The 83,058-nt window shown below is 68.9% G+C and carries 91 protein-coding genes and 4 tRNA genes; 66 read left to right on the top strand and 29 right to left on the bottom strand.

Annotation, left to right across the window (positions count from 1 at the left end; translation table 11 throughout):
• Positions 1-541: 541 nt before the first annotated feature.
• Entirely contained in the window at positions 542-1,192 is a 651-nt protein-coding gene (locus PUT80_RS21440) for a hypothetical protein (protein WP_037816361.1), read from the bottom strand.
• A gap of 260 nt (positions 1,193-1,452) precedes the next feature.
• On the opposite strand from PUT80_RS21440, the gene PUT80_RS21435 reads away from it, so the two are divergent.
• A complete protein-coding gene (locus PUT80_RS21435) occupies positions 1,453-2,490 on the top strand; it encodes a polyprenyl synthetase family protein (protein ID WP_037816359.1) in 1,038 nt (345 codons plus the stop codon).
• 12 nt (positions 2,491-2,502) lie between these two features.
• Positions 2,503-3,933 carry a hypothetical protein gene (locus PUT80_RS21430; RefSeq protein WP_037816357.1) on the top strand — a complete coding sequence of 477 codons (1,431 nt, stop codon included), beginning with the start codon at positions 2,503-2,505 and terminating at the stop codon, positions 3,931-3,933.
• 63 nt (positions 3,934-3,996) lie between these two features.
• Here PUT80_RS21430 and PUT80_RS21425 read toward each other — a convergent pair whose 3' ends face one another.
• The 4 genes from PUT80_RS21425 to PUT80_RS21410 all read right to left on the bottom strand — a co-directional run bounded on the left by PUT80_RS21425 (position 3,997) and on the right by PUT80_RS21410 (position 8,529).
• The gene (locus tag PUT80_RS21425) at positions 3,997-5,061 is read right to left on the bottom strand and encodes a 2-oxoacid:ferredoxin oxidoreductase subunit beta (RefSeq protein WP_037816355.1); all 1,065 of its coding nucleotides are present in this window, start codon (positions 5,059-5,061) and stop codon (positions 3,997-3,999) included.
• Complete coding sequence (locus PUT80_RS21420; protein ID WP_275293239.1) at positions 5,058-6,986, bottom strand: 2-oxoacid:acceptor oxidoreductase subunit alpha; 1,929 nt, start codon at positions 6,984-6,986, stop codon at positions 5,058-5,060. The genes PUT80_RS21425 and PUT80_RS21420 overlap by 4 nt, the downstream gene beginning before the upstream one ends.
• 286 nt (positions 6,987-7,272) lie before the next feature.
• Positions 7,273-8,034 (bottom strand): enoyl-CoA hydratase, encoded by a 762-nt coding sequence (locus PUT80_RS21415; RefSeq protein WP_275293238.1) that lies wholly within the window; start codon positions 8,032-8,034, stop codon positions 7,273-7,275.
• Between the two features lie 51 nt (positions 8,035-8,085).
• The gene (locus PUT80_RS21410) at positions 8,086-8,529 is read right to left on the bottom strand and encodes an Lrp/AsnC family transcriptional regulator (protein ID WP_037712217.1); all 444 of its coding nucleotides are present in this window, start codon (positions 8,527-8,529) and stop codon (positions 8,086-8,088) included.
• 74 nt (positions 8,530-8,603) lie between these two features.
• On the opposite strand from PUT80_RS21410, the gene ddaH reads away from it, so the two are divergent.
• Positions 8,604-9,449 (top strand): dimethylargininase, encoded by an 846-nt coding sequence (gene ddaH / locus PUT80_RS21405; RefSeq protein ID WP_107051121.1) that lies wholly within the window; start codon positions 8,604-8,606, stop codon positions 9,447-9,449.
• A gap of 23 nt (positions 9,450-9,472) precedes the next feature.
• Here ddaH and PUT80_RS21400 read toward each other — a convergent pair whose 3' ends face one another.
• Entirely contained in the window at positions 9,473-10,333 is an 861-nt protein-coding gene (locus tag PUT80_RS21400) for an alpha/beta hydrolase (protein ID WP_275293237.1), read from the bottom strand.
• Between the two features lie 96 nt (positions 10,334-10,429).
• Between PUT80_RS21400 and PUT80_RS21395 the strand changes: the two genes are divergently transcribed.
• The 4 genes from PUT80_RS21395 to PUT80_RS21380 all read left to right on the top strand — a co-directional run bounded on the left by PUT80_RS21395 (position 10,430) and on the right by PUT80_RS21380 (position 13,602).
• Positions 10,430-10,891, top strand: coding sequence for a CGNR zinc finger domain-containing protein (locus PUT80_RS21395; protein WP_275293236.1), 462 nt, complete (start codon positions 10,430-10,432; stop codon positions 10,889-10,891).
• Between the two features lie 177 nt (positions 10,892-11,068).
• Complete coding sequence (locus PUT80_RS21390; protein ID WP_037816349.1) at positions 11,069-11,701, top strand: polysaccharide deacetylase family protein; 633 nt, start codon at positions 11,069-11,071, stop codon at positions 11,699-11,701.
• 149 nt (positions 11,702-11,850) lie between these two features.
• Positions 11,851-12,537, top strand: coding sequence for a glycoside hydrolase family 75 protein (locus PUT80_RS21385; RefSeq protein ID WP_275293235.1), 687 nt, complete (start codon positions 11,851-11,853; stop codon positions 12,535-12,537).
• 141 nt (positions 12,538-12,678) lie between these two features.
• Positions 12,679-13,602, top strand: coding sequence for a glycosyltransferase family 2 protein (locus tag PUT80_RS21380; protein WP_275293234.1), 924 nt, complete (start codon positions 12,679-12,681; stop codon positions 13,600-13,602).
• A gap of 59 nt (positions 13,603-13,661) precedes the next feature.
• Here the strand turns inward: PUT80_RS21380 and PUT80_RS21375 are convergent, their stop codons facing one another.
• The gene (locus tag PUT80_RS21375; RefSeq protein WP_275293233.1) at positions 13,662-14,981 is read right to left on the bottom strand and encodes a UDP-glucose/GDP-mannose dehydrogenase family protein; all 1,320 of its coding nucleotides are present in this window, start codon (positions 14,979-14,981) and stop codon (positions 13,662-13,664) included.
• Positions 14,982-14,984: 3 nt separating this feature from the next.
• Positions 14,985-16,163 carry a glycosyltransferase gene (locus PUT80_RS21370; protein ID WP_238603442.1) on the bottom strand — a complete coding sequence of 393 codons (1,179 nt, stop codon included), beginning with the start codon at positions 16,161-16,163 and terminating at the stop codon, positions 14,985-14,987.
• Positions 16,164-16,487: 324 nt separating this feature from the next.
• Between PUT80_RS21370 and PUT80_RS21365 the strand changes: the two genes are divergently transcribed.
• The 7 genes from PUT80_RS21365 to PUT80_RS21335 are packed head-to-tail and all read left to right on the top strand — an operon-like array spanning position 16,488 to position 22,985.
• A complete protein-coding gene (locus PUT80_RS21365) occupies positions 16,488-17,738 on the top strand; it encodes a class I SAM-dependent methyltransferase (RefSeq protein ID WP_238603441.1) in 1,251 nt (416 codons plus the stop codon).
• The gene (locus PUT80_RS21360; protein ID WP_238603440.1) at positions 17,735-18,523 is read left to right on the top strand and encodes a glucose-1-phosphate cytidylyltransferase; all 789 of its coding nucleotides are present in this window, start codon (positions 17,735-17,737) and stop codon (positions 18,521-18,523) included. The genes PUT80_RS21365 and PUT80_RS21360 overlap by 4 nt, the downstream gene beginning before the upstream one ends.
• The gene (locus PUT80_RS21355; RefSeq protein ID WP_043827699.1) at positions 18,520-19,170 is read left to right on the top strand and encodes a PIG-L family deacetylase; all 651 of its coding nucleotides are present in this window, start codon (positions 18,520-18,522) and stop codon (positions 19,168-19,170) included. Before PUT80_RS21360 ends, PUT80_RS21355 begins: the two co-directional genes overlap by 4 nt.
• 3 nt (positions 19,171-19,173) lie before the next feature.
• Positions 19,174-20,202, top strand: a complete 1,029-nt coding sequence (locus PUT80_RS21350) for an SDR family oxidoreductase (protein WP_275293232.1) — start codon at positions 19,174-19,176, stop codon at positions 20,200-20,202.
• 4 nt (positions 20,203-20,206) lie between these two features.
• On the top strand, positions 20,207-21,343 hold the full coding sequence (locus PUT80_RS21345) for a class I SAM-dependent methyltransferase (RefSeq protein WP_275293231.1): 1,137 nt from the start codon (positions 20,207-20,209) through the stop codon (positions 21,341-21,343).
• Complete coding sequence (locus tag PUT80_RS21340; RefSeq protein WP_275293230.1) at positions 21,340-22,275, top strand: glycosyltransferase family 2 protein; 936 nt, start codon at positions 21,340-21,342, stop codon at positions 22,273-22,275. The genes PUT80_RS21345 and PUT80_RS21340 overlap by 4 nt, the downstream gene beginning before the upstream one ends.
• Positions 22,272-22,985, top strand: coding sequence for a polysaccharide deacetylase family protein (locus PUT80_RS21335; protein ID WP_238603435.1), 714 nt, complete (start codon positions 22,272-22,274; stop codon positions 22,983-22,985). Before PUT80_RS21340 ends, PUT80_RS21335 begins: the two co-directional genes overlap by 4 nt.
• 5 nt (positions 22,986-22,990) lie before the next feature.
• On the opposite strand, the gene PUT80_RS21330 is transcribed toward PUT80_RS21335, so the two are convergent.
• A complete protein-coding gene (locus tag PUT80_RS21330; protein ID WP_275293229.1) occupies positions 22,991-24,145 on the bottom strand; it encodes a glycosyltransferase in 1,155 nt (384 codons plus the stop codon).
• A gap of 78 nt (positions 24,146-24,223) precedes the next feature.
• Here PUT80_RS21330 and PUT80_RS21325 point away from each other — a divergent pair, with 78 nt between their 5' ends.
• Together PUT80_RS21325 and PUT80_RS21320 are read left to right on the top strand one after the other, a co-directional pair.
• Positions 24,224-25,069: a hypothetical protein gene (locus PUT80_RS21325; protein WP_275293228.1), complete on the top strand. Its 846-nt coding sequence runs from the start codon at positions 24,224-24,226 to the stop codon at positions 25,067-25,069.
• Positions 25,066-26,592, top strand: a complete 1,527-nt coding sequence (locus PUT80_RS21320) for an O-antigen ligase family protein (protein ID WP_275293227.1) — start codon at positions 25,066-25,068, stop codon at positions 26,590-26,592. The genes PUT80_RS21325 and PUT80_RS21320 overlap by 4 nt, the downstream gene beginning before the upstream one ends.
• 5 nt (positions 26,593-26,597) lie before the next feature.
• Here the strand turns inward: PUT80_RS21320 and PUT80_RS21315 are convergent, their stop codons facing one another.
• Positions 26,598-27,413: a glycosyltransferase gene (locus PUT80_RS21315; RefSeq protein ID WP_275293226.1), complete on the bottom strand. Its 816-nt coding sequence runs from the start codon at positions 27,411-27,413 to the stop codon at positions 26,598-26,600.
• A 274-nt stretch (positions 27,414-27,687) separates the two neighbouring features.
• On the opposite strand from PUT80_RS21315, the gene PUT80_RS21310 reads away from it, so the two are divergent.
• Entirely contained in the window at positions 27,688-28,704 is a 1,017-nt protein-coding gene (locus tag PUT80_RS21310) for a right-handed parallel beta-helix repeat-containing protein (RefSeq protein WP_275293225.1), read from the top strand.
• A 71-nt stretch (positions 28,705-28,775) separates the two neighbouring features.
• On the top strand, positions 28,776-29,606 hold the full coding sequence (locus tag PUT80_RS21305; protein ID WP_275293224.1) for a hypothetical protein: 831 nt from the start codon (positions 28,776-28,778) through the stop codon (positions 29,604-29,606).
• Here PUT80_RS21305 and PUT80_RS21300 read toward each other — a convergent pair.
• Positions 29,528-30,727, bottom strand: a complete 1,200-nt coding sequence (locus PUT80_RS21300) for an acyltransferase (protein ID WP_275293223.1) — start codon at positions 30,725-30,727, stop codon at positions 29,528-29,530. The two genes, PUT80_RS21305 and PUT80_RS21300, sit on opposite strands and share 79 nt — an antisense overlap.
• Positions 30,728-30,915: 188 nt before the next feature.
• Between PUT80_RS21300 and PUT80_RS21295 the strand changes: the two genes are divergently transcribed.
• The 3 genes from PUT80_RS21295 (at position 30,916) to PUT80_RS21285 (ending at position 33,901) form a co-directional block, all read left to right on the top strand.
• On the top strand, positions 30,916-31,851 hold the full coding sequence (locus PUT80_RS21295) for a glycosyltransferase family 2 protein (RefSeq protein ID WP_275293222.1): 936 nt from the start codon (positions 30,916-30,918) through the stop codon (positions 31,849-31,851).
• Complete coding sequence (locus tag PUT80_RS21290; protein ID WP_238603426.1) at positions 31,848-33,350, top strand: lipopolysaccharide biosynthesis protein; 1,503 nt, start codon at positions 31,848-31,850, stop codon at positions 33,348-33,350. The genes PUT80_RS21295 and PUT80_RS21290 overlap by 4 nt, the downstream gene beginning before the upstream one ends.
• A gap of 137 nt (positions 33,351-33,487) precedes the next feature.
• Positions 33,488-33,901, top strand: coding sequence for a DUF2784 domain-containing protein (locus PUT80_RS21285; protein ID WP_238603425.1), 414 nt, complete (start codon positions 33,488-33,490; stop codon positions 33,899-33,901).
• 18 nt (positions 33,902-33,919) lie between these two features.
• Here PUT80_RS21285 and PUT80_RS21280 read toward each other — a convergent pair whose 3' ends face one another.
• The 4 genes from PUT80_RS21280 to PUT80_RS21265 form a co-directional block, all read right to left on the bottom strand.
• Entirely contained in the window at positions 33,920-34,897 is a 978-nt protein-coding gene (locus tag PUT80_RS21280; protein WP_238603424.1) for a hypothetical protein, read from the bottom strand.
• A 189-nt stretch (positions 34,898-35,086) separates the two neighbouring features.
• Positions 35,087-35,959 (bottom strand): LLM class F420-dependent oxidoreductase, encoded by an 873-nt coding sequence (locus PUT80_RS21275; protein ID WP_037816326.1) that lies wholly within the window; start codon positions 35,957-35,959, stop codon positions 35,087-35,089.
• A complete protein-coding gene (locus PUT80_RS21270) occupies positions 35,956-36,336 on the bottom strand; it encodes a hypothetical protein (RefSeq protein ID WP_275293221.1) in 381 nt (126 codons plus the stop codon). Before PUT80_RS21270 ends, PUT80_RS21275 begins: the two co-directional genes overlap by 4 nt.
• 345 nt (positions 36,337-36,681) lie before the next feature.
• Positions 36,682-37,644 carry a YncE family protein gene (locus PUT80_RS21265; RefSeq protein WP_275293220.1) on the bottom strand — a complete coding sequence of 321 codons (963 nt, stop codon included), beginning with the start codon at positions 37,642-37,644 and terminating at the stop codon, positions 36,682-36,684.
• 147 nt (positions 37,645-37,791) lie between these two features.
• Here PUT80_RS21265 and htpX point away from each other — a divergent pair, with 147 nt between their 5' ends.
• Positions 37,792-38,640, top strand: coding sequence for a zinc metalloprotease HtpX (gene htpX, locus PUT80_RS21260; RefSeq protein ID WP_275293219.1), 849 nt, complete (start codon positions 37,792-37,794; stop codon positions 38,638-38,640).
• Between the two features lie 6 nt (positions 38,641-38,646).
• On the opposite strand, the gene PUT80_RS21255 is transcribed toward htpX, so the two are convergent.
• Together PUT80_RS21255 and PUT80_RS21250 are read right to left on the bottom strand one after the other, a co-directional pair.
• Positions 38,647-39,441 carry a MerR family transcriptional regulator gene (locus PUT80_RS21255; protein WP_037816472.1) on the bottom strand — a complete coding sequence of 265 codons (795 nt, stop codon included), beginning with the start codon at positions 39,439-39,441 and terminating at the stop codon, positions 38,647-38,649.
• 17 nt (positions 39,442-39,458) lie between these two features.
• The gene (locus PUT80_RS21250) at positions 39,459-39,947 is read right to left on the bottom strand and encodes a glycosyl transferase (protein WP_037816321.1); all 489 of its coding nucleotides are present in this window, start codon (positions 39,945-39,947) and stop codon (positions 39,459-39,461) included.
• Between the two features lie 388 nt (positions 39,948-40,335).
• On the opposite strand from PUT80_RS21250, the gene PUT80_RS21245 reads away from it, so the two are divergent.
• Positions 40,336-40,887, top strand: a complete 552-nt coding sequence (locus PUT80_RS21245; RefSeq protein ID WP_275293218.1) for an HD domain-containing protein — start codon at positions 40,336-40,338, stop codon at positions 40,885-40,887.
• Here the strand turns inward: PUT80_RS21245 and PUT80_RS21240 are convergent.
• The 3 genes from PUT80_RS21240 to PUT80_RS21230 form a co-directional block, all read right to left on the bottom strand.
• Positions 40,875-41,351 carry an NUDIX domain-containing protein gene (locus PUT80_RS21240; protein WP_275293217.1) on the bottom strand — a complete coding sequence of 159 codons (477 nt, stop codon included), beginning with the start codon at positions 41,349-41,351 and terminating at the stop codon, positions 40,875-40,877. The two genes, PUT80_RS21245 and PUT80_RS21240, sit on opposite strands and share 13 nt — an antisense overlap.
• Positions 41,338-42,096 carry a helix-turn-helix transcriptional regulator gene (locus PUT80_RS21235; protein ID WP_275293216.1) on the bottom strand — a complete coding sequence of 253 codons (759 nt, stop codon included), beginning with the start codon at positions 42,094-42,096 and terminating at the stop codon, positions 41,338-41,340. The genes PUT80_RS21240 and PUT80_RS21235 overlap by 14 nt, the downstream gene beginning before the upstream one ends.
• 190 nt (positions 42,097-42,286) lie before the next feature.
• Positions 42,287-42,640: a GntR family transcriptional regulator gene (locus tag PUT80_RS21230; protein WP_275293215.1), complete on the bottom strand. Its 354-nt coding sequence runs from the start codon at positions 42,638-42,640 to the stop codon at positions 42,287-42,289.
• Positions 42,641-42,764: 124 nt separating this feature from the next.
• Between PUT80_RS21230 and PUT80_RS21225 the strand changes: the two genes are divergently transcribed.
• From PUT80_RS21225 to PUT80_RS21085, 29 genes are all read left to right on the top strand, one after another.
• On the top strand, positions 42,765-43,112 hold the full coding sequence (locus tag PUT80_RS21225; RefSeq protein WP_275293214.1) for a hypothetical protein: 348 nt from the start codon (positions 42,765-42,767) through the stop codon (positions 43,110-43,112).
• A complete protein-coding gene (locus PUT80_RS21220) occupies positions 43,112-43,333 on the top strand; it encodes a hypothetical protein (RefSeq protein WP_275293213.1) in 222 nt (73 codons plus the stop codon). Before PUT80_RS21225 ends, PUT80_RS21220 begins: the two co-directional genes overlap by 1 nt.
• A gap of 122 nt (positions 43,334-43,455) precedes the next feature.
• Positions 43,456-44,154, top strand: coding sequence for a hypothetical protein (locus PUT80_RS21215; RefSeq protein ID WP_275293212.1), 699 nt, complete (start codon positions 43,456-43,458; stop codon positions 44,152-44,154).
• A 50-nt stretch (positions 44,155-44,204) separates the two neighbouring features.
• On the top strand, positions 44,205-44,414 hold the full coding sequence (locus PUT80_RS21210; RefSeq protein WP_275293211.1) for a hypothetical protein: 210 nt from the start codon (positions 44,205-44,207) through the stop codon (positions 44,412-44,414).
• A gap of 101 nt (positions 44,415-44,515) precedes the next feature.
• Positions 44,516-44,935 carry an SsgA family sporulation/cell division regulator gene (locus tag PUT80_RS21205; RefSeq protein WP_275293210.1) on the top strand — a complete coding sequence of 140 codons (420 nt, stop codon included), beginning with the start codon at positions 44,516-44,518 and terminating at the stop codon, positions 44,933-44,935.
• Entirely contained in the window at positions 44,935-45,444 is a 510-nt protein-coding gene (locus PUT80_RS21200; protein ID WP_275293209.1) for a hypothetical protein, read from the top strand. The genes PUT80_RS21205 and PUT80_RS21200 overlap by 1 nt, the downstream gene beginning before the upstream one ends.
• Positions 45,417-46,208 carry an RRQRL motif-containing zinc-binding protein gene (locus tag PUT80_RS21195; RefSeq protein ID WP_275293208.1) on the top strand — a complete coding sequence of 264 codons (792 nt, stop codon included), beginning with the start codon at positions 45,417-45,419 and terminating at the stop codon, positions 46,206-46,208. The genes PUT80_RS21200 and PUT80_RS21195 overlap by 28 nt, the downstream gene beginning before the upstream one ends.
• A complete protein-coding gene (locus PUT80_RS21190; protein WP_275293207.1) occupies positions 46,205-46,408 on the top strand; it encodes a hypothetical protein in 204 nt (67 codons plus the stop codon). The genes PUT80_RS21195 and PUT80_RS21190 overlap by 4 nt, the downstream gene beginning before the upstream one ends.
• A 14-nt stretch (positions 46,409-46,422) precedes the next feature.
• Positions 46,423-46,770, top strand: coding sequence for a hypothetical protein (locus PUT80_RS21185; protein ID WP_275293206.1), 348 nt, complete (start codon positions 46,423-46,425; stop codon positions 46,768-46,770).
• Between the two features lie 190 nt (positions 46,771-46,960).
• The gene (locus PUT80_RS21180; RefSeq protein ID WP_343076893.1) at positions 46,961-47,464 is read left to right on the top strand and encodes a transglycosylase SLT domain-containing protein; all 504 of its coding nucleotides are present in this window, start codon (positions 46,961-46,963) and stop codon (positions 47,462-47,464) included.
• Positions 47,465-47,563: 99 nt separating this feature from the next.
• Positions 47,564-47,761 carry a hypothetical protein gene (locus PUT80_RS21175; RefSeq protein ID WP_275293205.1) on the top strand — a complete coding sequence of 66 codons (198 nt, stop codon included), beginning with the start codon at positions 47,564-47,566 and terminating at the stop codon, positions 47,759-47,761.
• Between the two features lie 42 nt (positions 47,762-47,803).
• The gene (locus PUT80_RS21170) at positions 47,804-47,998 is read left to right on the top strand and encodes a hypothetical protein (protein WP_275293204.1); all 195 of its coding nucleotides are present in this window, start codon (positions 47,804-47,806) and stop codon (positions 47,996-47,998) included.
• 55 nt (positions 47,999-48,053) lie between these two features.
• Complete coding sequence (locus PUT80_RS21165; RefSeq protein ID WP_275293203.1) at positions 48,054-48,242, top strand: hypothetical protein; 189 nt, start codon at positions 48,054-48,056, stop codon at positions 48,240-48,242.
• 77 nt (positions 48,243-48,319) lie between these two features.
• Positions 48,320-48,517 (top strand): hypothetical protein, encoded by a 198-nt coding sequence (locus PUT80_RS21160; RefSeq protein WP_275293202.1) that lies wholly within the window; start codon positions 48,320-48,322, stop codon positions 48,515-48,517.
• Positions 48,518-48,549: 32 nt separating this feature from the next.
• Positions 48,550-48,777, top strand: coding sequence for a hypothetical protein (locus PUT80_RS21155; RefSeq protein ID WP_275293201.1), 228 nt, complete (start codon positions 48,550-48,552; stop codon positions 48,775-48,777).
• Positions 48,778-48,787: 10 nt separating this feature from the next.
• A complete protein-coding gene (locus PUT80_RS21150) occupies positions 48,788-49,414 on the top strand; it encodes a hypothetical protein (RefSeq protein ID WP_275293200.1) in 627 nt (208 codons plus the stop codon).
• Between the two features lie 53 nt (positions 49,415-49,467).
• The gene (locus tag PUT80_RS21145; RefSeq protein WP_275293199.1) at positions 49,468-49,938 is read left to right on the top strand and encodes a hypothetical protein; all 471 of its coding nucleotides are present in this window, start codon (positions 49,468-49,470) and stop codon (positions 49,936-49,938) included.
• 37 nt (positions 49,939-49,975) lie between these two features.
• Positions 49,976-51,169, top strand: coding sequence for a hypothetical protein (locus tag PUT80_RS21140; protein ID WP_275293198.1), 1,194 nt, complete (start codon positions 49,976-49,978; stop codon positions 51,167-51,169).
• 58 nt (positions 51,170-51,227) lie between these two features.
• Complete coding sequence (locus PUT80_RS21135) at positions 51,228-53,516, top strand: FtsK/SpoIIIE domain-containing protein (RefSeq protein WP_275293197.1); 2,289 nt, start codon at positions 51,228-51,230, stop codon at positions 53,514-53,516.
• A gap of 294 nt (positions 53,517-53,810) precedes the next feature.
• Positions 53,811-54,209: a hypothetical protein gene (locus tag PUT80_RS21130; protein ID WP_275293196.1), complete on the top strand. Its 399-nt coding sequence runs from the start codon at positions 53,811-53,813 to the stop codon at positions 54,207-54,209.
• Between the two features lie 210 nt (positions 54,210-54,419).
• On the top strand, positions 54,420-54,968 hold the full coding sequence (locus tag PUT80_RS21125) for a hypothetical protein (protein ID WP_275293195.1): 549 nt from the start codon (positions 54,420-54,422) through the stop codon (positions 54,966-54,968).
• Complete coding sequence (locus PUT80_RS21120; RefSeq protein WP_275293194.1) at positions 54,968-55,696, top strand: DUF4417 domain-containing protein; 729 nt, start codon at positions 54,968-54,970, stop codon at positions 55,694-55,696. Before PUT80_RS21125 ends, PUT80_RS21120 begins: the two co-directional genes overlap by 1 nt.
• Before the next feature lie 95 nt (positions 55,697-55,791).
• The gene (locus PUT80_RS21115) at positions 55,792-56,472 is read left to right on the top strand and encodes a hypothetical protein (protein ID WP_275293193.1); all 681 of its coding nucleotides are present in this window, start codon (positions 55,792-55,794) and stop codon (positions 56,470-56,472) included.
• A gap of 158 nt (positions 56,473-56,630) precedes the next feature.
• Positions 56,631-57,659 (top strand): phage Gp37/Gp68 family protein, encoded by a 1,029-nt coding sequence (locus tag PUT80_RS21110; RefSeq protein WP_275293192.1) that lies wholly within the window; start codon positions 56,631-56,633, stop codon positions 57,657-57,659.
• Complete coding sequence (locus tag PUT80_RS21105; protein WP_275293191.1) at positions 57,656-58,003, top strand: hypothetical protein; 348 nt, start codon at positions 57,656-57,658, stop codon at positions 58,001-58,003. The genes PUT80_RS21110 and PUT80_RS21105 overlap by 4 nt, the downstream gene beginning before the upstream one ends.
• Entirely contained in the window at positions 58,003-59,583 is a 1,581-nt protein-coding gene (locus PUT80_RS21100) for a DNA cytosine methyltransferase (RefSeq protein WP_275293190.1), read from the top strand. Before PUT80_RS21105 ends, PUT80_RS21100 begins: the two co-directional genes overlap by 1 nt.
• Before the next feature lie 45 nt (positions 59,584-59,628).
• The gene (locus tag PUT80_RS21095) at positions 59,629-60,966 is read left to right on the top strand and encodes a DUF3987 domain-containing protein (RefSeq protein ID WP_275293189.1); all 1,338 of its coding nucleotides are present in this window, start codon (positions 59,629-59,631) and stop codon (positions 60,964-60,966) included.
• A gap of 243 nt (positions 60,967-61,209) precedes the next feature.
• Positions 61,210-61,410 carry a helix-turn-helix domain-containing protein gene (locus PUT80_RS21090; RefSeq protein ID WP_275293188.1) on the top strand — a complete coding sequence of 67 codons (201 nt, stop codon included), beginning with the start codon at positions 61,210-61,212 and terminating at the stop codon, positions 61,408-61,410.
• A complete protein-coding gene (locus PUT80_RS21085; RefSeq protein WP_275293187.1) occupies positions 61,410-62,813 on the top strand; it encodes an integrase in 1,404 nt (467 codons plus the stop codon). The genes PUT80_RS21090 and PUT80_RS21085 overlap by 1 nt, the downstream gene beginning before the upstream one ends.
• A 123-nt stretch (positions 62,814-62,936) precedes the next feature.
• Here the strand turns inward: PUT80_RS21085 and PUT80_RS21080 are convergent.
• Positions 62,937-63,018 (bottom strand) — tRNA-Tyr (locus PUT80_RS21080).
• Positions 63,019-63,136: 118 nt separating this feature from the next.
• On the opposite strand from PUT80_RS21080, the gene PUT80_RS21075 reads away from it, so the two are divergent.
• Positions 63,137-63,628 carry a YajQ family cyclic di-GMP-binding protein gene (locus tag PUT80_RS21075; protein WP_009072171.1) on the top strand — a complete coding sequence of 164 codons (492 nt, stop codon included), beginning with the start codon at positions 63,137-63,139 and terminating at the stop codon, positions 63,626-63,628.
• 699 nt (positions 63,629-64,327) lie between these two features.
• On the opposite strand, the gene PUT80_RS21070 is transcribed toward PUT80_RS21075, so the two are convergent.
• Together PUT80_RS21070 and PUT80_RS21065 are read right to left on the bottom strand one after the other, a co-directional pair.
• Positions 64,328-64,780, bottom strand: coding sequence for a hypothetical protein (locus tag PUT80_RS21070; RefSeq protein WP_275293186.1), 453 nt, complete (start codon positions 64,778-64,780; stop codon positions 64,328-64,330).
• Between the two features lie 262 nt (positions 64,781-65,042).
• The gene (locus tag PUT80_RS21065; RefSeq protein WP_134663722.1) at positions 65,043-65,744 is read right to left on the bottom strand and encodes a hypothetical protein; all 702 of its coding nucleotides are present in this window, start codon (positions 65,742-65,744) and stop codon (positions 65,043-65,045) included.
• Between the two features lie 198 nt (positions 65,745-65,942).
• On the opposite strand from PUT80_RS21065, the gene PUT80_RS21060 reads away from it, so the two are divergent.
• The 3 genes from PUT80_RS21060 (at position 65,943) to PUT80_RS21050 (ending at position 68,709) form a co-directional block, all read left to right on the top strand.
• The gene (locus PUT80_RS21060; RefSeq protein WP_037816317.1) at positions 65,943-67,091 is read left to right on the top strand and encodes a hypothetical protein; all 1,149 of its coding nucleotides are present in this window, start codon (positions 65,943-65,945) and stop codon (positions 67,089-67,091) included.
• A 73-nt stretch (positions 67,092-67,164) separates the two neighbouring features.
• Complete coding sequence (rfbA, locus tag PUT80_RS21055; protein ID WP_037816316.1) at positions 67,165-68,046, top strand: glucose-1-phosphate thymidylyltransferase RfbA; 882 nt, start codon at positions 67,165-67,167, stop codon at positions 68,044-68,046.
• 15 nt (positions 68,047-68,061) lie between these two features.
• Complete coding sequence (locus PUT80_RS21050) at positions 68,062-68,709, top strand: hypothetical protein (RefSeq protein WP_275293185.1); 648 nt, start codon at positions 68,062-68,064, stop codon at positions 68,707-68,709.
• A 63-nt stretch (positions 68,710-68,772) separates the two neighbouring features.
• On the opposite strand, the gene lon is transcribed toward PUT80_RS21050, so the two are convergent.
• The 4 genes from lon to PUT80_RS21030 all read right to left on the bottom strand — a co-directional run bounded on the left by lon (position 68,773) and on the right by PUT80_RS21030 (position 73,909).
• Positions 68,773-71,175, bottom strand: coding sequence for an endopeptidase La (gene lon / locus PUT80_RS21045; RefSeq protein ID WP_275293184.1), 2,403 nt, complete (start codon positions 71,173-71,175; stop codon positions 68,773-68,775).
• Between the two features lie 87 nt (positions 71,176-71,262).
• A complete protein-coding gene (locus PUT80_RS21040) occupies positions 71,263-72,087 on the bottom strand; it encodes an SAM-dependent methyltransferase (protein ID WP_275293183.1) in 825 nt (274 codons plus the stop codon).
• The gene (locus PUT80_RS21035) at positions 72,084-72,932 is read right to left on the bottom strand and encodes an SAM-dependent methyltransferase (RefSeq protein WP_037816312.1); all 849 of its coding nucleotides are present in this window, start codon (positions 72,930-72,932) and stop codon (positions 72,084-72,086) included. Before PUT80_RS21035 ends, PUT80_RS21040 begins: the two co-directional genes overlap by 4 nt.
• Positions 72,933-72,967: 35 nt before the next feature.
• Positions 72,968-73,909, bottom strand: coding sequence for a GNAT family N-acetyltransferase (locus PUT80_RS21030; RefSeq protein WP_037816311.1), 942 nt, complete (start codon positions 73,907-73,909; stop codon positions 72,968-72,970).
• Between the two features lie 249 nt (positions 73,910-74,158).
• On the opposite strand from PUT80_RS21030, the gene PUT80_RS21025 reads away from it, so the two are divergent.
• The 6 genes from PUT80_RS21025 (at position 74,159) to PUT80_RS21000 (ending at position 78,351) form a co-directional block, all read left to right on the top strand.
• The gene (locus PUT80_RS21025) at positions 74,159-76,780 is read left to right on the top strand and encodes an EAL domain-containing protein (protein WP_275293182.1); all 2,622 of its coding nucleotides are present in this window, start codon (positions 74,159-74,161) and stop codon (positions 76,778-76,780) included.
• Between the two features lie 79 nt (positions 76,781-76,859).
• Positions 76,860-76,932 (top strand) — tRNA-Thr (locus PUT80_RS21020).
• Between the two features lie 162 nt (positions 76,933-77,094).
• A tRNA-Met gene (locus PUT80_RS21015) sits at positions 77,095-77,167 on the top strand.
• A 49-nt stretch (positions 77,168-77,216) separates the two neighbouring features.
• A complete protein-coding gene (gene rpmG / locus PUT80_RS21010; protein WP_005152047.1) occupies positions 77,217-77,381 on the top strand; it encodes a 50S ribosomal protein L33 in 165 nt (54 codons plus the stop codon).
• A gap of 125 nt (positions 77,382-77,506) precedes the next feature.
• The gene (locus PUT80_RS21005; protein WP_037816309.1) at positions 77,507-77,956 is read left to right on the top strand and encodes a MaoC family dehydratase N-terminal domain-containing protein; all 450 of its coding nucleotides are present in this window, start codon (positions 77,507-77,509) and stop codon (positions 77,954-77,956) included.
• Positions 77,953-78,351 carry a MaoC family dehydratase gene (locus PUT80_RS21000; protein ID WP_043827683.1) on the top strand — a complete coding sequence of 133 codons (399 nt, stop codon included), beginning with the start codon at positions 77,953-77,955 and terminating at the stop codon, positions 78,349-78,351. The genes PUT80_RS21005 and PUT80_RS21000 overlap by 4 nt, the downstream gene beginning before the upstream one ends.
• Positions 78,352-78,724: 373 nt before the next feature.
• On the opposite strand, the gene PUT80_RS20995 is transcribed toward PUT80_RS21000, so the two are convergent.
• Positions 78,725-79,633, bottom strand: coding sequence for an SGNH/GDSL hydrolase family protein (locus PUT80_RS20995; RefSeq protein WP_275293181.1), 909 nt, complete (start codon positions 79,631-79,633; stop codon positions 78,725-78,727).
• A gap of 50 nt (positions 79,634-79,683) precedes the next feature.
• Complete coding sequence (locus tag PUT80_RS20990; RefSeq protein WP_275293180.1) at positions 79,684-80,586, bottom strand: TIGR03619 family F420-dependent LLM class oxidoreductase; 903 nt, start codon at positions 80,584-80,586, stop codon at positions 79,684-79,686.
• Between the two features lie 434 nt (positions 80,587-81,020).
• On the opposite strand from PUT80_RS20990, the gene PUT80_RS20985 reads away from it, so the two are divergent.
• From PUT80_RS20985 to rplK, 4 genes are all read left to right on the top strand, one after another.
• A tRNA-Trp gene (locus PUT80_RS20985) sits at positions 81,021-81,093 on the top strand.
• Between the two features lie 32 nt (positions 81,094-81,125).
• Entirely contained in the window at positions 81,126-81,560 is a 435-nt protein-coding gene (gene secE / locus PUT80_RS20980; protein WP_107051120.1) for a preprotein translocase subunit SecE, read from the top strand.
• Between the two features lie 76 nt (positions 81,561-81,636).
• Complete coding sequence (nusG, locus tag PUT80_RS20975) at positions 81,637-82,458, top strand: transcription termination/antitermination protein NusG (protein ID WP_275293179.1); 822 nt, start codon at positions 81,637-81,639, stop codon at positions 82,456-82,458.
• Positions 82,459-82,540: 82 nt separating this feature from the next.
• The gene (gene rplK / locus PUT80_RS20970; protein WP_037360170.1) at positions 82,541-82,972 is read left to right on the top strand and encodes a 50S ribosomal protein L11; all 432 of its coding nucleotides are present in this window, start codon (positions 82,541-82,543) and stop codon (positions 82,970-82,972) included.
• Positions 82,973-83,058: the final 86 nt, after the last annotated feature.

Genomic DNA, 83,058 nt, shown 5'->3' with positions numbered 1-83,058 from the left:
GGGGTGCTTGTCAAGGCGGGAAAGATGCCTTGACAAGCACCCCCGCGCCGTGTTTTTGGCGTCGTATCGGGGGTGGGGGAGGTGTGGGTGCCTTGCTTTGGGTGCATCGGCTGCGGTTTGTGGGGGTCGGGCTTGCGTCCCGGTGTGGGGTTGGTGCGTTGGCTGCGGTTTGTGGTGGGGTGGCTTGCGTCGCGATGTGGCGTTGGCTGAGGTTTGGGGTGGGGCGGCTTGCGTCCCAAGTCGGGGCTGGGTGCGTTGGCTGCGGTTTGTGGTGGTGCATGCGGGGGTTCGCACGCGGAGCGTGCGTGGGTGCGGCGGCGGAGCCTCTTTCGCTCGCTGCACCGTGGTGGGGTTAGCGCCCCAATGTGGCATTGGGTGCGTGTGACGCAACGAATGCCACATTGGGTGCGTGGGATGCACCCAATGCCGCATTGGGGTGCATCGCGGTGCGGGCGGTGCCGTGCGGTGCGGGGGTCCGGGTTGTGGGGCGTGAGGGGAACCCTGGGGGAATCTGGCTCCGTGAGGGTTCCCCTCATTCGCTTCAGGGAGTGGGAGCGCAGGCGGTGTGGCCGACGGTGACCGATCCCGAGGCGCCCGAGGCGGGGGCGAAGTCGATGCGCAGCATGGTCAGGGTCATGCTTCCGTCGCCGGGCAGCGTTTGGATGTTGAAGACTGCGTTCGCCAGCAGCGTGCCGTCCGATTTCGTCAGCGGCTTCGTGTAGTTCGCGGGGAGTGGCGAGGGCAGGCCGCTGATTCCGGTCAGGCCGCTCAGGGTCCAGTTCGCGTTCGTGCCGCTTTGGGTTGCCTTGCAGGTCACCGTGTACGACGAGATGCGGATTCGTTTGCCGCCGGAGCTCACCAGGGCGGACAGTTCGAAGTTGTTTCCAGTGGCCGTCGACGTGGTGGTGGTGACGTCGTTCGCCGGGTCGGTGACCTCCGTTGTGCAGGAGGACGTGCCGCCGCCGAAGCGGACGCCTGGTTGCGACACCGCTGCTGCGGAGGCGCTTGTCGGGCCTTCTACGGCGCACGGGGCTTGCGTCGGGATGGAGATGGTGGTTCCGGACTTCGTGAAGTTCGCGTTGCCGATGTCGGCGATTCCGGCCGGGCTGTCCGCGACGGCGGTGCCGGCGGTGGCGAGCAAGCCGGCGGTGGCCAGGGCTGCTCCGGCCAGTGCGGTGCGCTTGATGATCATGTCGGGTCTCCTCGGCTGTGTTGCTCCCTCTCCCGACTATCCGCAGGTCCGAATCGCCCGTTGCGTCCTCGGGCGGCGATCACCCGTCCGGGATCGCGGATCAACCCGTTCGTGGCGTGGCGGGCATCAGGGGCGGCAGTGTCGCGTTCGTCACCGTTTCCGCAGGACAGCGGGTAAAGGCAGGCCGCGGGGCAACCACTACCCTGAAGGGGGTAACCGACTGGCGAAGAGCGCCATGAGAGAGCGGAGCCGACGTGTCTGTGTCTTCACCACCTCCGGGGGCGGCCCGGGATGGCGCTGTAGAGGACCTGCGCGCGACCGTCGGGCTGCAGATCCAGGACGAGCCGTTGCTGCGCGCCATCGCGGGCGGGCTGGCGGACGTCGAGACGATGCTGCGGGACGTCGTGAAGAGTGACGTGCCCGCTGTGCACGACGCGGCGTTGCACCTGGTCGAGGCGGGGGGCAAACGTTTTCGTCCGCTGTTCACGCTGCTGTCGGCGCAGTTCGGGCCCAAGCAGGGCGAGCAGGTGCTGATCGCTGCTGCCGCGGTCGAGTTGGTGCACCTCGCGACGCTGTATCACGACGACGTCATGGACGAGGCGACCATGCGGCGCGGCGCGGAGAGCGTCAACTCGCGCTGGGACAACACGGTCGCGATCCTCACCGGTGACTACCTCTTCGCGCACGCCTCCCGGCTCGTCGCCGACCTCGGCACGGACGCCGCGCGGATCATCGCCGAAACGTTCGGCGAGCTGGTCAGCGGGCAGATGCGGGAGACCGTCGGTCCCGGCCCTGGCGACGATCCGGTCGAGCACTACCTCACCGTCATCGCGCAGAAGACCGGGTCGCTGATCGCGACGTCCGGACGCTTCGGCGGCATGATGTCCGGTGCGGCCGAGGAGCACATCCAGGCGCTGCGCCGCTTCGGCGACATCATCGGCGCGGCCTTCCAGATCTCCGACGATGTCATCGACATCGCGTCGCCCTCGGTCGAGCTGGGCAAGGCGCAGGGCACTGACCTGCGGGAAGGCGTTCGCACGCTGCCGATGCTGTACGCGCTGGCCGATCCGGGCACCGACCCGCGGCTCGTCGAGCTGCTCGCCGGCCCCATCACCGACGACGACCTGGTGGCCGAGGCGCTCGAGCTGCTGCGCCGTTCCAGTGGCCTCGAACGCGCGCGTGAAACCCTTTCCGACTACGCTTCCCGAGCACGTGCCGAGCTCGCCTCGCTGCCCGCTTCCCCTGCGCGCGACGCTTGCGAGTCGGTCGCCGACTACCTGGTCGCGCGAACGTTCTAAAAGGGGCGAGAAATGTCCATTTTCGGGCAGGTGTGGCTCTGGAGCCTGCTGGCCTTCATTGTAGGCGCGGTCATCGCCTGGCTGGTGCTGGCGCGTCCGGCGCGCAAACGGGTGCGCGAACTGGAAACGGAACTGGCGAGCGCACACGCCGACACGGCCCGCGCCGCGGCCAGCACGCCCGCGCGCACCGCGGTGCCGGCGCCCGCGGAGGACTGGACCAGAGACCGCCGCGAGCACGCTCCGACGGAAGTCATCCAGGCGACGAGCGCTTTCGAGCCGGAAGCCGAGTACGACGCGGAATACCGCACGGCGCCGGAACCGGCCGCTGCTTCTGCCGCGGACACCGCGGAAGCGCCGGAGGACGACGTCGACGAGGCGTTCGCGCAGGCCGAGGCTCGCGAACACCAAGCGGCGAACGGGCTTTTCGACAGCGCCCCGGCCGAGAGCGCTCCGGAAGACTCCGGTTCGGCCTACCGCGCCGCCGCCACCGAGTACCTGCAGCCGGTCGACACCGGTTCGCACCGCATCGCGGAACCGGCCGAGGACCACGACAGCGGCTACCACCGTGTCGCAGAACCCGCCGACGAGCACGACAGCGGCTACCACCGCGTCGCGGAGTCGGCGGACGAGCACGACAGCGGTTACCACCGGATGCCGGAACCGGCTGACGTTCCCGCGGCGGACCACTCCGAGAGTCCCGCCGAAGAGGAGCCGAGCCGGCACCTCGCCGAACCGGCGGACGGCCTGTCCTCTTTGGAGCGACGGCTCGACCCGACTCCGTTGGACAGCACGGCTTCGGAGTCCGAGCCGGTCTCGCTGTTCCGTCCGGGCCCGGGCCGCGCGCCCGAACCGGAACCGGACTGGTTCAACCAGCCGGAAGCGGCTCAGCGGTCGCCGTTCGAGGAACCCGCCGAACCGGTCGAGTCGGCGGTCGGTCACCTCGAAGAGGATTCGTCGACCGATCACCTGATCCCGAGCGTCGAGCCCGTCGCCGCTGAGTCCACAGAGGACACTGCGGAAGGCAGCCAGGGCCTGCCGAAGCGGCAGCGCCGCGAATCCCCGCGTGGCGGTTTTGACCCGCCGCGGCCGATCCAGCCGTCGATGCGCCCGGTGGAGCGCCGTGAACCGGATCTCGCCGGCGGACACAGCGGTTCGCTGTTCGAGCCGTCCGTGCAACCGAATCAGGCCGCGATGGCCGCTCCGGAACCGCCGCCCGCACGGCAGACCGCGGACGACGCGGTGCCGCCGGGACCGTTCGGACCGGGTTCGGCGATGCCGCGTCCGGGCGGCGGTCGTCCGGCGGAGGGTTTCACCGTGAAGGCGAGCGTGACGGCGTTGCGGTATTGCGGGGAGGATTCGCCGCAGTTCCCGAAGATGGTGGCTGAGGTGTGGTTCCGCAGCGCCGCCGATGCTGAGCGGGTCGGGTTCCGTCCGCTGCACTGAGTCCAGATAGGACAGAGGCCGCCATTCCCGAATCCGGGAGTGGCGGCCTCTGTCTTATGTGGACTATGCGACGGTCCAGGTGTCCTTGCCTCGCAACAAGCCCTGCAGGTCCGGCTTTCGTGCTTCGCGTGCCTGCTCGACCTGGGCCCGGGCGGCGTCGTCGTACGTGGGGCGTTCGACCTGGCGCAGGATGCCCGTCGGGACGTGGTTCAGGTTCTGGTCGCCGAGGCGGGAAAGCGCGAAGGCGTACGACGTGTCCGCGATCGACGGGTCGTGCACCACCAGGTTTTCCTCGCCGATCTCGGCGACCTTGCCGACGTCCAGGCCGCCCCAGTCGCCGCGGCGGACGCCGAATTCGGCTTCCGGGCCGAAGCGGATCGGTTCGCCCGCGCGCAGCGGGATCAGCCGGGACGCGGCCTCGTCCTTGTCCTTCAGCACATCGAACGCGCCGTCGTTGAAGATCGGGCAGTTCTGGTAGATCTCCACCAGCGCCGAACCGCGGTGTTTCGCCGCCGCTTCAAGGACTTCGGTGAGGCCCTTGCGGTCGGAGTCCATCGCGCGGCCCACGAACGACGCTTCCGCGCCGATCGCCAGCGACAGCGGGTTGAACGGCGTGTCCAGCGAACCCATCGGGGTCGACTTGGTGACCATGCCCTGTCCGGACGTCGGCGAGTACTGGCCCTTGGTCAGCCCGTAGATCCGGTTGTTGAACAGCAGGATCTTGATGTTCACGTTGCGCCGCAACGCGTGGATCAGGTGGTTGCCGCCGATGGACAGCGCGTCGCCGTCGCCGGTGACGACCCACACCGACAGGTCGGGACGCGTGGTGGCGAGCCCGGTCGCGATCGACGGCGCGCGGCCGTGGATCGAGTGCATGCCGTAGGTGTTGAGGTAGTACGGGAACCGCGACGAGCAGCCGATGCCGGAGATGAAGACGATGTTCTCGCGCTTCAGCCCGAGCGTCGGCAGGAACGACTGCACGGCGTTGAGCACCACGTAGTCGCCGCACCCGGGGCACCAGCGCACTTCCTGGTCGGACTTGTAGTCCTTGGCCTTCTGCGGTTCGTCGGTGGTCGGCACCAGGTCGATGCCGCCCAACTGCGGCAGCCCGAGATCGATGGCGGTCACTTGACGCCCTCCGGAACGAGGTTGGCGATGATGTCGGCGAACACGTTCTGCAGTTCCTCGGCCTTGAACGGCAGGCCGGCGACCTTGGTGTAGGAGTGCACGTCCACCAGGTACTTCGCCCGCAGCAGCAGCGCGAGCTGGCCGAGGTTCATCTCCGGGACGACGACCCGGTCGTAGCGGGCCAGCACCTCGCCGAGGTTGTGCGGCAACGGGTTGAGGTGCCGCAGGTGCGCCTGCGCGATCGGCATCCCGAGCTTGCGCACCCGGCGGCAGGCCGCGCCGATCGGGCCGTAGGACGAACCCCAGCCCAGCGCCAGCACGCGCGCCTCGCCGGACGGGTCGTCGACCTCGAGGTCCGGCACGTCGATGCCGTCGACCTTCGCCTGGCGCAGCCGCACCATCTTGTCGTGGTTGTCCGGGTCGTAGGAGATGTGCCCGGTGCCGTCGGCCTTCTCCAGCCCGCCGATGCGGTGCTGCAGCCCGGGAGTGCCCGGGATCGCCCACGCCCGCGCGAGCGTCTCCGGATCGCGCACGTACGGCCAGAACTCGCCGGATCCGTTGTCGGAGTTGGGTTCCGACGCGAATTCCACGCGCAGGTCCGGCAGGTCTTCGACATTCGGGACCAGCCACGGTTCGGACCCGTTGGCGATCGCGCCGTCGGACAGCAGCAGCACCGGCGTGCGGTACTTCAGCGCGATCCGGGTGGCCTCGATCGCCGCGTCGAAACAGTCGGCGGGCGAGAGCGGCGCGACGATCGGCACCGGCGATTCGCCGTTGCGGCCGAACATCGCCTGCAGCAGGTCGGCCTGCTCGGTCTTGGTCGGCAGGCCGGTGGACGGCCCGCCGCGCTGCACGTCGATGATCACCAGCGGCAGTTCGGTCATCACGCCGAGGCCGATGGTCTCCGACTTGAGCGCGACGCCGGGGCCGGACGTGGACGTGATGCCCAGCGCCCCGCCGTAGGACGCGCCGAGCGCGGCCCCGATGCCCGCGATCTCGTCCTCGGCCTGGAAGGTGATGATGCCGTAGTTCTTGTGCTTGGACAGTTCGTGCAGCACGTCCGAGGCAGGCGTGATCGGGTACGTGCCGAGCAGGATCTGCAGCCCGGACTGCTGTCCGGCGGCCACGATCCCGTACGCCAGCGCGGTGTTCCCGGTGATCTGCCGGTAGGTGCCCTTGTTCAGCTTCGCGGGCGCGACCTCGAAGGTGGTCGCGAACGATTCGGTGGTCTCGCCGTAGTTCCAGCCCGCCCGGAAGGCGAGGATGTTCGCCTCGGCGATGTCCGGCTTCTTCGCGAACTTCTCGCGCAGGAACCGCTCAGTGCCCTCGGTCGGCCGGTGGTACATCCACGACAGCAGGCCGAGCGCGAACATGTTCTTGCAGCGTTCGGCGTCCTTCTTGCCGAGGCCGGTGTCGGCGAGCGCGCCCTGGGTCAGCGTCGACATGGCGACCCGGTGCACCTGGAACGGCGACAGCGAATCGTCGTCGAGCGGGTCGGTCTCGTAGCCGACCTTCACCAGGTTCCGCTTGGAGAACTCGTCGGTGTTGAGGATGATCGTCCCGCCGTGCGGGACGTCGCGGACGTTCGCCTTGAGCGCGGCGGGGTTCATCGCGACGAGCACGTCCGGCCGGTCGCCCGGCGTGAGGATGTCGTAGTCGGCGAAATGCACCTGGAAGGACGAGACGCCGGGGATGGTGCCCTGCGGCGCCCGGATCTCGGCGGGGAAGTTGGGCATGGTCGACAGGTCGTTCCCGAAGGCCGCCGCCTCCGAGGTGAACCGGTCGCCGGTCAGCTGCATCCCGTCGCCCGAGTCGCCGGCAAACCGGATGACCACCCGGTCCAGCTTGTTCACCTCGGTGGTCCGGGACGCGGCCAGCGCGCCGCGGGTGTTCCCGGCCGCGCTGCCGTTCGCACTGGTGCTCATGGGTCAGGGAATCCCTCTCTCCCGGCGTGCTGCGGGCCAGGGTCGGCTCCCCGGGGAGCCCGCCGAGGCCTGCTTCCGAGGTTACTCGCCACACCTGTGGCCGCGGTCGCAGAGCGGTCAAGTGTGGGGTCGCCAGGCCGAGTGCCCACCGGGGTGTCTTCGATCGTAGGGCGAATCGGCCCGGCGTCCGGAGTGACGCGCGTCTCTCGCCGCCGGTACGGCACTGACCAGCAGTTTGCTCCAGGTTGAGGGTTCTCGGAATGTGAGAAATTGTGCGCGGCGGTGCTCAGCGGCCGCTGATGCGCGCTTTCATCGCCGCCAATCGTTCCGCGAATGCCGGTGCGGCCAGCGATTCCAGCTGCGGAGCGAGTTCGGCGTCGACCGCGGCGGCGTGTTCGGTGAGGCCGCTCGTCTGCCGCATAGTCCGCTTGGTGGACAGCACCACCTCACGCGGAGCGGCGACCGCCGGGGCGGCGAGGTCGCGGGCGGCCTGGACCAATGCGTCGTGGCCGCCGTCCACCAAGCGCAGTGCGAACCCCACCCTTACCGCGGATTCCGCGGTAAGGGTTTCGCCGAACAACGCCATCGCGGACGCCTGCTGCGGACCGAGGATTCGTTGCGACATCCAGGTCATGCCGCCGCCGGGGTGCAAGCCGAGTTCGAGGAAGCGCGGGATGAATTTGGCGTGCGGACCCACGAGCCGGACGTCGGCGGCCAGCGCGAGGTTCAGACCAGCGCCGACAGCGGCCCCGCCGACCGCGGCGATCGTCGGCAGGCTGCATCCCGCGACAGCGAGGAAGCCCGCGTACACCGAACGCAATCCTTCGGCGTCAGCCTTGCCCAGCGCGGTGAGGTCCGCGCCTGCGCAGAACGCCGGCGGTGCACCCGTGACGATCACGGCGTGCACGCTCTCGTCGGCCTCAGCGCGCGCGACCGCGGCGGCCAGTTCGGCGGAGAGGTCGAGGGTGAGCGCGTTGCGGCTTTTCGGGGCGTCGACGGTGAGCAGCGCGATGCCCTGGTCGTGCTCGCTGTGAATGCGGTCGGTCATGGCGCTCAGCATCGCAGGCTGAGGCGCGCCGCCGCCGGTTAGAACTGTCACTCAGGACGGCGTCGGCGGCCGCTCCAGCAGCCGGGACAGCACGACTGTCGACACTGTCCGGTCGATGATTTCCAACCCGCGCAGCCGTTCCAATGCGGTCTCGAGGTGGTGGATGTCGGCGGCGCGCAGGTGGACGATCGCGTCCGCCGCGCCGGACACCGTGTACGCGGCGACGACCTCGGTCAACGGTTCGAGCCGGGCCCGGATCCGGCCGGGCGTGACGTTGCCCTGGCAGTGCACTTCGACGAACGCCTCGGTGCCCCAGCCGAGCGCCTCCGGGTCGACGACCGCGGTGAAGCCGCGCAGCACGCCCGTTTCCAGCAGTCGGTCCACCCGTCGTTTCACCGCCGGGGCGGACAGCCCGACCACCTTGCCGATCTCCGCGTAGCTGGAGCGGGCGTTGGCCACCAGGCAGGAAACGATTCGCTGGTCGATGGTGTTCACACGCAATGTTTAGCACGCAGGTGCGCAGTGAACAGCGATTGATTGCGAGATTAGGTCGACCTTAGCCTTGTTGCATGCAGGGAGAGGTTGTGCCGCCGCGGGTGCCCACGCCCCGCCGTTACCTGATGTGCCCGCCGCGTTATTTCGCCGTCGACTACGCGATCAACCCCTGGATGGACCCTTCGAAGCCGGTCAGCGCGGACGTCGCCGTCGCGCAGTGGACCGAGCTGCGCGACACCTACCGCCGCCTCGGCCACACGGTCGAGGAAATCGACCCGCAACCCGGCCTTCCGGACATGGTGTTCGCGGCCAATTCGGGCACCGTCGTGGACGGGCGCGTGCTCGGCTCGCGGTTCCGCGCCCCGCAGCGCGCCGCCGAGGCGGAGCACTTCCGCCGCTGGTTCCTCGAACACGGCTACCGCGACCTGACCATGCCGGAGAAGATCAACGAGGCCGAGGGCGATTTCGCCTGGACCGGCCGGGTGCTGCTGGCCGGCACCGGATTCCGCACCGACCCGGCCGCGCACGCCGAGGCGCAGGAGGTCCTCGGCGTCCCGGTCGTGTCGCTGCAGCTGATCGACCCGCGCTACTACCACCTCGACACCGCGCTGTTCGTGCTGGCCGAGGCGACGGACACGACGACCGCGCAGGTCGTCTACTACCCGGACGCGTTCTCGCCGGGCTCGCAGCGCGTGCTGCGGCGGATGTTCCCGGACGCTGTTCTCGCTACGGCGGCTGATGCCGAATGCTTCGGGCTGAACGGCGTGTCCGACGGGCGCAATGTCGTGTTGCCGGTTGAGGCGACCGACCTTGGCGCGCGGCTTGCTGAGCGGGGCTACGAGCCGGTGTATGTGGACATTTCGGAGCTGCGGAAGGCTGGCGGCGGGCCGAAGTGCTGCACGTTGGAGATCCGCAAGTAGGACGCCGGTTTCGCCGAGCCTGGTTACCTGAGGACCCGGCCGAGGAAGCCATGCAGGTAGCCCGCGACGACATCGAGGTGGCTTTCCAGCAGGAAGTGGCCGCCGTCGATCAGGTGCACTTCGGCGTCTCGCGCGTCGCGGGCGAAGGCTTCGGCGCCGGCTGGGCCGAAGATCTCGTCGTTGCGGCCCCACACGGCGAGCACCGGGACGTCGTGCGTGCGCAGGAATTCGTGCAGCAGCGGGTAAAGCGGGCGGTTGTTCTGGTAGTCGCGGAACAGCGCGAGCTGGATTTCGTCGTTGCCGGGGCGGGACACCCGCGCGTGGTCGTGTTCCCAGGTGTCCGGGCTGACCAGGCTCGGGTCGGCGACGCCGTGCAGGTACTGCCAGCGGATGGCGTCGTAGCTCAGCGCGGCGCGGACAGCCGGTTCGGTGTCCGGGCCGGGGTTCGCGCCGTAGGCCCAGAGGCCGGTCCAGAACGAGTCGACGAAGCCTTCCTCGTATCCGTTGCCGTTCTGCGTGACGATCGCCGAGATCCGGTCCGGCTGTTTGAGCGCGAGCCGCCAGGCGATCGGGGCGCCGTAGTCCTGGACGTAAACCGCGTAGCGGTCCAGGCCCAGCTGGTCGAGCAGGCCGGACGTGAGGTCGGCGAGTGTGTCGAAGGTGTAGTCGAACTCGTCGGCTGAGGGGGCGGCGGAGTGCCCGAAGCCGAGGTGGTCCGGCGCGATCACCCGGTAGCGGCCGGCCAGCAGCGGGATGAGGTTCCGGAACATGAACGAGCTGGTCGGATACCCGTGCAGCAGGACGATCGCGGGCGCGTCGGCGGGACCGGCCTCGCGGTAGAAGAGCTCGTGGCCGTCGACGGTCGCCGTCCGGTGCTGGATCATGGCTAACCCCTTTGAGGTTTTAATCTGGTTAGGTGCTCGCCATGGAAGCATGGCCGGGCTAACCTGTCAAAGTGTTCAATCTGGTTAGGGGCTGCGATGGACGTGCTCGACCTGCTCAACAGCAGGCCACTGGTCAACGGCGAGGAACAGGACGCGCTGGGGCAGCAGTGGGCGAGGGAGCACGGCGGAGACGGGAGCGCCGCGGAGCTGGAGCTGCTGCGTCAGGCGCGAAATCTCCTGTGCGACGTCGTGCGCGGGGACAGCTCGCCGACCGTGTTGCGTCCGCTTCTCGACGGGGTTCGGCAGGTTCCGGAGGTCTCCGCGGACGGGCTGCAGTGGTCAGTGGAAACGCCGCCGCACGCTCGGTTGACCGTCGAAGCGGTCCTGGATTGGGCGGCGCTCGAAAAGGATCTTCCTGGGCGGCTGCGGGCCTGTGCGAATGACGAGTGTCAGCTGTTCCTGCTCGATCGCAGCCGCGCCAATCGCGCCCGCTGGTGCTCGATGGCGGCCTGCGGCAACCGGGAGAAGGCGCGGCGGCACTATCAACGCAATCATTGAATCTTCACCCAAACGTGTGAAGATGGGGGCTGTCTACAAGTGTGGACATATTCCGATTTTCCTGCGGGAGTGTTTAGTCTGGGCTGAAAATGCACTGTTGACCATGGGATCGGTGTCGGTAACTACTCCGTTTGCTAATCCGATTAATCGGGTACGGTACGACGGACGGGAGGCGCGATGATCACCTTTGCGGTGCACGGCATCGGGAAGCCCCAGCGGGCCCTCGATCCTGGTGAGGACGAGCGGTGGATCACCGTGCAGCAGTTCGACGCGCTGCTGGACGTCGTCTCGGGGACGGGTGCGCAGCTCACCTTCGACGACGGGAACTCGTCGGACGTCGAGATCGCCTTGCCGCGGCTGGTCGAGCGCGGGCTTTACGCCGAGTTCTTCCCGTTGGCCGGCCGGGTCGGCGAGCGCGGGTACGTCGACCGCGCCGGGCTGCGGCAGCTGGTGGACGCGGGGATGCACGTCGGATCGCACGGCTGGGACCGGCTGGACTGGCGGAGGTTCGACGGTTCGTTCGCGGTGCGCCGGGAACTGGACGACGCGCCGAGGTTGCTGGAGCAGCTGAGCGGTACGCCGGTGCGGCGGTTTTCGCTGCCGGAGGGCCGGTTCGACCGGCGGGTGCTGACGCATCTGCGCGATGCCGGCGCGACGCGCGTGTACGCGAATGTCGGCGGGGTGCGCGGGGCGGCACTGGTGCGGTCGCGGACGGAGATCCGATCGGACCTGAGCCCGCGGTGGGCCGAGGCAGTAAGCCGCCGTCCGCGCCGATTCACCGGACGCTGGGCGTCGAGGCCCGGCCGGTAACCGGCCCCCCATTCGAGACGAGTCTTCACGGACTGCTCGCTTCGGCGGGAAAAAACACCCTCTTTTGGCGGGTTGTGACCGCATCCGTTCGGCGGCATCCTGAGCGCGCGCCGCCGTAAGGAAAGTTTCCTAATAAACAGGGAGCGTCGATGCGGAAACTCGTCCTGCTCGCGATTCTGGCGATAGCCGCCGCCGTCCTGCCCACTGCGCTCGCCTCCGCGGCGACCCCCGCTCCGGAAGCGGTCCAGGCGGGCCCGACCGCGGATCAAATCCTCGCCAAGGTGGCGTCCTGCAATCAGATCTCCAACGGCAAATACCAAACCGACGAAGACTCCGGCAGCGCGACCGTCCCGGTCTGCGACGCCGGCAAGGCAGTCTTCTGGAAAGCCGACATGGACATCGACTGCGACGGCCAGCGCACCACCGAGTGCAACGAGAACACCGACTGCTGCTTCCTGCCCGACACCGCTTTCCCGCAATCCGACGGGAAACCGCTCAACGCCGCCAAGCTGCCGTACATCGTCGTCCCCAGTTCGAGCAGCATCTGGAACTACGAAAACTCCGGCCTCAACGGCGGCGGTTCCTGCGCGGTGATCTACAACGGCAAGGTCGAATACGCGGTCATCGGGGACACCGGGCCGAACAAGATCATCGGCGAAGCGTCGTACGCGACGGCCAAGGACCTCGGCATCAACCCGGACCCGAAGAACGGCGGCGTCGACTCCGGCGTGACGTACGTGTGCTTCAAGGACTCGGCGGTGAACCCGATCGAGGACCACGCCGCGGCGACGAGCACGGGCGAAAAGCTGGCGTCGGAGTTCGTGGGCGGAAACTGAGTTTTTCAGAGAACTGAGGAGAATGCTCGGCGCGAGAGCTGCCGCGAACTCTGCCAAGCAGTACTGATGGCGACCTGATATACGTTGGTGTCCAACGAAGTTCGCCGTAACAAGGCCATGCCCCGCACCGACCTTTCGGATGTGAGCGAGCAGCAGTTCCGAGTGTCGGTCGTGATCGTGACCTACAAAAGCGCCGAAGTGCTGCCCGGATGCCTCGATTCGCTTCCCGCTGCGTGCCACGGCACAGAACTCGTCGAGGTGGTCGTGGCCGACACCATGTCCAGCGACGCCACCCCGGAGATCGCGAGCCGCGGCTGGGACTTTCCAATTCGGCTGGTGAGTACCGGGCACGGCGGCAGTCGCGCCGCGGCCCTCAACGCGGCGATCAAAGAAGTCCAGAACGTCGACGTGGACGCGGTCTTCGTCCTGAATCCGGACGCACGCCCCCGTGCGGGCTCACTGGCCGTGCTCGGAAAAGCGCTCGATTACCCGCGCAGAGGCATCGTCTATCCACGGCTGCTCAACGTGGACGGTTCGCTCCAGCCTTCGATCCGCCGCGATCCCACGGTGCGCCGCGCGCTGGCCGAAGCGATCGTGGGAAGCGCGTGCGCGGGTAGATGGGGAACGATGGGCGAGCTGATCACTGATCCAGTGCAATACGAGTACCCCCGTCCGGTCGCCTGGGGCACCGGAGCGGCGATGCTGATCAGCGCTGAGGCGTTGCACGATATCGGCCCGTGGGACGAATCGTTCCTGCTTTACGGCGAAGAGGCGGAGTTCTGCTTGCGGGCAAAGGATTTCGGCTGGCAGCCGTGGTACGAGCCGGCTGCGGTGGTCGATCACCTCGGTGGCGAGTCCCGCGCCAACCCGGAGTTGCGGGCGCTGCTCACCGTCAACCGGGTCGAGGTTTTTCGCCGGCGCAGCGGGAGTCTGGCGTCGGCGGCCTACTTCGCCGCGGTGGCGCTCGGCGAGTTCTTCCGTTCGCTCGGCGGACGACGCACCGCGAGAGCCGCGCTCGTGGCGTTGATGCGCCCTTCGCGCCGGCTGACCGCGCTTCCGGACTGAACGGCGTTGGTCCGCACCCGGCGCACGGCCGGCAGTTCTCGCGGGCTCAGCGCCGGTATTCAGCGCCTTCCGAGGCCGTACCACCGAAATCCGGCGCGGGCGAGCACGTCCGGGTCGATCAAATTGCGGGTGTCCACGACGACCGGACGCCGCGTCAGCTCGGCCAGGCGCGGCCAATCGAGCGTACGGAACTGCGGCCATTCGGTGAGCACGACGAGCGCGTCGACGTCCTTGGCGGCCAGCTCCGGATCCTCGACCACGTTGATCGACGCCAGTGCCGGATGCGTGGTGCCAGCCGGCACCGCCGGGTCGTACGCGACGAGATCGGCACCGTCCTGGCGGAGCATCGCGGCGACCGCGATCGCAGGAGAATCGCGCAGGTCGTCAGTGTTCGCCTTGAACGTGAGGCCGAGGAGGCCGACGCGCGCATGCGAGAGCGTGCCGGAACGCCGCCCGGTGACCGATTGCCGCACTTTGTCCACGATGCGCTGCCGCTGCCGTTCGTTCGTGTCGATTGCCGCGCGCAGCAGGCGGAACTCAAAGTCGGCGGAGTCCGCGATCTGCAACATCGCCCTGGTGTCCTTGGGCAGGCACGAGCCGCCCCAGCCCGGGCCGGGCCTGAGGAACGACTGGCCGATCCGGCGGTCGTAGCCCATGCCCTCGGTGACGTCGCCGATGTCCGCACCCAGTCGCTCGCACAGTTCGGCCATCGCATTGACATACGACAACTTCATGGCGAGGAAACAGTTCGCCGAATACTTCACCAGCTCTGCGCTTGCCGCGTCGGTGAGGACCGTCGGCGCGCCGAGCCGCGAATACAAGGCGGCGACGCGTTCCGCCGCGTCCTGCGACCGGCTGCCGACGACGATCCGGTCCGGCTTCAGGAAGTCCTCGACCGCCGACCCCTCGCGCAGGAACTCGGGGTTGCTGACCACGGCGACGTCGTCGCGGCCCAGCAGCTCCTGCGTGCGGTCTGCGGTCCCGACGGGCACAGTCGACTTGTTGACCACGACCGAATCCGGTGCCAGCACTTCGGTGATCTCGCGCAGCACCGCTTCCACCGAGCCCAGGTCCGCGACGCCGCCCACGCCCATCGGGGTCGGCACGCACAGGAACACGATTTCGGCGGCGGTACCCGATTCCGGCGCGACGGCGGCTCGGGCGCCGAGGACGAAGCTCAACCTGCCTGCGGCGAGTCCCTCGGCCACCAGTTCGGCGAGCCGAGGCTCCAGGATGTCGACTTCGCCGCGGGACAACCGCGCGATCTTGTCCTGGTCGACGTCGGCGCAGACCACGCGGTGGCCGAGAGAGGCGAGGCAGACGCCTGTGGTCAGGCCGACATAGCCGGTGCCGACTACAGCGATGCTCCGGACGAACATGGGTCAGATCCCCTCGGTGGCGTTGTCGCGGCGCAGCAGCCGGTCGTAGACGGAGACGTAGGTTCGTGCCTGCGGGGCCCAGTCGAGTTCGCGTTCGGCGCGCAACCTGCCCCGCTTGCCCAGCTCCTCCCGGCGATCCGGGTCGTCGAGCAGGGAGACGAGCTGTTCTGTGAAACCGGCCGCGTCGCCGGGTTCGACGTACACCGCGCAGTCGCCGGCGGAGATCGCGTTCTCGGCGAGCCGGTAGGCGACCACCGGCAGTCCGTAGGCCAGATACTCCATCGTTTTGTTCATCGTGGAGACGTCGTTGAGCGGGTTCAGCGGATCCGGCGAGAGCCCGGCCGAGGCGGTCGAAAAGTACTCGGAGATCTGAGCGGGCCCCACCCGGCCCGGCAGATCGACGTAGTCGTCGAGACCGAGTTCGGAGCACTGACGGCGCAGGTCCTCGAGACAGTCGCCGAATCCGAGGACGGCGAACTGCACGTCGTCGCGGCCGTGTTCGAACACCGTCCGCCGGGCGATGTCCAGCACCACGTCGACGCCGTCCTGCGGGCCCATGATGCCCAGCCACACGGCGAGGTGCCGGCGGCCGCGGCGAAGCTCCGGCACTGGCCTGCCGGCCCGCATTACCGAGGTGTCCGGCCCGGACCGCACGATGCTCGTGTTCTCTTCCGGCACGCCGCCGCGGTCGGCCGCGATCCGCTGATAGGAAGCGTTGGTGGAAATGACGTGGTCGGCGGTGCGGAAGGTCATCCGCTCCAACCAGTACAGACCGGCGAGCTGCGCGCGGGCGGCGCGGCCGGACGGTTCGCCGAAGCGCGACCGGAAGACCTCCGGATTGAGGTCGTGGTGGTCGAACACGAACCGGACGCCCCGGCGCCGCCACAGCCGCGCGAGTGCCCAATAGGTGTCCGGCGGATTGCAAGCTTGGAGCGCGGAGAACGGCTTGCGCCGCCATGCTTTCCGGCTCAACCACGCGGTGCGCAGCCACGAGTAGCCGAACTCGAGCGCGTAGCCGAACACCCCGCCCGCCTCCGGGGCGGGCGCGTACTTGTACAGGTGCACGCCTTCGAAGACCTCGTAGCCTGGATCTCCGTCGCCCTTCGGGCAGATAACCGAAACCTCGTAGCCCGCCTCGGTGAGCGCACGGCATTCGAGCCAGACCCGTCGATCGAGGGGCACCGGGAGATTCTGGACTATGACGAGGATGTGCGGACGCGTCATGGCGGCCTCTCCTGCAGACGGTCGACGTTCATAGTTCGCTGCGCCGCTCGGCTCTGTTACGGTGCCGACGAAAGTGACCGTGTTGCAATGATCGCTTGCGCTGCAATGGTTTCCGGCCGCGCCGCGGTGTGTCGAAAACGCACCGCACGGCGTGGCCGTGGCCATTTTTCGGGTGGCTAGGCATTCCGGACCGCTGTAACGCGGCACCCAGTGCGGAGCGAATACCGGGTCGTAAGCGGTACGCGACCCGCGGAGCCGCGGTCACCCCGGAGAGGGCGCCCCATGTTGACCTGCCGACTCTGTGGCTCCACGAGCTTGGCGGACGTGGCCGATCTCGGCGCGACTCCGCCGTGCGAGCGCTTCCTCACTGCTGAGCAACTCGCCGAGCCCGAGATCACCTACCCGCTGCACCTGCGCGTGTGCACCGAATGCTGGCTCGCCCAGCTGCCTCCGTTGATCACGCCGGAGGACACTTTCACCGAGTACGCCTATTTTTCCTCGTACTCCGCGTCGTGGGTCGAGCACGCGGAACGGTTCGTCGCTGACGCGGTCGAGCGGCTCGGGTTGGAAAAAGACGGATTTGTGGTGGAAGTCGCGAGCAACGACGGATATCTCCTTCAACATGTGGTCAAACGGTGGATCCGGTGTCTGGGAATCGAACCGTCGGCAAACGTCGGCCAGGCGGCACGAGACCGGGGCGTGCCCACGCTGACCACTTTTCTCGACGAGGCGACGGCCGCCGAGGTCCGGGAAAGCAACGGCCCGGCGAACCTGGTGGTGGCCAACAACGTCTACGCGCACATTCCGGATCTGATCGGGTTCACGCGTGCGCTGCGGGCCCTCGTCGCGGACGACGGCTGGGTTTCGATCGAGGTGCAGCATCTGTTGACGCTCATCGAGCTCACTCAGTACGACACGATCTACCACGAGCATTTCCAGTACTACACCGTCGCGTCGGCGCAGCGAGCTCTCGCGACCGGCGGGCTCACCCTGGTGGATGTCGAACTGCTGCCGACGCACGGCGGTTCGCTCCGGCTGTGGGCGCGACCGGACGAGGCGGCCGGCGAGCCGAGCGCGCGCGTGCTGGAGGTGCTGGCTCAGGAGAAAACCGCGGGACTGCACGAACTCGCGGGATACACGGAGTTCGGCAGGCAGGTGGCGACCGTGCGCCGGGAGTTGCTCGGGTTCCTGGTCGAAGCCGCCCGCGAAGGCGCGACCGTGGTCGGATACGGAGCGCCGGGCAAGGGAAACACACTGCTGAACCATTGCGGGATCCGGCCGGACTTGCTGGCCTATACCGTCGATCGGAATCCGTACAAGCACGGCCGGTTCACTCCCGGCACGCGCATCCCGGTCCTGGCCCCGGAACGGATGGCGGAGGATCGCCCCGACTACGTGCTGGTGCTGCCGTGGAATCTGCGCGAGGAACTCACCGAGCAACTGTCCTACGTCGGGGAGTGGGGCGGCAAGCTGGTGTTCCCCATTCCTCGGCTGGAAGTCGTCGACCCGGCGCGGAGCGAGGTGGCGAGATGAAGGTAGTCCTGTTCTGCGGCGGGTACGGCACGCGGATGCAGTCCGGTCCGGGCGACGCGCCCAAGCCGATGCAACTCGTCGGGCCGCGGCCGCTGCTGTGGCACGTGATGCGGTATTACGCGTACTTCGGGCACAAGGACTTCGTGCTGTGTCTCGGTTACGGCGCGCACCACATCAAGGATTTCTTCCTGCACTACGAGGAAAGCGCGTCGAACGACTTCGTGCTGCAGGGCGGACGGGTGGATCTGCTCTCCGCCGATATCTCCGACTGGCGGATCACGTTCGTGCAGACCGGGATCAACTCGCCGATCGGCGAACGTCTGCGCCGGGTGCGGCCGTATGTCGAAGCCGAGGAGATGTTCCTCGCGAACTACGCCGACGTGCTCACCGACGCGCCCCTGCCGGACCTCATCGACCGGTTCTCCGCGTCCGACGCGGGCGCTTCGATGATGATCGTCCCGCCGCCGGCGACATTCCACTGCGTGGAGGTATCGGAGGCGGGTTTCGTCTCGGGAATCACGCCGGTGAGCGAGATGCCGCTGTGGGCCAACGGCGGGTATTTCGCGCTGCGACAGGAAGTGTTCGACCACATCCCGGAGAACGGCGACCTGGTCGCCGACGGCTGCGCCGAACTCGCCAAGCGCGGCAGGCTGCTCGCGTATCCGCACCGCGGTTACTGGCGGCCCACGGACACGATCAAGGAGCGGGCGGCGTTGAACGAGGCGTATGCACGGGGAGAAAAGCCTTGGGCGCTTTGGGAAAACGACCGGGTACCGGTCGGATGATCGGCGCCAGGCTGCCCGGGCTGGCGAAGGTCGCCCTGCTCGCCGCGCACTGTGACGATCTCGCGATCGGTGCCGGCGGGACCCTGCTCACCCTGTGCGAAGCACGACCCGGGCTCGAGATCCAGGCGCTCGTGCTGTCGGGCGGCGGGACCGTGCGCGAGGAAGAGGAACGAGCCGCGCTGGCCGCGTTCTGCCCAGGCGCCCGGCTTTCGGTGACGGTACTGAAACTGCGCGACGGCCGGCTCCCCGCGCAGTGGGAAGAGGCCAAGGAAGCAGTGGAGGACCTGCGTTCGAAGATCGATCCGGACCTCGTCATCGGGCCGCAGCCGAGGGACGCGCACCAGGACCACCGGGGGCTGGCGAAGCTGATCCCGACGGCGTTCCGGGGCCAGCCGGCGCTCGGGTACGAGATCGTCAAATGGGATGGCGACCTCGGCCGTCCATCCGCTTACCAGCCGCTCACGCCAGAGATCGCGGAGCGGAAAGTGACGCTGTTGCAGGAGCATTACGCGTCGCAGCGGCACCGGCCCTGGTACGACCGGGAGGCGTTCCTGGGGCTGGCCCGGATCCGCGGCATCGAATGTCAGGCGCGGTACGCGGAGGCCTTCCATACCGGCAAACTCACCCTCGACCTCGCGGGAGGCTGATCGATGCGCGTCTTGCTCACCGGACACCAGGGGTACCTCGGCAGCGTGATGGCACCGGTGCTCGCCCAGTCCGGACACGAGGTGACCGGGCTCGATTCCGGCCTCTTCGCCGACTGCGTGCTGGGCCCGCAGCCGAATGATCCGCCCGCGCTCGCAGTGGACCTGCGCGACGTCACGGTCGATCAGCTCGCCGGTTTCGAGGCGGTGATCCACCTGGCCGCACTGTCGAACGATCCGCTCGGTTCGCTGGACCCGGACCTCACCTACGCCGTCAACCACCGCGCGTCGACGAGGCTGGCGATGCTCGCGAAGGAAGCCGGCGTGCGGCGCTTTCTCTACGCCTCGACGTGTTCGGTATACGGCGCGGGCGGCGACGACTTGGTAGACGAGGACGCACCGCTGCGTCCAGTCACGCCGTACGCCGAGTCCAAGGTGCGGGTGGAGGACGATCTCGTCAATCTCGCCGACAGCGACTTCACGCCGGTTTTCCTGCGCAATGCCACCGCATTCGGCTTTTCGCCGCGGTTGCGCGCCGACATCGTGCTGAACAACCTCGTCGGCCACGCGATTCTCACCGGGGTGGTCCGGGTGCTGTCCGACGGAACCCCATGGCGGCCCCTGGTGCACGCCGCGGACATCGCCAGCGCGTTCGCCGCGGCGCTCACCGCGCCGGCGGAAGCGGTGCGCGCGAGGGCGTTCAACGTCGGGACCGAGGAGAACAACCTGCGGGTGGCGGAGATCGCGGAGGCGGTGGCGAAGGCGGTGCCGGGTTCCGAGCTGCTGATCACCGGGGAAGCCGGCAACGACCCGCGTTCCTACCGTGTGGACTTTTCCCGCGCTCGGGCCGCATTGCCCGGCTTCGCGTGCGTATGGACAGTGCCCGCCGGCGCACGGGAACTGGCCGGCAAGTACCGCGCCTTCGGGCTGACCCAGGAGGCGTTCGACCGCCGGTTCACCCGGCTTGCCCGGCTGCGCGACCGCGGGGCGACCGGCAGCGTCGACGCCGGCCTTCGCCCGGTCGCGGTGGGCTGAGGCGGTGGCCAGCCCGGTGGCGGACCCGCTGACCGCGGGCCCGGCGGAATCTGTCCGGTGCCGGTACTGCCGCGGCGCGCGTGGCGAGGTGGTGCTCGATCTCGGCCTGCAGCCGGGTTGCGAGCAGTTCGCCGAACCGGACGACGACGGGCCTGACCCGCGATATCCGCTGCGCATGTGGCTGTGCGCGGCGTGCGGTCTTGCGCAGCTGGCGGAAGACCCCGGACTGCCCGAAACCGTGCTCGGCCTGGAGCCGCGTTCGATGCGGCAGCAGGCCGAGCACGTGCTCGACCGGCTGGCCGCGGAAGGCCGGCTGCGCGCCGGGCAGACGGTGGCCGAATTCGGCAGTCCGCACGGCAGTGCGTGGCTGCCGAGATTGCGGAGCCGGGGTCTTGTCCCCGAGGACGGACGCGCCGATCTCGTTTTCGACATTTACGGCATGCTGCACGAACCGAACCAGAGCGACGCGCTGCTCAGCCGCTCGGCCCGGTTGGCGCCGGGCGGGCTGCTGGTGTTCCAGATGTTCAGCCTGGCCAGCGTAATGCGACTGGGACAGTGGGACGAACTGCGGCACGGGCACCACGCGTATTGGTCGCTGCCCGCGTTGGACGAGGCGCTGGGCCACTACGGCCTCGGCGTGCACCGGGCGTGGAACTGCCCGCTCGCGGGCGGCACGCTGGTGGCGCTCGCGAATCGAACTCCGGAGCCGGACCGCGACACGCGTGTGCTGATCGAAGCCGAGCGTGCGGCGGTGTCCGCTGGTGAGGTGCGTGCTCTGCAGAAACGGGCCGACACCGAAGCGGCCCGGTTGCGCGAGTGGCTCGTCGGCCGGAAGCTCGCCCGCCGCCGGGTGATCGGCTACGGCGCGGCTTCCCGGGCGGTGCCGCTGCTGTGCCACGCCGGGATTGACGACGACCTGCTGCTCGCGGTCGCGGACGCGTCGCCGGGCAAACAGGGGAGGCGAATGCCGGGCACGCGGATTCCGGTGATCGCCCCCGCTTACCTTCGCCGGGGCCAACCCGCTGATGTGCTGCTTCTGCTGCCGCATCTCCTGGACGAGGTCCGGCACAGCGTGCCGGAGGTCGAGGAGTGCGGCGGAAGGTGGGTCCGCGTGGACGACGTGCTGGCGGGACGCGCATGAGCGGGGTCGAACTGTCGGTGCTGATGGTCACCTACAACGCCGCGGCACACGCTGAACGCACGCTGCGGGCGCTGACCGGACCGGCGGCTCCGTCGATGCCGTTCGAGATCCTGGTGAGCGACAACGGGTCGACCGACGGGGTGGCGGACATCGTCGACGACGTGGCCGGATCGGGCACGGTCAAGCGGCTGGGCCGCAACACCGGATTCGCTTACGGCGTGAATCGGGCCGCGGAACGCGCGTCCGGCCGCTATCTGCTGCTGCTCAATCCGGACGCCGAGCCGAAGCCGGGGGCCATCGACGCGCTGGTCGCGCACTTGCGGGCGAATCCCGCCGACGGGATCGCCGGCGGGCGCACGCTGGACGTGACCGGGCGGCTGGAGCCGCGCAGCTGCTTCGGCCGGATCACCCCGTGGAGCTTGACCTGCTCGGCTCTCGGGCTTGCCGTGCTCTTGCGCGGGTCCCGGATTTTCGACCCGGAATCGCTCGGCGGCTGGGCACGGAATTCCGTGCGGCACGTCGACGTCGTCTCCGGCGGACTGATGCTGCTCAGCCGGGAGCTGTGGGACCGGCTCGACGGCCTCGACGAGGCGTTCCACATCTACGGCGAGGATCAGGATCTGTGCCGGCGCGCCCGCGATCTGGGCTGCCGGCCGTCGATCACGCCGAGCTGCGAGGTCGTGCACGACGTCGGCGCTTCTTCGGCCGGCGATGTCGCCAGCCGTGACGTGCTGGTTCTGGCCGGGCGGGCCGGCGTCGTCCAGCGGCATCTCGGCCGTTGGCGACGGTACGGTCTCTTCATGATGCGGTTCGGCGTCGCCGTGCGAGCGCTCGCGGAACGGGTGCTGCGTCGGCGTTCGCGCTGGGCTCTGGTGTGGCAGCGGCGAGCCCAGTGGGAGTCCGGGTGGCCGGGCACCCGGGTGTCGTCGTGAGATCCGTGCTCCGGGCGGCGGTGCGCGCAGGCACTACCTGGGCGGGTTCGGTGCGCGCGGTCCGGACCGAGGAAGCACACGCGGTCCTGACCTTCGACGACGGGCCGGATCCGGTCGGTACCGAGCGCGTTCTTTCCGCCTTGGCGGCGAGGGGTGCGAGCGCGACGTTTTTCGTACTGACGGAGCGGGTCGGGAAATACCGCACGCTACTCGCGGAAACAGTCGCGGAGGGTCACGAGATCGCGTTGCACGGTCTCGATCATTCCCGGCTGACACGGTTCGGTGCGCGCGAGGTCGGGACGCGGGTCGCGACTGCCCGCCGGGTGCTGGAGGACGCCCTCGGCACACCGGTGCGCTGGTTTCGTCCGCCGTACGGCGCGCAAACCCCGGCGACGTGGCGGGCTGTCCGGCGCACTGGTCTGGAGCCGGTCCTCTGGGGCCCGACCGCGTGGGACTGGCTCGACGAACCAGTGCCGGTTCTGGCCGCACGCGCGATGGAAGGCATGAAGCGCGGAGCGATCCTTCTCGCACACGATGGTTACGGTGACGACCCCGGCGATCCTTCCGGTGCTCCGGCGCCGACGTTCGACCGCGGAGCGTTGGCGTCCGCCGTGCTTGACGCGCTGGCGGAGCGCGGACTGCGGGGGGTTTCGCTGGAGGCGGCGATGCGAACGGGCACCGCGGAGCGGTGGGCGTGGTTTCGGCGGTGAGGTGCTCAGCTGAGGATTTTGGCTGCCACAGCGAGGATTTCCTCCGCCGCGCGCCCCCAGGTGGCGTGTGCCAGCACTTCGGGAGCCTGCTGCACCGTGCGGGCGCGGACGCTTTCGTCTGCCAGCAGGTCGGCGATCAGGGCGGCGAGTTCCGCCGGGTCGTCGGTCGACACGAGACCGCCGTTGTCTCCGGGGCGGATGATCTCCGGCATCGCACACCGGTCGCGGCCAACGCACGGGATACCGTGCGCCAACGCCTCGACGAACGCGATCCCGTACCCCTCGAAGTGGCTTGGCATCACGAAAAGGTCGTGCTGGTGGTAGAGCGCCGCCACCTGGTCGAGCGGGATCCTGCCGAGGAACCGCACACCGTCTGGGACCGGCCCCGGCAGCGGCCACGCGACGGGCCCGACGATCGTCAATTCGATCCGCGGATCCGACTCGCGTCGGAGAATTTCCCACGCTGCCAGCACTTCCGGTCCCGCTTTGCTGGTGAAGTCCTTTCCGACGAACAACAGGCGCGGCGGGCCAGCGCGCTCGGGAACCGTCGGCGCGGACTCGGGGAGAGCGTTGCAGCCCGGATTGACGACGTGGACCCGCTCCGCGGGCAGACCGGTCACCCGGATCAGGTGCCCGGCGAGCCATTCGCTCATCGCCAGCACCCCGGCCGCCTCCGCGTAGATCTCCAGTTGCCGCTCGCGCAGCTGTGCGAGCCGGCGCGCGTTCAAGTGCGGAAAATGCCGCAGCCGGCGTTCTTCGCGCAGCAGATCGAAACTCAGGTCCTGGTAGACGAGGTACGGCGTGCGCAGCCGCGCGAGGTCGCCGATCTGCAGTACCGCGTCACAGTCCGCGGCCGACCGCCGCAACCGCCTTCCGGCGAGCCCTTGGGTGAGCGGATGGTGTTTCCAGCCGCTTGCCCAGCGTCCCTCGTGGCGGTGCGCGGCGAGTACTTTCAGCGCCGTCCGCGCCGGGCGCGCCCAGGTGAGGCCGACGTCGCGCACGTCGGCCCGCTCGCGCAACGCGGCTCGCAAATACCAAGGCGTGTAAGACCAGGTCGGCTGTGGCGGGTCGTCCCACGCGCAGGCGAACCCGAGTGAGATCCGGCCGGATTGTCCTCGTTGCGGAGACGCGACACCAGACGGTGACCCTTGATCTGTCACGTTCGGACCGCCTTTGTCGATTCACTACTCGAGGGGCCGGGGGAGACCCATCCTGACGGCCAGGCGAAGGGCGGGTCAATGGACCTCTTCGGGATTTTCCGGATCGCGTTCCGGCGGTGGTACGTCCTTGCCGCCGCTCTGGTCGCGACGGGCCTACTGGGGTTCCTCGCCGCGAGCCAGGTCGCGCCGAGTTATTCGGTCAACGGCGTCCTCGTCGTGAACATCCCGTACGCGCAAGACGAAGCCGCGGCCGCGCGGCTGGCGGGCAACCCGTACTTCGACACCCGGACCGCCGCGTCGGTGATGGGTTCGATCGCGGATTCGCCGGACGTGCGCGACGTGGTCGGGAAGGCGGGTGGCAGCCCGGACTATGTGATCAATGTGGACAGTGGCCGTCCGCTGCTGCTGATCACCATCACCGGGAAGACCGCGCAAAGCTCGCTCAGCACCTACAGCCTGCTGTGGAAGGAACTCGATCGGCGGATGCAGGCGCTGCAGGACGTCAAGCAGATCCCTGCCCAGTTCCGGGTGACCGTCGACGACGCGCTGCAGCCCAAGGAAGCCGCGATCTCGAGCGGCAGCCGCACCAAGGTGCTGCTCGCCGCGCTCGCCATCGGTGTGGTGCTGGCGCTCGGATCGTCGGTGTATGTGGACTACCTGCTGCGCCGGCGCTCGGTCCGTGCCGCCGCGTCCGCCACCGCCGCGACGGCTGACCCCGCCGCCGGTCCTCCGCCGGACGACGCCGCGGGCGTCGACGACCGGCGGATCGAATGGCCGGAGGAGAAAAGCGCGTCCAGGCCGGAACGCACCGCGACACCGCTGTCCGACCAGCCGACCCGCCAGTTCCGCCCGGTCGGGGTGAACGGCACGGTCGCCCGGTCGGGGGCGCGCGGTGACGTTCCCGAAACCGAACGGGCACAGTGAGCGGCCTTCCGCGCTCCGGCCTGCGCGCCCGGCTGGGCCTCGGCGAGTTCATCCCGATCGAACGGCGCATCGACAAGCACCCGTGGCTGGCCACCGCCGCGCTCGGCGGCGGAGCGCTGGCGACGGTCGCCGAGGTATTCGTGCCGGATTTGACGTTTCTGGCCCTCGCCGTCACGGCACTGCTGATCGGGTACGCGTTCTCGCCCAAGGACGAGGTGACCGGGCTGACCCTCCTCCTCGCGCTGACGTTTTTGCTGCCGGCGAACCTGGTGATCGCCCCGCTCGGCCAGGCTGGCGTGCCGAGCGGGCTGCTGGCGACCGGGCTGTTCCTGATCTGGTTCTTCCTGCGGCTCGCGCCGGACCTCGGCACGGACCGCCGCTTCCAGCCGTTGCGGGTCCTGGTGCTGTTGGCGGTGGTGAGCCAGTTGGCGAGCTATGCGGCTGGACAGATCCGCGGGCTCAGCGCGCTCGAAGCGTCCGGAGCGAACTCCGGACTGCTCGGCGAGTTGAGTGCCATCGGCGTGCTTTTGTACACCGCGGACACGCTGCGCGACATCCGCGCGGTGCGCCGGGTGCTGACGCGGGTGACCATGGGGGCGGCGGTGCTCGCCTTCGTCGCGGCACTGCAGTTCTTCGACATCGTCGATCTGTCGAAGATGATCCGCGTGCCGGGACTCACCGTGCACGAATCGACGGCGGACTTCGTCCAAAGCCGCGACGGCTTCAACCGGGTCGCCGGGCTTGCGACCCACCCGATCGAATACGGCGTGGTGCTGAGCATGGCGCTGCCGCTCGCGCTGCACCTCGCGCTGACCGCGCAACGCCACAAACCCGCGCGCTGGACGATCGTGGCGATGATCGCCGGCGGGATCCCGCTGTCCATCGGCCGGTCGGCGATCCTCGCCACCGGGGTGGCGCTGCTCGTCTACCTGGGGTCCGTGCGGCTGCGGGCGTTGCTGAACCTGCTGCCGTTCGCGATCGCCGGATTCGTCGCGGTACAGGCGGGCGCGCCGGGTCTGCTGACGAGCATCAAGGGCCTGTTCACGAACGCGGGCACCGATCCGAGCATCCAGGGCAGGACCGACGACTACGCCGCGGTGTTCGGGCTGTGGCAGCACCACCCGTTCTTCGGCATCGGGCCCGGCACCTACGTGCCGAAGCTGTACCGCGTGCTGGACAACGAATATCTGTACGAACTCGTCACGGTCGGCGTCGTGGGACTGGCCGTGGGCTTGGCTCTGTTCGGGACGGGCTACTCGCTCGCGCGGCGGGTGCATCGAAGCGCGCCGAGCGCCGACGCGCGAGGCATGGGCCAGGCGCTGGCCGGTTCGATCGCCGCCGCCGCGGTCGCGGCGTTCACCTTCGACGCGTTCGGTTTCGCGATCATGTTCATCACGACGCACCTGCTGATCGGATGCGCCGCGGCGCTGTGGCGGGTGTCGGTTCGCGACGTGCCGGACGCGCAGCGGCAGCCGCCCTCGTGGATCAGCAGGCTGGCGAACCAGACCTGGCATCCGGTCTGAGGCTCTCAGCGAGTGGTTCCCCACGCGACCCGCTGGCGGCGGGCGCGGCGGATCGCGTCCAGCCCGCGCACGACGAGACTCACCCCGGCGAACACCGCCGCGTCGAGCAGCCGCACCTTCCGCTCGCGCACCAGGCGGGTCAGCGCGCCCACTCCGGCGGCACCGCTGGCTGCGGGCAGGCCCAGTTCGGCGAGCTGCCGATTTCCCGCGACGACGCGGATCCGCCTGCGGACCATGGCCGCGATGGTGCGCACCGGCGTCACCGTCACCTCGACCTCCCCGACCACCACCCGCTGCGCCGGGCCGATCCGGCGTTCTACGTAACCGTCGTCGGCGATGAGATTCTCCGGTAGCGGGAACGTCCGGGTGTGGCCCTCCTCCGAGAGCACGTAGACGCCGCGGCCCGCGCCGTTCGTCCGGACCGCCGGCAGTTGCTGCCACGCCGCGAGGTACCGGCGGACTAGCCACGACGCGTCCTCGGTGCGCAGGCGAACACCCGGGACCGCAAGCAGTGCACCGGTTTTCGCCAGAGCGGAGCCGAGCCGGAGCAATCCGTCCGCGTCGATGCCGATGTCCGCGTCCACGTACGCGCGGGGAAAGGTGACGCACCTCGCGTCGCCGAGGTTCAGCGCGTGTGCCTTGCCGGGGCGCGAGGTCTCCAGTACGAGGTCGCCACCGGCTGCCCGGGCGATTTCCGCTGTGCGGTCGGAAGATCCGTTCGCGACGACCACGCAGCGCAGCCGACGCGGTTCCCGGCACAGCTTTCGGACCACCGCGCCGACCGACGCCTCTTCATTGTGCGCAGGGATGACCACGTCCACTGGTGCAGTTTACGGAATGTCACCGCCGCGGCGGAAGAAGATCGTCCCGGGAAATTTCGGTGATTATTTCACTGGAAAGAGTGGAAGATCGATTCCCGGGCCGTGTCGGATGTCATTTCTGGTAAATAATCACCCTGGTCGGCGCCGGTTTTCACAGGCTGTCACCGGGCGATGCCTTGCACTGCCGAGGGCAACCGTGCATAGTCCCTCTCGTTCCATCACAAAACGATCTCGATTGCATTTCTGTGATCTTTACCTTGGAGGTGAGGCGCTCTTGCGCCGCATCCTTGTTTCCGCGGGTCTCATGGCCGCCGTCCTCACGGCCGCCTTCGTGGTGATCCAGCTCGGCGGGGGGTTCGCCAGCCAGTCCCCGGCGGCGGTGGCCGACGCGTCGTGGCACACCCGCCACCACGGCGCCGACCGGCACTTCCGCCCGGCCACCCCGTCTTCCGTCCCCACGCAAACCTCGTCCCCCGAACAGCCCGCGACTCCGGCCGCGTCCGCCGCTCTGTCGGCGTCCGCCACCAGCGCGGCTCAGTCCACGTCCGCGCAGCCCGCGCCCGCCGGCGGGTACGGCGTGCCGGCCGGCGTCACGCTGAAGAGCGTCCAGGACGTGACCGCCGACCAGGCCGGCCAGGTCCTCGACGCGCTGAACGTGAGCGGCACGATCACCGTGTCGGCTCCCGACGTGACGATCAAGCGCAGCAAGTTCACCGGCAGCGGCCAGGACTGGGCGGTGCGCACCACCGGCAAGGGCTCGGTCCGGATCGAGGACTCCACGTTCTCCGGCGACTACCAGAGCGAAGCGATCAGCTACCACAACTGGAGCGCCACCCGGATCGACCTGTCCGGAATGAGCAACGACGGAGCGAAACTGGGCAACAACGTATCGCTCACCGATTCCTGGATCCACGATTTCAAGCCCGCCGCCGGTGCGCACAGCGACGGTGTGCAGTTGGTCGAGGACGTGGGCAACATCGTGATCAAGAACAACAAGATCGACCTTGGCTCCCGGGTCGGCAACGCGGCGATTTTCCTGTCCCCGGACATCGGCGCCGAGAACCCGTCGGCCGGCCCGATCACGATCGACGGCAATACGCTCGGCGGCGGCGGTTACACGCTTTACAGCGTGAACGGCCGCGAGGGAGCGACGTTGCAGAACGTTTCGGTGACGAACAACAAGTTCGTCAAGGACGCAGTGTACGGCCCGGTGTACTCCAGCGAGTTCGTCGCGAAAACGGTCTCCGGCAACACGTACGCGGACGGCAGCGCCCTGCAGATGCCGTCCTGATCGGCGGTCCGGCCCGGCACCACTCTCTCGGCAGCATCGGGCCGGACCGTGTTCCGGGTATCGTCGCGATAGTGCGACCGGCGAAAGTGCTTGTGGTCGCGGCGGTGGTGGTTGCCGCGGCCGCAGCCGCCGTCGTCGTGGCCGTGTCCGCTCAGCGCTGCGAACCCGCCGCCGACTCCGATGCCCGGTCGTCTCCCTGCCCGGCCCAGACCGGTTCGCTGACCGCGGACCGGCCGGGAATGGTGCTGAGCGGTCTCGATGTGCGCGGCATGCTCACCGTCACGGCGCCGGGAGTGGTGGTACGGAACAGTAAATTCACCGGTGACGGCAGCACGCCGTGGGGAATCCGCACCAGCAACGAAGGTTCGGTCCGGATCGAGGACACCTTGATCACCGGGGATTACACCGACGCCGGGATCGCGTACGGAAACTGGTCGGCGATCCGGGTCGAGATTACGGGAATGTCCAACGACGGCGCGAAACTCGGCGCGCACACGTCGATCACCGACTCGTGGATCCACGACTTCGCCCCCTCGCCGGGCGCGCACTCGGACGGGCTGCAGCTCACCGAAGACGTCGGCGACGTAGTGGTGAAGAACAACCGTATCGAGATCGGCACCGGCGAGGGGGCCAACTCCGCGGTGTTCCTTTCCCCGGACATCGGACCAGACCATCCCGACGCGGGCCCTGTCGTCATCTCCGGCAACACTCTCGGCGGTGGCGGCTACACGTTCTATTCGGTCGGAGGCCAGCAGGGCGCTCGGCTGAAGGACGTCGTCTTCACCGGCAACACTTTCCTGCCCGGCGCGAAATACGGGCCGATCTACCCTTCGGAATTCGACGTCCGCATCGCGTCGGGCAACGTGTTCGCGGGAGGCGCGCCGGTGCCGCTGCCGCGCTGAGACAGGCTCGCGCGTGCTGCGGCGAGCAGTGCCGCGGCGGACCGGTGCCGCTGGAACGGCAGTTCGAACACGGCCGCGAAACCGCGGGCGAAGACGAGCGCCACGGGAAGGACGATCACAGTCGTGAGCAGGAACGCGGGCAGCCCGGCGGGCACATGCGGTCCGATGAGCAGCCTGCTGACCACCGCAACGATCGGCACATGCACCAGATACAGGCTGTAAGAACAGGACCCGAGTGCCCGCAGCGGTGCGGTGTCGAGGAGACGCACCAGACCCCTGGGACGTCCTTGTGCGAGTCCGGCGAGCAGCGCCGCCGTCGGGAACGCGGCGAGCAAGTCGATCCAGAAATAGTTGCTGACCGTGCGCACGGAGCCCAGCACCGCGATCAGCCCGGCAATCCCCACTCCGCCGCCGAGGGCCAGCCATGGCCACGGGACTCGATGCCGCGCTCCCGGAGCGAGAACTCCGGCCGCGACCGCACCGAGCGTGAAAAGCACGGCGAACTCCGGAGTCGCGTGGAGCAGCGAGGCGAAAACCGGCACTTGTCCCGACAGCAGCCGGATGAGTATGACGCCGGTGCACACGCACACCATCAACGTGATCGCACCGACGTGCCGCCGCAGCACAAGCAGCAGCGGGAAAACCAGGTAAAGCTGAGCTTCCACCGCGATGGACCAGAACGCACTGTTCGGGCTCGGCGCGGACACCGCGTCCTGGACCAGAAAACCGAAAACCAGCAAGGATTTTCCGGTCGGAACCACATCCGGCGTCTCGGTCACCAGGAACCGCGCGACCAGGAAGCTGAGCAGCAGCGCGGCCCAGTATGCGGGCAAAATGCGCCATGCCCGCCGGCGGAGGAAGGTACGGACGCGCCCCAGCCGCCAGTCTCTCTGTGCCGGAGCCGCAGCGAGGGAAAACCCGGACAGCACAATGAACACGACCACCGCGAGATGCCCGTACAGCAGAGGAGACAGCCACGGCGGGCCGTTGTCGACGGGGAAGCCGGGGTAGGCGAAGAGCCGGCAGTGGTGCAGCACGACGAACAGCGCGGCGATCCCGCGGAGGCCGTCCAGCCCGGAGAGCCGGGCACGCGCGGTCTTCTCCGGTTCGGTGCCGGTCATGTCGCTAACTCCCCGCAGCCGGTTCCGTTGTCCCGGTGACCCCGGGGCCGGAGAAATAACAATGCCGTCCTCAGTACATCGCAACCGGTGCCGTACGCGTAACGTCGATCGGCGGTTTCCGATTCCGTTGGCGATGAGGTGCGCGGGCCGGACCCGCCGCCCGGCGTCAGAACGGCGGAGGGGCAGGCATGGCGTACGGAGCAAGCGCAGTCGGAGGACGCAGACCGTTGTTGTCGCTGGCGATGCCGATCTACAACGGCGAACGGTTCCTCGCCCAGGCGCTCGACAGCATTTGTGCCCAGGATCTCGCCGACTGGCAGTTGTTGATCTGCGACAACGCTTCGTCCGACGGCACCGAAGCGATCGCGAAGGAGTACTGCGCGCTCGATTCGCGCATTTCGTACGTCCGGCACGATCGCAACCTCGGCGCGGCGCGCAATCACAACTACGGTTTTCACCACACCGACGGCGACTATTTCGCGTGGGTGCATGGCGACAACGTCTACCTGCCCACCTACTTCAGCCGGTGTCTGGAGGAACTGCGCGCGCACCCGGAGGCGTCGTGCGCGCACACCGTCGCGGTGGACATCGACGTCGACGGCAACCGCACGCACCGCTGGGACGAACACTTGCGAGCCGAACACCCGGACGTCGCGGTGCGGTTCCGCGACCTGACCCAGCGCGACCATATGTGCTTCGCATGGTTCGGCGTCGTGAACCGGGATCTGCTCGCACTGACGTCGCTGCACGCGTCGTTCGATTCGGCCGACCGCCTGGAGATCGTCGAACTCGCCTTGCACGGGCCGATCCGGTTGGTCGACGAAGAGCTGTTCCTGCACCGCGAACACCCCGGCCGCATCATGCGGCAGGCGCCCACCGCACGGTCGCGATACCTGATTCTCGACCCAGAGTGGCGCGGCCGGATCCCGTTTCCAGTGCTCAACATCGGCCGCCAGTACGCGCTCGCGGTGCTGCGGTCCCGGATCAGCCCGCGCGACAAGGTCCGCTGCCTGCTGCAGATGCGCGGATGGCTGCGCACGAACTGGAGGCGGATCTTGCGCACCGTCGCTCGCGGCGGGTACGAGTACGCGAAGCTCGCGGTACGCGCGGGGAACCGCCGGTGACGACGCACGCGGAGCAGCCCGCCCCCGCACCGCCGCGCTCGACGGCGGCAGCCGCGGCGAATGGCACTCGCTGGACTGTCGTGGCGATGATCGTGCGCCAATTCGGGCGGCTCGGCTTCGCGGTGGTGCTGGCTCGGCTGCTGGGTCCCACGGACTTCGGCGTCGCGGCGGCCGCGACGGTGTACATCTCGCTTACCGCGGTGCTGCTCGAAGCCGGTCTGTCGTCGAGCATCGTGCAGAAGCCGGATCTGCGGCCGCAGGACGAAGGGGTCACGTTCTGGACGCTGGCCGCGATCGGGCTCGCGATGGCCGGGGCAACAGTGCTGTTCTCAGACGAAATCGCGGGCTTTCTCGACGTGCCGGACCTCGGCCCGGTGCTGATCGCGCTCGCCGCCAGCCCGGTCCTCAAGGGCGTGTCCAATGTGGCCGCCGCGAAACTGCAGCGGAACCTGAGGTTCCGCGCGATGGCGGTCACCGAGATCGCGGGCACCCTGCTCGGCGGTGCGATCGGCGTGGTCGCGGCCGAGTTCGGCATGCGGTATTGGGCACTGGTCGTGCAGCAGGTCGGCACCGACCTCATCGTGCTGGTTTTCTGGTTCGCCGCCGCGGGCCTGCCGAAGATCGCGGTGGACAAGGAAGCGTGGAAGTACCTGCGAGTGTTCGGCCTGCCGCTCGTGGGTGCGCAGCTGATCGGCTACGCCGCGCGCAACGTCGACAATGTCGTGGTGAGCCGGTTCCTCGGGCAGACCGCGCTGTCGTACTACACGGTGCCGTACCGGATCATGCTGATTCCGGTGAGCCTGCTGGGGAACGTGGCGAACCGCGTGGCGTTCCCGGTGTTCGCGAAGGTGCAGGACGACGTAGCCCGGGTGCGGTCGGTGTTCCTCCGGATCACCGGGGTGATCGCGCTCGTGGCACTGCCCAGCATGCTCGGGGTGGCCGTGCTCGCCCCGGACTTCGTGGAGACGGTGTTCGGTGCACAGTGGCTGCCTTCGGCTCCGGTGGTGACGGCGCTCGCGGTCACCGGTGTGCTGCAGTCGCTCACCACGCCCGGAGGGTCGGTGTTCATGGGGCTGGGCCGTGCGGACGTCTCGCTCCGCTGGGCCTGGATTCCGCTCACTCTGATGGTCCCCGCGTTCTTCCTGGGGCTCCCGTGGGGCGTGACCGGGGTGGCGACGGCTTACACCATCGCGACGGTCGTGATCACGCCGTTCCTCGTGCGTGCGATCGGCAAACTCGCCGGCTTCGGGCTGGGCACCTGGATCCTGACCATCCTTCCCGCGTTCATCTCCTCGATGCCCGCGGTCGCGGCCGCGTGGGTGGTGCACATCGTCTTGCGCCAGCACGGGGTCCCGGCGATCGTGACGCTCGTCGCCGGACTGGCCGTGGTGCTGGCCGGTTACCTCGGGTTCCTGCGGCTGTTCTTCCCCGGGGCATTCCGCGAGGGCCTGTTCGCGGCGCGCATGCTGTCGACTGGAAAACTGCTGAAAAACAGCTGATCCGAGGTCACGATCGGGGGAATGCGGAAACGATCCGTGTCCCCGGTGCGATTTCCCGAATGTCGCCTGCCCGTTGCCGAGTCTCGGCAACGGAGTGGAGAACCGGGGGCAACCCGGTGAGCGGAGGGAGGAAACCCTTGGCCGCACAGCTGCTGGCTTACATCCTGCTGGGCGTGCACTTCTTAGTGCTCGGCTACCTGATTTTCGGTGGATTCGCGGCGTGGAAATGGCCGGGTGCGTTGTTCGCGCACATTCCGCTGGTGGCGTGGGCGATTGTCAGTTCGATTTTTCCGCTCGCCTGCCCGCTTACCGAAGCGGAAAACGGGCTGCGCCAGGCCGGCGGCCTGCTGCCCTACACCCAAGGCTTCGTAGAGACCTATCTCGCAGGTGTGCTCTACGACCCGCACCACGTCAACCGTTTTCGCGCCGTGATCGGATTGCTGGTCGTGGTCAGCTGGCTCGGCGCCTGGTGGTACGCACATCGCAGGAGGGCGGTTCGCCGGTTGCTCGACTCCGCGCCGCCGAACTCGTCGCGGCTCCCGGTCAACTAGCAGGGACCGGTCGGGCGGTCACACCTTCGCGCTGTCCGAGCTGTCAGCTGTCCGGCTCTTTTCCGGCACTCGCCGCAGCCACGCCTCGCGCCAGTAGATGTAGTCCGAGCGCGGGCAGTACCGGTTGAACTGCCCGGCGCAGTTGACCTGGTCGATGACCACGCAATCGCGCAGCTTCAGCATCTTGCCGGTGACCTCGTCGACGATCTTCTCGACCTTCCCGAGCACTCTGCCTCGGCGGCCCGCGTACGGCAGCATCTCCGCGTCGAACCACAGGCCGCGGTTGCGGTTGTTCGGGCCGAGCGCCGCCATGATTTCGTCCTTGCTCTTGACCTCGACCAGTTCGCCCGGCTGGAGGTCGAGGTCGGCGGGTGCCTGTTTCGCCGCCCCGGTGCCGCGGTAGAACGGGTAGTACGAGCCGCCGCGGATCCGCAGCCGCGGCGGGAGTTTGCGGCACAGTTTCTGGAAGTTGTTGAACGCGGAGATCGCCAGGCTTCGGAGAGTCGAGCCGAGCGGCACGTTCCCGGTCCGCACGTCGTCGACGTACTGTCGCCAATCCTGCACGGGCAGGTACGACGTCGCACGCACGAGTTCGGTGGCCTGGCAGCGGTAGAGCGGTTCGCCGTCGGCGTCAGTGCCGGCCCGGGTGCCGGATTCGACGACCTCGAGCGGCAGCGGAATGGTTCCGGTGCGGGGCCGTTCCGGACGGATGGGGCTGCCGTCGAGCCGTTCGAGCCACTCTTCCTTGAAGAACAGCTGGCATCCGGCCTGGCAGCCGCCGTGCGCTTGGCCGTCGCACCGCGCACCCGCGAGGTGCACCGCACGGTCCATGCGACGGCTGGTGCCCTTGTGGTTGATGGTGTCGCAGGTTTTGTGCGCGCTCAGGTGCACTGGCAGCTCCCGCCCGGCGAACCGCAGTGTTTCCGGCATCAGCGGAAGTCCGTCGATCGTGCCGTTCTGGTCCAGGGTCGCGAGGATTTCCTCGGCACTGCGCACTCGCACACGCTCTCCGGTGTGCAGAACAGGACGGGACGGTCTGCTGGCGGGCATTGGTTTCTCCCTGGATGCGCCGAGCGGTCGTCCGAGATGTCGTTGCTGCGCCCTGATTTCGTTACGGTTATCAGTTTTCCGGCTGTCCGGCGGAGCGGGTGCCGGGCGACGCGACGGCCACCCGGCACCGCCGGATCACAGTTTTTCCGCCGCCGGGATCACTTCGGTGGCGAACCGTTCGAGCACCGCCGGGTCCGGCACGCCGTGTGCCCAGCCGGTCGCGACGGTGAACCCGAGCTCCGACAGCCGGCCGAGTTCGTCCAGCAGTTCCCCGGTTTTCTCGCCGTTTTCGCCGGTGTCGAGCCGCAGCGAAGCGGTTTTCGTGATCTCGGAGTAGTCGCGGCCGACGTCCTCGCAGTGCTGCTTCAGGACCTCCAGTTTGCGCGGAAGGTCCGCGTTGGGCAGCAAATTGCAGATGTCGCCGTATTGCGCGACGAACCGCAGGGTCTTCTTCTCGCCGCTGCCCCCGATCATGATCGGCGGATGCGGACGCTGGATCGGCTGCGGGCTGTTGAGCAGCCGCTCGCCGCTGAAATGCGTTCCGGTGAACGGTTCGTCGCTGTCCGACCACATCTGGTGGACGTACCGGAGCGCGTCCTCGAGTTGTTCGAACCGCTCCTTCATCGGCGGGAACCGGAATCCGAGCGCGCGGGATTCCTCCTCGTTCCAGCCTGCCCCGATGCCGAGGATCGCCCGCCCGCCGGACAGCACGTCGAGCGTCGTCGCTGCCTTCGCGAGCAGCCCGGGGTGGCGGTAGATGACGCCGGTGACGAGCGTGAGCAGCTTGACGCGCTCGGTGTGCGCGGCCAGGAAGCCGAGCGTGGTCCAGGCTTCCAGCATTTCGTGCTCGGGCGGGCCGTAGCTCGAAATCTGGAAGAAATGGTCCATCACCGACAGGTATTCGAACCCGGCCTCGTCCGCCGTCCGCGCCACCCGCGCCAGGTCCGCGCCGAGCGCCGCCGGGCCGTTCGGCCAGGTCTGCTGAGCCAGGTGCAACCCGAGTTTCATGCCAACTCCTTAACCGCCGGAATGATGTCTTGCGCGAAAATCTCGATCCGGTCCCGATCCAGGCCGCCGGGAAGCGGGCCGATCACAGCGTGCACGCCGAGCCGGTGCAGCCGCCGCACCTCGGCGAGAAATTCGCCGGTTTTCTCCCCGGACGGACCGATGTCCAGGTAGTGGTAAACGGTCTTGGCGATCTCGGCGTAGTCGCGGCCCTCGGTTTCGCAGTGCCGCTTGAGCACGTCGAGCTTCCGTTCGAGATCCGGGCCGTTGCCGATGTTGCAGAAGTCGCCGTACTTCGCGACGAGCCGCGGCGGACTGTTGAGCAATCGTTCGGCGGTGAAATGCTTGCTGGAGAACGGTTTTTCGTCCTCACCCCACACTTGCCGGACATACTGAAGGTTCTCTTCGAGCAGCTCGAACCGTTCCGAGGTGGACGGAAATGGGAAGCCGAGACCGCGGGCTTCTTCCTCGTTCGATCCGGCTCCGGGCCTGCTGGATCGCGCCAGCGGTGTACGTGAACAACTTCGCACTCGGTGTGCGCCGCGAAGCGGCCGGGCGTCGGGTAGGCCTCAAACATCGGATGACCGCTCGCGCTGGTGCTGGGAATGCGGAAGCAGTGGGCCATCACCGCGAGATACATGAACCCGGCGTCGTCCGCCGCCCGCACCGCTTCGACCGAGTTCCATACCCGACACCGTATACCTGGAGTAACTTCATGTGCGCAGTCAGAAATCGCGCACCACGTTGACCGTGCCGTGCAGCGGATCGGTCACGTACACCGTGCGCGTGCGCTGATCCACCGCCACGGCGCCCGGATTCACCCCGAGGCTCAGTTCGCCGGTGAGGGTCCCGGTTTGTCCGTCCACGCGGGACAGTCCATTTTGCCCGCCGTTGGTGTACACGACATCGCTGCCCTGATGCACCGCGAGCGACGAAGCCTCACTGCGCAGCAGCACCGTCTTCACCTGCGCCCGCGCCGAGCCGTCCACAATGGACATATGGTGGATCGCCGAGTTCGCCACGAACACCGATCCGCTCAGTTCGTGGACGTCGATCCCGGTAGGAGAAGCACCCACCGGAACGCTCGCGGTGAACGCGCCCGCGTCCAGGTCGCAGATCTCGACCGAGTTCGTGTTCGGGCTGGTGCAGTAGGCGCGCCGTCGGCCGCGGTCGAGCGCGATTCCGGCGAGGCCCGGCTTCGGCGCGGGCAGCAGGTCCTGTTGAGTGAGACTGATGCTGTCCAGCACCGCGAACGTGCCGGTCTTGCCGCTCACCGCGTACACGAGGTTGGCCTGCGGATCGATCGCGAGCGCCGACGCCCCCGCCCCCGCGCTGACGGCGCTCAGGAACCGGTGCGTCTGGCTGTCGAAGGCGAGCACTGTGCCGCCGGCCGGATTGGCGACGTAGATCCGCTCGGCGTCCACCGCCACATCGCTCGGTTCCCCGCCCACCGCGAGCGCGGCCACGACCCTCGCCGCGTCCGGATCGAGCACGACGACCATGCCGGACGCCTGGTCGGCGGCGTACACGAGCCCGGTGACCGGACTCACCGCGAGCGCCGCAAGCGTCCCGCCGACCTGCACGCTGGTGACCCGCCCGGACGCCCCCGCGGTACCGCCGAGCAGTGCCGCCGCACCCGCGCTGACCAGGCCGAACAGCCCTCTCCGGGACCACTGGGAACCGCGCATCGCTCACCTGCCCCGGTCGGTTGGGTTGCCCGCCGACCCTAACCCGGACGAGGATCGGCTGAAGGAACTTCGCGTCCCCCGATCGCGTTGTTTCCAGTGAGTAACCCACCTTGCGGCACCTGCCAGAGCGGACGGAGGCAAGCGCGCGTGCACAAGCACCACAACGGGCTGAAGACGGCGATGCTGCTCGGTCTGCTCTCCGCGATCATCGTCGGGATCAGCGGATTGTTCGGCCGCGGCGCCCTGGTGATCGGCCTGATCGTGGCGCTGGGGATGAACGCCTATGCCTACTTCAACTCCGAGAAAATGGCCCTGCGCGCGATGCACGCGCGGCCGGTGTCGGAGGTCGAGCAGCCCGCGATGTACCGGATCGTGCGGGAGCTGGCGACGTCCGCGCGGCAGCCGATGCCCTCGCTGTACGTGAGCCCCACCGCGGCGCCCAACGCCTTCGCGACCGGGCGCAACCCGCAGCACGCGGCTGTGTGCTGCACCACTGGGATCCTGGAGCTGCTCGACGAGCGCGAGTTGCGTGCGGTGCTCGGGCACGAGCTGTCGCATGTGTACAACCGGGACATCCTGATCTCGTGCGTCGCCGGGGCGCTGGCGAGTGTGGTCAGCGTGCTGGCGAACATCGCGTTTTTCTTCGGCGAGAACGACCGCGAGGGCAACCCGTTCATGTCGCTGCTGCTGGTCTTGATCGGCCCGATCGCGGCCGGGGTGGTGAAGATGGCGGTGAGCCGGTCGCGGGAGTACCAGGCGGATGCTTCCGGGGCTGAGCTGACCGGTGATCCGCTGGCGCTGGCCTCGGCGTTGCGGAAGCTGGAGCGGGGGACCCGGGCCGCGCCGCTCGCCCCCGAACCGGCGGTGGTTTCGCAGTCGCATCTGATGATCGCGAACCCGTTCCGGCCCGGGGCCGGGCTGAGCAAGATGTTCTCGACGCACCCGCCGATCGAGGACCGGATCAGGCGGCTCGAGGAGATGGCCCGCGGCCGCTGACCCGCGTTACTCCCATTCCGCGGTAGCCGGATCAACCCCGTGCACGATCGCGTTGGCGAAGATCACGTCGCGCAGCCAGCCCGCGAGACCAGGCGCCAACGCGTCGTAGTACTCCGTGTATCCGGCTTCCTCCACGAACTTCCGCCCGAGACACACCTGCATCGAATGCGTGCAGTCGAAGTACCGCGACAAGGTCGCCCGATGCCGCTCCGCGAGCGTGTTCGCCTCCGCCGACCCAGGCTCGACCCCCGCCCGCCGCGCCGCCGCCAGGTCCGCGTGGAGCGTCTCGTGCTCGGCCGCGGCCTCCTGCCAGTCCTGCGGGGTCAGTTCGGTGGTCCGCTCGCGGTACTCCGCCCACTGCCGCGTGTCGCCCCAGCGCTCCGCGGCCTCGTCGACCCACTCCGGATCCCACTCGGACCCGAAGATCTCGACCTGCTGCTCCGCCGTCAACTGCATCCCGCCGCGGGTCGCCGCCGCCATCCGGTCCACCGCGGACGCCATGTGCTCCAGCCGCGCGATCCGGTCGCGCAGCTCGCGCCGCTGCCGAGTCAGATGCGCGTGCGCGTCGGCGGTCGGATCGTCCAGCAGCCGCCCGATCTCGGACAGCGGAAAGCCGAGCTCGCGGTACACGAGCACCCGATGCAACCGCGCGATGTCCTCGGCGGAGTACACCCGGTAGCCGGCCCTGGTGCGCCCGCTCGGACGCACCAGGGCGACGGCGTCCCAGTGATGCAGGGTTTTGACACTCACGCCGACCAGCGTCGCCGTGCGTCCGACAGTGAGGCCGTCTTGCTCGGTCACGACCTCAGTGTCGCAGCTCACGAGCGTGGCACGTCGATCCCCACAGCACGCATCCCCTCCGCGACGGGCCCGTCCGGATCGATCGGCTCCGCCGCGGTCATCACGACCCTCGTGCCCTCCGGCGTGACGACCGTCAACTCCCGCGAGTTCCACGGCATCAACTCCGGCCCGCTAGTGCACCCCGGCGTGATTTCCTCACACCGCTTGGCGATTTCGTCGAGTTCGCTGAGCACGCAGGAGAAACTGATGCTGACTTCACTCGGGGTCGCTGGGGTCCCGGGCTTGAGCAGGACGTCCTGAAACGCCCAGCGCCGCAGATGCACGATCTGGCCGGGCAAGGTGAACAGGTTGTCGAAGCCGAGCCCGCGAAGCCAGAAGTCCGTGGAGGCATCGAGGTCGGCGGTGGGCACGTTGGGGAACATCGGCATCCCGTAGAAGCCGAGATAGTTGCCCGGAGACACCGCGTCGTAGGCGGGGGTGGGAACCGGGCCGCGAAATTCGTTCATGGGGAGAGCGTGGAGCCTCCTGTCGCAGGAGGGTCAAGTCCGCGGATACGACGAACGCCCCGGGTGTCCGGGGCGTTCGTGTGGGTGTGGCAGGTGAGGGATTCGAACCCCCGAAGGCTGAGCCGTCTGATTTACAGGGAGCCGTCTGCGAGCCCCTGACCTGTATGAATGCAGAATTCTCGCGCCGTGCGTCCGTGGTGTGTCCGAGTCCGAGGCGCTGAGCGCCCGGTAGGGTGCCGCGTTGGTCGGTGCGTGCGACTTGTTCGGCGGATGAACGTTCGGGGCATCACGGCGACTTCACGGCCTTGCTCCCGATGATCCTCACGACGAAAGGCCCACTCAGATGCAGCAAGCGAGCCGTGCTGGGCAGCCGGTAGCGTCGAGCGCCATGGAACTCGTGACCGAAGCTCGGGATGTCAGCGAGAAGTTCGTGAAGCCACTTGGGCGACGCTGGCAGCACGTTCAGGCCGTGGCGGCGCGCGCGCGCGAGCTGGAGCACGCGGTGTCTGAGTCAGAACGGTCGGCGCTTGTCGCCGCGGCGTGGCTGCATGACATTGGTTACGCGCCTGAGATCGGCCACACCCACTTCCATCCGCTGGACGGTGCCCGGTACCTCAAGTCGAAGAACTGGCCGGATGTCGTGGTCAACCTTGTCGCACACCACTCTGGAGCGAGGTTTGAGGCCGAGCAGCGAGGTATGTCGGCGGAGCTGGCCGAGTTCCCGTTCGAAGACAGCGCGCTGCTCGACACCCTGGTAGCCGCCGATCTCACGACCGGTCCTGACGGAGCGCGGGTTTCATATGACGAGAGGATCGCTGAGATCCTTTCTCGATATCCCAGTTCTGATCCCGTTCATCAGACCTGGCTACTCGCGGGTCCTGTCATCCGAGAAGCGATAGAACGGACGGAAGCCCGCCTGCGGGACGGTCACCCCAGGTAAGGCTGTCGACGCTCAGTATCGAGCGCGTGAGCAATTCGCAGGCGCATCGACGGGTGCATGTTGAGAGTGTCCAGCTGCGACGGGTTGACCCATCGCACGGCTTTGGTCTCTACTCCATCCTCTCGGGCCTTTCCGCCGATAAGTCGCCCTTCGAAGCAGAGGGAGAATTGCTGGCGCACTTCCCCGTTGTCGTAGGCCATCACGTGGTTCGGGTTCGTGTATGTCCCAGTAAGCCGGACGATCTCAACGTCCAGTCCCGTCTCTTCTTTGACTTCACGGACTGCCGTTTGCGTGATGGTTTCACCGATGTCGTGGCCGCCTCCCGGTAGGGCCCACCGGTCGTTATCGACCTTGTGAATGAGAAGCACCTCCCCGTCGACATTGCGTACTACCACGGTTACTGACGGCACCACACTGTTGGCGGGCGGGGCGGCGGGATCATTTACATAGTCAGTCCTGGCCATGATTAACCTCGCCATTCTCTGGGATGGCGATCTGCCATACCCGTTCAAATGACTTCATGTAGTGATTCCAAATATTTCCGGACGGGTGGCGCTTGAAATGCATTACGGGACTCTGCCCGGCGAGTGCTCCATGGGCATGCGGATTCACAAGAAGCTGGTCGTCAAAACGGTAGATTGAGTTGTATAGGATCGTGCCGTGCGTACGCACTTCGACGTTGTCCAGGTCTACGACGTCGGCAAGATACCGGCGCATGAGCTGAATCCGGCCCTCAAGTCCACCAGGTGTTCCCTCGTCGATTGCCCGCTGGACCACGGCTTCCGCCTGCTCGTCGCCGACTAGGAGGCGAAAGCGGACGCCATCCTTCGCTTTCCGCTGGATCAGTGGGACGAGGTCGTACTGCTCGACCAGGAAAGCGCCGGAAAAGACCAGCACGTCCATCTGCTCTTCGACTCCGGCTAGGAGTTCCTGCCAGATCGCGCCGGTGATCGCCGATCGGGACGGGTAGAGGTGGAGCAGCTCCGCCTCGTCGGCCGCTGGCCGCGGCGACTCTCGAAGCGACGGCCACAGATCGACCTCGCGCACTCCTAGCACCTTGACGACCATCGCCCTGGTCTGCGGATGCGGCACTCTCTCGGTCCGAATCCAGTTCTCCACGGACTTCTCGTGCTTGCCGACCTTCTCCGCCAGCGTCTCGATGGTCAGGTTTGCCGCCAGCATGGCCGTCCGAAGGCGATCGTTGGCCATAGTCTCCCCTCTCCCGGTCAGAACGTTTCAGAGCGTTTTGGTGGGGCGTTTGCGCTGGTCAAGACGCTCCAAAAGTTCTTCGGAAACGCGGTTACGACGTCCACCAACCTGCGGTTTTCTGTACTCAGAGCGGCGAACACGCCGCACCGAGTCCCCCAGATTGGAGGCAGTTATGGCCGCCGAGTCGACCTCACGAAGCACTGGTCTCGTCCTCGATTCGTTGGACGCGTTCGGTCAGCTCGCGGAGCGAGGCGCGCAACTCGACAACCGTCTGGCCAAGCTCTTTCAGCGAGGCAGGCGGAGCCTCGGCCGGCGGTTCATCGGCCACATAGACGCCGACCGAAGCGCGAGTCACCAGCCATCCCTCGTCCTGCAGGACGCCGACCGCTTTTTGGAGCGTCGGCAGCGAGACGTCGTATTGCTCGGCAAGCACGCGATTTCCCGGGAGGCGTTTCCCCGGGGCTAGCTCTCCGCTCGTCACCGCAGCTCGGATGGCCGCAGCGACGCGTTCGTAAGCCGCGAGTCCCGCAGTCTGTTTCGCCATATTCGCGAGTCTATCGATCTGACCAGCACTGACCAACATGCCACTCGGATGGAGTAGTGACCGACTGACCAATGCTGACTATGGTCAGTCTTAGTCAGAAGCTCCGAGGAAGGAATCTCAACCCATGAAGCAAGCACCTCCCAGCCGCCGCGAGCTGGAGTTCCGGTTCGACGGGACGGATGAAGACCTGGACTTGACCGAGCTTCTGGCAGGTCCGTTCGGCGCTCCGCAGGACCTGGTCGAGGTCGGCCTGGAGCGCGAAGACCTGACCGACGTGGCTGATCTGCTGGACGAGTTCGACGCCGAGCTGGCTGTCCGAGAGGCGGCCGAGACAGCTGGCGCGCCGGTCGCGGATGTGGTGGCGCTCGGGAACTGGATTGTGGGCGGCCAGATGGGTACGGGCAAGTCCGCGGTGCAGCTGCACGCGCTGCTCGATCTGGCCGATATCGAGGCGGAAGGCGAGGTCGCGTGATGATGGACCGTCTGTTCGTCCCGGCCGCGCTCGCGGGCGTGCTGGCCACGATGCCGCCCGTGTCGGCGGTGGCGCAGGACCGTGCGCACTGGCTGGACGCCGCGTGCGAGGCGATGCGCTCGCAGTTCCCCGGCCCGCACGGGCTGGAGGCGATGCGCCTGGCCCGCGCGTTCCGGGCGGCTCGCGCCGAGGTCGCCGACGAACTCGCATCGGCCGCCTGACCGTCACCGTTCTTCTTTCCCCGCGCGATTTCCGCGCCTGATTCTCAAATTCTCCGGCATTCGTGTTCGGGCGGAGCTGTGTCCGCTCGCGGTCGCGAATCGCCTGCTCGGAAGGGATTCCCATGTCTTGCACGCTGACTCAGGTGATCGCGGCCCGGCTGTCGGGCCTGGCCGAGCTGCTGACCCGCAACGCTGAGATGCTGACCGGGTCGGGGCTGCCGGAGGCCGTGACCGGTGTCCGCGCCGCGGTGTACGCCGACGTCGCCGCCCAGCTGCTGCTGCGGGCCGAGACGGACCCGCAGACGGCGGACAACCCCCTGGTCGCGGCGACTCCGGTCGACGACGCGACCGCGACGGCCGGAGTGGCGGGGGAGTTCGAGACGCTGGCCGGGCTGCTGGCAGCGAATGCCCGGCTGCTGACCCGCCGCACCGCTGACGCGGTGATGCATCGCCGGGCCGGGGTGTACCGGGATGTGGCCGCGCAGCTGCGGATGCTGGCCGCCGACGAGCGCCAGGCCGCCGTGACGACGGCCCCGCGACCCAACCGGGCTCCGCTGTCGAACACCGCGCCGGTGAACCCGATCGCGGCGAAGGCCGCCGACCGCGCGCCGCGAGTGCGGCCGGAGTTCCTGGACGCCCTGGTGTCGGCCATCGCCGCCCGCCGCCGGACCGGCTGGTCTGTCGCCCGCCTGACCCTGTGGCTGCGCACCCAGCTGCGCGACCCGCAGACCGACCACGTCCACCCGTGCGCTCAGCGCTCGTTCGTCGCCTACGTCACCGGCCTGCTCGGCTCCCCGCAGACCGCCGCCCTCGCGGCCTGACCCCGAACCTGCTCGCTTCCGGTTCCACCGACCTCGCTGAGGAGATCCTTATGCGACTCAACGCCGACGCGCTCGACGTGCTGGCCGCCCACGGCCTGACCGAAGCCCAGTGGGCGCGGGAAAACCACTACGCCGACGGCCGCTGGGGCGGCGACGCGTGCGGCTGTCCCGACGACCGCTGCATCGGGTTCCACCACGACGAACACGACGAATGCGGCTGCCTGCCCGCGCTGCTGGATGCCCGCGGCCCGCAGGTCTGAAGCTGCCCGGCCGACGGGCGCCGGAAGCACCGCGAATCCCGCCCGCCGGCCGGGCCCCCAACCCATCGATCACTGTGCACGGCTTTCCGAAGGGAGCCCTCATGTCGAGTTTCGACGCGCTCTTCCCGGCTGACGACTGGGTCGAGAGCGAGATGACCGCCTACCTCAACGGGAACGTCGCGGTTCCGGCGCGGCTGCTCTACGACCAGGCCGACCCGTGGGCGGTGACGCTGGTGCTGGACTGCGGGGCCAGCGGCGAGCGGGAATGGGTGTTCGGCCGGGACTTGCTCTGTTCGGGGATGCTGGCCGCCGTCGGCGACGGTGACGTGCGGATCGGCCCCGAGGACGACCGCGTCTGGATCGTGCTGTCCTCGCCGTCCGGGTTCGCCGACCTGGCCTTTTCCCGAGCAGCGCTGGAAAAGGCGCTGGAGAAGACCGAGGACCTGGTGCCCCCGGGCCGCGAGCCGGAGTTCTTCGACTGGGACCGCGAGTGGGACCTGCTCACCGGGGAGGCGGCGTGATGCGCGACCGGACGCTGCGCGGCCTGGCGCTGTTCGCGGTGCTGCAGGCGACCTTCGCCGACGTCCACCCGGTCTGCGACCAGTGGCTGCAGTCCAGCGCCGACGCGGTGGGCAAGGGACAGCCGGGGCGCGAGGGGGCGCGCCACTGCGCCCGCCACGTCGCCAGTTACAGCGCCGGGCAGGTCGCGGCCGCGGTCGCGGTGACCCGGGTGCTGGGCTTCCGGGTGCCGCTGGGCGCACTGCTGGCCGGGACGGCGGTCAACGCCGTCACGCACTACGTGATCGACCGGCGCGAGCCGCTGAAGAAAGCGGCACGGGCGGCGGGTCTGGGCGGCTACCTCGACCACGCCACTGTGCAACGCCGGCCGGGCGTGGTGGACGAGTCCGGGCCCGGGACCGCGCTGATGGAGCTGGACCAGGCCGCGCACCGCGCGATCGGGGTGCTGGCCTCGCTCACCACGACCTGGCTGGCCCTGCGCTCGTGCCGGACCGGCCGCCGGGTCCGGTGAGCCGCCGGTTCCCGTGGGTGCTGGCCTCGGTGCCGTGGTCGGACCAGACCTGCTTCACCCGCGGGACGTGGCACGGGAAGCCGTTGTTCTCCTGCAAAACCGCCGACCGCAGCGTGCTCGCGACCCCGCGTCAGCTGGCGGCGATGGGGAAACGGCCCGGCGGGCAGGATCCCGTGGCGTTCCTGTACTTCCGCTGCCGCAAGGCCGGGAAGCTCACGTTCGCGAACTTGTACCTGATCGAGAAGGCCAAGCCGAAGCGGCCGATGACCCCGGCCCGCTGGGAAGCGCACCGCAAGATGATGGCCGCCCGCCGCACCTGCCGCGAGTGCGGCGAGACCGGCTGGGCCGAACTGCCCAAAGCGCACCGCACCTGCGAAGCCTGCCTCTGCTCTGCCGGGCTCGACCCCGGCTCCTACCTGCACGACTACCTCGTCGGCGAACCCACGCTGACACCCGAGGACTACGCCTCGTTCGCTGCGGTCCCGAACCCGTTGACCTGGAAAGGAAACGTTGCGATGACCACCGAACCCCGCGCGGCGCGGATCAGCGACGCCATCAACGCCGCGTTCGCCCGCGTCGGCGAGATGGACCGGCACCGTCCCGCAGAAAGCGGTCGGCTGCTGCCGACCGACACCGCCGCGGCCGACCTCTACGCCCACGCCGCATCCCTCGCCGAAGCACTGGCGCTGGACATGCGCGCGGCCGAACTCGCGTTCCGCCCGGTCCTGGGCGTCGACCAGGACCCGGGAGGTGCGGCGGCATGAGCGTGGTCGACGTGCTGGAGCAGCACGGCCCGTGGCGGTTGTTCGCGTTCGCGGCGTCGGTGCTGCTGTTCCTCGCGCTGGGGCTGCTGCGCTGCCCGTTCGTGGCGGTCGCGTGGTTGCTGCGCGCCCTGCAGACCGGCCTGGACCGCCGGATCACCACCTGTTTCGCCGGTCCGCTGACCCCGAAACCCGTCACCTGAAAGGAGATCACAGCGTGAGCGAGATCGAACCCCGCGGCGACACCCGGGTCGCGCGGATCGAGGGCAGCCGCGCCGACCGCGCCGTCGGCGCGCTGGGCTGGTGGCTGCCGGAAACCGCCGCCGCCGCACTGGCCGCCGGGCTCGCGGCCTGGGCCGGGTGGTCGTTCCTGATCCCGGTCGTCGCGACCGCTCTGCTGGCGCGGATCGCGTGGGCGTGGCCGCCGGTGCGCCGCGCCGCCCGGGCGGTGGGGGCGGGAACCTGCTCGGTTGCCGCCCGGGCCCGCCGACGCACGCGACCGTCCGAACAGGACACGCCCGGCCCGGGCGATGCGGTCGAGCGCGTCGACGAGGTCGCGTCGTGACCGCCGAGCGGCCCCCGGACGAGCACCCGTGGGACTTGCACGAGTCCGTCACCCGCGACGAGGAACGCATCGCCCGTGAACGACGGGAGGAGAGCACTCGGTAAGCGACTGGCCGGGCGCGCACGGGTTCTTGCCGGAACGGCGCGCCCGGCCGGTCTCCCGACACCTGCGAGAGGAATCGGAGTGTCCATTGTCCCTGCTGGGGAAAGTCGGCACGGGCGCGGTGTTGTTCACCGTTGCCGCGATCGCCGTCGGCTACATGAAAGACACCGGTGACGCCGACACTGGAGGTCCGGGGGTCGCCGACATCCCGGGCGCCTACCTGGCGGCCTACCGCTCGGCCGCCGACACCTGTCCGCACCTGGACTGGGCGCTGCTGGCCGGCGTCGGCAAGGTCGAGACCGACCACGGCCGTCTCAAGGCTCCCGGGGTGCGCTCGGGCGCGAACTTCGCCGGGGCGAAGGGCCCGATGCAGTTCCTGACGCCGACGTTCAACGCCGTGCGGTCCCGGCATCCCGGGATCGGCCCGGACATCTACGACCCGGCCGACGCGATCCCCGCGGCGGCGCACTACCTCTGCGATTCCGGCCTGAGCGCCGGGGACCAGCGGCGGGCGATCTTCGCCTACAACCACGCCGACTGGTACGTCGCGAAAGTCCAGGGCCAGGCCGCGGCCTACCGCCGTTCCGCCTGACCCCGCACCACATCCGCACCCGCAGCACCCGGCCCGCGCGGCAATCCCGCCGCACAGGCCGTTTCGCCATGCCCGTTTCGCCGATCTGGAGGAAAAGCCATGAAGATGAAGCTCGTCGCGTCGATCGTGTTCGCCGTGTCCGCCTGGCTCGCTTGGGGCGCGGGAAGCCTGCACGAGAAGGACCCGGCCCACTACAGCGCGACCCCGATGCTGGCGCTGGGCGCGCTCGCGCTGGTCGCCCTGGTGGTGCTGTTCTTCGGCAAGCCCGCCGTCGCCAAGGCCAAGGCCCGCAGCTGACCGTTTCTCGTTGCCGCGCAACCGAAAGGCCCTGTCTCGCCTATGCGCATCCTGTCCGGCGTGCTCGTGTTCGCCGTGCTCGCCGCCGTGTTCCTGTTCTTCCTCGGCTGGCGGGTGACCGCACCGCAGATCGTCCGCCCGTCCGCGCCGCCCGTCCCGGCCCCGAGCAGCGGCACCGCGCCGCTGCCGGGGCCGGCCACGGTCACCGTCACCCGCCCGGCGTGGCCGGGCCGGTGACACCGGCCGCCCTGTTCCAGTCCGCTGTTCCCTTACCGCACAGGAGAAATCCGTCATGAAACTCGTTGCTTTCGTCGTGTTCGCCCTGTCCGCCTGGCTCGCCTACGGCGCGTGGAGCCTGCACGAGAAGGACCCCGTCAACCACACCTCCACTCCGATGCTGGTCCTCGGCGCCATCGCGGCGGCCAGCCTGCTGGTGCTGTTCTTCGGCAAGTCCGGCGCGAAGTCCAAAGCCAGCAAGTGACCCTGCCGAACCTGCTCGGGTGCGGCCGCGCCGACCTCGCGGCCGCCCCGAGCCCGATACCCGGAAGGGAGCGTGCCGTGACCGACTCACCCCGCAACTACCCGCTGGAACATCCCGAGTCGTCCGGAAACGATGCGCGGTTCACGTTCGGACTGGTGCTCGACGTCGCCGAGGTCTTGACCCGGCACGGCTACCCGCCGCTGGCGGACAGCGGGCTCGACCACGTCGACCTGCAGCAAGCGCTGTTCCGGTTCCTCTACGGACCGGCCGAATGACCGCACCCGGTGCTGTGAAAGGGGTTGTGCTCGTGTTCCGTCGCGTGTTCCTCGGCCTGATCGCGTTCGTGACGCTCGTGCTGCTCTACCTCGCGGGCCAGCGGGCCGCCGCCCCCGCGGTCGCCCCGCAGCCCGCGCCGACCGACTGCCCGCCGCCCACCACGATCACCCTCCCGCCGCCCGAAACCGGTGCCGCGACGCACGCGGCATGGCTGCGGCGCGGCGCGCCCTGCGACAGCGTCCACGTCGTCGAGGGCTGACCCTGCTCGCTTGCCGAACACCGCGATCGGCGTACCGCCGGTCGCATTCCGATCCGAACGGAGCCACCGCATGACCACTGCCATCGACGCACGCACGCTCACGTCCTGGGACGGCCTCGACTTCGACGTGAGGATCCGCGTGGAGCCGCTGTCCGCCGCCGAAATCGAGACCCTGCGTCGTTTCCGCCCGGAGATCGCCGCCCTGCACGCGACCGCGGCCGCCGAACGGCGGCAGCACCGCCGCGCGCATCTGCCGTTCATCGCCGACCGCCTGAGCGCGGCCCTGGACGCACTCGACGCCCTGGCGCCCGGCTCGCTGTTCGACCTGATCGAAGCGACACGGCACCTGAGCAACTGGTCCGCAGGCAGCTGGCAGGGCGCCTGCAGGTCGATCACCTACGACAGCGCCGCGCCGCTGCGCGAGCTGCGTGCCGCCGCACTCGCCATGGCGAGCCGTTTCGAAGCCGCCGAGCTGACAGCCCGGCCCCTCGAAATCGCACTGGCCCTCGTAGCCCGGCACGCGCCGAACACGATGCCGGTGCTGCTGGACGAGATCCGTGCCCGCCGCGACGTCACTGCCGTGGACATCGCGCCGTCCCGCCGTGCCGCCGCACCCGTACCCCTCGACCGCGGCTGACCCCGGGTGCCCGCCGCGCCGGTTGCGTTCCGACCCGAACTGGAGGAATCACCATGCCCCGCAAGGAAGACCCGGCCCCGGCGACCGTCACCGTCGTGTTCGAGGGCCCCGGACCCGAGGCGTACGAAGCGATCATCGCCGAGCACGAGCCGCGGCTGACGACGCTGTCCGACCAGTCCGCAAGCCCGGGCGAGGCGGCCCGGCTGCGCGCGCTGGCCGCACAGCTGTCGCGGCTGCGCGACGAATCCCGCGCGAACAGGTGGCAGTCCCGAACGAACTGGCTGCCGCTGATCCGCTACGCGTCCGACTCCTACCCGGTCATCGGCGCGGCCGCGCGGGAAGCCGTGACCGCGCTGGTCGACGCCTACCTCGCCGTCCACGCCGACGACGACCGCGCCGAGGTCGACAGCGTCGAGGTCAACCGTGCCCTGCGGATCCTCGCCCGTCGCCGCCCCGACGCCTACGCCGCGGTCGCTGCCGTCCTGTCCGGACCCACGCTCGACCCGACCGCGGAGCAGTGCTGAGCATGCCGAACTTTCCCCTGATCTGGAGGGAGGACCCGTGAGCTGGCAAGAACAAGCCCGCGCGAACCGCGCGGCCAAGGCGGAGCAGGCGCGGCTGGATCTGGCCGCGCGGACCGGGGACGAGATCGCCCGCATGCGCGCGGCGGGGGAGGAGTCCCGCGCCGACCTCGCCGCGCAGGCCGCGCTGCGCGCCGAGCAGGACCGGGCGCGGCGCGAGGACCGGTTGCGGCGCAAGGAGACCCGTGCGGCGCGCTGGGCGGCGGTGCGGGCGTTCGCGGCCGCGCACGCGGTGGATCTGCTGATCTACGGGATTGCGCTGGTGTCGTTCGCGATGGCGGCCCCGGCGATGGCCGGGTACGGCGCGCAGGTCTACGCCTCGCCGCTGGGCAGGCTGCTGCCGTTGATCACCGAGCTGGGGATGTGGGCGTTCGCGGTCGCGGTGCTCGTGTCGCGGCACCGCACCCCGGAGCGGCCGGTGTGGGGGCTGCAGGCGGGGGTGTGGGTGTTCGGGACGGTCGCGGCCGCCACGAACGCCTTGCACGGGCTCGACCGGGGCTGGGGCGCGGGCGTGATCATGGCCGTGGTGTCGGTGGCCGGCGTGGTCGCCCACCAGCTCGCGATCGCCAGCCCGCCCCGCTCCCGCATCCAGCGCCAGGCTGCTCGGATCGAGCGCAAGGCAGCCGCGAAAGCCGCGGCCGCCGCCCGCGCGGCGGTGCGCACCGCCGCGGCCGCGATCGACAGCGAGGGCCGCGCCCGGCTCACCTACGCGCCCGGCACCTACCGGGTGCGGCGCGGGCGGCTGGTCGCGGTCGAGCCTGACCCGGACGTGCCGGGACCGCCCGACGCGATCGACGCCGAACTCGCCGCCCTGTTGGCCCGGGCCGCCGCCGGACCGTCCGGCGACACCCGGCCCGCCGGGCAAGACCCGCTGCACCGGGGACCGGTCGCCACCGCCGACCCGGACCGCCCGGACCGCCCGGACCCGAGCGAGGACCGCACCGGCGGACCCAAGCGGCCAGGACCGGTCCGGGACCAGTCGGCACCCGCCGGGACCAGCGGGTCCGGCAAACGGTCCCGCACGTACGAGCAGCTGCGGGCCGAGCTGCAGGAGGCGGTCGTGGCCGGGGACCTGGACCCGGCGACCGCGAGCACCGAGCAGGTCCGCAAGACGCTGCGCTGCCGCAAGGAGGTCGCGCGACGGCTGCTGCAGGACCTGAAACCGAAGCAGTGACCCGGCGGGGGCCGGGACCCGTTCCCGGCCCCCGCGCACGATCCGGAAGGAGACCTCAGTGTCCGACAACGACACCCAGACGCCCGGCACGGTGGTGCCGTTCCGCCGCCCCGAGGGCACTGTGGCCGCCGCGACCGGGGCCACGGTCGAGGGCGAAGTGCTCGACCCGGCCGACGCTGCGCTGACCGTGTCCGAGCCGCGCCAGACCTGGGGCACCCGCGTGCTCCACGGCACCGGCCGGGTCCTGGCCGGGCCCTCGGACGAGACCCGGGCCCGGCTGGCCGAGCGCACCGTCGAACTCGGCCACGCCACCGGCACCCGGCTGCGCTCCGGGAGCAAGCGCGGCCGCCGGGTCCTGGGCCGGACCAGCAGGTTTCTGCACCGGCACGCCTCGATCACGGCGAAAGGAGCGGAGGCGGCGCGGCAGCGGCGCCGCGCGGACCGCGACCACGCCGACGTCAAGGCCGCCCGCGCCCTGGCCAAGGAGAAAGGAGACGCCGCGCAGGTCGAGTCGCTGACCCGGCAGCTGAACGAGGGTCGGCACGTCCGCGTCGACACCGCGAAGAAGTGGGCCGAGCTGGCCTGGTCGCTGACCTGGAAAGCCGCGCTGGTCCTGGTCGTGGCCTTCGGCGGGTCGCTGGTCACCGGCGGGATCAACGGCTTCGGGCATTGGCTCGGGGTCTGGAACGCCGACGACGCGCTCGCCGTGTGGCGGGCCGTGTTCACGACTGTCTACCAGGTCGGGGCCGTCGTGTTCCGGTTCTGGTGGGGCATCCCGGTCGTCTGGATGGGAGTGAAATTGTTCCGGTTCTGGAAAGACGGAAATCGTTTGGGTGAGGGGATTCTGCCCGCTCACCTGCGCAAACAGGCCACCCGGGTGCAGCGTTCGGAGCTGACCGAGGGTGCGCTGGCGATGGCGCTGTCCAACTCCGGGGTTTCGGAGCTGAAGGCGAAGATCAAGGAGGGGTGGCCCAACCGCGACACCGACAACGCCTGGGTCCAGTTCCCGATGATCGACGGGAAGGGCTGGTCGGCGAAAATCCGGCTCCCGCAAGGGGTTCCGGTGAAGAAGATGGAGAAGGCGGTGGATGTGCTCGCGCACAACCTGGGCTGCCGCCCGGTCGAGCTGTTCATCCGCGCCGACGACGAGGACGCGCAGGTGATGGATCTGTTCCGGCTCAACCCCGGGGTCCTGCGGGAACCGGTGGACCCGTACCCGCTGCTGCACGAGGGGACCAGCGACTACTGGACCGGGTTCCCGGCCGGGTGCAACCTGCGCGGGGAACCGGTCACGACCCCGATGTCGGAGCGGAACTTCGTCATCGCCGGGACCATGGGGTCGGGCAAGTCGACGTTGCTGGTGACGCTGCTCAACGGCGCGGTCCTGGACCCGCTGGTGGACGTCGACGTGTTCCTGTTCGCGGAGAACAACGACTACGAGGCGCTGATGCCGTGCCTCAAGACGTTCTCCGACGGCGGCACCGACGACAACGTCGAGGCCGCGGTCGAGCACCTGCAGAACCTCTACGCCGACCTGACCGTGCGCGGGCAGCTGCTCAAGAAGCACGGCGTGAACAGCGTCCAGGAGGCCGGACGGGAGATCGTCGCCAAGGAACCGGGGTTGCGGCCGCGGATCGTGGTGCTGGACGAGTGCCAGCGGTTCTTCCGCCAGGACAAGCCCGAGGACCGCAAGAAGATCGTGAACCTGGTCTGCAACCTGTTCATGGCCAGCCGCAAGTACGCCGTCCACCTGGCGTTCCTCACCCCGAGCCCGTCGGACCAGAGCCTGCCCCGCGAGGTCGTGGCCCTGTCGACGAACCGGGCGTGCGGCGCGATCAACGGCAACAAGGCCCGCAACAACGCGGTCCTGGGGGAGAAAGCGCACGAGGAAGGGATTTCCGCGCTCGACCTCAAGCCGAAGACCCCGACCGCGCTCAACGACGTCGGCACGCTGATCACGGTCGGGTTCATGGACGAGCCCGGCGCGCTGCGCAGCTACTACCTCACCCCGGCCCAGCAGGCCGGGATCGTGGCCCGGGCCCTGGAAGCCCGGGGCGCGGCCGCGGCGCCCGAGCAGGTCGAGGCCCCGCGCGACGTGCTGGCCGACATCCTGGCCGTCACGCGGGAACTCGTGCCCCGCGAGGGCGAGCACCACCCGCGCGCCTCGGCCGTCGCCGAGGCGCTGCGGACCCGCTGGAGCAGCTACCACGGCTGGAAAATCGAGCACGTCACCGACGCGCTCGCGGGCCACGGCTACCAGGTTCCGACTACTAACCGTGTTTACCCGGTCGATCCGGAGAAGGTCGCCGCGGCCATCGCCGGCCGGGAGACCAGCCCCGCCGAATGAAGCCCGCCCGGGCTCCCGCACACCCCCCGAATCCGGGGCCTGCGGGAGCCCGGCGCAGGCCGGGCGACCCCGCTCATTCGCGTCATTCCAGCTCATTGCCCCAGTTCAGCCCCGTTCTCATCCCGGAATGCGGCATCTCATCCCGTCCGGCCGGACTCATCCGCCGCTCATTGCCCCGCTCATCCCCGCCCGGATACCCGTCCCGGGCCGTTCCGCCTGCCCCGCAACCGCGCCCGATCGTCACTCACCGTGACGACCGGGCGGGTGCTGTTCTGCTCTGAAGGGAGCAACCGCATGACTCTTGCCCGCACCGCCGACACCGAAGCGGCCGCCGAACACGGCCCCGCCCAGGCGTTCTCGCCCGGGATCGACTGGGGATTGAACACCGACCTGGAAGCCGTCACCGGCAGCCGCGAGCCGAGCGTGTTCGTCGACGAGCACACCGAGTTCGTGTTCGCGTGCGGCGTCGTGGATCCGGTCGACGCGCTCGCGTTGATCCGCGACCACGCCGACGACCTGTTCGGCCCCGAGGACGACCGGGTCGGCACGGTGCCCACCGCGGACGACCTGCCCGACTTCCGGCTGCGCTGGTGCCGCGCCGTCCCGGTCGACACCGACGCCGACCCGGAGCTGACCTATGTCGAAGGCCCCGAAGTTCCGGGCGCGTTCCCGGCCCTCGTCTGGCACGGCTGACCACGCGCCCGCCGCGCCGCCCTCTGCCCGCACTCGCCACCGGAGGAAACCCGTGACCACTCGTTGTGCCCCGCCCGCGACCGGCCCGCTGTCGCGGCGGCGGTGGGCGTGCCGTTCGTGCGGCGCACGCAACCGGATGCGGCAGCGCTGCTGCCACGCCTGCCGCCAGCACCGCCCCCGCCAGTAGGCCCGAACCGGAAGGACACCGACATGAACGCCCCCGACCCGTTCGACCCGGAAAACCAGTTCCTCGGCTCGGTGCTGTGGTCCGATCTGCCCGGCGCGCGGGCGCTGATGGCCGGGATGCGCCCGGACGACTTCGCCCGCCCGATGGCCGCGCACGTCGCGCACCTGGCGATGCAGGTCATGGCCGACAACCAAGCGCCCGGTCCGGCGCTGCTGTTCGACCAGGCCGTCCGGACCGGGCAGGCCAGCGGCGAGCACCGCGCCACCTGGCTCTCCCGCGAGCTCGCTGACCTGTACGGGAACGCGGCGGGCGCGGTGCACGGGCCGCGGTTCAAGGCCGCCGTGCTCGAGCACGCCTACCGCCGCGCCGCCGCCCGCTACGCCCGCCGGCTGCTGCAGGCAGCCGACCAAGCCGACCCGGCCGGGATCGCCGCGCGGCTGGACGAGCGCGGCGAACTCGACGCGCTCGCCGCCCGCTACCGCGCCGCCGCCGGACCCGACGCGCTCGACCCGCCCGACATCGTCCGCCCCGCCGGGCCCCAGCCCGGACCGGCCCGAAGAAAGGCAGCCTGATGACCCACACCACCGCCGACGTCCTCGCCGACGCCCCGGCCTCCGGCCCCGCGCCGGAACTGGGGCTGGCCGGAACCCGGTCCAGCCACCGCTGGGCGAGCATGCCCGGCAACTGGGACAAGCTCAACTGCCGGGCGATGTTCCCGGCCGACAACGACTGGGGCGTCCCCGCCCTGCCGGTCGCCGAGTTCGAACCTGCTCGGCTGGTGCCCTACACCGACCGCCGCGCCGCCGCGAACGCCGCCGGAACCGGCACGGCCGCGCTGCACTTCTTCCTGGACGACTACCGGTTCGAGGTCGTGTGGTCCAAACCGGAACGCGGCCTGTCCCGCTGCGCCGCCGTCGGCGCGGCGCTCACCCCGGATTTCAGCCTGTACCGGGACATGCCGCTGGCGATGCAGCTGTGGCAGGTCTACCGCTCCCGCTGGTGCGGAGCCTGGCTGCTCCACCACGGCATCGACGTCGTCCCCACCGTCAGCTGGTCCACCCCGGACTCGTACGCCTTCGCGTTCGCGGGGATCCCGGCCCGGTCGGTGGTCGCGGTCTCCACGGTCGGGGTGTGGCGCGACCCGGTCGCCCGCGGCCTGTTCGCCGACGGCTACGCGGAAATGCTGCGCCGCCTGGACCCGGCGGTGGTGCTCGTGCACGGCAAACCGCCGACCGAGCAGGTTCGCGGATCGACGCCGGTGCGGTGCTACCCGACGCGGTGGGACGGGGGTGGGCGGTGATGGGCGGACGCGGCGCCTCGATGGGCAGAAGCGGCGGTGCGGGCGCCCCGGGCGCGGGCGGCGCCGGAAGCGGCACGGCACGAGTGGAACCCCTCGTGCCCGCGACCGAGCAGGATCCGGCGGAACCGGAAAAGCCTGCTGCTGCGGAGAAACCTGCGGTGGCGGGTCCGCCGGTGTCGGGCGCGATGTCGGAGGCACCGGTGCTGAAGAACGAGTGGGGCTCGTTGACCTCGGCCGAGGTCAGCTTCCACGACGACGGCGAGATCGGCACGGCGATCAAGTACATGGGCGCGGACGCCCGGATGGACGTGGACGGCCAGCCGCTGGCCAACGTCCTCGGCCGCGTGGCCACCGACGTCACGACCGGCCGGCGCAGCGCGGCGGAAGGAGTCGAGGCGTACAAGGAACTGCGCGATCGGCTGCCCGAGGGCAGCGAGGCCCGCCAGTGCCTCAACCTCGCGATCCGGCGCATCGACGCCCCGCCCAGCCCGACACCGGAGGTGCCCGGCGGGGCGCCCGCGCCGCTGAAGACCTTGATGCAGGAACTGCACTCGGTCCCGCTGGTGCGCCAGGACGGCCGCGAAACCCAGGCGCTGCAGGAAATCCTGACCAAGAAGTTCGGCGACGAGCCCGGCGGCAAGTTCAGCGTCGGCCTCCTCACGATGGAACTCAAACGGTTCCACGGCATGCGCCACGAATCCCAGGGCGACGCGGGCAAGTTCGAGGTCGACCGCGCGATCCGGAAAGCGATCACCGACCTCGGCGGCCGCGCCTGAGCCAGCACCCGGCGCGGCAGCGAACCGCTGCGGGAACGGAAATCCCGCCCGAACCTGCTCCGTTCCCGACCGCACCGCCAGCACACCGGTCACGAGAGGGCCGGGCACCGCGCGTGCCCGGCCCTCTTCGTGTCCGCACTGTCCACACAGGAGGTTTGATGAGCGTGACCACGCGGATCGAGTGGACCGACGCGACCTGGAACCCGGTCACCGGATGCACCGAGGTGTCCGAAGGCTGCGACCACTGCTACGCCAAGACGTTCGCCGAACGCTGGCGCGGCAGCGCCGGGCACTACTTCGCGTCCGGGTTCGACGTGCGGCTGCGCCGGGACAAGCTCGCCCTGCCGCTGCGCTGGCGGCGCCCGCGCCGCATCTTCGTCAACAGCATGTCCGACCTGTTCCACAAGGACGTGCCCGACAGCTACATCGCCAGCGTGTTCGCGGTGATGGCCGCCTGCCCGCAGCACACGTTCCAGCTGCTGACCAAACGGCCCGCCCGGATGCGCGCCCTGCTCAACGACGACAGCCGCTACGGCTTCGCCTGGCGCGCCACCGACGAATCCACGGTCGTCAAACCGCTCGGCCCGGGACGCCCGCACGGCGACACCTGGCCGCTGCCGAACGTGTGGATCGGGGTGTCGGTCGAAAACCAGCGGTGGGCCGAGAACCGGGTCCCGATCCTGCTCGACACGTGCGCGGCAGTGCGGTGGGTCTCCGCCGAACCGCTGCTCGGCCCGATCGACCTCGGCGCGCTCGCCACCCGGGAAGGCCCCGTCGACGCGCTGCTGGGAAACCTCGACCACGTGCGCTGGCCCGACGGGCGCATCACCGCGATGGACAACCCGCGCCCGCTGCCGCGCCTGGACTGGGTGGTCGCCGGTGGCGAGTCCGGGCACGGCGCGCGGCCGATGCACCCGGACTGGGTGCGGTCGCTGCGCGACCAGTGCGACGTCGCGAGCGTGCCGTTCCTGTTCAAGCAGTGGGGAGCGTGGGCCCCGGAGTCGGTGTGCGCGAGCGAGACCGGCGCGGCCACCGCCCGCTACATCGAACGCGACGGCCGGACGCGGGCGGCCGCGTGGGGCGCCCGCGGGGACGCGGTCACGGTGCAACGCCACGGCAAGGGACGCACCGGCCGCAAGCTCGACGGCCGCACCCACGACCAGTACCCGACGGAGGAGGCCCGATGACCGCGACCCCGGATCCCGACCGGCCGCTGGTGGTGTGCCTGTGCGGCTCGACCCGGTTCATGGACGCCATCGCGCTGGTCGCGCAAGGCGAGACGTTGGCCGGGCGGATCGTGGTCCGCCCGGAGGTCGTCTCCTCCGACCGGTCGCCCGGCGGCGCGACCCTCGACGCGGCGGCGAAAGAGCGGCTGGACCGGTTGCACCGGGCCAAGATCCGCCTCGCCGACGAGGTCGTGTTCGTCGCCCCCGGCGGCTACATGGGGCCTTCGACCCGGGCCGAACTCGCCTACGCCCTCGACCTGGACAAGCCGATCCGGCTGGTGCCCGGCAGCAAGGAGGACCGCTGATGTACAAGCTCTACGACGAGTTCGCCGGGTTCGGCGGGTCCAGCCAGGGCTCGACCGCCGTGCCGGGAGTGGAGATGCTGCTGGCCGCCAACCACGACCCGCTCAGCGTGGAGGTGCACGGGATGAACTTCCCGGACGCGGACCACTACTGCGGGGACATCGCCAAGGCCGAGATCCACACCTTCCCGCGTGCCGACATCTTCTGGGCCTCCCCGGCGTGTCCGCCCTGGTGCGATGCCCGCGGCGTGAAGCGGGATTTCGACCAGGCCACGCAGAACGCGTTGTTCGACCCGGTCACCGGACCTCGGGCTCTGGACCCGAAGATCGCGCGGGCGCGGGCGCTGATGGAGGAGATCCCCCGCTACCTGCAGGCCATGCGCCGCAAGGGAAAACCGGTGCTGGCCGGGGTGGTGGAGAACGTCGTCCAGGTCCGCAAGTGGGCCGAGTTCGCTCGCTGGCGGCGCGAGATCGAGGCCGAGGGGTATCGGACCCGGCTGGTCGCGATCAACTCGATGCACGTCACCGGCCCGACACTGGGCAAGGTCGCGCAGTCCCGCAACCGGTTCTACATGCCGTTCTGGCTCGCCGAAATCGGCCGCGACCCGGACTGGGACAAGTGGCTGCGCCCGCGCGCGTACTGCCCGAACTGCGACCAGATGGTGAGCGCGATCCAGTCGTGGAAAAAGCCCAAGGACGAGATGGGCGTCTACGGGATCCGCAACGGCCAGTACGTCTACCGCTGCCCGCGCATCTCCTGCCGCAACACGATCGTCGAACCGCCGGTGCTCGGTGCCGAGACGATCATCGACTGGAGCCTCGACCCGGGGCAGCGGATCGGGGAACGCGTCGACAAGAAGGGCCGCCCGGATCCGCTGGAACCGGCGACCATCGCGCGGATCGAAGCGGGCTTGGCGCGGCACGTGCGGCCGCTGCTGACCCCGGCCGGGGGCACCTGGCGTACCGAGGCGACCCCGCTCGACGCGCCGCTGCCGACCCGGACCACGCGGGAGACCGACGGGCTGGTCGTGCCGCCGCTGGTGGTGTCGGTGGCCAAACGCGCCGCCGATTCCGCCTCGGTGCCGGTGGAACAGCCGTTGCGGACGCAGACCTGCCGGAGGGAGACCGCTCTGGTGATCCCGCCGTTCATCTCGCTGCTGCGCGGCGGCGGGTCCCGCGAAACCGCCTACCCGGTCGCCGGGCCGATCCCGACCGTGTCCGCACAGGGCAACCACCACGGCCTGGTCGGCCCGCCGGCCGACCAGCGGGACACGGCGATGCTGCTGGCCTACTACTCCAACGGAGCAGCCTCGCCCGTGGACCGTCCGGTCGGAACGTTCACCACCCGCGACCGCTACGGCCTCGTCGGCGGCGTGCCGCCGGTCGAGCGGTGCACGTTCCGGATGCTCTCCCCGGAGGAGATCGGGGACGGGATGGCGTTCCGCCGCGGCTACAAGGTCAAGGGCAGCAAACGCCAGAAGGTCCGCGGCTACGGCAACGCCGTCACCCCGCCCGTCGCCGAAGTCCTGGTCTCGGCACTGGTGGAAACCCTGTCCGGGGAGCCGCTCGCCCCGGCCGCCTGACCCGGCCAGCCCCAATGCTGCACGTCAAGCAGAGGAGCACGAACGATGACGCAGCCCGCCCGCCCTGTCCGCCTGGTGCGCGAGCCCGTGGTGCCCGCCGATGTCGACGCCGCCGAGGCGGAAGCGATCGCGCAGGTGGCACGGGGCCGCGCCGAACTGCCGACGCTCGACGACGCGGTGATGGACTGCTACCTCGGACACCTGGTGCACCAGGTCGAGGCGACCAGCGAAGCCGACCCGGTCGCGATCCTCGCGTCCCTGCTGTGCTTCGCCGGTGTCCACATGGGACAAGGCCCGCACGTGCGGGCCGGGGACGACCCGCACCCGCTGCTGGTGTGGCCCCTGATCGTGGGCCGCACCAGCGCGGGCCGCAAAGGCACCTCCTGGTCGACCGCGAAGCGCCTGATCACCGCAGCCGACACCGCGTTCACCCACCACAACATCAAGTCCGGGCTCTCGTCCGGGGAAGGGCTGGCCGAACGATTCGCACTCGACGACGACGAACAGCAGCTCGGCGGCGCGGACGACCGCGACCTGCGGTTGATGGTCATGGAAGCCGAATGGGCGGGGGTGATGGCGAAGATGAAGCGGGAGGGCAACTCGCTCTCGGCGATCCTGCGCTCGGCCTGGGAAGGCGGCGACCTGTCCACCCTGACCGTGGCCGCGCGGGTCGCGCCCAGCTCGCACGTCGGGATCCTCGCCCACATCACCCCCGCCGAGTTCCGGGACAAGGTCTCGGCCTCGGACATGGCCGGCGGGACCTACAACCGGTTCCTGCCGCTGGCGGTGTCCCGGTCGAAGTTCCTGCCGTTCAGCCAGGGCGCGCCCGCCGACGTCGTCGCCGGGCTGGGCAACGGGTTCGCCGACCGGCTCGACGAAGGCGCGCGGCTGGGCACGCTCGGGTTCACCGGCCCGGCCGCCGACCTGTGGCGGGCCCTCTACATCGAGTTCGCCACCGACCACGGCGACATCGCCGTGGTCGAGCAGTTCGTCTCCCGCGCCGTGCCGAACTGCCTGCGGATCGCCGCGATCCACGCCGCCCTCGACGGGCAGCACGCCATCCACCCCGAACACCTCACCGCGGCCGCGGCGCTCGTGCGCTACTCCATCGCCTCCGCTCGCGCGATCTTCACCGACAGCGGCGCGCTGGCGAAACTCGCCGCCTGGATCGGCGAGGACAGCGAGGGGCGCACCAAAGCGGCGATCACCAGCCAGTACTTCCGCCGCAACACCTCCGCCGACGAGATCAACCGGATGCTGCACAAGCTGCTCGCTTCCGGCCAGATCGCGGTCGCCAAGAAACCGCCCGCCAGCGGACGGGGCCGCCCGACCGAGGTCTACACCGCCGCCACACCCCCGGGCCCCGCGAAAGAAACGAAGTAACGAAGTAAGTCGCTGACCAGCACAAACACCCCGGACTTCACCCGACTTATTTCGTAGCTACGAAAAAAGTCCCGGACGAAACCCCAGGTCAGGCAAATCTTTCGTTACTTCGTTTCCTTCGTGCCCCCAAGCCAGCCAGCGACGGGCCCCGCAGTCTTGCCCACCCGTCGCCAGGCCACCGGAGAGAGGGGACTTCAAGCCACACGCCTCCGCTCGCACTGCACACGGAAGGGTCACCCCCACATGGCCAACACCACCAGCAAACTGCTCACGCTTGCCGAAGTCCTGGAAGAACTTGGTGGCGTAGCTGTCTCGACTTTCTACGACTGGCGCGCGAAGGGCAAAGCGCCCAGGTGTGTCAAGCTGCCGAACGGCGATCTCCGTTTTCGCCGGGCAGATCTTGACCGTTGGATCGAAAGCCGTGCGGAGAAGAAGGCTGCCTAATGCCAAGCTCGTACAACGTCAAAGTCTGGAACAACCAGCGGCGCAAGCATCGGAGCGGGAACTACACCTACCGGGCGCGCTGGACGGTGGACGGAAAGGAATTCAACGAGCCTTTCCGAACTTCAGGACTCGCTGATGGCTTCCGATCGGACCTCGTCACCGCTACGCGCAAAGGCGAGCCGTTCGACACGGAGTCGGGTCTGCCGCAGTCGATGGTAAAGGAATCCGCTCTCGCGGTGTCCACGTTCGCGCTGGCGTGCGACTACGCCGACATGATGTGGCCGAACGCCTCACCGAAGTACCGAAAGTCGATAGCGGGGTCGCTTACCAAGCTGACAATGGGCGCGTCGAAACGCTCCCTCCCGAAGGACCCGACCTTCCGGCGCACTCTCACGAGTGTGTTCAACGCCAAAATGCGACTTGAGGCTGACCTGGACGACGAGATGGATATCGTCTCGAAGCTGCGTGCTGCGGGATACTCCGACGCGGCAGTGAAATGCGGCGCGGAGGCGGAGTTGTGCAGCCGCCGGGCATCCGAATTCGCGAAGCCAGAGGTGCTGCGCGCGGTGTTGAACGGATTCGAGCGGAACTTGGATGGTTCGAAGGCAGCGGCCGACACGGTGCGGATTCGCCGCGCCGCTTTCAGGGGGTTCCTTGACTACGCGGTAGAGCGCGGCGTCCTGGACTCGAATCCGCTGGAGGAAGTGAAGGTGAAGAAGCGCACCTACGAACTGAAGGAGGTCGACCCGGCGGCGGTCGTCAACCCAATGCAAGGCCGCATGTTGTTGGCCGCTGTGGCCGAGCGCGATCCGGAGCTTGAGGCTTTCTTCGGCACGATGTACTTCGCCGCTCTCCGTCCGGAGGAAGCCGCCAACCTCAACAAGCGCAACCTGTCGATCCCGGAGGAAGGGGCAGGCTGGTTGATCCTCGACTCGGCGCGTCCCGAAATCGATGCCGTATGGACGGACTCCGGCGAGGCGTCTGAGGCAGGACCGTTGAAGCATCGGAATGTCGGGTCGAGTCGGTCAGTGCCGTGCACTCCGCAGCTGACGGCGTTGCTGCACAAGCACATCGCCCTCTACGGCACCGCACCTGATGGCCGGCTCTTCCGTGGCAGCCGGAACGGCGGGCGGATCAGCAGCACCGTCTACGGTCGAGCGTGGGCGGCAGCCCGGTCATCCGTGTTTACGCCAGAGGTGCAGGCCAGGCCGATTGCCAAGCGTCCGTATGACCTCCGTCACGCAGCGGTTTCCACCTGGCTGTCCAGCAACGTCGAGGCCACCAAGGTCGCGAAATGGGCGGGGCACAGTCTCGGAGTCCTCATGCGCGTGTATGCAAAGTGCCTGGACGGTGGCGACCAGGCCGCTATGGACCGGATCGAGCGCGGCTACATGAGCTACTGAGCCTGCGTCCGCGATGCGTCCGCAGATCGGCCAAATCAGCCGGAGTCAGCCGGAAAGAACCGGAAGAGACAAGATCACCCCCGTGACCGGTTCATGCTGGTCACGGGGGCGATCTGGCTGGTGTGGCAGGTGAGGGATTCGAACCCCCGAAGGCTGAGCCGTCTGATTTACAGTCAGATCCCTTTGGCCGCTTGGGTAACCTGCCATGGCCGGGCGAACCGGCCGGGAAGAAGGATACCCAACGGTCCGGACGGCCGGTCAACCGGGATCCCCCGGCGCTACGCTGGGGGTCCCTGACGAGCTGAGACAAGGTGTGAGGACACGTGGCGGATCCCTCTTTCGACGTGGTGAGCAAGGTCGACCGCCAGGAGGTGGACAACGCGCTCAACCAGGCCAGCAAGGAACTGGGCACGCGGTTCGACTTCCGCGGCACCGGAACCGGCATCAGCTGGTCCGGCGAGGAAGCCATCGCGATCGAGTCGGAGACCGAAGAGCGCGCCCTCGCGGCGGTGGAGGTCTTCAAGGAGAAGCTGATCAAGCGGAACATCTCGCTGAAGGCCTTCGAGGCCGGCGAGCCCGCGATCTCCGGCAAGATTTACAAGATCAGCGGCAAGATCCTGCAGGGCATCGCGTCGGACAAGGCGAAGCAGATCGCGAAGTTCATCCGCGACGAGGGCCCGAAGGGCGTCCAGGCCCAGATCCAGGGCGACCAGCTCCGGGTGTCGGGCAAGAAGAAGGACCAGCTGCAGGAGGTGATCTCGTTGCTGAAGGGCAAGGACTTCGAGATCGCTCTGCAGTTCACCAACTACCGGTGATTTTGTAGGTTGACCTGCGGGTATCCGTCAGCGGATGCCCGTGGGTACAACCTCGGTGCAACTGAGTGCGGAGTCCATGAGCGTGCACGTCTGGGCCCCTCCGGGGCCGCTCGGCCCCATGCCTTTGCCCGGCCAAGCCCTCGCGGGGGCGTGCGGCCTGGCGGCCGGTCCCCCGCGCGTCGGCCGGGGCGCGGAGGCCGCAGGGGGTCTCAGATAAGCCGCGGGTCCGAGAAGAGATGTCCTCGCCGGACGGGCAGGTCGCCGAGATGGCTGGCAGGGCTCGCATATTGCGTCCGTGGTTGGCCAGACGGCATCTCGTCAACCTCCCAGAGGGCTATCACGCCGCGTCAAAGGGGCGGTTTCGGACTTCGGTCACGGAGACGAAGAGGGGCACCCTTGACCCGGCGTGATCGGGCTGCGCCAGGTCGACGAGATGCCGAGAGGCCACCCGCTTGCGAGAATAAGCCGTTCCCCCTGGGCCGGGACAGGAACCTCCCCGCACCCTGAAAAGTCCAGCAAAACCAGAAAACACACTTCGCATAAACGCCACTCCTTCAATTTCAGCAACCGCAGTAAGCAGGATTCTGACCCCTGAACTCAAGTTGCCCGACGCTGAAATAAAGAAATAAATACCGCGAAGAGACTTCCCAGAGCCGCCCGAGTCGAACGGAGCGCCAGCCCCAGACCAGGCGGAACGGACTACTTTTTCTCCTTCTTCCCCGGTGGCCCTGCACTCCAAGCGCCGAACCCAGAAAGAATCAGAAGTAGTGCAAAGACGGCCAGGCCAATGAACAGCAGCCAGGTGTACCAGCGCGCAGGCATCCAAAGGAACCACATGGGCGTGGAGACCAGTGCTGCCAGAAAGAAAGCGGCCGCAAGACTGGGCCAGTTTCGCTTCTTCTCCTTAGCATGTACCTCTTCCAGGCTAAGGAGGCCGTCCATTTGAATGACTAGAGCCTGCTCAATTTTTCCAATAAGAAGTTCGACATTCCCGGGGTCAATCTCCCGAAGCTTTTCAATCGTTGAAAGGTTCGACTGAACTCCGTCACGAAGTCGTGACTCCCGTCGCCTGACCGCAACTTGCCCTAGAGGCAAACCTGCCAAAGCCGCGATCAACGTCGCCGCCGGGCCAGTAAGGGAGGAAAGATCCACAACGTCTCCACGAACCAGAATTGATCAAGAGCAGCAGAACTGACACATTAGCAGTTCAAAGTCCGATCTCCGGCCAGATAGTCGCAACTGCACACGTCGGGTACAAATCCGGTACAGATGGCGTCAACCAGCGACGACCATCGCCAGCGAGCACAAGCCCGCAGTTCAGAGCCCCGCACCTGAGCATCACCCCAGGTAGGGCGCAGTTCACCAACTACCGGTGACCTACAGGTGCTGCGGACGCCAACACGTCCGCAGCACCTCACCAGGCGGTGAAGGTCCAATCCGCCTCGAACGTCTCCACTGCCACATACGTGGGTCCTTCGAGAGGGAACTCCTCGGTGGTCTGGCCGATGTGGTTCACCGCCAGGTGCGGGTAGCCGTCCGCCAGCACCCAGACTCCGTTCGAGCCCTTCGAGCCCGTGAAGAACTTCCCCGTCACCATCCCTGGCGGCACCGCGAGGACCGCGTCTCCGTGGCCGTTGTACGGCTTGCCCGGTTCGACAGGCGGCACTCCGCGGTAATCGGTGATCGTCGCGGTCCACGCACCCTTCGCCTCGACCGTCAGCGTGTGGACGGATTTGCCGCCGGGGGAGACGTTGAACCAGGCCGTCCCGTGGTAGGCGTCGCCGTCGTTGACCAGCAGGCTTTCGGTGCCGTCGGTCGTCACCGCGATGTGGCCGGTGCACTTCGGACAGTCGAAGGTGAGGAATCCCGCCACCCCGGACGGCCAGGTCAGCGGCACGGTCGCGTTGTTCTTGCCCTGATGGGTCTCCGTCGGGTTCTCGGCGAGGCGTGGCTTCTCCGGACGCGGCGGCGGAGGCAGCACCGGCGCGGGGGAGTCGCCGGGTTCGTCTTCCATCGGGTACGCGATCGCCCCGATGCCGCTCGGCTGCAGTGAGCACGACGCGGTGAGCGCTACCGCCGCGCAGACGGCGGCCAGACGCACTGCGGTGCGGCGCATGATTCCCCCTCGCTTGCCCCGACGGGGCCTCCGGATGATCTTTCGTCACGCTCCGCCCAGTCGTTACGAAACGGGCGCCCTGAACAGCCCAGTGATCTCCTCGAAGGGGTGGACTCACGCGGGTGACCAGGCGAAATCGATGGTGGCGACGCGACCACGTGGTGTAATCGCCCGGCTGGTCGTGAGAGGAGTTTCTGGATGCGCCGTTGGACTCCCGTGCTTGCTTTCCTCACCTCGCTGGCGGTCCTCGTGACCGCGATCGCGCCGGTCGCGGAAGCCGCCGACCGGAAGCTGCTCGTACCCGGCTTCGGCTCGTACCCGCGGCTGATCCGGCTGGAGCACTCGCCGTTCGGGCGCGGGAACATCATCGCGTCGCTGACCAGCGAGGACGGCAACGGCCGGTTCGCGCCGATCCTCGAGAGCACCGACGAGGGCGCGAGCTTCCACCAGATCGGCGAGATCCGCGACCCCGACGCCAGGTCCGGTCAATGCTGCGGAACCCTCTACGAACTGCCGCAGCGGGTCGGCCGCCTGCGGGCGGGCACGCTGCTGTGGGCGGCGACCTATCGCCAGGACGCCGGACCGCAGCGCCGGATGGGGATCAAGGTGTGGGCCAGCCGCGACGGCGGGCACAACTGGCGGTACCTGTCCGAGGCCGCGCTCTCGCACAACCACGACGGCGTCTGGGAACCGGAGTTCACTGTGGACGCCGGCGGCACGCTCTGGCTCCACTACGCCGACGAGACGCAGGCCCCGAAGTACGGCCAGGTGCTCAACCGCGTCGCCTCGACCGACGGGATCAACTGGGGCACCAAGCAGCTCACGATGGCCATCGGACCGTCCCGGGTGCGTCCGGGCATGCCGATCATCCGCAGGCTGCCCGACGGCCGGTACTGGTTCGGCTACGAGATCTGCAACTACCGCGACCGCTACTGCGATCCGTATTACAAAATCTCCGCGGACGGCGCGAACTGGGGCGATCCGGCCGATCCCGGCACCAGGGTGAACACCGCGAGCGGCAACTACTTCCAGCACGCCCAGACCACCACGCTGTTCCCCGGCGGCCCGAACGGCGTGCGGCTGGTGATGGTCGGCCAGATCTACACGACCGCCGACGGCGCCCCGGTGGCCGGAAACGGGCAGACGCTGCTGGCCAACGACAACTTCGGCGCCGGCAATTGGTACGAACTGCCCGCGCCGGTCCACATCAGCGGCATCTACAACAACTACTGCCCCAACTATTCGTCCACCGTGCTGCCGGTCGACGGCGGGAAGAACGTGCTGGAGATCGCCACCGAGTACGCGCACGGCTGCCAGGCGTTCTTCGGGAAAGGTCCGGCTTTCTGAGTTGTGCGAAGCCCCGGACGGCCTCCATGCTCACTCGGTACGGTGAACACCACCACCGCATTGAGGAGGGGCTGTGAAGGGCATCGTGCTCGCCGGGGGCAGCGGAACCCGTCTGCATCCGATCACGCAGGCCGTGTCGAAGCAGCTGCTGCCGGTCTACGACAAACCGATGATCTACTACCCGATCTCAGTGCTCATGCTGGCCGGGATCCGGGAGATCCTGATCATCTCGACCCCGGCCGACCTGCCGAACTTCCGCCGCCTGCTCGGCGACGGCAGCCAGTTCGGACTCTCCTTCTCCTTCGCGGAACAGCCGAGCCCGAACGGTCTCGCCGAGGCGTTCGTGATCGGCGCGGACTTCGTCGGCGACGATTCCGTCGCGCTGGTGCTCGGCGACAACATCTTCTACGGCCAAGGCTTCTCCACGACCCTGCGCACCGCCGCGACCGACCTGGACGGCTGCGTCCTGTTCGGCTACCAGGTGAAGGACCCCGAGCGCTACGGCGTCGGCGAGGTCGACGAGAACGGCACCCTGCTGTCCATTGAGGAAAAGCCCGAGAAGCCGCGGTCGAACAACGCGATCACCGGGCTGTACTTCTACGACAACGAGGTCGTCGACATCTCCCGCAACCTGAAGCCCTCCGCGCGCGGCGAGCTGGAGATCACCGACGTCAACCTCTCCTACCTGCGCCGCGACCGCGCCAAACTGATCGAGCTGAGCCGCGGTTTCGCCTGGCTCGACACCGGCACGCACGATTCGCTGCTGGAAGCCGGCCAGTTCGTGCAGGTGCTGGAACACCGGACCGGGGTGCGGATCGCGTGCCTGGAAGAGGTCGCGTTGAAGATGGGCTTCATCAGCGCGGACGAATGCCACGCGCTGGGCACCAAACTGGCGAAGTCCGGATATGGCGAGTACGTGATGAACGTGGCCTTGCTCGCGGGGGCGCAGGGCTGACCCGGAAGGGGATTTGTGAGTTACGACCTGGGGGTATGGGCTGGGGATGCCGAGGATCCGCAAGCCCGCTACGCCAGTCTTTGCGACAGCTCTGGCTCGGCTGCTCCGGAGCTGGACGGGTTCTACCGCGACCTGACCGCGAAATACCCGGAACTGCACGAGGCCGAGGATCCCGAAGAATCCCCGTGGAACGCGGCGATCGAGCGCTCCGGCGACGGCGCGGTACTGGCGATCCACCACTCGCGCGCGGTTGCGGTGACGCGTGTTGTCCTTGACCTGGCACGAAAACACGGCTTGACCGTGTTCAATCCGCAGACCGGCGAGGTGCACCGGCCGAGCGTGCTGGACCTGACCATGTGCGACGGTTCCCGCGTGGAAAACCCTGACGCAGCAGGGATTAAGGCGACGCTGGGCCGGTTGTCGGCGAAGAATTGGTACGCAGTCTTGGAACGCGGCGACCATTATGTCCAAATAGGACAGGGAAAGTTCGCGGCGGCTCCGCGGGGGAAGTTCGCGCTGGAGCGCCGGGACGGGTCGCCGGAGCGGCATTACCGCACGGAGGTCGGGAGCCTGGCGGAGGTGGTGACGGCGTTCACCGGATTTGCCGCGCAGGACTCGTCTTGGGTGGAAGGCTTCGAATGGGAGAAGGTCGACTTCTCCTGACGTGCCGTGAAGGGCTCCTTGGGGGAATCAGATTCCTTCAAGGAGCCCTTCACGGACCTACGGTCAAGCCGCCTGCCGAACCTCCGAAGACGCTGGCGTCAAAGCCAACTCCAGCACCTCCCGCACGTTCGCCACCGCGTGTACCTCCAGTTGCGACAGCACCTCCGCCGGCACGTCATCCAGATCCGGCTCGTTCCGCTGCGGGATGATCACCGTCTTCATCCCCGCCCGGTGCGCGGCCAGCAGTTTCTGCTTGACCCCGCCGATCGGCAGCACCCGTCCGGTCAGCGAAACCTCTCCGGTCATCGCCACATCGGCCCGGACCACTCGGCCGGACAGCAGTGAAGCCAGCGCGGTCGTCATCGTGATGCCCGCCGAAGGTCCGTCCTTCGGCACCGCGCCTGCCGGGACGTGTACGTGGATTCCCCGCTCTCGCAGGTCTCCCACCGGCAGTTCCAGCTCCGCACCGTGCGAGCGCAGGTACGACAGCGCGATCTGCACCGACTCCTTCATCACGTCACCCAGCTGCCCGGTCAGCTGCAGGCCCGACGCCCCGCTCTCCGGATCGGCCAGCGACGCCTCGATGTACAGCACGTCTCCGCCCGCGCCAGTGACGGCCAAACCCGTTGCCACGCCTGGCAAAGACGTCCGCTGGGTCGCCGTCGGCAGCGACGATTCCGGTACGTGCCGCGGGCGGCCGAGGTAGGTCTCCAGGTCCGCCGCCGCAATCGACAGTGGCAGCGAGACCGAACCCAAAGCCACCTTCGTCGCGATCTTCCGCAGCACCTTCGCGATCGTCCGGTTCGCGTCGCGCACTCCGGCCTCGCGGGTGTACTCCGCGGCGATCCGGCTGAACGCGTCGTCAGTCAGCACCACGTCACCGGACGCCAGACCGGCTCGCTCGAGTTCGCGGGGGAGCAGGTGATCCCGCGCGATGGTGACCTTTTCGTGCTCGGTGTAACCGTCCAGCGTCACCAGTTCCATCCGGTCCAGCAGCGGGCCGGGGATGGTTTCCAGCGCGTTGGCCGTCGCCAGGAAGACCACATCGGACAGATCCAGCTCCACCTCGAGGTAGTGGTCGCGGAACGTGTGGTTCTGTTCCGGGTCCAGCACTTCGAGCAGCGCGGCCGTCGGGTCGCCGCGGTAATCGGCGCCGACCTTGTCGATCTCGTCGAGCAGCACGACCGGGTTCATCGAGCCGGCTTCCTTGATGGCCCGCACGATCCGGCCGGGCAAAGCGCCGACGTACGTGCGCCGGTGGCCGCGGATCTCCGCCTCGTCCCGGATGCCGCCCAAAGCGACGCGCACGAACTTGCGTCCCATCGCCTTCGCGACCGATTCGCCCAGCGACGTCTTGCCGACCCCGGGAGGACCGGCGAGCGCCAGCACCGCGCCGGAACGCCGTCCGCCGACCGGGCCGAGGCCCGATTCCGCGCGGCGCTTGCGCACGGCCAAGTACTCGATGATCCGTTCCTTGACGTCGTCCAGGCCCGCGTGGTCCGCATCGAGCACGGCGCGCGCGGCGGCGATGTCGTAGACGTCTTCCGTCCGCTCGTTCCACGGCAGCTCCAGCACCGTGTCGAGCCAGGTCCGGATCCAGCCGCCCTCGGGCGACTGCTCGGACGTCCGCTCCAGCTTGTCGACCTCGGCCAGCGCGGCCTTGCGCACCTCGTCCGGCAGGTCGGCGGCTTCCACCCGGGCGCGGTAGTCGTCGTCGGCCGCGGTGCCGTCGAGTTCGCCCAGTTCCTTGCGGATCGCTTCGAGCTGGCGGCGCAGCAGGAATTCCTTCTGCTGCTTCTCCATCCCGTCCGCGACGTCCTTGCGGATGGTCTCGGTGACCTCCAGCTCGGCCAGGTACTCCCGGCTCCACTCGAGGGCCTTCTCCAGCCGGACGCTGACGTCGAGCGCGCTCAGCAGCTCCAGCTTCTGGTCGGTGGACAGGTACGGCGCGTTGCCTGCCAGGTCGGCGATCGCGGACGGATCCTCGACCTGCTGGACGGCGTCGATCATCTGCCAGCCGCCGCGTTGCTGCAGCACCGAGATGACCACGGCCTTGTACTCCGCGGCGAGCTGCGCGGTGCGGTCGTCGGAGGTTTCGTCCGCGGCGTCGGCGTGCACCCAGCGGGCCGCGCCGGGGCCGTCGGCGATCCGGCCGACGGAAACGCGCGAGGTGCCGCGGAGCAGCACGGCGGTCTTGCCGCCGGGAACGCGGCCGATCCGTTCGACGGTCGCGACGGTGCCCAGTTCGGCGTACTCGCCGTGCACGCGCGGGACGATCAGGACTTCGGCCTTGCTCGCCGCGCCCGAGCGGATCCCGGGGAACGACGCGGTCGCGGGGGTCTTGGCTTGAGCGGACTCCACTGCGGCCCGGGTCTCTGCGTCGCCGAGGTCGAGCGGGACCACCATGCCCGGCAGCACGACGTCGTCATCGAGCGGGAGGACGGGCAGGAGGCGGGGGTCGGACATGTGCACTCCTCGAATAAGTTGAGTCTGCAGTGCTCAACTCTCCGAAGGGCGGGTTTGTTTCCCAGGGAGTGTTCGCTGGGAGAGAAGTCAGGGCTTGACCGCGACGGCGCCCCAGGCGAACGGCCGGACCTCCGCGGCGAACTCCGACACCGGCTCGTCCGGCCGCCAGTCCGGCAGCGCGCTCATCCCCGGCTCCAGCAGCGGCCAGCCGCCGAAGAACGGCAGGATCTCCTCGTCCGAGCGCAGGTACGCCGGGTTCGACGTGTCCCGGTACGCGTCGACGAACGCGCGGACCTCGGCGGCCCGTTCCGGCGGCGCGTCGTCCCGGCAGGTGCCGTGCGTGACGGCCAGCCACGACCCGGGCGCGAGCTGGTTGCGGTAGGCGGCGACCAGCTCTTCCGGCCGGTCGCCGGGGCCGAGGAAGTGCAGCACGGTGATCATCAGCAGGCACACCGGCTGTGACCAGTCGATCAGCTCCTCGGTGATCTCGTCGGCGAAGATCGCTTCCGGATCGCGGATGTCGCGTTCGACGATCCCGGCCCAGTCGGTCGCGTCCTCGCCTTCGAGGATCACCCGCGAATGCGCCGCCGCGACCGGTTCGTAGTCGACGTACACGACCCTCGCCGGCAGCCGATCGCGGACGATCTCGTGCACGTTGCCCGCCGTCGGCACGCCCGAGCCGAGGTCCACGAACTGCCGGATCCCCGCGTCGAGCGCGGCGCGCACGACCCGGTTCATGAACGCCCGGTTCTCCCGCGACATCGGCCGGATCAGCGGCCACACCTTCTCGACGCGGCGGCCGAATTCCCGGTCCACCGCCCAGTTCTGGGTGCCGCCGAGGTACCAGTCGTAGATCCGGGCGGCGGACGGTTTGTCGACGTCCACGCCCCGCGGTGCGTCCGGCGCGGTCATGGCTTGCGCGCCACCGCGCACCAGGCGAACGGACGGGCCTCCGCCTCGACCGCGTTCAGCTCGCGCTCCGGCCGCCAGTCCGGCAGATGCGTGATCCCCGGCTCCAGCAGCGGCCAGCCGCCGAAGAACGGCTCGATCTCTTCGCGGTCGCGCAGCCACATCGGGTTGCTCGTCTTGCGGTACTGCTCCACGAACCAGCGCAGCCCTTCCAGCGCGGGACCGCTGCCGTCGCCCTCGCTCATCTGCGAGATCGCCAGCCAGCTGCCGGACACGAGCTTGTCCCGGTAGGCGCGCACGACGGCGTCCGGATCGTCGTCCGGGCCGACGAAGTGCAGCACCGCCATCAGCATCACGCACACCGGCTTGTCGAAGTCGATCAGCTCGCGGGTGCGCGGGTGGTTCAGCACCGCCCGGGGATCGCGCATATCCGCCTGCACGATGCCGGCCCAGTCGGTGGCCGCCTCGTCCTCGAGGATCAGCGTCGCGTGCGCCACGGCCACCGGCTCGTAGTCGACGTAGACCACGGTGGCCTCGTCGTCGTCGCCCAGCGCGGCCTCGACCACCTCGTGCACGTTGCCCGCGGTCGGCACGCCGGAGCCGAGGTCGAGGAACTGCCGGATGCCCGCGTCCAGCGCGGCGCGCACCACGCGGTTCATGAACTCGCGGTTCTGCTTCGCGCCGGGCCGGGCGAGCGACCACATCTTCTCGACCTTGCGGCCGAATTCCCGGTCCACCGCCCAGTTCTGCTTGCCGCCCAGGTACCAGTCGTAGACCCGCGCGGCCGAAGGTTTCTCGACATCGACGCCTTCCGGCGCTTTCGGTGCAGCGTCGGGCTTTTCGGTCACTGGGACTCCCCTCGAACAGGCCGTACCGCGCCAGACTAGCGAGAACGCACGGCGGGCCGGCGTTGCCAGCCGGTCCACAGCGGCCGGTAGCCCTGCGCGTACCAGAACGGCGTCGACCGCGGGTTCGCCACGGCGTGGTGCAGCAGCACGACATCCGCGCCCGCCTCGTCGAAGACCTGGTGCGCGTGCGCGGCCAGCGCGGTGCCGACGCCGGACGACCGAGCGGCCTCGGAAACCGCCAGCGACGACAGGTAACCCACGCGGGAAGCGGCCACCCGGTGCCGGATCCAGCCGGTCTCGTCGGGCATCTGCAGCACGACCATGCCGAGCGGCTGGCCGTACAGCTCCGCGATCCAGACCTGCGGCTCAGGCCGTTCGAGGTGGTGCAGCAGTTCCTTGGCGATCAGCTCCTCGACGCCGGGGCGCAGCGTGATCCGGCCGAACTGCGCGTCGTACCGCTGCAGTTCGAGCTGCAGCGCGACGGCGGTGGAGAGGTCGTCCGGCGTCGCGTGCCGGATGCAGACGCCCGGCGTCGCGTCGGGTCCGGCGGCCATTCGCTGCGCCGGGCGCACCGCGAGCACGCCGACCGGGGCGAAGCCGTGCCGGAGGAGTTCGGTGGCCCCGGCGGTGTCGCGGCTGGGCCGGGAGAGCACTGCGGCGCACTCCGTATCCCCCACTCGGGCGAGGGACCGCAGGTGTTCATCCCATCGAGTGAGCAACGCGTCGAGTCCGGCGGCCGGATCGGGACCGGCGAGCTGGACCTCCAGCCGGTGCTCGACGAGCGCCCGCCACATCGACCGCGGACTGTCCGGGCCGAGCCCGGTGCAGGTGGTCAGACCGGCCGCGGTGGTGTCGCCGACCTCGGCGGAAAGCAGGACGGAATCCCCTCCGACCTCGAAGGGGAGTGGCGCGGGAAGCAGCGCGTCCACCGTGGCGATGCGCGCCGCATGCCCGGTGGCTGTCACGTCGTTGTGCATGCCGCCATTGTCCGCCGACCGGGCCGGAAAAGACCCCCAGAACACTCCCCGGCCCGGGGGTTCCGGGGCGAACCGGGAGTTTCACTCCTTGGTCCACGCAGGTCAGAGAAGAACGCCCATTGTTAACCCTGGGGTGATCTCCTACTGTCTCGAAAGGGACGCCGGTACGCCCTACGGGGTAAGGTGGCGCCCTCGCCCACACCTGACGTCACGGACGAGCGCGACCGGGCAGCCGGGAAGGAAGGTCGGATGCCGGACAGCAACGCCCATCCCGGTACCGCGCCGGAGGCGATGGGCTCGGGAGGTGCTGGCTCCGCACCGGCCGAAGGCCGCACGGACGAGAGCCGCTTCCGCGTTTACACCTTCTTCGTGCTGGGTCTCGGCCTGCTCGCGGCCTTCGCCGTCGGCGCCTGGCTGCCGTTCCACGGCTCGGCGAAGCTCTGGTGGATCGGCCCGGTGCTCGCGGTCGCGTTCCTGCTCGCCGAACAGCTCGGCATCAACGTCGACGTCCGCAGCGGCATCTCGTGGACCATCTCGTTCACCGAGATTCCGCTGGTAATCGGTTTCTTCGTCGCCCCGTTCGAAGTGGTGCTCGCCGCGCATCTCGTGGCGGGCATCGGCACGCTGCTGGCCCGCAAGGTCGCCGGCCGCGTCCTCTACAACGCGGGCGCGTTCCTGCTCGAAATCACCGGCGCGTTCGCCGTCGCCGGGCTCGTGCACCTGGCCATGGGCGGCGGGCCGACCATGCCGTGGGTCGCCGCGCTCGCCGGAACGCTCACCGCGCCGCTGGTCAGCACGCTGCTCGCGCTGGCCGCCGTGCGCGTGCTGCGCCGCCGGATGCGCGTGAGCACCGCGATCCGGCTGACCGGCCGCATCCTCGTGGTCGGCTTCGTCAACGCCTCGGTCGGCCTCACCGGCTACCTCGTCATCGCGAGCACCCCGCAGGCCTGGCCGCTGGTGCTGGCGGTGTTCCTCGGCCTGACCGCGCTGTACTGGGCTTACTCCGATCTGCTTCGCGAACAGCGGGACATGGAAGCGCTGTCCGACGTCAGCCTGATGGTCGCGCGGTCCGGACAGCAGGCCGCCGCCCGTCCGGCGAGCCGTGGCGAGGAACTGGTGGGCGGCGTCGACGTGCGCGAATGGGCCACGATCGCCGAGCGGATCAAGGACCAGCTCGCCGCCGGACGCGTCGTGCTCCGGCTGCGGCTCGAGCCCGAAGACCCGATGCGCGTCGTGGTCGCGGGCAACGAACTCCCGGCTTCGGACCCGGCCAGCGACGACCCGCTGCTGCGCCTGCCCGGCGCGCACGTGCGGCACTTCCGGATCACCGAGGCCAACCCGGACGTCCGCGCGGCGCTGCTGGAACGCAGTGCGCAGGAAGCGCTCGTGGTGCCGCTGCGCAGCGCGAACCGGCTGCTCGGCGTCGTCGAAGCGCACGACCGGCTCTCGCGCTGGCGCGGTTTCGGCAAGTACGACGTCCAGTTGCTCGGCACGATGGCCAGCCACCTCGCGACGTCGCTCGACAACCGGCGGCTGCTCGCCACGCTCCGCCACGACGCCTACCACGACCCGCTCACCGGGCACCTGAACCGGCCGGGATTCCAGCAGGTCTCGCGGGATCCGCTGCGCGAATCGGCGGAGGTCGTGGTGCTGCGGATCGACCTCGACGTCTTCTCCACGGTCAGCGACGCGCTTGGCTACTCGTGGGCGGACCGGATGGTCGTCGCCGCGGGCACCCGCATCCGCGGCGCACTCGGCCCGGACGTCCCGCTCGCCCGGCTCGAAGGCGCGTCCTTCGCCGCGCTGCTCGTGGACTGCACGATCGAAGACGCACACCGCGCCGCGGAACGGCTTCGCGTGCAGCTGTCCGAGCCGTACCCGGTGGACCGGCTTTCGGTCGAGGCCAACGCGATGATCGGCTACGCCAGCTCGGTGGACGACGCCGGCGAGGTCGATGTCGACGGCTTGCTGCAGCGCGCCGACGTCGCCGTCCGCGCCACTCGCGGCGGCGAGGAAGTACGCGGCTACGTGCCGAGCATGGGACAGATCTTCCTGCGCCGGTTCCAGATGGTCACGCAGTTCCGGCAGTCGCTCGAAGACGGCCACGTCTCCGTGCATTACCAGCCGAAGGTGACGCTGCCGAACCGGCAGGTGCAGGGCGTCGAGGCGCTCGTGCGCTGGGTGCACCCGGAGTTCGGCAGGCTTGGCCCGGACGAGTTCGTGCCCGCGATCGAGGCGGCTGGCCTGATCGGGGTGCTGACGTCGTTCGTGCTGGAGCAATCGCTGCAGCGCGTGCGCAAGTGGCTCGACGAGGGCCTGCGGATCTCCGCGGCGGTGAACCTGTCGGTGCGGAACCTGTCCGACGACGACTTCCCGGCGAAGGTCCAGCGCGAACTGGAACGCTTCGACGTGCCGCCGGAGCTGCTGACGTTCGAACTGACCGAGTCCGGCGTGATGTCCGACCCGCAGAAGGCGCTGCCGATCCTGCGCGAGCTGCATTCGCTGGGCATCGTGCTGGCGGTGGACGACTTCGGCACCGGCTACTCGTCGCTCGCGTACCTGCGCCAGCTGCCGGTGGACCAGGTCAAGATCGACAAGAGCTTCGTGCTCGGCATGGGCACGGATCTCGGCGACCTCGCGGTGGTGCGGTCGATTGTCGAACTCGGGCACTCGCTGGGGCTGACGGTCGTGGCGGAAGGCGTCGAGGAGGACGTGGCGCGCGATCAGCTCGAGGCGATGGGATGTGACGTCGCCCAGGGTTATCTGATCTCGCGGCCGCTGCCGGAGGACCGCCTCGAGGCGTGGCTGCAGGCCCGCACGGCACGCTCGCCGGGACGGCACTCGGAGACCGTGCTGACCCTGCTGACCTGAGGTTTTGCGGTTAACCGACCCCGGTTGCACGTGCGGGTGAAGGGGGTTGCTAATCTTTCCAAGTCCTCGCGAGAGGCAGGCCCCTTTAGCTCAGTCGGCAGAGCGTCTCCATGGTAAGGAGAAGGTCTACGGTTCGATTCCGTAAAGGGGCTCGCGAGTAGGCGAGCTATGTCTGCGGAAAACGCAGACGTGGCTCGCTTCGCGGCGTCCATCTGGGGGTCGAACCCCCAGACCCCCGCCAGGGGGCTTGCCCCCTGGACCCCCGGGCCGGGTCACCTTGACTTGGCAGCTCGGGTGGGGTGGGTGTCACGTAGGGCGGTGTAGCTCAGTTGGCAGAGCAAGCGGCTCATAATCGCTGTGTCGCCGGTTCAAGTCCGGCCACCGCTACGCGGTAACGACGGGGCTGGCCCCCGGATCTGAGAGAGAAGGAAACGCTGTGGCTGCCACCGACGTGCGACCCAAGATCACGCTGGCGTGCGAGGAGTGCAAGCACCGCAACTACATCACCAAGAAGAACCGGCGCAACAACCCGGATCGCCTGGAGATGAAGAAGTTCTGCCCGAACTGCGGTACGCACCGGACTCACAAAGAGACCCGCTGACGCAGGCGGTCTTTTACCAGCTTCGCAAAAGCCGTCCCGGCACTCGCCGGGGCGGCTTTTCGCTGTTACCGGCGGGTTTAGGCACCCGCGCGGGACGGCCGCCGGGTTCGGTTAGCCTTCTTCGCGTGCCTTTGGACCAGTCGTTCACCGGGCGGGAGTACCCGTCGGACAGCAAGTACTTCGTGAGCCGGGAGAAGATCCGCGAGTTCGCCGACGCGATCGACGACCCGAACCCGGTGTACCGGGACCCGGAGGCGGCCCGCGCGGCCGGCCACCCGGACGTGCTCGCGCCGCCCACCTTCCTCACCATCCTGAACCTGCCGAAGATCAACGGCATCGTGACCGACCCCGCGCTCGGACTCGACTACTCCCGGATGGTCCACGGCGACCAGGGCTTCCGCTACGAACGCCCGGTCCACGCGGGCGACGAGCTCGAAATCTCGGCCACGATCGAGTCGATCATGGCGCGGGCGGGCAACGACTTCATCAACCTCCGCGCGGAAATCACCGACGCGGACGGCAAACTCGTGTGCACGACGCGGGCGCAGCTCGTGGTTCGGGGGGCGGAAGCGTGAACGTCGGCGACGAACTGCCTCCGCTGGAGGTCCGCATCACCCGCGCGCAGCTGGTCCGCTACGCCGGGGCCTCGCTCGATTTCAACCCGATCCACTGGAACGAGAACTTCGCGACCAAGGTCGGCCTCCCGGACGTGATCGCGCACGGCATGCTCACGATGGCCCTGTCCGGCCGCATCGTCACTGACTGGCTCGGCGACCCGGCCCGCCTCGTGGACTTCAGCACGCGCTTCACCCGCCCGGTCGTGGTGCCGGACAACGACGAGGGCGCACTGGTCGAGGTGACCGGCAAGGTCGGCGCCCTGACCGACGAGGGACTGGCCCGGATCGACCTGACGGTGAAGTTCGAGGGCAAGACCGTGCTGGGCAAACCGCAGGCTCTCGTCCGCCCCTGAGCAACCCGCCTTTGCCCAGCGCTTCCTCCGTGGCCGGTCCTGCCGCCACGGGTCCCGGCGCGCTGCTGCTGTCCGTGAAGGGCTCCTTGAGGGAATCAGATTCCCTCAAGGAGCCCTTCACGGACTTTCGGGGTAGGCGAAGCCACGCGGCCAGCCTCGCCAGCCGGTGCTCCGCCGCGGCCCGGCGAGCGCTACCGGGAACCCGCCGCAAACCGCAGCTCTCGCCCGCCCCTTACGAGCCCGCAGCTCAGCCTGATCGCCCCAATGTGGCGTTGGGTGCATCTGACGCACCGAATGCCACATTGGGTGCGCGGCACGCACCGAATGCCACATTGGGTGCGTGGGACGCACCCAACGCCACATTGGGTCGGTCTCAGTGCACCCCGAGCACCGACTCCACCACGTCAGCCATCCCCGCCTCGCCCCGTGCGTTCGGGTGCAGGGCCGCGGCCGAGGACGTCGGGATCACCCCTTCGACCCACTTGACGTCCGAGTTCGCGCACACGTCGTGCCCCTTGCTCGGCGCGGCGGTGTCGGCGAACCCGGCGTCGTGGGACTTGGCCTGGTCGGACAGGGCGTCGTTGAGCTTGCCGAGCGCGTCCCGCAGATACGCCACGTCGCCGGAACCCAGCGGCAGCACCGGCCAGCAGCCGTCGCCGTCGGGGAGGACCGTCGGGTAGCCCACGACCACCACTCGCGCCTTCGGGGCCTTCTTGTGGATCTGGTCGAGCGCGGTGCCGACCTTCTTCGCGGTCGCGCTGATTCGGTCGGCCAGTTCGTCCTTGCCACCCGCGGTGAGCCGGTCTTTGCACGGCGAGGCGCTCTGGTGGGAGGTCACACAGGTCTGGGCCAGTGAGATGAATCCCACATCGTTGCCGCCGATGCCCAGGGTGACGAGCGTCGTGTCCGCGGTGACCGAGTCGAACTGCGGCGGGTTCGAGCCGTTGCGGGTCGACTGGGTGTCGGTCAGGTCCTCGGTCGTCGCGCCGCTGCAGCTGACGTCCACGAACTTCGCCGGCTTCAGTTTCGCCGACACCAGGTGCGGATAGTTGTTGTCCGACCGAGCACACCCGGCCGGCGAGCCCGCCTGCTTCCCGGTGCGCGGCGCGGACGTGTACGAGTCGCCGAGCGCGACGTAGCGGCCGCTGCCGCCGCCGGTGTCCGCGCCCGACGGCGGTGCGGTCGACGAGTCGTGCTTCGACTTGTAGTAGCCGACGGCCAGCAGCGCCCCCGCGACCACGAGGACGAGCAACCCGCATCCACCGCTTTTGTTTGCCCCCACCCGACCGTTTTACCGGTCCCGCTCCTCGCCGACGACCCGCTTACGGGTGATCACGCAAAGACAGCGGCATGCAGTTCGCCCGCCAGTTCCAGCGCGTGCGGGACGGTTTCGGCCACATAGTGCAGATCGACCAGCGCCTCGGTGATGCCGTCCGCTTCGGCGGCCTTCAGCTGAGCCGCGACGTCCTCGACGGACGCCGTCTTCGAGCCCGGCGTCGGGTTGATCCGCAGCACCCGGCGCAGCGACTCCGGGTCCCGGCCTGCCTTCTCCGCGGATTCGACGACCACGTCCCACTTCTGCCGCAGCATCGGGATCGGGAGCCCGGCGGGCAGCCAGCCGTCGGCGATCCGGCCGACGCGGCGCAGTGCCGCGTCCGACGCCCCGCCCAGCAGCACCGGCGGACCGGGCTGCTGCAGCGGACGCAGGCCGATCAGCGAGTCCGGGATGTCCCAGCGTTCGCTCTGGTGCCCGGCCGGATCCGCGGTCCAGAGCGTCCGCAGCACCTGGACCAGTTCGGCCAGCCGCGCGCCGCGGTGCTCCCACGGCACGCCGGCGGCGATGTACTCGTCGCGCAGCCAGCTGAGCCCGAGGCCGACGTCGAGCCTGCCGCCGGACAGCAGGTCGAGCGAAGTCAGCGAACGCGCCAGCAGCACCGGGGAGTAGAGCGGGCCGTTGAGGGTGCTCGACCCCAGCCGCGCGGTCTCGGTCGAATTCGCCGCGATGGTGAGCGCCAGCAGCGGATCGACGAAGCGCACGAACTCCGGCGGGTACGGCTGTTCGGGTGTACCGGACGGGTAATAGGTCTTCGGAGCGACCGGGGTCAGGACCCGGTCGCCGACCCACAGCGAAGCGAAGCCCATCCGCTCGGCTTCGGTGGCGAAGCCGGCGATGGCGGAGGGATCGGCGAGCTTGCCGTACTGCGGCAAAGCGAGGCCAAGCCGGAATGAGGTCACCGCTGCTCCTTGATCAGAGTTTCGCTTGCGGGTCAACGAAGATCATCTTCCAGTGTGCCGGTCTTGGCTTCCTGGCGGGGAATTTCGCGGGCGTGGAAGCGATTTCGGTTGCCGTGCCAGCGATCCGGAGCGGTCGCGAAGCCGGACGGGACAGCGCTCGTCAGCGGCTTTACGATTAATCGGATAGCAGACACAGGCTCATATTCGCACGATCAGGTGATCTTCGCCGAGGATTCCGGGGTGCTGTCCGAAGGGTCCGGAACGGCCGTCTCCGGGGTGCCGCGAGACCGTCGCGGCGCGGTCGAGGGGGCTGGGTTGCGAGGCTTCATATGGCTTGCCGTAGACTTCGGAACTCGGAACGCACTACGGTCATCCCCGCCGGATGGTGGGGACGATGGAATGCGTCCTCCGGAGCCAGGGTGACCGGGCTCCACAGGGGTGTAGCTCAATTGGCAGAGCAGCGGTCTCCAAAACCGCAGGTTGCAGGTTCAAGTCCTGTCACCCCTGCGTACGGGAACTGGTGGAGCGGAGGAGTGGTCGTGAGCGACAGCGACGCCAGCGGCGAGCACGAGCAGGACGATTCGGGCAAGCAGCCCGGAGTCGAATCCCGCCCGGTGTCCGCCGCGGCTCGGCGCGAACGCCGCGCTTCCGCTCGGCCGGCAGGCAAGTCCGAGGCACGGCCGGGCTCGACCCGTCCGTCCGGCAAGGCGGGCGACAAGGTCGCGAAGCCCGCCGACGCCAAGGGCGTGCCCACCCCCAAACGGGACCGGAAGGCCAAGAAGGCCTCGGTGTTCGCCCGGTTCACGCGGTTCATCCGCGAGGTCTGGGCCGAGCTCCGCAAGGTCATCTGGCCCAACCGCAAGCAGATGGTCACCTACACCGCGGTCGTGCTGGTGTTCGTGGTGTTCATGGTGGCCCTCGTGAGCGGCCTCGATCTCGGCTTCAAGGAGCTGGTCGGGCTGGTCTTCGGCTGACGCCCGCAACGGGCGCGCCACCGCGCTGGCCGGGCCCCGGTCCGGCCCGGCAAGCGATCAACTGAGAGGACGGAACGTGACCTCCGACAACGGCACCGAAGCCGGTCGCGACCTGACCGAGCTTTCCGACGAGCAGGTGCAGACGGCACCCGGCGACGAGGAGTCCGCCGACGCCGTCGAGGTGCCCGTCGCCGAGGACGAGGTCGCCGCCGACGAGAGCGCCGAGGACGCGGACGACGCCGCCGAAGCCGACGTGACCGAGCCCGCCCCCGAGGCGGACGACCCGGTCGCCGCGCTGCGCGCCGAGCTCAAGGCCGCGCCGGGCGAGTGGTACGTCGTGCACTCGTACGCCGGTTACGAGAACAAGGTCAAGACCAACCTCGAGACGCGTACCCAGACCCTGGACGTCGAGGACTACATCTTCCAGATCGAGGTCCCGACCGAAGAGGTCACCGAGATCAAGAACGGCCAGCGCAAGCAGGTGCAGCGCAAGGTGCTGCCCGGCTACATCCTGGTCCGGATGGACCTCAACGACCAGTCGTGGAGCGCGGTCCGCAACACCCCGGGCGTCACCGGGTTCGTCGGAGCCACCTCGCGGCCGTCGCCGCTGACCGTGGACGAGGTGCTGAAGTTCCTCGCCCCGCAGGTCGAGAAGGAAGCCCCGGCCAAGGCTGCCAAGGGCGGCGAATCCGCCGCGGCCGCGCCGTCCGGTGCGCCCGCCGTCGAGGTCGACTTCGAGGTCGGCGAGTCGGTCACCGTCATGGACGGCCCGTTCGCCACGCTGCCCGCCACGATCTCCGAGGTCAACGTCGACGGGCAGAAGCTGAAGGTCCTGGTGTCGATCTTCGGCCGGGAGACCCCGGTCGAGCTCTCGTTCAGCCAGGTCTCCAAGATCTGACGGCCGGGCCATCCCGGTCGGCAGTCCCCGCGTACTGGCAGGTGTGCGGGGGACTCACGTCAGTTAAGAAGGACACAAGGTAATGCCACCCAAGAAGAAGAAGCTTGCGGCGATCATCAAGCTGCAGATCAAGGCGGGTGCGGCCAACCCCGCGCCGCCGGTCGGCCCGGCGCTGGGTCAGCACGGCGTCAACATCATGGAGTTCTGCAAGGCCTACAACGCCGCGACCGAGTCGCAGCGCGGGGACGTCGTCCCGGTCGAGATCTCCGTGTACGAAGACCGGTCGTTCGACTTCAAGCTGAAGACGCCGCCGGCCGCCAAGCTGCTGCTCAAGGCCGCGGGCGTGGAGAAGGGCTCCGGCGAGCCGCACAAGACCAAGGTCGCCAAGGTCACCTGGGACCAGGTCCGCGAGATCGCGAAGACCAAGGAGACCGACCTCAACGCGCACGACATCGACCAGGCCGCGAAGATCATCGCCGGCACCGCCCGCTCGATGGGCATCACGGTCGAGTAATTGCTTCGGCCTCGCCGAAGCAAAACCAGTGGGAGAGCCAGGTGCTGGCTCGTCACCACACTGATCCACTGACTTACTAAGGACAG

The organism is Amycolatopsis sp. La24, assembly GCF_029087445.1.
Lineage (GTDB): Bacteria > Actinomycetota > Actinomycetes > Mycobacteriales > Pseudonocardiaceae > Amycolatopsis > Amycolatopsis nivea.
The sequence above is the reverse complement of the archived record's forward strand: the minus strand, read 5'-3'. Positions and strand labels throughout refer to the sequence as shown.

What these genes read in the sequence shown, in the direction of transcription:
- PUT80_RS21440 (WP_037816361.1), bottom strand. Translation starts at nt 1,192, where the DNA reads ATGATCATCAAGCGCACCGCACTGGCCGGAGCAGCCCTGGCCACCGCC.
- PUT80_RS21430 (WP_037816357.1), top strand. Translation starts at nt 2,503, where the DNA reads ATGTCCATTTTCGGGCAGGTGTGGCTCTGGAGCCTGCTGGCCTTCATT.
- PUT80_RS21420 (WP_275293239.1), bottom strand. Translation starts at nt 6,986, where the DNA reads ATGAGCACCAGTGCGAACGGCAGCGCGGCCGGGAACACCCGCGGCGCG.
- PUT80_RS21415 (WP_275293238.1), bottom strand. Translation starts at nt 8,034, where the DNA reads ATGACCGACCGCATTCACAGCGAGCACGACCAGGGCATCGCGCTGCTC.
- ddaH (WP_107051121.1), top strand. Translation starts at nt 8,604, where the DNA reads ATGCAGGGAGAGGTTGTGCCGCCGCGGGTGCCCACGCCCCGCCGTTAC.
- PUT80_RS21400 (WP_275293237.1), bottom strand. Translation starts at nt 10,333, where the DNA reads ATGATCCAGCACCGGACGGCGACCGTCGACGGCCACGAGCTCTTCTAC.
- PUT80_RS21395 (WP_275293236.1), top strand. Translation starts at nt 10,430, where the DNA reads ATGGACGTGCTCGACCTGCTCAACAGCAGGCCACTGGTCAACGGCGAG.
- PUT80_RS21390 (WP_037816349.1), top strand. Translation starts at nt 11,069, where the DNA reads ATGATCACCTTTGCGGTGCACGGCATCGGGAAGCCCCAGCGGGCCCTC.
- PUT80_RS21385 (WP_275293235.1), top strand. Translation starts at nt 11,851, where the DNA reads ATGCGGAAACTCGTCCTGCTCGCGATTCTGGCGATAGCCGCCGCCGTC.
- PUT80_RS21375 (WP_275293233.1), bottom strand. Translation starts at nt 14,981, where the DNA reads ATGTTCGTCCGGAGCATCGCTGTAGTCGGCACCGGCTATGTCGGCCTG.
- PUT80_RS21365 (WP_238603441.1), top strand. Translation starts at nt 16,488, where the DNA reads ATGTTGACCTGCCGACTCTGTGGCTCCACGAGCTTGGCGGACGTGGCC.
- PUT80_RS21360 (WP_238603440.1), top strand. Translation starts at nt 17,735, where the DNA reads ATGAAGGTAGTCCTGTTCTGCGGCGGGTACGGCACGCGGATGCAGTCC.
- PUT80_RS21355 (WP_043827699.1), top strand. Translation starts at nt 18,520, where the DNA reads ATGATCGGCGCCAGGCTGCCCGGGCTGGCGAAGGTCGCCCTGCTCGCC.
- PUT80_RS21350 (WP_275293232.1), top strand. Translation starts at nt 19,174, where the DNA reads ATGCGCGTCTTGCTCACCGGACACCAGGGGTACCTCGGCAGCGTGATG.
- PUT80_RS21340 (WP_275293230.1), top strand. Translation starts at nt 21,340, where the DNA reads ATGAGCGGGGTCGAACTGTCGGTGCTGATGGTCACCTACAACGCCGCG.
- PUT80_RS21325 (WP_275293228.1), top strand. Translation starts at nt 24,224, where the DNA reads ATGGACCTCTTCGGGATTTTCCGGATCGCGTTCCGGCGGTGGTACGTC.
- PUT80_RS21300 (WP_275293223.1), bottom strand. Translation starts at nt 30,727, where the DNA reads ATGACCGGCACCGAACCGGAGAAGACCGCGCGTGCCCGGCTCTCCGGG.
- PUT80_RS21295 (WP_275293222.1), top strand. Translation starts at nt 30,916, where the DNA reads ATGGCGTACGGAGCAAGCGCAGTCGGAGGACGCAGACCGTTGTTGTCG.
- PUT80_RS21275 (WP_037816326.1), bottom strand. Translation starts at nt 35,959, where the DNA reads ATGAAACTCGGGTTGCACCTGGCTCAGCAGACCTGGCCGAACGGCCCG.
- PUT80_RS21265 (WP_275293220.1), bottom strand. Translation starts at nt 37,644, where the DNA reads ATGCGCGGTTCCCAGTGGTCCCGGAGAGGGCTGTTCGGCCTGGTCAGC.
- PUT80_RS21250 (WP_037816321.1), bottom strand. Translation starts at nt 39,947, where the DNA reads ATGAACGAATTTCGCGGCCCGGTTCCCACCCCCGCCTACGACGCGGTG.
- PUT80_RS21245 (WP_275293218.1), top strand. Translation starts at nt 40,336, where the DNA reads ATGGAACTCGTGACCGAAGCTCGGGATGTCAGCGAGAAGTTCGTGAAG.
- PUT80_RS21240 (WP_275293217.1), bottom strand. Translation starts at nt 41,351, where the DNA reads ATGGCCAGGACTGACTATGTAAATGATCCCGCCGCCCCGCCCGCCAAC.
- PUT80_RS21235 (WP_275293216.1), bottom strand. Translation starts at nt 42,096, where the DNA reads ATGGCCAACGATCGCCTTCGGACGGCCATGCTGGCGGCAAACCTGACC.
- PUT80_RS21230 (WP_275293215.1), bottom strand. Translation starts at nt 42,640, where the DNA reads ATGGCGAAACAGACTGCGGGACTCGCGGCTTACGAACGCGTCGCTGCG.
- PUT80_RS21225 (WP_275293214.1), top strand. Translation starts at nt 42,765, where the DNA reads ATGAAGCAAGCACCTCCCAGCCGCCGCGAGCTGGAGTTCCGGTTCGAC.
- PUT80_RS21220 (WP_275293213.1), top strand. Translation starts at nt 43,112, where the DNA reads ATGATGGACCGTCTGTTCGTCCCGGCCGCGCTCGCGGGCGTGCTGGCC.
- PUT80_RS21215 (WP_275293212.1), top strand. Translation starts at nt 43,456, where the DNA reads ATGTCTTGCACGCTGACTCAGGTGATCGCGGCCCGGCTGTCGGGCCTG.
- PUT80_RS21210 (WP_275293211.1), top strand. Translation starts at nt 44,205, where the DNA reads ATGCGACTCAACGCCGACGCGCTCGACGTGCTGGCCGCCCACGGCCTG.
- PUT80_RS21205 (WP_275293210.1), top strand. Translation starts at nt 44,516, where the DNA reads ATGTCGAGTTTCGACGCGCTCTTCCCGGCTGACGACTGGGTCGAGAGC.
- PUT80_RS21200 (WP_275293209.1), top strand. Translation starts at nt 44,935, where the DNA reads ATGCGCGACCGGACGCTGCGCGGCCTGGCGCTGTTCGCGGTGCTGCAG.
- PUT80_RS21190 (WP_275293207.1), top strand. Translation starts at nt 46,205, where the DNA reads ATGAGCGTGGTCGACGTGCTGGAGCAGCACGGCCCGTGGCGGTTGTTC.
- PUT80_RS21175 (WP_275293205.1), top strand. Translation starts at nt 47,564, where the DNA reads ATGAAGATGAAGCTCGTCGCGTCGATCGTGTTCGCCGTGTCCGCCTGG.
- PUT80_RS21170 (WP_275293204.1), top strand. Translation starts at nt 47,804, where the DNA reads ATGCGCATCCTGTCCGGCGTGCTCGTGTTCGCCGTGCTCGCCGCCGTG.
- PUT80_RS21165 (WP_275293203.1), top strand. Translation starts at nt 48,054, where the DNA reads ATGAAACTCGTTGCTTTCGTCGTGTTCGCCCTGTCCGCCTGGCTCGCC.
- PUT80_RS21145 (WP_275293199.1), top strand. Translation starts at nt 49,468, where the DNA reads ATGCCCCGCAAGGAAGACCCGGCCCCGGCGACCGTCACCGTCGTGTTC.
- PUT80_RS21130 (WP_275293196.1), top strand. Translation starts at nt 53,811, where the DNA reads ATGACTCTTGCCCGCACCGCCGACACCGAAGCGGCCGCCGAACACGGC.
- PUT80_RS21125 (WP_275293195.1), top strand. Translation starts at nt 54,420, where the DNA reads ATGAACGCCCCCGACCCGTTCGACCCGGAAAACCAGTTCCTCGGCTCG.
- PUT80_RS21120 (WP_275293194.1), top strand. Translation starts at nt 54,968, where the DNA reads ATGACCCACACCACCGCCGACGTCCTCGCCGACGCCCCGGCCTCCGGC.
- PUT80_RS21110 (WP_275293192.1), top strand. Translation starts at nt 56,631, where the DNA reads ATGAGCGTGACCACGCGGATCGAGTGGACCGACGCGACCTGGAACCCG.
- PUT80_RS21105 (WP_275293191.1), top strand. Translation starts at nt 57,656, where the DNA reads ATGACCGCGACCCCGGATCCCGACCGGCCGCTGGTGGTGTGCCTGTGC.
- PUT80_RS21100 (WP_275293190.1), top strand. Translation starts at nt 58,003, where the DNA reads ATGTACAAGCTCTACGACGAGTTCGCCGGGTTCGGCGGGTCCAGCCAG.
- PUT80_RS21095 (WP_275293189.1), top strand. Translation starts at nt 59,629, where the DNA reads ATGACGCAGCCCGCCCGCCCTGTCCGCCTGGTGCGCGAGCCCGTGGTG.
- PUT80_RS21090 (WP_275293188.1), top strand. Translation starts at nt 61,210, where the DNA reads ATGGCCAACACCACCAGCAAACTGCTCACGCTTGCCGAAGTCCTGGAA.
- PUT80_RS21085 (WP_275293187.1), top strand. Translation starts at nt 61,410, where the DNA reads ATGCCAAGCTCGTACAACGTCAAAGTCTGGAACAACCAGCGGCGCAAG.
- PUT80_RS21065 (WP_134663722.1), bottom strand. Translation starts at nt 65,744, where the DNA reads ATGCGCCGCACCGCAGTGCGTCTGGCCGCCGTCTGCGCGGCGGTAGCG.
- PUT80_RS21060 (WP_037816317.1), top strand. Translation starts at nt 65,943, where the DNA reads ATGCGCCGTTGGACTCCCGTGCTTGCTTTCCTCACCTCGCTGGCGGTC.
- lon (WP_275293184.1), bottom strand. Translation starts at nt 71,175, where the DNA reads ATGTCCGACCCCCGCCTCCTGCCCGTCCTCCCGCTCGATGACGACGTC.
- PUT80_RS21040 (WP_275293183.1), bottom strand. Translation starts at nt 72,087, where the DNA reads ATGACCGCGCCGGACGCACCGCGGGGCGTGGACGTCGACAAACCGTCC.
- PUT80_RS21030 (WP_037816311.1), bottom strand. Translation starts at nt 73,909, where the DNA reads ATGCACAACGACGTGACAGCCACCGGGCATGCGGCGCGCATCGCCACG.
- PUT80_RS21025 (WP_275293182.1), top strand. Translation starts at nt 74,159, where the DNA reads ATGCCGGACAGCAACGCCCATCCCGGTACCGCGCCGGAGGCGATGGGC.
- rplK (WP_037360170.1), top strand. Translation starts at nt 82,541, where the DNA reads ATGCCACCCAAGAAGAAGAAGCTTGCGGCGATCATCAAGCTGCAGATC.